Origin of the sequence: Cupriavidus phytohabitans, from assembly GCF_000426345.1 — a bacterium.
Taxonomy (GTDB): Bacteria; Pseudomonadota; Gammaproteobacteria; order Burkholderiales; family Burkholderiaceae; genus Cupriavidus.
On the sequence record NZ_AUFE01000026.1, the window covers coordinates 1 to 87115 of the forward strand.

Genomic DNA, 87115 nt, shown 5'->3' on the forward strand with positions numbered 1-87115 from the left:
GTCTTCGCATTCGCCTGCTCACAGGCAGCACGCCACTGCCGGATCTGTTCTGGCTGAATGCCCTTCCTGCGGCAGTACTCGGACAGCTCCGCTTCACTCAGGGGCGCCGTCTCCAGCACTACCCGGAACTTGTCCGCGCTGGACCACTTATCGCTCTGTTTGCCGTTGCCTGGCACAACCCGTCCTTGCTCTCGCGCCTCGTTGCGCCAGGTGCGCAGGCTCACCGTCGTGACACCCGTCTCCCTGGCCAACTCCACAACCGATCGGTTCACGGGCGGCATCATCTGCTCAACCACCCATTCCTTGTACTCCGCCGGATAGCGTTTCATTCTCCAACCGCTTCCGCCCTCCATTGTCCTTCATCGAAAGGCGGCGGGGCGACATCTATCCTGACATGGAGGGGAGCGACAAAAAGTCACCAAAAAGCGCGTTGACTGCCCTGCGGGCGGCCACTCTTATCGTAGTGTGCCGCGGCTTTCGTACGGGGCTTGCTTCGTTGCAGAATAGGACTGCCTGACGCCGTGGTGCGCCACGGTGGCTCGGAATTGACGCGGTTCTTGAACGAGGCCAGAGCTGTGGGTGGCCTCTGCTGCTGGCGGTGTGGTAGGAACGCCTTCGGCTGCGCTGTGCGCGGTCACAAAGAAAAAGCGGCCCATGGGCCGCTTTGTTGTCACATCGTGTTGGGACGACTTACTTCAGCGCCTCAAACACTTGCGCGGTGATCTCGTCGACGTTGCCGACGCCCGAGATCTTCCGGTACTTCGGCGGAGCTACCTTCGCAGCGGCATCGCCCTTGGCGGCCCAGTCCGAGTAGTAGTCGACCAGCGGGCGGGTTTGCTGGGAGTAGACGTCCAGGCGCTTCTTGACCGTCTCTTCCTTGTCGTCGTCGCGCTGGATCAGCGCTTCGCCGGTTTCGTCGTCGACGCCTTCGGCCTTCGGCGGGTTGTACTTGACGTGGTAGGTGCGGCCCGAGGCCACGTGCACGCGGCGGCCGCTCATGCGTTCGATGATGGCGTCGAACGGCACGTCGATTTCCAGCACGTAGTCGATCGCCACGCCGGCGTCCTTCATCGCCTCGGCCTGCGGGATGGTGCGCGGGAAGCCGTCGAACAGGTAGCCGTTCTTGCAGTCGTCCTGCTTCAGACGGTCTTTCACCAGGCCGATGATGATGTCATCCGACACCAGTCCGCCCGCATCCATGACTTTCTTGGCTTCCACGCCCAGGGGCGTGCCGGCCTTCACCGCCGCGCGCAGCATGTCGCCGGTGGAGATTTGCGGAATGGCGAACTTCTCGCAGATGAACTTGGCTTGCGTGCCTTTGCCGGCGCCGGGTGCGCCCAACAGGATCAAACGCATTTACGGGTCCTCAGAGTTTTGAATCTGGTATGGCGGGAGATCAGAAGGAGGGTAATGCCGCAACTTGACGCAAGACTTACTGCTGTCTTGTCGGATGTTGACGGCATCTGGCGCAGGCGCACACGCGCCTACGCGGACGTCCGGCGTCGGCTGCCAGGGGGATGGCGGCGCGGCACACCAGTCGGGCTCTATCTTTATCTCCCCACCGAGCCTTGGCCGGCGGCGCGTTGGCGCGCAGCCGGGGCGGCTCTGTATCGGCAAGCATTATGCCATGAGGCGGCGCTGATCCGGCTCGAAATCCGCCCCCCGGATTCAGGTTGCAGCAGTTTGAACCTCAGCGGGCGGCCGCCGTGGCCGGATGCTGGCCAGGCTGGGCGATCAGGGCCCGTCCTGCGCCATCGACTCGGCCCACAGCGCGCGCACGCGCTCCAGGTCGGCCGGGGTGTCGACGCCGGGCGCCGGCGCGGCAGCGGTTTCCACCACCGCGATGCGCTCGCCATGCCACATGGCGCGCAGTTGCTCCAGCGCCTCGGTCTGTTCGAGCGGCGCGGCGGCCAGGGCAGGAAAGCGCCGCAGGAAGCCGGCGCGATAGGCGTACAGGCCGATATGGCGCAGCACCGGCATGGCCGGCAGCGGAACCTGGGCCATCGCGGCGGGGACGGCCGGCACGCCTGACCAGGCGTCTCGCGCCCACGGGATCGGCGCGCGCGAGAAGTACAAAGCGCGTCCGGCGGCGTCGCACACGACCTTGACCACGTTGGGATTGAAGACCTCGGCGATGTCGTGCAGCGGGTGCGCCGCGGTGGCGACGGCGCAGTCCGCGTGGTGCGACAGGTGCAGCGCCACCTCGTCGATCAGCGTCGGGTCGATCAGCGGCTCGTCGCCCTGCACGTTGACCACGATGGCGTCGTCGGGCAGGCCGAGCTGCGTTGCCACTTCCGCCAGGCGGTCCGTGCCGGTGGGGTGGTCGGCACGTGTCAGCACCGCTTCGATGCCGTGGTCCGCGCAGGCCTGCGCCACGGACGGAGCGTCGGTGGCGACCACGGTGCGCCGGGCCGACGAGGCATGGGCGCGTTCGGCCACGCGCACGATCATCGGGCGCCCGCCGATATCGGCCAGCGGCTTGTCAGGCAGGCGCGTCGATGCGAGCCGCGCGGGGATGACGACGGTGAAGGCCGGGACGGTCATGGTGCTGGCTCAGTGGTTCTCAGTTGCCGTTGGCTGGCGCGTCCGGGTCGATGGCACGGCCCGGCACCGACTGGCGCGCCTCGTCGGCCAGCATCACGGGGATGCCGTCGCGGATCGGGTATGCGAGCTTGTCGGCGTGGCAGATCAGTTCCTGCGCGGCGCGGTCGTACTCCAGCTTGCCCTTGCACAGCGGGCAGACCAGGATTTCAAGCAGCCGGTTGTCCATCTCGGTGTTCCTCGTTGCGCCCGGCGCCGCCGGACGTGGCCGCCGCGGACTGCGCGGTCGGTGCGGTGTTGATATGCGCCAGCACGGCGCCGCGGATTTTGTCGATCAGGCCCGCGTCGATCACCGGCCTGGTCGGCACGACCCAGATGCGCGGGTCGTCGAAGCGCTCGCATTTTACGGCATCCTTCTCGGTGATCAGGATCACGTCGGCGTCGAGCGCGTCGGCGTTGCCGGCGAACGGGTCGTCGGCAAAGTCATAGTGGTCGGGCAGCGGCAGTGTCTTCGGCGACAGGCCGGCACCGCGCAGGCTGGCGAAGAAGCGCTCGGGGTTGCCGATGCCGGCCGCGGCCAGCACGCGCCGCCCGGCAAAGGTGGAAAGCGGGCGCGCCATGGTCGGGTCGTTCAGCTGCCAGGCGTCTTCCAGCTCCAGCCGCATGCCGTAGACGCCGGGGCGGTCGGGCGTGGCGCGGAAGTTTGGATCGTTGATCAGCGTGGCGTCGCGCGGGCGCGTCAGCGGTTCGCGCAGCGGGCCGGCCGGCAGCATCAGGCCGTTGCCGCCCATGCGCGTGTCGAACATCACGATCTCGAAATCGCGCTGCAGCTTGTAGTGCTGCAGGCCGTCGTCGAGCAGCAGCACGTTGACGCCGGGATGCGACACCAGCATGGTCTGCGCGCACAGCGCGCGGTCCGGGAACACCCACACCGGCACATCGGTGGCGCGCGCGATCAGCAGCGGCTCGTCGCCGACGTCGCTGGCCTGCGAGGTCGGCTTGACCCGGCGCGGATGCTTCAGCTCGACGCCATACCCGCGCGACACCACGCCGGGGCGCAAGCCGGCCTCGGTGAGCGCGTGGGCCAGCGCGATCACCGCCGGCGTCTTGCCGGTGCCGCCCACGGTCACGTTGCCGACCACTACCACCGGCATCGGCAGCCGCGTGGACTTGAACCAGCCGCGCCGGTAGCCGTGCCGGCGCACCCGCGCCACCAGCCCGAACAGCAGCGAGAACGGCAGCATGACCCAGGCAAACCAGCCGCGGCGCTGCCACTGGGCGGTCACGAAGTCGGCAAGGGCATGGCGGGGAACGGGCATGGACGCGGCGGGTCGGTCAGGTCGTGGATGGGCAGGGATTGTAGTGCGCTCGGGATCTTGCGTCCCAAGGAGGGCAGGCAATGTGAGGGTCGGCAAAGACCGGCGGATCAACCCATTATGGGCACTGCGCAGCGCATGGGGCAAGCCCGGCCAGGCGTCGCGCCCGACCGCCTGGCGGCCGGTCCCCGCTTTCGCGGGGGAGGGCGCGACGATGGCCCGCGCTCAGCGCGGCTGCGCGCTCTGCGTGGCGAAGGTCAGGCGCGACAGCCCGGCCAGCCGCGCGGCTTCCATCACGTTGACCACCGCCTGATGGCTGGCCTGCGCGTCGGCGTTGACGATGACCACCGGCGGCTGGCCATTTCCGGCCCCGGCGGGCCCGGAGGCGGCGCGCAGCTGGTCGGCCAGGCTGGTGACATCCTTCTGCTCCAGCACTTTCTTGTTGACCGAGTAGACCCCGCGCGAGGACACCGACACCACGATTTCCTGCGGCCGCTGCTGGGCGCGCTCGGCGTCGGCGGTAGGCAGCTGGATCTGCAGCTCGGTATAGCGCGAGTACGTGGTCGTGATCATCAGGAAGATCAGGATCACGAGCAGCACGTCGATCAGCGGGATCAGGTTGATCTCCGGCTCTTCGCGCCGCTGGCGGGAACGGAATCGCATGGCGTGGCAGGTCCGTGATCAGCTGCGGCGCTGCGGCAGGATCGCGTCCAGGAACGCGGTGGCGCGGAATTCCAGCTCGGCCACGTAATCGTCCACGCGGCGGCGGAAGTAGCGCCAGAAGATCAGCGCCGGGATCGCCACGATCAGGCCGAAGGCGGTGTTGTACAGCGCCACCGAGATGCCGTGCGCGAGCTGTTCCGGATTGGCGCCGGTGCCGCCCTGGCTGCCGAAGATCTCGATCATGCCGATCACGGTGCCCAGCAGGCCCATCAGCGGCGCCACCGAGGCGATCGTGCCGAGCGCGTTCAGGTAGCGTTCCAGCTCATGTGCGACCGCGCGGCCGGCTTCCTCGACCACGTCCTTGGCGGCGTCGCGCGAGGTGTGCGGCTGCAGCACCACGTGGCGCAGGCCGGCGGCCAGCACGCGGCCGAGCGGCGAATTCTGTTCGAGCGTGTTGACCACTTCCGGCGTGGCGCGGCGCTGCTGCGCGGCGGCCAGCGCTTCGTCATAGAGCCGAGGCGGCAGCACCTTGCTGCGCTTGAGCGACAGGAAGCGTTCGACGACCAGCGCCAGCGCGAGGACCGAGGCCAGCAACAGCGGCCAGATCGGCCAGCCGGCCGCTTGAATGATGGAAAACAATTGGACCCCCGGGATCGACAACCCAATAAAGAAACCCCAACCAGCTGGTCGGCATGCCTTGAGGCGCGTCAGCAGGCAGCGCACTCCGGCATTGCTCTGAAAAATCAGGCGCAACTCTACCCCGCGGCCTGCCGCGCGGCAAGCGACGGCGGGGCCGGCTGTCTCGGGCGCGCATCGGCGCCGGCCGATGTCGCCGTCGACTTTCCACAGGGCGCAGGGACAGAATTGTGGATCGATTGTGGAAAGCCGCCGGACAAGGGAGGCAAGTGATTGATTCGCAAGAGGAAGTTTTGGTCTGCTTAAAAATTGTGCAACCCGCGCCGAGGGCTCGCGGCGCTTGCCTCACATCAGGGGAAAACGGGTTGGGCGCTATCACGCACCCTTGTCTGTGCGCAGGCGCACCATGCCGGGCGATCTCTTCCACACGAGTGCGGGACAGGATTGTGGAACGGTTGTGGACAGGTATCTGAGAAGCCACCTAAGTCGTTGATTTAAAAGGTTGAGCACGTGATTGCCTAAAAAACAGGCAAATGCGCGCTGACGCGCCACCGAAAGGGCCGGCGCCGCGTCGCTTGGGTAAACCCGTGCTTTTCCACACCAGGCAGGGAGAGGATTGTGGACGGCCTGTGGATAAAGTCTGGAGAGGTAGGCTAACCCATTGATTTTATTTGATATGTGGCCGCCTGCCTGGAAATTAGGCAATCCCTCGCCTGGCGCCGTTCCACATGATGACGTGCTGGCCCGTGCCGTGGCATGCCGGCTACGCCGCCTGGGGCGTGACGCGCGCCACGCTTGACGGGCATGGCTGCGGTAAAGTCGGGTAAACCCGGTACTTTATCCAGAGAATCTGTGGATAACTTTGTGAACAAGCGCAATCCACACTCGCTAAGTGGTTGATGCAAAAGAGAATTGGTTATATTGCCTAATTTTTATTGCGATCATAAATCTCATAAAAATCAAGGGGTTGTACGAAGCGATGCGGCCTGCGGGACAGCATCCGGCCATCATGGCTACCCCCTTGACAGACCAGTTATGCTGTGGACATGTCCCATTAACGCCGCTTGACCGGCGTGCGCCATGCCCGACCTGACCAGCTTTTCGCGTGACGCGTCCTCCACCGGCCCGCGCAGTGGCCGCGAAGTCATTCCTGTCGGTGAGCTGAACCACACAATCGCCCGGTTGCTGGAGCGCAGCTTTCCGCTGGCCTGGGTGCGCGGGGAAATCTCCAACTTCACCCGCGCGGCAAGCGGCCACTGGTATTTCTCGCTCAAGGATGCGCGTGCCCAGATCCGCTGCGTGATGTTCCGCGGCCGCAACCAGCATGTCGACTTCCAGCCGCGCGAGGGCGAGGCGGTCGAGGTGCGCGCCGTGGTCACGATGTACGAGGCGCGCGGCGAACTGCAGCTCGGCGTGGAAGCGATGCGCCGCGCCGGCCTGGGCAACCTGTATGAAGCCTTCCTGCGGCTGAAGGAAAAGCTGGCGCAGGCCGGCCTGTTCGCCCCGGAGCGCAAGCGGCCGGTACCGTCGCATCCGCGCACCATCGGCGTCATCACCTCGCTGCAGGCCGCCGCCCTGCGCGATGTGCTGACCACGCTGCGCCGGCGCGCGCCGCATGTGCCGGTGGTGGTCTATCCGGTACCGGTGCAGGGGGCTGGGGCGGCCCAGAAGATTGCCGACACGATCGACCTGGCCGATGCGCGCCGTGACTGCGACGTGCTGATCCTGTGCCGCGGCGGGGGCAGCATCGAAGACCTGTGGTCGTTCAATGAAGAGGTGGTCGCGCATGCGATCGCGCGCTGCGCGCTGCCGCTGATTTCCGGCGTGGGCCACGAGACCGACTTCACCATTGCCGATTTCGTCGCCGACGTGCGCGCGCCCACGCCGACCGGCGCGGCCGAACTGGTCAGCCCCGACCGTTCGCACCTGCTGGCGCAGACCCTGCGCGGCCGCGACGCGCTGGCGCAGGCGATGCGCCGCGCGCTGGACCTGCGCGCCCAGCACCTGGACTGGCTGGCGCGGCGCGTGCGCAGCCCGCAGGCGCAGCTGCAGGAACGCCGCGCGCGCGTCGACAATCTGGCCCGACACTTGCGGTCGGCATTGCGCGACACCGTGGTGTCGCAGCGCCACCGCCAGCAAGTGCTGGCGATGCGCTGGAGCGCATGCCGTCCCGACACCGCCGCGGCGCAGGCGGATCTGGCACGGCTATGGCAGCGGCTGCAGGCCGCCGCCACGCGCGGCCACGAGCGCGCCGGCCAGCGCCTGGCACGCGCCGCCGGTGCGCTGGAACTGCTGGCGCCGCAGCGCACGCTCGAGCGCGGCTACGCGGTGCTGCTCGACCAGCGCGGACGCGCGCTGCGCTCGCCCTCCGAGATCCGCCCGGGCAGCGTGGTCGAGGCGCACCTGGCCGAGGGCGTGGCCGACCTGTCGATTGCCGGCGTGCAGGCGAAGCTGCCTGAATTCTGAGCACGCGCCATGTCCGCAACGGGTCCGATCCGCGCCCGGGAAGCGTCCGGGAAAGGACGCGTAAAACCCCCGGAAACCAGCGCCAGGACAAACTAACATCGGAGCAGGGGGCATAGGCCTGCGGTTTGCGTGGGTATTACAAGTCCCCTACAATCGGCAATTCCGGACCCTACAACCCCAACCCACAGAGACAGAACAATGGAACACAAGCTCCCCCCGCTCCCGTACGCGCATGATGCCCTGGCTCCGCACATCTCCAAGGAGACGCTGGAGTTCCATCATGACAAGCACCACCAGACCTACGTCACCAACCTGAACAACCTCATCAAGGGCACCGAGTTCGAGAACGCGACCCTGGAAGAGATCGTGAAGAAGTCGTCGGGCGGCATCTTCAACAACGCTGCCCAGGTGTGGAACCACACCTTCTACTGGGATTCGCTGAAGCCCAACGGCGGCGGCCAGCCGACCGGTGCGCTGGCTGACGCCATCAACGCCAAGTGGGGCTCGTTCGACAAGTTCAAGGAAGAGTTCACCAAGGTCGCCGTCGGCACCTTCGGTTCGGGCTGGGCCTGGCTGGTGAAGAAGGCCGACGGCTCGCTGGACCTGGTGTCCACCTCCAACGCCGCCACGCCGCTGACCACCGACGCCACGCCGCTGCTGACCTGCGACGTGTGGGAACACGCCTACTACATTGACTATCGCAATGCCCGTCCGAAGTACGTCGAGGCATTCTGGAACGTCGTGAACTGGGACTTCGCCGGCAAGAACTTCGCTGGCTGATCCACGGATCACCGTCTCATGAAAAAGGGCCGCAAGGCCCTTTTTTGTTGCGCGCTCGCCTGCGCTTCAGTCCTGCCTCGGTTGCCCGTTCGACGCCATCAGTCCGCCATCCACCGGCAAATTGATGCCGGTGACAAAGCGCGCATCGTCGCTTGCCAGGAACGCGATCAGCGCGGCGATGTCTTCGGGCTCGGCGGTGCGGCCCAGCGCGATGCGGTCGCGGAAGCGCTCCAGCAGCGCTTCGTCCCCGAACATATCCCTGGTCAGGTCGGTGCGCGTCAGCGACGGGCATACGGCATTGACGCGCACGCCGTCGCGGCCATAGTCCATGGCCAGTGCGCGCGTCAGGTTGCTGACGCCGCCCTTGGCCGCGTTATAGAAGGACAGCCCCCAATCGCCGCCGAGCCCCGATACCGACGACACGTTGACGATGCACCCGCGCGACTTGAGCAGCGCGGGCATGGCCGCGCGGCAGCCGTGGAACACGCCGTCGAGGTCGATCGCGGTCACCTTGTGCCAGTCGTCCAGGCTGGCTTCGGTAATGCGGCCTTCGACCGCGACGCCGGCGTTATTCACCATCACGTCGAGCCGCTGGAACCGCTGCAGCGTCGCCGACACCAGCGCTTCGACCTGTTCCCACTGCGAAACGTCCGTGACATGCACCAGGTGGCGGCCCCCGGGCAGCGTGCCGGCGACCGTGTCGAGCTTCTCGCGCGTGCGTCCGGCCAGCACCACGCTGGCTCCTTCTTCGGCGAAGCGGCGCGTGGTCGCCGCGCCGATGCCCGATCCTGCGCCGGTCACGATGACCACCTTGTCGGTAAAGCGTTGCATGAAGTCTACCTCCTGTGTGAAGACGCATGAAGACGCGAGTTCGAACCGATTTCAACGTCCCTTGGAATCGGGCACACGGGTCTGGTCGATGCTCGCGCCGCCGCTGCCCGTGCGCGGCTTGCCGTGCAAGCCATCGCGGTCGACCTTGCCGGCACTTTCCGATGCCGGCTTTGGCTTGTCGCGGCCAGGCAGGCCGCCGGCCGTATGCGGTTCCCTGGGCACGTCGCCCAGCTCACGCGCAAGCCCGCCGGGATTGGTCGGCGTGGCGCCCGGCGTGCTCGATGGCGCCCCCTCGGCGCCCGGCGGCGGAATGGTCTGGCTGCCCTTGGGGCCCTTGTCGGTGCGCACGCCGGTGCTGTCCGCCTTCTGGGCCAGCGCGCCGCCGGCCAGCAGCGACAGCAGCGCGGCGGCGGCAAGGCGCGAGGAAATGCGGATGCGCATGACTCTCTCCTGAAGTGATGGTGTCTTGCTGTTGTTGCGCCAAGCATTTGCCGGGCCACGGATAGCACAAGGGCCCGCGTCGCCGCGTTCACTCGCCGCATCGCATTTTCTACAAGCGCTGGCCGTTCTTACAGGTGTCATCCGCGGCATGCTGTATGGCCGGGAAAGGGCCGGGCATGTGTCCGGTCCGCCGCAGCGTCGCAGCCGTGGAACGAAAGTTGCGCGCCATGGTGAAGTGGCCGCGCCGCGGCCGATGCCTCAGGAGGTGCCATGAAGCAAAGCAAGCACGACACGTCGGGCAATCCTTCGCTCGACAAGCGCCAGGGACTGGATGACCGCGAACTGCAGGAAAACGCGGCGGAAAACCAGCGCGCGCGCGAACGCGCCGCTGCGGATTGGGAACATGCGGCTTCGCATCGCAAAGGCGAACCCGCGCCGCAGAGCGAAGAGAAGCCCGGCAAGCCCGGCCGCGGCGATTTCCCGCCTGGCCTCGGCAAGCGCGACCTGCACGACCCGGGCAGCCGCGATCCCGACGCACCGCCCACGCTGAACCGTTCCTGAGTCTGGCTAGCGTTCGCCGCGCGCCAGCCGCGCGGCGGCGCGCAGGCTGCGCACGATGCGGTCGAACGCGGCCGCGCGCGCGTCGTCGGAACGCTGGCGCAGCGCGAACGAGGGATGATAGGTGGCGATGACGAGCCGGCCCTCGTGCTCGACCGGCGTGTCCATCATCGCGCCCAGCGTCACGCTCTTGCGGCCCAGCACCGCGCGCGCGGCGGTGCCGCCCAGCGCGACGATGATCGTCGGATCCACCTGCTTCAGCTCGCGCTCGAGCCACAGGTGGCAGGCTTCGATCTCCAGTTGCCCCGGCGTCTTGTGCAGCCGCCGCTTGCCGCGCAGCTCGAACTTGAAATGCTTGACCGCATTGGTCATGAACAGCTTGTCGCGGTCCAGTCCGGCCTGTTCGAGCGCATCGTCCAGCAGGCGTCCCGCGGGGCCCACGAACGGTGAGCCCTGCAGGTCTTCCTGCGAGCCGGGCTGTTCGCCCACCAGCATGATGCGGGCGTGCGACGCGCCGGCGCCGGGCACGCCCTGCGTGGCGTTGCGCCATAGCGGGCAACGCCGGCATTCATTCAGTTCGGCACGGCTGACCGGTGGTTTCCTGCGCTCGGGCATGGCATCGATATCTGGCGGTCGGAACGCAATGGCCCCGCTGCAAGGTGCGCAGCAGGTTCCGCGCCATGCGCCGCCGGCGGAACGTACCGGTACGGAATTTGCCTCGCCCCAACACCTCGTGGCGGCCCGCCCGGCTGCCATACCACCCGCGGACCCGGACGCCGACTCCCAGTACGCATGCCCCAGCAACCGATAGCGCCGCCATCCCGCCGCCGAATTGCCGCGGAGCTGTTCCGTGCGATCTGGCGTTTCCGCCTGCGCGTGGTGGTGGCGGTGTCGCTGCTGCTGCTGCTGCTGCTGGCCAAGGCCTGCGCGGTCGCGGTGCCGCTGCTGCTGAAGCTGGTGGTCGACGAAGTCACGCCGGCCGCGGCGCGGCTCGGGCTGGTGACCATGCCCGTGTTCCTGGGGCTTGGTCAGCAGGCATCGGTATCGGAAAGTTGAATCAGCCTTGCGCGGGCTCGCCGGCAGACAGCCACCAGTAGCGCTCCGGCGCGCACAGGTCGCACAGCTGCTCTTCGCCGAACATCTGCAACTGGCTCTGGTAGGCATTGACCGCATAGCTCTTCTGCGCGAGATGCTGGCTGACCGGCAGGTTGACCGGGGTCGCATGCAGCCCCGCGCGCAGGCATTCGGCCAGCCGTTGCTGCAGCACACCGGGCAAGCGGCGGTAGATCGCGTCTTCGTAGTACAGCCACTGCACCGGCGGCGTCGATGCCGCCTGCGCTCGCGAGGGCACCAGCAGCGCGGCCCACGCCGCCGCGCGCACCTGCGCCGCCTGCATCAGCATGCGGCAGGCTTCATGCGCCAGCACATGATCGGAATGGAACAGGCCGAGCGGCGCAGCCACCATGCCGTCGGCCTGCGTCGCCAGGACGTGCTGCAAGCTGTCGGCGATCTCGCGCGGCGTATGGCGGCGGCCGTACTGGCTGTCCCAGAAATCGAGCCAGACCGGCTGCGCGCCCAGCATGCCAAGCGCGCGGTTGTCCTCGCGCCGGCGCGCGCGCACCGCCTGCTCGGCGCTGTCGAAGCCCGCGGCGCGGTCCCCGTCCGGTGCCGGCACGCCGGCGGGCGGGACGCCGGCGAAGACCGTCACCACGCGCGCGCCGCGTGCCGCGGCGATCAGGCCGCCGCAGCTGAACACCGCATCGTCCAGGTGCGGTGAAATCACCGTCACCGGTCCGGCTATGTCAGTCACCATCGAATCACCCTTGCCATCGCCACTGGCAGGTTCGTCTCGCGCGCTACTTGTTGAGCACCACGGCGCGGGCTTCGCGTGCCGTGGCGGATACCGGCACCACGTTGCCCGGCGCGCCCTGCGCATGCGCTTGCGCCGCGAGCCGCGCGGCGAAGTAGTCGACCGTGTGGCGCAGGCCTTCCTCAAGCGACGTGCGCGGCTCCCAGCCCAGCAGGCTTCGCGCCAGCGAGATATCGGGGCAGCGCTGGTGCGGGTCGTCGGCGGGCAGGGGGCGCATCTCGACCGGCGAACGCGAGCCGGTGGCGCGCAGCACTTCCTGCGCAATCTCCAGCATAGTCGTCTCGCGCGGATTGCCGAGGTTGACCGGCATGCCGGAAGCGGGCGCTTCCATCAGCCGCACCAGCGCGTCCACCAGGTCGTCGACATAGCAGAAGGCGCACGTCTGCGCGCCATCGCCATAGACCGTCAGCGGCTGCCCGGCCAATGCCTGGGTGATGAAGTTGGACACCACGCGGCCGTCCGCGGGATGCATGCGCGGCCCATACGTGTTGAAAATGCGCGATCCGGCCGAATGGGATGAGACGCTGCGCATGGTGGCGGGGTGCGCTGCACTCCGTTCAGGGTTTGCCGTGGAGCCGGCCATTGCCACTGGCAATGCCGCTGCCATCGCCGGCCGGCGCCGCGCGCCGGTCTTTGCGCGCGGATGTGCCGGCCGAGACTGTGCAGCAGACCAGGTAGTAGGCCCGTTTCAGCGCCATCGCGGCCTGCACTTTGGAGCCCGCTCCGGCGCGGGCAAAGGCCTCGTGCAAGCAGTGTTCGATGCTGTCTGCGGTGCCATGCTGCTCGAACAGGCCCTCGGGCCGCTGCGCCCAAAGCGTGAGCAGCACCCGCTGGCGTTGCGCCATCGTGTGCGAGGGCCACACCCGGTCGCGGCTCAGCAGTTCCAGGCGGGTCGCCAGCAGGGTTTCGAGGAATATGGTGGGCCGCGCAGCACGCCTGGCGGGAGCCGGTGGCTGCAAAGCCGGTGCGTGCGCGGAGGCGGTGCCAACCGCGGGCTCGGTCTGCGCAAGCGTGTCGTGATGGAAGAAGATCATGGCAGTGGGCGGCGCCCGCGTTTGCCACCCATGCGAAGCATGAAGTTGCGCCTCGGTGCCGGGGTCTGGTTGCGATTGCGCGCTCACTGGTAACGCTGCAAGGAGCGTTCCAGCGCGCCACCGGGACGGCAGGCGCGGCGCCGGCCAGCGCGGCGCCTGGCCCGCAGGGAGAATTGCAACCTTGCGCGTAAATCCGGCACGGGCTTCCGTTGGCGCACCGGCCAAACGGACGCCAAACGGACGCCAAACGGACGCCAAACGGACCCCGTTGCGCCTCAGGCGACGCGCAGCTCCCGGATGGCGTTCAGCAAGGCTTCCAGTGAGACGGGCTTGGTCAGGTGCGCGTCGAAGCCTGCCTGCATCGACTCGCGGATATCGTCCGGCCGGCCATAGCCGCTCAATGCAATCGCGGTCAGCTTGTGCAGGTGCGGCTGGCGGCGGATGGCGCGAATAAAGTCCAGGCCCGACATGCCGGGCATGCCGATGTCCGACAGCAGCAGGTCCGGGCAATGCTGCCCGAGACGATCCAGTGCCTCCTGCCCGCTGGTGGCAACCGACACGCTGGCGCCTTCCATTTCGAGCAGCATCTTGAAGGTCTCGACCGTGCCGGAATCGTCGTCGACCAGCAGGATCTCGGTGCCGCCCAGCGGCAGCGATGGCGCAAGCGCCGGCGCGGAGTCGGCGGCGACTTCCTCGCGCAGCGGGAGCGTTACGGTGAACACCGAACCCTTGCCGAGCCCGTCGGAATTCGCGCGCACCGTGCCGCCCTGCATGGTCACCAGCTCGCGTACCAGCGACAGGCCGATGCCAAGTCCCCCCTGCCGCGCGCTCGGCGCGGTGCCCTGGCGGAACATATCGAAGATATGCGGCAGGTTCTGCGCATCGATGCCAATGCCGGTATCGCGTATCTCCAGCACGCCGTCGCCGCCCTCTGTCACCAGCGAGACCGTGATCCTGCCGCCGGCGCTGGTGTATTTGAGCGCATTGCTGACCAGGTTCCACACCACCTGCTCGACCCGCGTCAGGTCGGCGTCGATCATCAGCGGACCGGCCGGCAAGATGCGCTCCAGCGCGATGTCCTTGCGCCTGGCCTCTTCCTCGATGGCGTGGCAGACGCGCTCGACCACTTCGCGCCAGTCGACCGGCGCGCGTGCGATCGATAGCTTGCCGGTGCGCAGGCGCGACATGTCCAGCAGGTCGTCGATGATGTGCGCCTGTCCGATCACGGTGCGCCGGATAGTGCCGGCGGCGCGCTGGATCACCGGGTTGCCGCGCCCTTCGGGCGAACGGATGATCAGCTCGGCGCTGGCGCTGATCAGGTTGAGCGGATGCTTGAGTTCGTGCGACACCACGGCCAGGAATTCGTCGCGCATGCGTTCGGCACGCGCGTCGGCGCGTTCGCCGGTGCGCGCGTCCGCGGAATCGATGACTCCCTGGCGCCCGGTGCGCGTGGCCAGCCGCGTCAGCGCCACTTCGTCGAGGTTGCGCATGATCTTGGCAAAGCCGCTGAAGCCGCCCTTGTCAATGCGCGACAGCACCCCGCTGGCGCGGAAGCGGCTGCCGTCCTTGCGCTGGTGCCAGCGGTCTTCCTCGACGCGGCCGTACAGGCGCGCCTGCGCCATTTCTTCCTGGGCGATGCGGGCGGCGCGGTCCTCGGGCGTGTACAGGGTTTCCGCTTCCTGTCCAAGCATCTCCGCCTCGGTATAGCCGAAGATCCGTTCGGCGCCGGTGTTCCAGCTGGTGACGCGGCCTTCGTCGTCGAAGGTGATGATGGCGTAGTCGCGCGTGCTTTCCGCCACGATATTCATGCGCTTCTCGCCTTCGCTCAGGCGCTCTTCGGCCGCGCGGCGCGACGTGATGTCGATGAACGACAGCACCGCGCCCTCGATGCGGTCCTCGGTGGTGCGGTACGGCAGGAAGCGCGCCAGGTACCAGCGGCCGTCGCTGCTCTTGACTTCGCGTTCGATCAGGCGCAGGGAGTCGAAGGCTTCGCCGGCATCGTCGGCAAGCTTGTCGTACTCGAGCCGGTGCGTGATATCGAGCAGCGAACGGCCGATGTCGGACGGGATGATGCTGAAGACGTCGGTGGCGCGCGGGGTGTAGCGCTTGATGCACAGGTTGCGATCGACGAAGACCGTGCCGATATCGTTGGCCATGATCAGGTTCTGCAGGTCGTCGTTGATCTTGCCCGTTTCCTCGACCTTGGACTTGAGTTCGGCGTTGACGGTGGTCAGCTCCTCGTTGATCGACTGCAGTTCTTCCTTGCTGGTCTCCAGCTCTTCCGTGGTCGAGCGCAACTCTTCGTTGATCGCCTGCAGCTCTTCGTTGGAGGCCTTGAGTTCCTCGGTCGAGGTTTCCGACTGCTCGATGGTGGCCTGCAGCTGCTCCTTCGTGCGATGCAACTCGCGTTCGAGCTGCGCGATCATCGGGTCGCGCTCGTCGGCGGCCTGGCCGCGCGGCGTTGCGCTCATGCTGTCCTCGACCTCGTCGAACAGCACCAGCACGAAGTCGCCGTTGGCCTCGGCGTCGTGTACCGGGCGCGCCGTCATGTTGACGAAGAAATGCCTGCCGTCGCGTTCGAGCTGTACGCGCCGGGCCTCGACGCTGTGGTTGGTCTGCAGCGCCTGGTAGATCGCGGTACGCAGTTCCAGCCGCAGTTCCTGGCGCACCGCGCCGATGATGTTGTGCGACGGCACGCCGCCGGCGTACTGCAGGAAGCGCCCGGCGCGGTCCGACAGGTGCACGATCTCGGAATCGCGGCTGACCAGCACGCTCGGCGGCGCGTGCTGCTCGATCAGCCGCTGGTGCAGGTCGCCGAAGGAGAACTTGCGCTTGCCGGCCGGCTGCAGCACCGTCACCGGCGTGCGCGCATTGAGCATGCCGGCCGACAGTGGCAACGGCGTTTCGGCGCGCACCGCGACGTTGGCGCGGTAGATGCGGGCCTTCTTGTCGACCACCGAAAACAGGTTGCTGACGCTGTCGGCGGCTTCGGAGCTGCCCAGGAACAGGTAGCCGCCCGGGCGCAGCGCGAAATGGAAGGTGCGCAGGATCTCGGTCTGCGCGTCGCGGTCCAGGTAGATCAGCAGGTTGCGGCAGCAGATCAGGTCCAGCCGCGAGAACGGCGGATCGCTGAGCACGTTGTGTCGACGATCATCAGGTGTTGGTCGGGTGGCGCCACGTAGATTGCGCCGGGCCGCAGCGGCTCGCCATCGCGGGCGTGGCGGGCCGGCAGAGGCCCGACGCTGGCCAGCATGTCCGGCAGCATGCTAGGGTTGGCGCCGATGTGCAGCACGGCGAGTACGGCCGCGTCCAGGTCCGGCGGCAAGCCGGCGGCGATATCCCGCAGCGCATTGACGCCGCCGGAGGAGGTGCCCAGGACTATGGTGTCGCGCTTCATGGGATCTCGGGTTGGTTTCAGGCCGCTGCCGGCAGCCGGAATCGAGCGGCAGGCTGCCGGTCTACTCCGCGGTGGATACCTCTGCCGGCACTTCGGGCGCGGCAGCGGCGCCGGTGTCGGATGGCTGGACGATGGCCGGCGCCGCCGCGCGTATCCGCAGCACGGTCTGGCGTGAAGTGTTGAAGCGCCGCGCCGTTTCGCTGACCGACTGGCCTTCCGCCAGCAAGCGCAGGATGGCATCGCGCTCGTCGGGCTTGTGCTTGGGCGGGCGTCCGACCGCACGACCCATGGCCTTGGCCGCAGCCAGGCTGTCGCGCACGCGCGCGCTGCGCGTGCTGCCCTCCAGCGCGGCCACTGCGCGCAGCACCATGACAGCTTCAGGCGGCGCGGGGCTGGACAGGTTGGCGCGGCCGAGTTGCACGCAGTGCAGCGCCACGCCGAGCAGGCGGAACTTGCGGACCGTGCCCAGCACTTCCTGCACGCTCCAGCCCAGGCAGCTCAGCTGCATCGTCACCAGCGTATCGCCGGCCCGCACCCGTTGCAGCAGCGACAGCATCCGCGGCCGTTCGGCCGCGGGCACCGAGGCCGGCTCGCACTCCCAGAAAGCGCGGCGCAGGTCGACGGTATAGCCGGCCCGGTCGGCTATGCGCATTTCATCTTCCATCGCTTCGAGGTCACGGGCGCGGTTCGAGTAGATGAAGGTAGACGTCATGAGGCTTCCTCGTTCTGGTTTTCGTCTCCGGTCGCACGGCTGGGCGTCCCTTGGGGCAAGCCGGGCAGGCGACCTGTTTCTTCTGATTAGCAAAACTCGTCCCAGCTGCGGGGGTGGCAAGATAGTGACGGTAAACGTGCGTATGTGCGCATTTTTGCTGTGTACGTAACGCAAGTTCTACGTACCCTTTACGGTCGCTCTGCAACGGCACGAGGTCGGCAGCTGCGCGCCCTCGGCGCGGCCACGCCCTTGAGCTTGGCCGAGGCGGCGCGCGCCTTGGCGGGCACAAATAACAACCCTTCGCGCAGGAATTGCAATGATTACCGTGCGCGCGTGCCGGATCCGTGCCGTCGTTGCCCTGTGTCCCACCGTGTGCGCGTCGGGCACAGAACCTGCCTGCACGGTGGCACAGCCGGGCAAGACCGGCTTCCCACTCAAGTTCCCAGGAGGCAATCGTGGACAAGTCGAAGATCCCCGCAGACCAGGCCGACGCCATCGGCGCATTGATGGACGATCACCGCGCGGTCAAGAAACTGTTCAAGGCGTTCAAGGACACCGACGACCGCGATGAGAAGGAATCGATCGCGCTCGAGGTCTGCCGCCAGCTGACCGTGCATGCCACCATTGAGGAGGAAATCTTCTACCCGGCGCTGCGCGGCGTCGGCGATGACATCGACGACATCCTGGACGAAGCGCAGGTCGAGCACCAGGTTGCCAAGGACCTGATAGCGGCGATCGAGGAAGACCCGGCCGGCGATATGCTCGCAGCCAACTTCACGGTGCTGTCCGAGTACGTCTCCCACCATATCGAGGAAGAGGAAGGCGAACTGTTCAAGAATGCGATCAAGGAGAAGGTCAACCTGCGCGACGTGGCTGAGGCCATGGCGGCGCGCAAGGAAGAACTGATGCAGCAAACCGCTTGATTTCCGGGACCGCTCCCATCCCCGGATGCAACTTGCCAGCAGAAGCGGCACGGTGCGGACTTCAGGCGATTTGAATAAGTCGCGCAAGGCCGCGCCACCCGCGCGGCTTGCCGAGCGGCTACGATGACGCAGTGTTTACCGCCGTACCGCGTTTGCCCATGACCTTTGTCGTGACGGATGCCTGCATCCAGTGCCGCCATACCGATTGCGTGGAAGTCTGTCCGATGACGTGTTTCCACGAAGGCCCCAACTTCCTCGCCATCGACCCCGACCAGTGCATCGACTGCTCGATGTGCGTGCCGATGTGCCCCGTGGGCGCCATCTATTCCGAGCATGACCTGCCCGACGACAAGCGCCATTTCATCGCGCTGAACGCCGAACTGTCGCGCCGGCCGGACTGGCCGCCGCTGCCGCAGGCCAAGGGCCCGATCGCCGGCCACGAGCAATGGGCGGACCATCCTGACCGCCTGGCGTTGCTGGTGCGCTAGCGCGTGCCCGCGTAGTCGGGAAACGCTTCGTCCAGCGTCAGCACGCTGCCGGTCAGCGTGCCGTCATAGCCCGGCAGCGCATTGACGCGCTGGCGGAAGGCCTCGCTGGTCAGCGCGCCGACCGCGCCCGACAGCGCCGCGCTGCGCAGCATCGATTTTTCGATGGCGAAGAAGTAGCGCTCCTTGATCACCGGCTCGAACCCCAGCCCGAACCGCCGCGCCGCGGTTTCCACGCCGAAGCCCACATCCGCCATGCCGCTGCCGATATACGCCGCCACCGCGGCGTGGGTGAACTCGCCGTTGCTGTAGCCCTCGATCCGTGCCGGGTCGATATGGCGCGCGGCCAGCATCAGGTCAAGCAGCAGCCGCGTGCCCGAGCCCACCTGCCGGTTGACGAAGCGCACCTCGCCCCGGGTCAGGTCTTCCAGCGTGCGGATCCCGAGCGGGTTGCCCGGGCGCACGAACAACCCCTGGCTGCGCACCGCCAGGTGCACCAGGCAGTGCGTGTCGGGCTTGAGCCAGGTGGTGAAGTGGCGCCACATGCCGTGCTCGAACTCGCCCACCGGCACATGGAAGCCGGCGATATCGCACGCTCCCGCGGCCAGTGCCGCCACCGCCTCGACGCTGCCGCAGTACTTCAGGTCGTGCCGCACGTGCTGCTCGTCGAGGAAGTCGCGCAGCGCCGCCACCGCGAAGCCGTGGCTGGCATGCAGCCGGACCGCGGCCCCGGACTGTTCCATCAGCTTCTTCAGTTCGATTTCCAGCTCGGAGGCCAGGCTGTCCAGCGTCGGCGACAGGCGCGCGCCGATGCGCTTGCTGGCCCACACCAGCTGCTGCGCCAGCGGCGTCAGCGCACTGCCGCGCCCGCGGGTCTTGTCGATCAGCGGGCCGCCAAATAGCGCCTCGGCATCGCGCAGGATGCCCCAGGCGTAGCGGTAGGACAGCGACACCGCCTGGGCGGAGTGACTGATGCTGCCCGATTCCTCGATATGGCCGAGCAGGGCAACCAGCCGCGATACGTCGAGGGCGTCGGTGCCGGCCGCGGCGTCGTCGCGGATTTGCAGGTGGGGGAGGATCGAGATACGGAGCATATGAAAAAAATAGCTTATTGATCGACCGTTGTCACTCTCTTATATTGCATTCCACGGCCTTGGCAGCGTAGCTGACAGGTCGGAAATAGGAAAAAAATAGCATATAAGGGGTGCGGACGGCAGTGGCTGCCAGCCCCAGCGACCCCACAGGAGACGCCATGCCAGACATCGCTCCCAACGCCCAGGCCTCCGCGGCCGCGATCGACGCCATCGTCGCCGCGCGGCAAGACATGCCGGGCGCATTGCTGCCGATCCTGCACGAGATCCAGGACACGCAGGGCCATATCCCGGACGCCGCCGTGCCGGTGATCGCCCGCGCGCTGAACCTGTCGCGGGCCGAGGTGCATGGCGTGATCACCTTCTACCACCACTTCCGCCAGCAGCCGGCCGGGCGCCATGTGATCCAGGTGTGCCGCGCCGAAGCCTGCCAGGCGGTCGGCGCCGAGGCGCTGGCCGACCACGCCAAACGTGCGCTGGGGTGCGGCTTCCATGAAACCACCGCCGACGGCGCGGTCACGCTGGAGCCGGTGTACTGCCTGGGCCAGTGCGCGTGCGGCCCGGCCGTGATGGTCGGTGAGCGGCTGCACGGTTATGTCGATGCGAAGCGCTTCGATGCGCTGGTCCGGTCGCTGCGCGAAGCGCAGTCCGCCAACGAAACCGCGGAGGTCCAGGCATGAGCGCCACCGTCAACACCATCTTCGTGCCACGCGATTCCACCGCGCTGGCGCTCGGCGCCGATGAGGTGGCCCGCGCGATCGAACGCGAGGCGGCCCGCCGCGGCGAAGCGGTGCGCATCGTCCGCAACGGCTCGCGCGGCATGTTCTGGCTGGAGCCGCTGGTCGAGGTGCAGACCGAAGCGGGACGCGTGGCCTATGGCCCGGTCAGCGCGGCAGACGTGCCGTCGCTGTTCGACGCGGGCCTGCTGCAGGGCGGCGCGCATGCGCTGGCGCTTGGCCTGACCGAGGAGATCCCGTTCCTGAAGAAGCAGGAGCGCCTGACCTTTGCCCGCATCGGCATCACCGACCCGCTGTCGCTGGACGATTACCGTGCGCACGAGGGCTTTGCCGGCCTGGAGCGCGTGCTGTCGATGACGCCCGCCGAGATCGTGCAGGAAGTCACCGATTCCGGCCTGCGCGGCCGCGGCGGCGCCGCCTTCCCGACCGGCATCAAGTGGAAGACGGTGCTGGGCGCACAGTCGGCCATCAAGTACATCGTGTGCAATGCCGACGAAGGCGACTCGGGCACGTTCTCCGACCGCATGGTGATGGAGGACGACCCGTTCATGCTGATCGAAGGCATGATCATTGCCGGCCTCGCGGTGGGCGCCGAGCAGGGCTACATCTACTGCCGTTCCGAATACCCCCACGCCATCGCCGTGCTGGAAAGCGCGATCGCCATCGCCAACGCAGGCGGCTGGCTGGGCGACGATCTGCGCGGCAGCGGCAAGCGCTTCCATCTTGAAGTGCGCAAGGGCGCAGGCGCCTATGTCTGCGGCGAGGAAACCGCGCTGCTGGAAAGCCTGGAGGGCAAGCGCGGCGTGGTGCGCGCCAAGCCGCCGCTGCCGGCGCTGGAGGGTTTGTTCGGCAAGCCTACCGTGATCAACAACGTGATCTCGCTGGCCACCGTGCCGGTGATCCTGGCGCGCGGCGCGCAGTACTACCGCGACTACGGCATGGGCCGTTCGCGCGGCACGCTGCCGTTCCAGCTTGCCGGGAATATCAAGCAGGGCGGGCTGGTGGAAAAAGCGTTCGGCGTCACGCTGCGCGAGCTGCTGGTCGACTACGGCGGCGGCACCCGCAGCGGCCGCGCCATCCGCGCGGTGCAGGTGGGCGGCCCGCTCGGCGCCTACCTGCCGGAGTCGCGCTTCGACGTGCCGCTGGACTACGAGGCCTTTGCCGCCTTCGGCGGCGTGGTCGGCCACGGCGGCATCGTGGTGTTCGACGAGACCGTCGACATGGCCAGGCAGGCGCGCTATGCGATGGAGTTCTGCGCGATCGAATCCTGCGGCAAGTGCACGCCGTGCCGGATCGGCTCGACCCGCGGCGTCGAGGTGATGGACCGCATCATCGCCGGCGACGAGCCGCAGGAAAGCGTCATCCGGCACGTCAAGCTGGTGCGCGACCTGTGCGACACCATGCTGTACGGCTCGCTCTGCGCGATGGGCGGCATGACGCCGTACCCGGTGCTGTCCGCGCTCAATGAATTCCCCGAGGACTTCGGCCTCGCCCCTAACCAGGCCAAGGCGGCTTAAGCCGACATTGTCTGACGCCAGAACAGAACACGGGAGACAAACATGGACTGCCGCGATGTGATCGACTTCGGTACCCCCGCCAGCGAATCGACCGAGATGGTCACCCTTGAAGTCGACGGCGTCAGCGTCACCGTGCCCGCCGGCACGTCGGTGATGCGCGCCGCGATGGAAGCCGAGATCGCCGTGCCCAAGCTGTGCGCGACCGACAGCCTCAAGGCTTTCGGCTCGTGCCGCCTGTGCCTGGTCGAGATCGAAGGGCGCCGCGGCTACCCGGCCTCATGCACCACGCCGGTGGAAGCCGGCATGAAGGTGAAGACGCAGAGCGACAAGCTCGCCGACCTGCGCCGCGGCGTGATGGAACTGTATATCTCCGACCACCCGCTAGACTGCCTGACCTGCCCGACCAACGGCAACTGCGAGCTGCAGGACATGGCCGGCGTGGTGGCGCTGCGCGAGGTGCGCTACAACGACGGTGGGCCTGACGTTGGCACAAGCGCAAAGCCCATCGCCACGCACACCGCGCTGAAGAAGGACGAATCGAATCCCTACTTCACCTATGACGCCTCGAAGTGCATCGTCTGCAACCGCTGCGTGCGCGCCTGCGAAGAGACGCAAGGCACCTTCGCGCTGACCATCAGCGGACGCGGTTTTGATTCCCGCGTCTCGCCCGGCACCAGCCAGTCGTTCATGGAGTCGGACTGCGTCTCGTGCGGCGCCTGCGTGCAGGCGTGCCCGACCGCGACGCTGACCGAGACCTCGGTCATCAGGCTGGGCCAGGCCTCGCACAGCACCGTCACCACGTGCGCTTACTGCGGCGTGGGCTGCTCGTTCAAGGCAGAGATGAAGGGCAACGAGGTCGTGCGCATGGTCCCGTACAAGGACGGCAAGGCCAACGAGGGCCACGCCTGCGTCAAGGGCCGCTTTGCCTGGGGCTATGCCACGCACAAGGACCGCATCCTCAAGCCGATGATCCGCGCGAAGATCACCGACCCGTGGCGCGAAGTGTCGTGGGAAGAGGCGATCGGCTACGCGGCTTCGGAGTTCAAGCGCATCCAGGCGAAGCACGGCAAGGATTCGATCGGCGGCATCGTGTCGTCGCGCTGCACCAACGAAGAGGGCTACCTGGTACAGAAGCTGGTGCGCGCCGCCTTCGGCAACAACAACGTCGACACCTGCGCGCGCGTGTGCCATTCGCCCACCGGTTATGGCCTGAAGCAGACGCTGGGCGAATCGGCCGGCACGCAGACCTTCAAGTCGGTGGAAAAGGCCGACGTGATCATGGTGATCGGCGCCAACCCGACCGACGGCCATCCGGTGTTTGCCTCGCGCATGAAGAAGCGCCTGCGCGCCGGCGCGAAGCTGATCGTGGTCGATCCGCGCCGCATCGACCTGGTCGACTCGCCGCATATCCGCGCCGATTTCCACCTGCAACTGCGTCCGGGTACCAACGTCGCGCTGGTGACGTCGCTGGCACACGTGATCGTCACCGAAGGGCTGCTCAACGACGCCTTTATCGCCGAGCGCTGCGAGGACCGCGCGTTCAACCAGTGGCGCGATTTTGTCGCGCTGGCGGAGAACTCGCCGGAAACGATGGAAAGCGTCACCGGCATCCCGGCGGAACAACTGCGCGGCGCCGCGCGCCTGTACGCCACCGGCGGCAACGCCGCGATCTATTACGGCCTGGGCGTCACCGAGCATGCGCAGGGTTCGACCACCGTGATGGGCATCGCCAACCTGGCCATGGCCACCGGCAATATCGGCCGCGAGGGCGTGGGCGTGAACCCGCTGCGCGGGCAGAACAACGTGCAGGGCTCGTGCGATATCGGCTCGTTCCCGCATGAGCTGCCGGGCTATCGCCACGTATCGGACTCGACCGTGCGCGGCCTGTTCGAGGCCGCGTGGAATGTCGAGATCAGCCCGGAGCCGGGCCTGCGCATCCCCAACATGTTCGAGGCCGCGCTTGGCGGCAGCTTCAAGGGCCTGTACTGCCAGGGCGAGGACATCGTCCAGTCCGACCCGAACACGCAGCATGTGTCCGAAGCGCTGTCGTCGATGGAATGCATCGTGGTGCAGGACATTTTCCTGAACGAAACCGCCAAGTACGCGCACGTGTTCCTGCCGGGCTCGTCGTTCCTGGAAAAGGACGGCACCTTCACCAACGCGGAGCGCCGCATCTCGCGCGTGCGCAAGGTGATGCCGCCCAAGGCCGGCTACGCCGACTGGGAAGCCACCATCCTGCTGGCCAATGCGCTCGGCTACCCGATGGACTACACCCACCCGTCGCAGATCATGGACGAAATCGCGCGCCTGACGCCCACGTTCTCCGGCGTCAGCTACAAGCGGCTGGACGAACTGGGCAGCATCCAGTGGCCCTGCAACGCCGATGCGCCGGAAGGCACGCCGACCATGCATATCGACGCCTTCGTGCGCGGCAAGGGCAAGTTCATCATCACCAAGTATGTGCCGACCACCGAGAAAATCACGCGCGCCTTCCCGCTGATCCTGACCACCGGCCGCATCCTGTCGCAGTACAACGTGGGCGCGCAGACGCGGCGCACGGACAACGTCTACTGGCACGCCGAGGACCGGCTGGAAATCCATCCGCACGACGCGGAAGAGCGCGGCATCAAGGATGGCGACTGGGTCGGCGTGCAGAGCCGCGCGGGCGATACGGTGCTGCGCGCCATTGTCAGCGAGCGCATGCAGCCGGGCGTGGTCTATACCACCTTCCACTTCCCGGAATCCGGCGCCAACGTGATCACCACCGACAACTCGGACTGGGCCACCAACTGTCCGGAATACAAGGTCACCGCGGTGCAGGTGATGCCGGTGGCGCAGCCGTCGGCCTGGCAGCAGCAGTACCACGACTTCAACGCGCAGCAACTGCAGTTGCTGGAAGCGGCCAGCGCGGACCCGACACAAACCGCGGCGCAGGCCGCGAACTGAGCGGAGGGCGACATCATGATGCGCTGCATGCAGTCACCACAGGCCCCTCCCGACACGTCGGCCATGCCGGACGAGATGCCGACCCACAGCACCTTTGCCGTCAGCCGCTGGCGGCAGGGAGAGATCTCGCTCAGCCCCGACGAGGTCGCCGAGGAGGTGCCGGTCGCGCTGGAATACAACGGCATCTCGCATGCGGTGATGCTCGCCACGCCGGCCGACCTGGAGGACTTCGCGCTCGGCTTCAGCCTGAGCGAAGGCATCGTGCCGACGGCGCGCGATGTCTATGACATCGAAGTCGACATGCGCGAGCACGGCATCGCGGTGCGGCTGGAAATCGCCTCGGAAGCGTTCATGCGGTTGAAGGACCGCCGGCGCTCGCTGGCGGGGCGCACCGGCTGCGGGCTGTGCGGGACCGAATCGCTGGAGCAGGTGATGCGCACCCCGGCGCCGGTGCACAGCGCAGCCAGCTTCCATACCGACGTGATCCAGGCCGCGTTCGTGCAGCTCCAGTTGCGCCAGGCATTGCAGCACGACACCGGCGCCACCCACGCCGCCGCGTGGCTGCGTGCCGATGGCCATGTATCGCTGGTGCGCGAAGACGTGGGGCGCCACAATGCGCTCGACAAGCTGGCCGGAGCGCTCGCGCGCAGCGTCGAGGACATCTCCACGGGCGCGGTCCTGGTCACCAGCCGGGCCAGCTACGAAATGGTGCTGAAGACCGCCGCCATCGGCGCCGGGGTGCTGGCGGCAGTGTCGGCGCCGACGGCGCTGGCGGTGCGGCTGGCCGAGCAGGCCAATGTCACGCTGGCCGGGTTCGTGCGCGCCGGCGCGCACGTGGTCTATGCCCATCCACAACGCCTGCAACACGGCCTGCAACACGAAGCGAGCCTCGCATGAACGTCGACAACCTGATCACCATGGCCAACCAGATCGGCAGCTTCTTCGAGGCGATGCCCGATCGCGAGGAGGCGGTCTCCGATATCGCCGGGCATATCAAGCGCTTCTGGGAGCCGCGCATGCGCAGGGCCTTGCTGGGGCACGTCGATAGCGAATCCGGCACCGGGCTGGACGCGATCGTCCAGGAAGCGCTGGCCCGGCATCGGAGCGTGCTGGAATAGCGCAGTCCGCCCGCGATCCGGTAAACCAGGGTCGCTAGCTGCTGCTGCCGTATTCCAGCTTCGGATACCAGTCGCCGCCGCGGCCTTCGGGCGTGGTATCCAGCAACGTCCAGAGGGGGTCGAGGTCCGGCGCGCCGCGCGGATCCTGTCCGGGGTCGGCCGTGAGGGCATACATCTCGCCGCTCCAGAAGTGCCGGATCTTGCCGTCGCGGCGCGTGAAGACCGTGTAGCCAGGCACGTCACCGTCTTCCGGGCTGACATAGTCGCGCGTGAATGCGCCGTCGACGTCGGCATAGACCTTCAGCCTGGTCCAGCCGCGCTCCTTCTTCGCCCGCAGCAGGCGTTCGACCGGCGAGCGGGCCACCATTGCCAGCGCCACGCGCTGCTCGATATCAGGCACCTTGTGGTCCCATGATCCCATCAGCGATGTGCACATCGGGCAAGGCCGTTCGCGCTGCGGCCCGAACATGTAGCTGTAGACCACCAGGGTGTCCCTGTCGCCGAACAGGTCTTCCAGCGTCACGGGACCGTGTTCGCCCTGGAAGGTGTAGCGCCTGGTGACTTCGCCGCCGGGCGGCAGCTTGCGGCGTTGCGCGGCAACGCGTTCGATATGCCGCCGCAGTTCGATCTCTTCGGCCAGCAGCGCATTGCGCGCCTTGCGGTACTCGGCACTTTCGTTGGGGAAATGAACCGGATTGCGTTGCGCCAGGTCCGCGGCCGGGGTGAGTGTTGACTTGTCTTCCATGTCGGCCCTCCTTGTCAGGCTAGCGTCTTGGAACAGCCATGCAAGGTGCGCTGCCCGCCACCAGGCGGGCGCCGCGGATGGCATGGCCCGTCATGGTTGGTGCGCGTCCGGCCCGGAATCGTTCCCACGCCGGGCGTCGGGCATCACTTCAGGCGCAAGGGCTCCAGCAGCGCCCCGTCATATTCGGGATGCGAAATCCTGCCCAGCTCCAGCATGCGCCGCAGGATATAGACCTGCCGCTGCCGCGCCCGGCGCGGATTGGCGACCGGGTTGTTCGCCGAGGGTGCCTTGGGCAGGCCGGCCAGCATCGCTGATTCGGCCAGCGACAGTTGCGCCAGCGGCTTGCCGAAATAGGTCCGCGCCGCATCGGCGAAGCCATATGCGCCCTGGCCGAGATAGATCTTGTTCAGGTACAGCTCGAGGATCTCGTCCTTGCTCAGCGCGTCCTCGATTTGGTATGACAGCAGCACCTCGTACAGCTTGCGCGTATAGGTCTTGTCGCGCGACAGGTAGAAGTTGCGCGCCACCTGCATGGTGATGGTCGATGCGCCCTGCGACAGGTCGTCCGAGAGGTTGGCGACGCCCGCGCGGACCACGCCGACGTAGTCGATGCCGTCATGCACGTAGAAGCGCTCGTCCTCGATCGCCACCACGGCGTCGATCAGCTCGCGCGGATAGCGCGACAGCGGGACATAGCCAGCGGTGCGGCGGAAATCCGTCAGCGCCTCCAGCGACGGCAGCTGCCGCTGGACGGCGAGGAGGGCAACGGTGGCAAGCAGCGCGCCCCCGACCACGGCGAGCACCAGCAGCTTGGCGAAGGCGGACCAGAGACTTTTCATGCGGCGTATTGTGCCAGCCGCGGGCGGCGCGGAGCGAGTCCCTGCTGTCCCTCTCGCGCGCGGCGGGTGGTGCCGCGGAGGTCAGCCCTTTGGTACCGGTACGCCCGCCGCCTGTGCCAGCTGTTCCAGGTTGCGCCAGATCGCCGGGTTGATGTCGATGGCGTCGGCCGCATGCTCCCGGTTGGCCGCCTCGAACTCGCCCGGATACTGCACGCGGTCGAATCCCGGCGCCGTCGGTGTGTCGTGCAGGCATTTGACGAACGCCTCCACCTCCGCGCTTTCCCGGCTCAGGCCGAGGTCAATACGCCGTGAGGAGTCCATGATGAAACTCTCCCTTGATTCCGCCCGCCGTTTTGCGCGCGACCTGCTGGTGGCGCAGTCGGTACCCGAGGACATCGCCGACGACGCATGGCGTCCTCATGGCGTCCTCATGGCGCCCTCATACCCAGCCCAGCCAGCGCCAGTACGTTGCCGCGAACAGCAGCATCAGGGCATAGCCGACGATGGTGATCGGGATGCCGATGCGCGCGAACTGGCGGCCATTGAAGGTCTCGGTGCCCAGGCACACCATGTTCTGCGGCGCGTTGATCGGCAGGATAAAGCCGAAGCTCACGGTAAAGCCCAGCAGCATGGTGATGCCGACGCGGTTGATGTCGCCCGGCAGTGTCTGCAGCACCGAGATCAGGATCGGCAGCAGCGCCGCGGTCAGTGCGGTGGCGCTGGCAAAGCCCAGGTGGATCAGGATCAGGAATGCCGCCAGGATGGCGAACACCACCACCGCGCCCTGCGTGGCCAGGCCGGAATGCGTCACCACGAACTCGCCGAGCCACTGGCCGGCCTTGGTGGACAGCAGCGCCGTGCCCAGGCTGATGCCAACGCCGAACACGATCAGCGTGCCCCACGGCGTGCGCTGCTGCATGGTCTTCCAGTCCATCACGCCGATGCGCGGCAGCATCAGGATCACCAGGCCCACAAAGGTTACCGTGGCGGTATCGAAGCTGTGCAGCTTGCCTTCGGTGGCCCAGAACAGCAGCAGGCCGATCGACACCGCGGCCAGCCGCTTCTGCGGGGCGGTCATCGGCCCCAGGACGGCCAGTTCGCGCTGCACGGCTTCCTTGCCGCCGGGAATGGCTTCGGTCTCGGGCGGCAGCAGCCAGCGCACCAGGAAGAAAAGCACCACCGACATGACCATCGCCCATGGCGCGCCCGCGATCAGCCATTGCAGCCACGTGATCCGCTCACCGAGCAGCTTGTCCATGAATCCCACCGTCAGCAGGTTCTGCGCGGCGGCGGTCTGGATGCCGACGTTCCAGATGCTGGTGGCCTGCGCCACCGTGATCATGATGCCGGCGGCGATATTCGATTTCTTGTCGACGCCGAACGCGGCGATCACGCCCATCATGATCGGCACCACGCAGGCGCTGCGCGCGGTGGCGCTCGGCACCACCAGGCTCAGCGCGATGGTGACGGCGATCGTGCCGACCAGGATGCGGCGCGTGCTGGTGCCGATGGCCGACAGCGTCACCAGCGCGATGCGCCGGTCCAGCCCGGTCACGGTCATGGCCGCGGAAATGAACAGCGCCGCAGCCACCAGCGCCAGCGCGGTGTTGGAGAAACCGGCCAGCGCCATGCCCAGCGCCCGGGAGGTGCCGTACTGCACGCTGGGATCGTTGACCGTCGGCGCGAAGCCGATCAATCCGGCCATCAGCGACGTGATCATGATCGCGCTGGTCTCGTACGAGACCGCCTCGGTGATCCACACCACGATGGCGAAGGCAAGGATGGCCAGCATGCGCTGGCCGGCAATGGTCAGGCCTTCGGGCTGCGGGATCGCGAGTACGCCGAGCAGCACGGCGACGGCGACGAACAGGCCCCAGTGCAGCGTCATCTTGGGCGCGGCGGCGCTGGCGGTTGCAGCGGTAGCCGGGTCCGTGGGCGGAGCGGGTGAGGCAGGGGAAGCGTGAGAGGTATCGGGCATCGCCGTTATCCTTTTCGTTGACGATCCTTGTCGAATATCTCGACACGGCGCTCGACACGGCGTACTGGCGATCCGGTGCGGCGGGCCGGCAACCGGGCCGGCGAGGCATTGTCGGCCGCGAGGCGGCATCCGCGTCTGGCTTGCTCCAGCGGCCGGGCTTCTGGCCTGGCCGCCGCGTTCGACATGATAGGAATTGTCCGAGCCGGCAGGGGGTGATGTCGAGGTTTCCAAGTGCCTCATTGCGCCAGCAATGATTCAGATCAAGTTCTGCTTCGGACGGCGAAATCTTGCGGCGGATTTGTTATCCCATCTGTAAAGGCAGGCGCCACAAGGCGTGGCGGGCGATGCGGCGCACGCGCCGCCGGGGCCGCCCAGCCAGGTGATGCATGCGTCGGGGCGATCTGAAATAATTGGAGCCGATGATGAAGGTTTTAGTACGCGGGCTGAAGGCAGGACTCAGCGCCACGGCGCTGCGCCAGGCACTGGCGAAGTACGCCAGCATCCGCTCGGTCGAGCTGGTCGAGGCCGGCGACCCGAAGCGTCCGTGGGCCTGGGTCGATATCGACGCCAGCGCGCTGGCGGTGTGGAAGCTGGTGGCGCGGCTGGACCGGCGCTATGTCGCCGGCTGCCACCTGCGCTGGCATGTGCCGGCCTACCGCTGCCGCTGACTCTGGCCGCTGACCTTGGATTCACGCGGCTGCCGGGTCCGCATCGATAAAAAAACAGTCAGGGAGCAACAATGAACAAATGGTTCCGATGGGCGTTTCCACAGGGCCACGCGGTCGTGTCGCCAGGACCGGCGGCACCGGACAGCACGGCCGGCAACGCGGCGCTGGAATTCGACACCATCAGCAATGCGCGTGACCTTGGCGGCCTGCGCGGTGCCGCCGGACGCCGCGTGCGCAGCGGCCGGCTGTATCGCAGCGGCAACCCGGCGCTGGCCAGCACGGCCGACCTGGACCGGCTGCATGCGCTCGATCTCGACGTGGTGGTCGACTTCCGCTCTCCCGGCGAGAAGTCGCCGGACGAGGCCGGCTTCGGTGCGCGCTTCAACTGGGTGGCGGTGCCGGTGCTGGACGGCAGCATGGCGATGGACGTGCTCATGCCGCGCCTGCGCGCCAGCACCCCGGCGCAGATCGACGGCTTCATGCTGGAGGTCTACCGCGATTTCCCGGTGCGCTACCGCGACGCCTTCGGCGGCTTCATGCAGACCGCGCAAGAGGGCAAGACGCTGCTGTTCCACTGCACCGCGGGCAAGGACCGCACCGGCTTTGCCTCGCTGCTGCTTCTGTCGGCGCTGGGCGTGGCGCAGGACGATATCCTGGCCAATTACCTGGAATCGAACCAGCGCAATGCACGCTTCAACGAAACGGCGCTGGCGCGCATGGCGCGGCTGGGTGTAAGCGCCGAGGCCATGATGCCGCTGCTTGAGGTCCGTGCCAGCTATCTCGATGCCTCGCTGCAGGCGATCGAGCAGGGCTGGGGCAGCGTCGACAACTACCTGGGCGATGCGCTTGCCGTCGACGTCGCGCAGCTGCGCGCGCACTACCTGGAAGGCTGAGGAACGGCGACCCATGCTTGAACTCCAGGGAGCCATCTGGTTCCGCTCCGGCTCGCAGGACTGGGGCGGCAAGGACCGCATCGCGCTGCTCGCCGCCATCGGCGAGCACGGTTCGATCACCGCGGCCGCGCGCGCGGTCGGCATCAGCTACAAGGCAGCGTGGGACGCCATCGACCTGATGAACAACAGCGCCGGAGAAGCGCTGGTCGTGCGCGCCGCCGGCGGCAAGGGCGGCGGCGGCACGCGCCTGACGGCGCGCGGCGAGCAGCTGATCCGCACCTACCGCGCGCTGGAGGACGAGCACCGGCGCTTTGTCGCGCAGCTGTCGCAGCTGGGCGAGGGTGCTGCCGAAGATATCCACCTGATGAGGCGAATGATGATCAAGACCAGTGCGCGCAACAAGCTGTTCGGGCACGTCGCCAGTGTGCGCGGCGGCGCTGTCAACGACGAGGTGGCGCTGGCGCTGCCGGGCGGCCAGCAGATCGTGGCGACGATCACGCATGAAAGCGTCGAGACGCTGGGGCTGGCTGCGGGGGCGGAGGCATTCGCGCTGATCAAGGCATCGTCCGTGCTCGTGGGATTGCCCGATCCGGGCATGCGGCTGTCGGCACGCAACCAGTTGCCGGGCGTGGTTTCGCGGGTGTTGCCTGGGGCGGTCAATGCGGAGGTGGTGATCGAGCTGGATGGTGGCGGCACCATCGCAGCGATCGTCACCAATGGCAGTGTCGAGGCGCCGGGGCTTGCCGTGGGCGTGCCGGCAGTGGCGGTGTTCAAGGCGTCTAGTGTGATCCTGGGAGTGGTGGGATGAGGCTGGCATATGCAAGAGCGGCAAGAGCGGCAAGAGCGGCAAGAGCGTTGGAACTTGCCAATACCCCTGGCGATCGCTCCCCTCGCCCGCTAGCGGGCGAGGGGTGGGGGAGAGGGCCGGCGCGTCAACGAAGTACCGGCCCTCGCCTTAACCGCGCCTGCGTCGACCTGCCGCGCGCTCAGGCCACGCGCGCCGACACCGGCGCGTAGACCGGCGGATGGTGGCGGCCGGTGCCGCTGCCGAAGATGCGGCCTTCGCGGATCTCGAGCACGTGGTCGCCCAGTGCTTCGACGTCGGCGGGATCATGCGAGATCACCAGCATCGGCACGTCCAGGCTCGCCTGCAGCGAGCGCAGCTCGGCGCGCATGCGCGAGCGCAGCGCGGGATCTAGCGCCGAGAACGGTTCGTCGAGCAGGACGATATCCGGCTGCGCCACCAGCGCGCGCGCCAGCGCCACGCGCTGCTTCTGGCCGCCGGAAATCTCGGCCGGATAGTTGCCGACGATCTCGTCCAGCCCGAAGGCATCGATCCAGCGCCGGGCTTCCGGCGGGATCGCCCCGCGGCGCGGGTTGCGCCAGCCGCGCGCCAGCCCGAAGGCGACGTTCTGGCCCACGGTCAGGTGCGGGAACAGCGCGTATTCCTGGAACAGGTAAGCCACGCGGCGCTCCTGCGGGCGGACGTCGATGCCCGCGTCGCTGTCGAACAGCGTGCGCCCGTTCAGCTCGATGCGGCCGCTGTCGGGGGCGAGCAGCCCGGCGATGGCGCGCAGCGTCAGGCTCTTGCCGGCGCCGGACGGCCCGAACAGCGCGATGCGGCGGCTGTCGGAGTCGAAATCGATATCGAGCGCAAACTGCCGGTCGGCCGACACCATCTGCTTGCGGATGCTGACATGCATGCCCATGGCGTTGCTCACCGTACCGCACGCGGGCGCAGGCGCCGGCGTTCGTAGAGTTCGGCGGGATTGCGCGCGGCGGCGGGCACCAGCCGCCCGGCGACCACCAGCAGCAGCACGCATGTGACCGAGGTCACCAGCACCAGCAGGTTGGCGGTGTTGTCGTCGCCGGCCTGCACGGCCTCGTAGATCGCCACCGACAGCGTCTGCGTGCGCCCCGGCAGGTTGCCGGCGACCATCAGCGTGGCGCCGAACTCGCCCAGCGCCCGCGCGAAGGCCAGCAGCACGCCGGCGATGATGCCGCGCGCGGCCAGCGGCAGGGTCACGCGGAAAAAGATGCCGGATTCGGAGACGCCCAGCACGCGCGCGGCGTTTTCCAGCTGGTGGTCGACGCCCTCGAACGCCGCGCGCGCGGACTTGAGCACCAGCGGGAAGGCCACGATGGTCGAGGCCAGCACCGCGCCCTGCCAGGTAAAGACCAGCTCGATGCCGAGGCTGGACAGCCACTCGCCAAACACGCCACGCCGGCCCACCAGCACCAGCAGGTAGTAGCCGAGCACGGTCGGCGGCAGCACCAGCGGCAGCGTCAGCACCGCGTCGACCACGTCGCGCAGCGGCGAGCGCCAGCGCGCCAGCGCCCACGCCGCGCCGACGCCGAGCACGGCGTTCAGCGCGGTGGCCCAGCCCGCGACCTTCAGCGACAACAGCAGCGGGACCCAGATGGCATCCATGGCGTGGTGGAAATCAGGGCTTCAGGAAGCCGTAGCGCGACAGGATCGCCTGGCCCTCCGGCGACGCCACGAAGTCGACGAACTGCGCGGCTTCCTTCTGCTGGCGGGTCTGGCTGGTGATGGCGATCGGGTAGGTCACCGGGGTGCGGCTAGGCACGCGCACGGCCACCTTGACCTTGTCCGGCATCACCGTGGCGTCGGTGGTGAAGACGAAGCCGGCCTCGACCTCGCCGCGCGCCACGTAGTCCAGGCTCTGGCGCACGTTCTGTGCCGGCACGCCCTTGGCGGCGACCGCGTCCCACAGCCCGGCGGCTTCCAGCGCGCCGCGGGTGTAGCGGCCGACCGGCACCGAGGCCGGGTTGCCATAGGCGATGCGCTTCACTTCCGGGCGGGTCAGGGCCTGCAGCGAGCCGATTTTCAGCTTGCTGTCCGACGGCACGATCAGCACCACCTCATTGGCGGCGAAGTCGCGGCGCGAGGCGGACGCGACCACCTTTTCGGCCTCGGCCTTGTTCATCGCCTCCTGGTCGGCCGAGGCGAACACGTCGGCCGGCGCGCCCTTGACGATCTGCTGCATCAGCACGTCGGACGCGCCGAAGTTCAGCACCACCTTGGTCCCGGGATGGGCGCGCTCGTACGACTTGGCCAGCGACTTGAAGGCGTTGGTCAGGCTGGCGGCGGCGGAGACCACCAGGTCGGCGCCGAAGGCCGGCCCAGCGGGCAGGGCCAGCGCCAGGGCGGTCAGCATGGCACCGGTGGCGCCGGCAAGAACGGAGCGGCGCCCGGTGCGGGCGGAGCGGAACGCGGACATGGGAATCCTAAGCGAAGCGGCCAGGAAAGCTGGTGCTGGAATGGGTGGACTGTCAGGCGCAATATACGTCCGTATATAGCGGTGCGTCAATGATGCGCCGTGCCCGATGCCATGGGTATTCGGGCGCGAATAAGTGCTGTATCAGGGGCTGCGTATGTTTCCCGGGGCCGGAGGAGGTTCGGGCGAGGGTAGGGGGCTGGCGCCATTGCAGCGCCAGCTTTTCCGGCTTCAGGCCGGTGGCGTGCCTTCCTTGAACAACGACTTCAGCTGGGTGCGCAGCTCAGGGGTGTCCTGGTGCTGGTGCACCGCGACCGCGTGCTGGACCGCGGCTTCGAGCAGTTCGTCTTCACTGTCGGCGCTCAGCGCAACCGTGCAGCCGATGTCGCTCGGGAACTCGCGGCAATCGATAAACTTGCGTCCCATGGTGCCTCCTGTCACCGGCCGCGCGGCCGGTGTATCCAGTATAGGCAGGGGGGCCGGCTACTACAGCACCGGCGTCAGCACGTTGCCATCGGCCAGGAGCGCATCGAGATTCTGCCGGGTCAGCGCGGTCATCGCGGCGCGGGTTTCGTGCATGCCGCTGATGTTCGTGCGGCGGCGGGTTATGCTGCGGCTTCCCATTTCTTCCGTGACGAACATCGCCATGAAAACCATCTACCTGGCCGGCTTCGACGTCTTCCGCAAGGATGCCATCGCCTGGGGCGAGCAACTCAAGTCGCTGTGCGCGGCGCATGGCTTCACCGGGCTGTATCCGCTCGACAAGGCGGCGCCGGCAGGCCTGTCGGCGCGGGACACGGCGCGCTGGATCTATGACGCCAATATCGCGCTGCTGCGCCGTGCCGACATGGTGATGGCCAACCTCGACGATTTCCGCGGGCCGGGAGAGCCAGACTCGGGCACGGCCTTCGAAGTGGGGTTTGCGGTGGCGCTGCAGAAGCCGGTATGGGGCTACAGCGCGGATCCGGGAACGGTGCGCGACCGCGCCACGGTGGTGACCGATGGGGACGGCCGGCCGCTGGATGCGCGCGGGTTTGTGGTGGAGGATTTCGGCTTGCCCGTGAACCTGATGCTGGCGTGCCCGGTGAAGCTGGTGCGGGGCGGCGGAATGCCTGGCGGCGATGGCCGAGGCCATCCACCGGCGTGCGGCCGAAGCGGCGGCAAGGCGCGAGCGCGATGCGGCGGTGTGGGGGGATGACTGAGAGCGTCCCTCTACCGCCGGTTTGCTCCCCGCTCCCGCTGAGGCGAGAGGGAGAACACACCTTGCTTAGGCCAGATCGGGCGGCTCAGGCGCGCCTTCCTTCCGGCAAGCTCCGTCGCGTTCGGTCTATCGGCGAAGTGCCTCCACTCCCGCGGCAATGTCCTTCGCCGTGCTTGCCACGATCTCGCGGTAAGCCGCCACCACGCCATCGACCTCGCCGGGCGCGGACAACTCCGCCTGCGTGCGGCCGCTGACCACCTTGCCGTCCGGGAGTCGCCGCACCGTCCAGTTGATCGTGGCGCCCGCGCGCTGCCCGACATCCGCGTCGAGCCGCAGCACTTCCGTCGTGATCCGGTACAGCGGCTGCACGTCCGACAACCCCTGCTGGTAGGTGTCGACGGCGCCCAGAGTCGCCTGCAGGCGCTGCGACAACGCGTCGCGCAGTTCATCCGGCAGCGGCGACGACCAGCGCGCCAGGTCGAGCAGGCGCAGGCTGGCGTCATTGCCGCCGTCGCGCACCACCAGCTGCGGCCGGTTAAGCCGCTCCGGCACGCGCACCGGCGCGACTTCCAGCCACAGCGTGTTGGTCGACGCCGCCGGTGTCGGCGCCGGCAGCGTGGCGACATCCGCAGGCCCCTGGGCCAGCGTGTAATAGCGCGGTTCCGGCGAGGCACAACCGGCGAGCACGGTGGCGCCGATTGCGCTGGCAATGGCGCGGCGTGCCAGCACGGAGGCAAGTGCGGAGTTTTGGGGATGGCGCTTCATCAGTCTTTCTCCGGCTTGCCGCGCAGCAGCGCTTCGGGATGGCGTTCGAGGTAGTCGGTCAGCGTGCGCAACGACGTGGCGGTGCGCGTCAGTTCCTGCAGCATGCGGCGCGTGTCCTGCTGCAGCGGCGCATCCGACGCCAGCGTGCCGTTGGCCGCAGTCAGCGTCTTGCGCGCGTCCTGCAGCGCCGCCAGCACCTGCGGCGCGACGTCGCCGTTGAGCTGCTGCACCAGCTGGTCGGCCGTGTCGAGCGTCTTGTTCAGGCTCGCCACGGTGGTACGCAGGTCCTGGCCGATCTGGTCGAACGGGATCTTGTCGATGCGGTTGACGATATCGCCGACCTGCGCCTGCAACTGGTCGAAGGTGCCCGGCGTGGTGGCGAACTCGGGGATCGGCGCATCCAGGTCGACCTTGGCGGGCGGCGCCTTCGGGAAGAAGTCGAGCGCCACGTACAGCTGGCCGGTAAGCAGGTTGCCGGTGCGCAGCTGCGCGCGCATGCCGCGCTTGAGCAGGCCCTCGATGATCTGACGGGCGCGCGCGCGGTCTTCCACGTCGCGTTCGCGGAAGCCCATGCGCGACGGGTACAGCTCGACCACCACCGGCATGCGGAAAGCCTTCTTGTCGCGCTGGTATTCGATGCCGATCGAGCGCACCTGCCCGACGATCACGCCGCGGAAGTCCACCGGCGCGCCCGGCGACAGGCCGCGCACCGACTGGTCGAAGTTGAGCACGGCCAGCGTCGGCGCCAGTTCCTCGGGCTCCTTCATGGCGTCGGACTGGTCGGCGGCCAGCAGGAATTGCGTGTTTTCCGCGGCGGCGTCGGTGGCGGTGGTGCGGTCCGGCGCCTGGAACGCAACGCCGCCCAGCAGCACCGTCACCAGCGATTGCGTCGACAGCTTGAGCCCGCCGGCATCGAGCTTGAGGTCGACGCCGCTGGCATGCCAGAAGCGCGTGTCGGCGGTGACCAGCTTGTCATAGGGCTTGTTGACGAACACGCGCAGCGTGATGTCGCGCCCGTTGGGCTCCAGCTGGTAGGCTACCACCTGGCCCACCTGCACGCGCCGGTAGTAGACCGGCGAACCGATGTCGAGAGAGCCCAGCTCCGACGCGCGCAGCACGAACTGCTTGCCGGATGCGTCGGTGGTCACCACCGGCGGCACTTCCAGGCCCTTGAATTCGCGCGTGGTCTCGCCGGACTTGCCGGCATCGACGCCGATATAGGCGCCCGACAGCAGCGTCTCCAGCCCCGACACGCCGCTGGCGGCGAAACGCGGGCGCACCACCCAGAAGCGCGTGTCGGCCACGGCGAAGTTCTCGGCGTCCTTGGTCAGGTCGATCGAGGCGATCACGTGCGAACGGTCGCGCGCGAGCCGCACCGACTTGACCAGGCCGATATCGACGTCCTTGTAGCGCACCGCGGTCTTGCCCGGCGTCAGGCCCTCGGCGGTGCGGAAGCTGACGGTGATCTCCGGCCCGCGCGAGGCCAGCGTGTGCACCAGCAGCGACACGCCGACGACCGCCGCGACGATCGGGATCAGCCACACCAGCGATGGCAGCCAGCGCGCGCGGCGCCGGCGCTCGGGCCGCGGCAGGCCGGGTGCGCCAGCGGGATTGGGCGGATGTTGTTCAGTGTCGGGCATTGTCGTCTTCCAGCGAATCCCACAGCAGGCGCGGATCGAAGCTGAGCGAGGCCAGCATGGTCAGCACCACGACCGCGCCGAAGGCCAGCGCGCCGCCGCCTGGGATGATGGTGGCCAGCGCCCCGGCCCGCACCAGCGAGGCCAGCAGCGCCACCACGAAAATATCGAGCATCGACCAGCGGCCGATCACCTCCACCAGCCCGTACAGACGGGTCTGCTGCCGGATGCGCCAGGTCGCGCGGAAATGCACCGACAGCAGCAGGAAGGTGAGGATCACCATCTTCAGGAGCGGCACGATGATGCTTGCGATCAGCACCAGCACGGCCAGCATGCGCGAGCCGGATAGCCACAGGTAGATCACGCCGGACAGGATGGTGTCGCGCTGGGTGCCGAGGATCGATTGCGTGACCATCACCGGCAGCATGTTGGCCGGGATGTAGAGGATAAAGGCCGCCAGCAGGAACGCCCAGGTGCGCGCCAGGCTGTCCGGCTTGCGGTGGTGCAGGGTGGCGCCGCAGCGCGGGCAGGGCTCGCCTTCCAGCGTGCGCGGGCTGACCAGGTCGCAGGCGTGGCAGGAGAGCAGGCCCAGGCGGCTGGCGGTTGGCACCTGCGGCAGCGGCTTGCGTTCGTCGTCGTCGGTCAGTCCGGCCACCACCTCGCGCGCGAGACGGCGCGGGTGCGCCAGGCGGTCGGGGCGCGGCGGCCGTTGAGGTTGCCGCGGGGTCGCGTCCGTCATTGTCCTTTCCCGCTTGTGCCGCCTGCCGCGTCCGCCTCATCGTCCGGCGTTTCCAGGTAGCGCCACAGGTCGCGCGGGTCGAACGAGAGCATCGCCGCCAGCACGATCACCAGCGCGGCGAACGACCACAGCGCAATGCCAGGCAGCACGCGCGCCATCGTGGACAGCTTCACCAGCGTAACCAGCACGCCGATCATGAAGACCTCGATCATGCCCCACGGCCGCGTCTGGCGGATGCCGCGCACGATGCGGTCGAAGCCCATGGGCATGCGGTGCCGCGCCATCGGCACCAGCAGGTAAGCCATCATCAGCAGCTCGGACAGCGGGAACAATATGGTGGTGGCGAACACCAGCACCGCCACCAGTGCCATGCGGTCCTCATACAGGGCCTGCACCGCGCCCAGCAGCGTGGTTTGCGTGCGCACGCCCTTGAGGTCCATCTCGACGATGGGGTAGGCGTTGGATACCAGGAACAGGATCAGCGCGGTGATTACCAGCGGCAGCAGGCGCCGGTAATGGCGCCGGCTCTCGCGGTACAGCTCGCCGCCGCAGCGCAGGCACAAAGCGCGCTCGCCGGGCGAGATCGGGGTGCGCTCGTAGACCGCATCGCAGTATTCGCACGCCACCAGCCGGTGCAGCGCGGCGGGGGAGGTATCGGGCAATGCGGGGGCGTTGTCGGGACCTGCCATCAGCCGTTCAGCCGGGGTGCTTGCCGGTGGTCGCCGGCGGCACGTCGGGGTTGTCGACCACGGCGGGGACTGCCGGCGTCGCCCCAGCGGGCGTCGTCACCGCGGGCACCGCTGCCGGCGCGCCGCCCGCCTTCAGGTCGCGCGCGAGATCCTGCGCCAGCTCGTCCTGCGAGCCGATGGTCCAGTCGCGCAGCAGCGCATACGCCACCGCCAGCAGCGTCGGGCCGATGAACACGCCCAGGAAGCCGAACGCCAGCGCGCCGCCCAGCACGCCCAGCATGATCCAGATCAGCGGCATGCCGGTGCCCTTGCTGATCAGCAGCGGCTTGACGATGTTGTCCGCCATGCTGACCACGCCCACGCCCCAGATCACCAGGAAGATCGCCCAGCCGGTGGAACCGGTGTGGTACAGCCACAGCGCCGCCGGCAGCCACACCAGCGGCGGGCCCACCGGCACCACCGACAGGAAGAAGGTGACAAAGCCAAGGATGGCCGCGCCCGGCACGCCGGCGATCCAGAGCCCGACGGCGGCCAGCACCGCCTGGATAAAGGCCGTGCCGAGCACGCCATAGACCACGCCCTTGACCGTGCTGCCGGCCAGTTCCAGCAGATGGTCCGCACGCTCGCCGGCAATGCGGCGCATGCCCGCGCGCAGCCACGCAATGGCGAACTCGCCGCCGGTATAGAAAAAGAACGCCAGGATGATCGACAGCGCCAGCTGTCCCAGCCCCGCGCCGATCGACAGGCCGGCGCCGAGCAGCACATGCCCGACCGGCGCGATCAGCTTGCGCAGGTTGGCCACCATCTCGGAATCGGCGTTGACGATGCTGTTCCACGAGCCTTGCAGGTAGGTGCCGACATAGGGCAGGCTGCTCAGCCATTGCGGCAGCTGCGGGATGCCCTGCTCCATGTACCGGTTGACCAGGGCCGCCAGGTCGTCCACGTGCGCCGAGAAGCTGGCGCCGGCGTAGACAAAAGGCCCGAGCACGATCACCGTGGCCAGCAGCACGCAGATCAGCGCCGCCAGGCTGCGCCGGTTGCCGAGCCAGCGCGACAGCACCATGTACGGGTACCACGAGCTGTAGGCCAGGATCGCGCCCCACAGCAGTGCCGTGGTGAACGGTGCGAGCACCAGCAGTGACCCGCCGATCAGCACGATCAGCGCAAAGACTGCAGCGATCTTCTCGATTAACTGGCCGGAACTCATTGATGGCTCTCCCTGGGCCCGCCGGTGTGACGGAAACGGCGTAAATATAGCCTACGCCGGGGCGGGCGATGCCAAAGGGCTGCTGGAACGGTGCTTCAGGCGCCACCACCGCGGTGCGCCGGCGCAGCATGCCCGGACGCATCCACAGTGCCATAGCTTTGTGACGTTGAACAGCGCGGCTTCCGTGCTGTCAAGGCAGGAGGGAAAAGGCGCCGGGCAGGGCCGGCGCCGGGGGCGTGCGGGCTTCAGCCCGGCACGGCCATCACGCCGCTCTTGAGCAGGGCGGCAACCAGGTCGGACTGCGTCACCATGCCGACCACGCGGTGCTTGTCGTCGATCACCGGCGCATGGTGCAGGCCGCCGTCGGAGAAGGCCTGCGCCAGTTCCACCATCGGCTGGTCGGGGCGGGCGGTGACCACGGCGCGCGTCATCAGGTCGCGCACGGTGCCAGCCAGCCGGCGCGCGCCGGTATCGCGCTGCGCGGCGAAGAAATCACTCTGCGTGATGATGCCCTCGAGCCGGTTATTTGCATCGACCACGGGCAGCGCCTTGATGCGGTGCCGCGACAGCAGGTGACCGGCCTCGTGCGCCGGCTGGTCCGGCCGCACCATGACGACGTCCCGCGACATGATCTCGCTGCACAGGACGTTGCCGAAGTGGCGCCGGTACGCGTGCAGCTGTGCCGCCACCAGGATGGCTTCCAGGTCGTCTTCTTCGATGTCGAGGAATTCGCCGCGTGCCTGCAGGGCCGCGTCCAGGTCGGCGCGGGTAAAGCCCACGCGCTGCGTCGGCGGCACGTCCCTGGTGCCGTGCTGCACCGCAGGCTCGGGCGGGCGGTGCGGGTAGCGCCGCCGCGACAGGTTGTTGAAGGCCAGCGCCATCAACAGCAGCAGCATCGAGTTGAACAGCACCGGCACCACCACGAAGCCGAAACCGAGCGCGCTGACCGCCGGCCCGCCGAATACCGCGGTGATGGCCACGGCGCCGCTGGGCGGGTGCACGCAGCGGAACTGGAACATCACGGCAATCGCCACCGCCACCGCTGTCGCCGCGGCAATGCCGGGATCCGGAATCCAGCGCGCGCAGGCCACGCCCACCAATGCCGCAAACAGGTTGCCGCCGATGATCGACCACGGCTGCGCCAGTGGCGAAGACGGCACCGCGAACAGCAGCACCGCCGAAGCGCCCATGGGCGCGACGAACCAGGGGTTGAATCCGCCCAGCGTCTGGTGGCTGATCCATTCGGTGAAGAACAGGCCAAGCAGCGCGCCAAGGCAGCTCTTGATGCGCTCATGGCGGTTGGCAGCGACCGGCAGCGGGACAAAAGTGCGCAGCCATGCACGGGTATTTTGCGCCAGCGAGGCGTCAGCGGGGGCGGTTGGCATTCTTGGACGGGGGGCGGCTTGGAATGGTGCACGTAATATATCACGCGGTGATATATTTGGCCGCCTTTGGTGCAGCGCATCCCTGAGTTGGGGCGTGATGCACCGCACAAGAGCAAACAGGACAAGAGCAAAAGGAGTCGCCCCCCTATGACGTTCCCTGCGTCACCCACCGCCGCGCCCGTCGAGAAGCGCGACTACGCGGTCAACCGCCGCCTGCTGATGCTGTCGGCGATCGCGCTCGGCATCGGCGCGCTCAGCACCGTCGCGGCCAGCGTGCTGGTCAACCTGATCCGCTTCTTCACCAACCTGTTCTTCTACCAGACGCTGTCGCTGGCCGAGCGCTCGCCGGCGGACCATGCGCTGGGCGCGTGGGTCATCGCGGTGCCGGTGGTCGGCGGCCTGGTGGTGGGGCTGATGGCGCGCTACGGCAGCGACAAGATCCGCGGCCACGGCATCCCCGAGGCGATCGAGGCGGTGCTGTTCGGAAAGAGCAAGATGTCGGCGCGGGTGGCGGTGCTCAAGCCGCTGTCGTCGGGCATCGTGATCGGCAGCGGGGGGCCGTTCGGCGCCGAGGGGCCGATCATCATGACCGGTGGCTCGCTGGCGTCGCTGCTGGCGCAGTACCTGCACCTGAGCGCCGGCGAGCGCAAGGCGCTGCTGGTGGCCGGGGCGTGCGCGGGCATGACGGCGATCTTCGGCACGCCGGTGGCGGCGGTGCTGCTGGCGGTGGAGCTGCTGCTGTTCGAGCTGCGCCCGCGCAGCCTGCTGCCCGTGGCGCTGGCCTGCGCGGTGGCGGGCTTCCTGCGGCCGCTGCTCTTCGAGGCAGGCCCGCTGTTCCCAATGCAGACCGCGGCCGCTGGCACGCCCGCGCTGGCCTCGTGCGTGATCGCCGGACTGTTGTGCGGCGCGCTGGGCGCGGGGCTGACGCTGGCGCTGTACCGCACCGAAGATGCGTTCTCGCGCCTGCCGCTGCACTGGATGTGGTGGCCGGCGATCGGCGGGCTGGTGGTCGGCATCGGCGGGTATTTCGAGCCGCGCGCGCTGGGCGTGGGCTATGACGTGATCGGTGACCTGCTCAACCACCGCATTGCCATCGGCATTGCGCTGGGCCTGCTTGCGGTCAAGGCAGTGATCTGGATCGCTGCGCTGGGTTCCGGCACGTCGGGCGGCGTGCTGGCCCCGCTGCTGATGCTCGGCGCCGGGCTTGGCACGGTGCTGGCGCCGTGGCTGCCGGGCGGTTCGCCCGAGCTGTGGGCGCTGGTGTGCATGGCCGGCGTGCTCGGCAGCGTGCTGGGCGCGCCGCTGACCGCGATCGTGTTCGCCTTCGGGCTGACGCATGACACGCAGGCGCTGCTGCCGTTGCTGCTGACGACGGCGGTCGCGTACGGCTTCTCGGTGCTGACCATGAAGCGGTCGATCATGACGGAGAAGATCGCCCGGCGCGGCCTGCATATCTACCGCGAATACGGCGTCGACCCGCTCGAGCGCGCCCATGTGGGCGAGCTGATGACGCATGAGGTGGTGACGATCGACGCCGACTTGCCGGTGGCCGATGCCATGGCGCGCTATTTCGGCGAGCACGCCGCGCATCGCGCCTATCCGGTGGTGGCGGACGGGCGCGTGCTGGGGATGCTGGAACGCGCCGCCATCCGCGGCGCGGCCGCCGGCGAGGTGTCGCCCGGCCTGCGCTGCCGCGACCTGCTGAGCGCGCCGGCGCAGGTGCTGCTGCCGGAGCAGACCGCGCGCGCGGCGGCAGGCAGCATGGCGGCGCTCAGCGTGGCGCGGCTGCCGGTGGTGGAGAGCGCGGACAGCATGCGGCTGGCGGGCATCGTGTCATTGCGCGACCTGCTGCGTGCGAGTTCGCAGGTTCACCATGAGGAAGCGCGGCGCGAGCGGCTGCGGGGTCGGGCGGCGGGCTGAAGACGTCGGCCTGCAGGGGGCGGTCGAGCTAGCTGCGACCCAGGCCAACGCTCCCTCCCCCGCAGTGGGAGAGGGAGCAAAACCGGCGGTATCCGGTGTCGCTACTTGTAAGTCGACAACAAAATACTCGTCTCCGTAGCACTGATCCCGTCGATCAACCGTATCCGGTCCAGCGTCCGGTCAAATGCCTCCAGCGTATCCGCGCGCAGTTCCGCAATGATGTCCCAGCGCCCGTTGGTCGTATGCAGCGCCTGCACGTTGGGCTCACCCCTGAGCGCCTGCAGCACCGTGCGCGCCTTGTTTCCCTCCACCGCGATCGTCATCCACGCCCGGATCCTGTGCGCCTCGGCCTCGGGCCGCAGGCGCACGGTGTAGCCGACGATCAGCCCTTCCTTTTCCAGCTTGTCGATGCGGTTCTGCACGGTCGCGCGCGACACGCGCAGCGCCTGCGCCAGCGCGGTGACCGGCGTGCGCGCGTTGTCGCGCAGCAGGGAGAGCAGCTGTTGATCGGTAGCGTCCATGGGTTTGAAGGCCGTTCTGTCGATTTGCCAATGAAGCCTGGCATTTTGCGCGAAGCAAGGCGCAAATTGCACAACTTGCTGGCTATTAGTTAACACCAGCCTGCACCAGAATGCAATCGACTGAATTCTTTCCAGAACCCCAAAGAAAAGGAGCCGCCGTGATCCGCACCCCCACGATCCTGCTTGTCGAGCCGACCTTCTACGACGTGTCGTACAGCATCAATCCGTGGATGGATCCCGCCGCCTGGGCGCGCGATCCGCGCGGCATGCACCGCAACGCCATGCAGTCCTTCGAAGCGCTGCGCGCGGCGCTGGGCCGGACCGGCCTCACGGTGGAAGTGGCCGCGGGCGCCCCCGGCCTGCCCGACATGGTTTTCCCGGCAAATGCCGCCGTGGTGCTCGACGGCCGCGCACTGCTGGCCCGCTTCCGTTACCCGCAGCGCCGCGGCGAAGAAGCGCCGTTCGCGCAAATCTTCGGCGCGCTGCGCGAGCGCGGCCTGCTCGATGAAGTGGCGCTGCTGCCCGAAGGCTGTTTCCAGGAGGGCGCTGGCGACTGCATCTGGGATGCTGGCCGTGGTCATTTCTGGGCCGGTTTCGGGCCGCGGTCGTCGCACGAGGCGGCCACCGCCGTGTCGGATTTCTTCGGCAAGGAAGTGGTGGCGCTGGAGCTGGCCACCGAGCAGAGCTACCACCTCGACGTGTGCTTCTGCCCGCTGTCCGGCGGCGAGATCCTCTATTACCCGCCGGCATTCAGCGAAGCGGCGCTGCGCGAACTGCGCGCACGGCTGCCGGCGCGCCTGCGCATCGAGGCCAGCGCCGACGACCTGAGCCACTTCAGCGTCAACGCCGTCAACCTGGACGACCAGGTGGTGATGACCCGCACCACGCCGCACCTGCGCACCGAACTGGGCCGGCGCGGCTATCAGTTGCACGAGGTCGACCTGACCCCATTCATGCTGTCCGGCGGCGGCGCCTATTGCATGACGCTGCGGCTCGACCGTAGTAGCGGGCCCGGCATCGCCGCGGCCGCGGCCTGATGCATCCGCCATCGCCAGCCAGGGAGACAATCATGAAAGAGACCGCCCGGTCGCTGTTCCTCGACGCCAACGACGTGGCCCGGCTGGTGGCCGCGCTCGGCGTGCAGCCCGCCATCGTGCAGATGGCAGAGCATGTCCGCCAGGACTTCCTGCGCTGGGATGCCTTTGACAAGTCCGCCCGCCTGGCCAGCCATTCCGCGCGCGGCGTGATCGAACTGATGCCGGTGAGCGACGGCATCCAGTACGCGTTCAAGTACGTCAACGGCCATCCGCGCAATGCGCAGCATGGCATGCCGACCGTGATGGCGTGCGGCCTGCTGGCCGAAGTCGAAACCGGCTTGCCGCTGATGCTGGCCGACCTGACGCTGGCCACCGCGCTGCGCACCGCAGCCACCTCGGCGCTGGCAGCGCAGGCGATGGCGCGGCCGGGCGCACGCACCATGGCGCTGATCGGCAATGGCGCGCAGGCCGAGTTCCAGGTGCTTGCGTTCCACGCCATGCTGGGCGTGCGCGAGATCGCGGCCTACGACATCGACCCCGCCGCCACGGCACGGCTGATACGCAACCTTGCCGGCGTGCCGGGGCTGTTGATCCGTGCCGCGGAGTCAGTGCAGGCCGCGCTGGACGGCGCCGACATCGTGTCCACCGTGACCGCAGACAAGACCCGCGCCACCATCCTGACGCCGGCGCAGGTGCGCCCGGGCATGCACCTGAACGCGGTCGGCGGCGATTGCCCCGGCAAGACCGAGCTGCATGCCGACATCCTGCGCCGGGCGCGCATCGTGGTGGAGTACGAACCGCAGACGCGCATCGAAGGCGAGATCCAGCAGCTGCCCGCCGATGCGCCCGTGACCGAGCTCTGGCAGGTGCTGGCCGGCGCCGCGCCGGGCCGCGCCGCGGCCGACGAAGTGACGGTGTTCGATTCGGTGGGGTTTGCGCTGGAAGACTACGCCGCGCTGCGCTGGCTCTATGCCGCCGCGCATGCCCGGCGCGCGGGCAGGGCGGTGGAGCTGGTGGCGATGCCGCCGGATCCGCGCAATCTCTATGGCTGGATGATGGCGCGGGCCGAAGGCCGCGACGCCGGGCTGGAACCGCAGAGGCTGGCGTCGCTGGCCTGACCGTGACGCGCTCCGGGCCGGAGCGCCCGGACTCAGCCGGCGCGCCCCATCATCAGCTGGGCGCGCAGGAAGCCCTTCACCTCTTCCAGCGACGGCGTCTTCAGGAACACCATGATGCCCCAGTGCTGCAGCGCGTCGGCCACGCCTTCATAGGCCTGGCGATTGGTGATGACCGCAAAGATCACGTGCTGGCTGGCAAAGAAATTCTGCAGTTTCTCGACGGTGGCCGACTCGGCGTCGTTGAGCTCGTCGACGTAGTACAGCACCACGCGCGGATGCGCGCTGACCGAGGTAATGACGGTGTCGAGCACATCGTCGACCACCACGCTCTTGAGCGGCAGCCCCCACTTGCCCAGCTGGCCGTGGATGCGCTGCGCTTCCTGGTGGTTGGGGTGGAATACCACCAGGTCGAGGCCATGGGGCGCCGCGGCTTCGGGTCCGATGCGCGTCGCCAGCAGGCGATGCACGGTTTCCTTGTGGATGCGCCGATGGCCGCCGTTGGTCTTCCAGGCGCCAAGCTCGCCACGCTCTACCATCTTCTGGACAGTGCCCAGCGAGACATTGAGAAGTTTTGCCGCTGTACGCGTACTGTAGTAAGGCTTTTCAGCCAGTGCCGGATCCAGTTTCATCCAATCACCCGTAGTCCTGAAGGCAGTCCGCGCCGGAAAGGCGCACGCGGTACCAAGGCACCTGCGCCGCGTATTGTCACTGCCAATGGTTGACTGACCCAGTGTCCTGGCCCGATCACCCGCCGGCCGGACGATTATTTATCGTCGATTTGACGCTTTTGTCATTTCCCGCAGACTGCCTGCAGTTGATTGCTTTGCATGCCCGGGTCCGGATTTGCCGGAAGCCCATAATATGCCGCAAAGGTCAGGTAATCAGTAAGAAAAAACTACAAATTCATCGAACTTTTGTTTTTCAACGCACACTGAAGACCGTGGCCGGCCGCGGAACTCGCTGTCAGTAACTGGAGACACCGTGCTGCCCGGGGTGGTTCCCCGCGCTACTGTCATCTTTGTTGCGTCGGCTGAATTCAGCCGACGCTCCAGACCACATCTGTCACGGCATGATGCATGCAGGATGCGGGACCGGCGCTACCGGTCTTGCAGGCCGTGCTTGCGCACCTTGTCGAACAGCGTGGTCTTGGCCACGCCAAGTGCCTCGCTGGCGCGGCTGAGGTTGCCGTCGTGCCTGCGCATGGCATCGGCGATCAGCGCGCGCTCGAACTGTTCGACCGCCTGCGCCAGCGGGAGCGCTTCCGGGGCGGCAGTGCCCTGGCCCGGGTTGCAGCCCAGCCCCAGGACGTGCCGCTCGGCCAGGTTGCGCAACTCGCGCACATTACCCGGCCAGGGGTAGGCAACCAGCGCCGCCAGCTCGGCCGCGCTGGCGGGCATGGCCTCTCGCTCGAAGCGCAGCGCCGCCTGCGCGACGAAATGCTCGAACAATGCCGGCACATCTTCGCGTCGCTCGCGCAGCGGCGGCAGCTCGAGCGTGATCACGTTCAGGCGGTAGTACAAATCGGCGCGGAATTGGCCGGCATCGGACAGCGCGCGCAGATCGGCCTTGGTCGCCGCCACCACGCGCGCGTTGACCGGCACCGGCTGGTTCGAGCCGAGCCGCTCCACCACGCGCTCCTGCAGCACGCGCAGCAGCTTGATCTGCAGCGGCATCGGCATGCTCTCGATCTCGTCGAGGAACAGCGTGCCGCCTTCTGCGTGCTCGATCTTGCCGATACGGCGGCGCGCGGCGCCGGTGAACGAGCCCGCTTCATGGCCGAAGATCTCGCTTTCGAACAGCTGCTCGGGCAGGCCGCCGCAATTGATGGCGACGAAGTGGCGCGCATGGCGCTGGCTGGCCTCGTGCAGGCAGCGTGCCACCAGCTCCTTGCCGGTGCCGGTCTCGCCGTGGATCAGCACGTTGGCGTCGGTGCCGGCGAGGTCGGCGATCAGCCGGCGCAAGCGCTCGACCGCGGGCGAATGGCCGATCAGGCGGGTTTCGAGTTTTTCGCGTCCGGCGAGACGTTCGCGCAGTTCTGACACTTCCAGCGCGAGCCGGCGCTGCTCCAGCGCGCGGCGGGTGGCATCGACCAGCTGCTCGGGCGAGAACGGCTTTTCCAGGAAGTCGTAGGCGCCTTGCTTCATCGCCTGTACCGCCAGGCCCACGTCGCCGTGGCCGGTGATCATGATCACCGGCAGCGCGGGGTCGCGTTCGCGCAGCTGCGCCAGCAGCGCCATGCCGTCCATGCCGGGCAGGCGGATGTCGCTGACCACCACGCCGGCGTAGCCGGGGCCGGCCTCGCGCAGCGCCGCCTCGGCGCTGCCCACGCCGCGCGTGGCCAGCCCTTCCAGGCGCAGCGCCTGCTCGCAGCCCAGGCGCACGTCGGCATCGTCCTCGACGATCAGTACGGTCAGTTCAGCCGGCATGTCTGGGATCCTGTGCCCTCGTCTCGTGCGGCGCCAGCGGCAACGCCAGCGTGAAGGAGGCGCCGCCGTCGGGGTGGTTGGCGGCGGACAGGCTGCCGCCGTTCTCGTTGAGGATGCCGGCCGACAGGGTCAGGCCAAGCCCCAGCCCCTGCCCGGCGGGCTTGGTGGTGAAGAACGGCTCGAACAGCCGCGCAAAGGCTTCTTCGGACAGGCCTGCGCCGTTGTCGCGCACGGTCAGGTGGACCATGCCGCCGGCCACGCGCGCATGCAGCGCAATGCGCGGCGCGGGCCGGCCGATGACCGCATCGAGCGCGTTGCCGAGCAGGTTGACCAGCACCTGTTCGAGCCGGTTGGGGTCGCAGACCACGGCCAGCTCGGGGTCGATGTCGCGCTGCAGTTCGGGCTGCACGGCGTCCACGCGCGTCTGCAGCAGGAACAGCGCGTTGTCGACCGCCTCGCCCAGCCGGGCCTGGCGGCGGCCGTTGCCCGACTTGCGCGCGAACGACTTGAGCGCGCCGGTGATGCGGCCCATGCGCTCGACCAGCCCGATGATGGTGTCGAGGTTGGTGCGCACGGTGCCATAGTCGCCACGCTCGAGGAACTTGCCGGTGTTGCCGGAGAGCGTGCGCAGCGCCGCCAGGGGCTGGTTCAGCTCGTGCGCGATGCCGGTCGACATCTGGCCCACCGCGGCCAGCTTGCCGGCCTGCAGCAGGCCGTCCTGCGCCTGGCGCAGCACGGTTTCGGCGCGGATGCGCTCGGTCACCTCGGCCTGCAGCCGGTGGTTGGCGGCGGACAGGTCGGCGGTGCGCTCGGCCACCTTGCGCTCCAGTTCGCTGTTGGCCGCTTCCAGCGCGGCGCGCGCGGCCAGCCGCTCGTTGACGATGCGCCGGCGCACGTTCCAGGCCGAGCCCAGCAGCAGCACGAAGGCAGTCAGCACGCCCGCCAGCGCGGCGCTGTTGAGCGCCGCCACGCGCGCCTGCGAAGTATTGGTCAGCAGCGTCAACTGCCAGTCGGTGCCGGGCAGGGCGGCGTGCTGCGCCAGCATCGGCGGCCCGCTGCGCAGGCGCACCAGCTCGTCGCTGCTGCCGCCGTTTCCGTTCGCAAGCTTGCGCACCGAGACCAGCGGCAGCTGCGGCAGCGGCGCGCGGTTGTACTGCAGGCTGCGCGAGAGCCGCTGGCGCGCCTCGTCCGACAGCGGGCGCAGCGCGGCCAGCTTCCACGACGGGTCGGAGGCGAGGATCACCACGCCGTTCTCGTCGCTCAGCAGCATCTGGCTGTCGGCGCCCTGCCATCGGTTTTCCAGCGGCTCCAGCCCGATCTTGACGACTGCCACGCCGGCCGGGTTGTCGCGCTCGCCCAGCGGCGCCGACAGGTAGTAGCCTGATTCGCTGCGCGTCGTGCCAACCCCGTAGAAGCGGCCGAGCTGGCCTTCCATCGCGGCCTGGAAGTAGGGGCGGAAGCTGAGGTCCTCGCCCACGTAGCTGTCGGGGCGCTGCCAGTTGCTGGTGGCCAGCACCTTGCCGTGGGCGTCCAGCACATAGACCACCCTTGTGCCGGCGCGGGCATTGAGCGAGCTCAGGTATTCGTTGGCGCGGGCCACGCGCGCGGGGTCGTCCGGGCGCAGCAGCAGTCCGGATATGCGCTCGTCCAGCGACAGCAGCCCGGGCACGTAGTCGTAGTGCGCCAGCTCGCTCTCCAGCGCCTGCGTGTACAGGCGCAGCTGCACCTGGCCGCGCTCGGCCTGGCGCGCCAGCGCGTTGTCGTAGCTGTAGCGGTAGCCGAGCGCGCCGGCCAGCCCGATCAGCACGGCCAGCGCCAGCAACGCCAGCAGCGGCGCGGCGCCGCGCAGGCCGTGGGGCAGGCGCGAGGGCGTGGAAGGCGTGGCGGCGGGCGCGTGCGGGGTATCGCCGGGAGGGTGGAGCGGGCCGGTCATCAGGAAGTCTGGTCAGGCAAGGGCGAAGCGGCCGCGCCGGCGTGACAGTGATCCATGGCAGTCTTTTCGGGGATCCGGGCGGCGCGGGTGCCTACTTTTACCACACCGGCACGAGCGTGCCCGTGTCATGGATGCAAAAAGGCCCGGTTGCCTTGTCGGCAACCGGGCCCTGGCACGCCTGGCAGGCTGTGTTACTTGCCGGCCATGGCCTGGACCGATGCCAGGCCGGTGGTGGTATCCGCGACGACGGGTTCATCCTCGTCGGACAGTACCGGCGCGCCGATGGCGCCTTCGCTTTTGGCGACGACGGCGGTGGCAATGGCATTGCCGAGCACATTGGTCACGGTGCGACCCATGTCGAGTACGTGGTCGATGCCCAGCACCAGCAGGATGCCGGCCTCCGGCAGGCCGAACATCGGCAGCACGGCGGCGACCACCACCAGCGAGGCGCGCGGCACGCCGGCGATGCCCTTGCTGGTGACAAGCAGGACCAGCAGCATGGTGATCTGCTGGCTCAGCGACAGTTCGATGCCATACACCTGGGCCACGAACAGCGCGGCGAACGAGGTGTACATGATCGAGCCGTCCAGGTTGAACGAGTAGCCCAGCGGCAGCACGAAGTTGGTGATGCGCTCCTTGACGCCGAAGCGGGTCAGCTGGTCGATCACCTTCGGGTAGGCCGATTCGCTGCTGGCGGTGGCGAAACCGATCATCAGCGGCGCGCGCATGCCCTTGAGCAGGCGGAACACGTCACGGCCGAGGAAGAAGTAGCCGCCGGCGATCAGCGCCACCCACAGCAGCGCCAGCGCCAGGTACAGGCTGCCCAGCAGCTTGGCGTAGACCACCAGCACGCCCAGGCCCTGCGCGGTGATCACCGCCGCGATCGCGCCGAACACGCCCACCGGCGCGAACGCCATCACGTAGTTGGTGACCTTCAGCATCACGTGGCCCAGGCCCTCGATGCCTTCCAGCACCGGCTTGCCCACGCCGTCCTTGACCGTGCCCAGCGCGAAGCCGAAGAACAGCGAGAACACCACGATCTGCAGGATCTCGTTGTGCGCCATCGCCTCGACGAAGCTCTTGGGGAACATGTGCGCGATGAAGTCGCGCAGGTTCAGCGCGCCGGTCTTCAGGTTCGAGGCAGCGTCCGCCGCCGGCAGCGCGAGGTTCATGCCGTGGCCGGGCTGCAGCACGTTGGCCATCACCAGCCCGAGCAGCAGCGAGGTGACCGAGGCGGCGATGAACCACATCATCGCCTTCATGCCGATGCGGCCGACGGCGCGGCCGTCGCCCATGCTGGCGATGCCGGCCACCAGCGTGGCGAACACCAGCGGGCCGATGATCATCTTGATCATCCGCAGGAACACGTCAGTCAGGATGGACAGGTGGTCCGCAATCGATTTGGCGGTGGCGGCGTCCGGCGACATGTTGTGCGCGGCGGTGCCGACCAGCACGCCTAGCAGCATCGCAATGAAGATCAGGGTGGGCAGTCGATTCAGTTTCATCGTGGATCAGGCCTGTGCGTCCGGTCCCCGCGGACAGGGGCGGACGTCGGTATGTCGGAATGGCGAGCGGCTCTGGAGGGCGCCGCGCGGGCCATGCGGATTTTTTTTCAGCGCGGCAACAGGTGCCAGCGAGTCGCCCGGGCGGCGAGAGGGGGGATGGGCAAGGCGGGGTCAGTCATGTGTTTCCTCCTTTGTTTTTTGGCGGGGCCGGCGCGTTGGGAAACGTGCCGGCCGACCTGTCTGGGCGCTGTTAGCGGCGGCCTATATTGCACGCGGCGTGCCAGGCGAAGGGGCGCGCTCTGGCTATGCAAACCGTTGAATTAAAAGGAGAAAATGAAGTGATGCCGGCGCACTATTCGGGGATCCGGACGGGCGGTGGGGAGTGGCGTTCGGGAATCCGAATGGCGGTGTAGGTGTAAACCCGGGGATTTTGAGGGGGCTGGAGAAGCTGGAGGGGGTAAATTGCCGCTGGTTTGCTCGCCTCTCCGGTCTGTACACCGCGGGCGGGAGAGGGGCCGGGGGAGAGGGCCGGAGTGTCCACGGCTGACGCCCGTGGGCTAGAACCGAAGGCCTTGCTTGTTGTGGTGCCTGGCTAGACCACCCCTCACCCCAACCCTCTCCCCTGAGGGGAGAGGGAGAACACCTTGCTTAGGTTAGTTCGGGCGGCTTGGGTGCACCTTGCCTTAGGCTAGTTCGGGCGGCTTGGGCGCATCTTGCTTTGGCCAGTTCGTGCGTTTGGTGCTGCCGTTACCCACCCAGCAGCCTGTAGCACAACCTTGCCGCCACCCGCGCCCCACACCCATCCCGGTCGTACAGCGGATTGAATTCCGCGATATCCGCCACGCGCAGCTTGCCGCTGTCGCGCAGCCGCGTGGCGATGGCCTCTACCACCGGCAACGGCACGCCGTAGGCCGCTGGTGCCGACACGCCGGGCATCACTGCGGCGGGCAGCACGTCGAGGTCGATCGTCAGGTAGACATGGTCGGCCTCCGCGACCCATTCATCCAGCGCGGCCAGCCGTGCGTCGAGGTGGCGCTCCTGCAGGTCCACATCCTCGACATAGCGCACCCCCAGCGTGCTGGCGCGCCCGAACAGCGCGGCCGTATTGCCGAGCCGGCTTACGCCCAGGCAAGCGTAGTCGAAGCGCAGGCTGCGCCGCTGGCAGTCGATGGCGATCTGGTCGAAGGGTGTGCCCGAGCTGGCGGGCCGGCTGCCGCGCAGGTCGAAGTGCGCGTCAAGGTTGACCACCAGCACGCGGCCGCGGTCGCCGTGCGCATCCAGGTGCGTGCGCAGGCCTTGCCACGTGCCCCAGGCCACCTCGTGGCCGCCACCGAGCACCAGCGGCCAGGCGCCTACCGCCAGTTCGGCGGCGACGGCCTGGCCCAGCCGCTGCTGCGCGTCTTCCAGCGCATCGCCGTCGCAATGGATGTCGCCGCCGTCGATCAGGCGGCCGATGCCGTGCGCCGGCACGCCCGCCAGCGCGCGGCGGATCTCGCGCGGGCCGCCGGCGGCGCCGGGGCGGCCCTGGTTGCGCAGTACGCCGGCATCGCAGCAGAAGCCCAGCAGCACCGGCACGCCGGGTGTGCGCGGCGTGGCCGCGCCGCCGACGATGTCGAACAGGCGGCGGGTATCGCCGGCCTCGCCGGCATCGCGCCGGCCGCGCCAGACCGTGTCGCTGGCCTGCGCGAGTTCAGCCAGGTCGCTCATTTCAGCCGGCGTCCCAGGGTTTCGGGCACCATCGCCAGGCCGATCAGCGAGACCAGGCCGCAGCCGATCACGTACAGCGCCGGCGCGTTGGCGTCGCCGGTGATCTGCATCAGCCGGGTCGAGAAATACTGCGCAAAGCCGCCGAAGATCGCGATCGCCACGCAATAGGCGATGGACAGGCCGGTGGCGCGCAGGCGCTGCGGCAGCACCTCGCTGACCAGCACCATCGACGCCGGCGCGGTCATCGACATCGGCACCGACAGGCAGCCCACCACCAGCAGCAGGCGCGCCAGCGACGGCTCGGCATTGATCAGCACGAACGCCGGGTAGATCATCACCAGCAGCGCCACGCGCGACCACAGCACCACGGTCTTGCGGCCGATGCGGTCGGCAAGCCAGCCGGCGAACGGCGACAGCGCCACCTGCACCAGCGCGGCGATGCACGCGGCCCAGATGCTCAGCGACAGCGGCATCTTCAGCACGCTCACGGCGTAGTTGCTGATGTAGTAGACGACGATGTAGGTCGACGAGGCCAGGCCGATCATCAGCAGGATGCTGGCAAGCACCTCGCGTGCGTGCGCACGCAGCAGCGGCCACTGCGCGGCGTGCTCGCCGTGGCGCGCGGGGGCGGCGGTCTCTTCCAGACGGCGGCGGATCAGCAGGCCGACGGGGATCACCAGGATGCCGATCAGGAAGGCCAGGCGCCAGCCCCATGCTTCCAGGTCGGCCGGCGCGAGCACATTGCTCAGCACCAGGCCGGTGATCGCGCCCAGCAGCGCCGCCAGGCCCTGGCTGAACGGCTGCCACGCGGTATAGAAGCCGCGCGTGCGGTCATCGGCGTATTCCAGCAGCAGTGCGGTGGAAGCGCCCATCTCGCCGCCGATGGCAAAGCCCTGCACCAGCCGCGCGATCACCACCATGATCGGCGCGAGGATGCCGATCTGCGCGTACGGCGGCGTGACCACGAAGATCAGCGAGCTCAGGCCCATCAGCCACAGCGTCAGCGCCACCGCCGGCTTGCGGCCGGCGCGGTCGGCGTACATGCCGATCAGCAGGCCGCCGAGCGGACGCATCAGGAAGCCGACGCCGAAGGTGGCGAACGACATCAGCAGCTGGCCGGTGGGGTTGTCGACGGGGAAGTAGAGCCGGCCGATCAGCGTGGCAAAGAAGCTGTAGACCACGAAATCGTAGAACTCGAGGCCATTGCCGATGGTGATGGCGGCAATGGCGCGCGTGCGTGACAGGGCTGGGGTGTGGGCGCCGGCCTGGGCGCCGGCTACACCATCGTAGGCGGGCGCAGTGATATCGGATGGCATGCGGTTGTCTCCTGCAGGAATGCGTTGGCTTGCGCCCCTCTCCCACGCCAGTGGGAGAGGGGCGCAAACGCTGGGTTCTTGAGCGTTGGTCAGTCGCGCAGCATCGGCAGGTCCAGGCCCTGCTCGCGGGCGCAGTCGACGGCGATCTGGTAGCCGGCGTCGGCATGGCGCATCACGCCGGTGGCGGGGTCGTTGTGCAGCACGCGGGCGATGCGCGCGGCGGCTTCATCGGTGCCATCGCACACGATCACCACGCCGGAATGCTGCGAAAAGCCCATGCCCACGCCGCCGCCATGGTGCAGCGAAACCCAGGTCGCGCCGCTGGCGGTGTTCAGCAGTGCGTTCAGCAGCGGCCAGTCGGACACGGCGTCCGAACCGTCCTGCATGGCCTCGGTCTCGCGGTTGGGGCTGGCGACCGAACCCGAGTCCAGGTGGTCGCGGCCGATCACGACCGGCGCCGACAGCTCGCCGCTGCGGACCATCTCGTTGAACGCCAGGCCCAGCTTGGCGCGCAGGCCCAGGCCGACCCAGCAGATCCGCGCCGGCAGGCCCTGGAAGCTGATGCGCTCGCGCGCCATGTCGAGCCAGCGGTGCAAGTGCTCGTCATCGGGGATCAGTTCCTTGACCTTGGCGTCGGTCTTGTAGATGTCCTGCGGATCGCCCGACAGCGCGGCCCAGCGGAACGGGCCAATGCCGCGGCAGAACAGCGGGCGGATATAGGCGGGCACGAAACCGGGGAAATCAAAGGCGTTGGCCACACCTTCTTCCTTGGCCATCTGGCGGATGTTGTTGCCGTAGTCGAAGGTCGGCACGCCCAGCTTCTGGAAGTCCAGCATGGCTTGCACGTGCGCGGCCATCGACGCCTTGGCGGCCTTCACCACCACGGCGGGTTCGCGCTGCGCGCGCTCGCGGTACTCGTCCCAGGTCCAGCCTGCCGGCAGGTAGCCATTGAGCGGGTCGTGCGCGCTGGTCTGGTCGGTGACCATGTCGGGGCGCACGCCGCGGCGCACCAGTTCGGGCAGCACTTCGGCGGCGTTGGCGCACAGCGCGATCGAGATGGCCTTGCCTTGCGAGGTGTAGCGGTCGATGCGGGCCAGCGCGTCGTCCAGGTCGGTGGCCTGCTCGTCGACATAGCGGGTCTTCAGGCGGAAATCGATGCGGCTCTGCTGGCATTCGATGTTGAGCGAGCAGGCGCCGGCCAGCGTCGCGGCCAGCGGCTGCGCGCCGCCCATGCCGCCCAGGCCCGCGGTCAGCACCCAGCGGCCCTTCAGGTTGCCGTTGTAATGCTGGCGCCCGGCTTCGACGAAGGTTTCATACGTGCCCTGCACGATGCCCTGGCTGCCGATGTAGATCCAGCTGCCGGCGGTCATCTGGCCGTACATGGCCAGGCCCTTGGCGTCGAGTTCGTTGAAGTGTTCCCAGTTGGCCCAGTGGGGGACCAGGTTGGAGTTGGCGATCAGCACGCGGGGAGCGTCGCGGTGGGTCTGGAACACGCCGACCGGCTTGCCGGACTGGACCAGCAGGGTCTGGTCGTCTTCCAGGCGGGTCAGGGCTTCGACGATGCGGTCATAGCATTCCCAGTTGCGGGCGGCGCGCCCGATGCCGCCGTAGACCACCAGTTCCTTCGGGTTCTCCGCGACCTCGGGGTCGAGGTTGTTCATCAGCATGCGCAGCGGGGCTTCGGTCAGCCAGCTCTTGGCGGTGAGCTTGGTGCCGCGGGCGGCGCGGATTTCGGTGTCGCGGAAGCGGGTGGTGGTCATGGGACGGGCTCCTTCGGTGTCTCTTTGCTTTGCCTTGGGGGTGTCGCTTTTTGGGCGACGCATAGGCATGTATAATCTTGTATATACAGGTAAGGATGTATCGGGGTTATCCCGTAGTTTTGACATCGTTTAGTGTGGCTGTGGAGTTGCGGTCGCTTGCCGGGAGCCTAAGCTCGCATATATGGTCGGCGTAGCTGGTAAGGCACTTTTTGTCCGCGCGACAAAAAAGATGGGTGGCTGGACGGCGATTTGGCCTTCTTTACTTCGTGGGGGCGCTGGCCCTCACCCCCGGCCCCTCTCCCGCAGGCGGGAGAGGGGAGCAAACAAGCGGGCAAGGGAAAGGCTTGCGGATTCACCGGCGATAGCGCCAAGCGAGCAGCGACGCGTTCTGTGCCCGAGTTCATGACCTGAGATACTGCCCGCGCGCAGCGCAGCCGTAGGCGTTCCTACGTTGCCGCTGGTAGCAGGGGCCACCCACAGCTCTGGGCTCGTTCAACCACCGCGCCAATCCCTGCCACCGTGGCGCACCACGGCGGCAGGCAGTTCCTGCCATGCAACGAAGCAAAGCCCCGTACAAAAGCCTCGGCACACTACGATAAGAGTGGCCGCCCGCAGGGCCGTAAACGCGCTTTCTGGTGACTCTTTGTCGCTCGGACAAAGAGTTACCCGCCCTTCAGGGCGGAACAGGGCATATCAAATATCCGCCAGATGCCAAGCCGCGGCGAAAAAAATCATGAGGTAAACCGCCCCTCAAGCCGATGCAACGACCCCGGATGCACCAGCCTGACAGACGTCACGACCCTTCCGGCAGACCATGTCCGCCTCCGGATCAGCAAACACGGCTCGCCCTTGTCGATGTCCAGCAATGCGCATTCCTCGGGATGCGCCAGCACGGCTTCCACAACGTGCTCCCCTTCAGTCAGCGGCGCGACGCGCGTCAGGTATTGGTAGGGCGTTTCCCGCGAAAAATCCTGCTCAAGATAATCGGGCGCAACCAACGCATTGACATAACGATCCTCCAGCTGAATCGCCACATCATCTTCGTAATGAACAATCACGGAGTGAAACACCCGCTGTTCCAGCGGCACATCCAGCGCAACTGCCTGCGCCGCGCCGGCGCGTTCCTCCTGCACGCTGACCACACGCGCATAATGCCGATGCCCCCGCGCAGCAATATCATCCGCAATATTGTTGACCGCATACAGCGCCGTCCGCAGCTTGGGCTCGGCCACAAACGTCCCCACCCCCTGCAGCCGCACCAGCATCCCCTCCGCGGTCAACTCCCGCAGCGCCCGATGCACGGTCATGCGGCTGACGCCCAGCGCTTCCACCAGTTCTGCCTCGGAGGGCACCCGATGGTGGGGCGGCCAGCTGCCGTCAGCAATCCTGCTGCTGATGTGTTGCTTGACGCGCGCATAGAGCGGCGCGGGCGTGGATGCGAGCGGCAACGGTTTCCCCCGGGTGGCGACAGCCGCCGAATGTATCACGCCCCCTGCTGTTGTTCGACGCCGCGCGGCCCGCACGTTTGCAGGAATGCATCGAGAGGTGTCGGCCGCCCGATCGCATAGCCCTGCGCATAGTCGACGCCGATCGCGCGCAGCGCGTCGAGCGTGCGTTCGTCCTCTACCCATTCCGCCACGGTCTTCACGCCAAGCCGGTGGCCGATATCGTTGATCGAGCTGACGATCTCGCGGTCCACGGCGTTGTCGGCAAGCTGGCGGATAAAGCTGCCGTCGATCTTCAGGAAATCGACCGGAAACTGCTTCAGGTACGCAAACGACGAAAGCCCCGAGCCGAAGTCGTCGAGCGACACGGTGCAGCCCGCGCGCCGCATGTCTGTCACCAGCAGGTTGGCCGCCGCCATGTTGTTGATCAGCGCCGTCTCGGTGATCTCCAGCCGGATCCGGCTGGCGGGCAGCGCGCTGGCATCCAGCTCGGCATGCAGGAAGGGCAGCAGGAACGGCTCGCCCAGCGAGTTGGCCGACAGGTTGATCGACACCGACAACCCCGGCACCGCACGCAGCCGCTCGCCGTAGCCGTGCAGCACATTGTGGATGACCCAGCGGTCGACGTGGCCCATCAGGTCGTAGCGTTCGGCGGCGGGAATGAAGGCGCCGGGCAGGATCATTTCCCCGTTCTCGTCGACCATGCGCACCAGGATTTCGATGTGGCGATGTTCACCACTTCCCTTGCCGGCGGGCTGCAGAGCGCGGATTTCCTGCGCGAACAGGCGGAAGCGGTTGGCTTCCAGCGCCGAATGGATGCCCGCGGCGACTTCCAGTTCGCGATGGTGGCGGCGCGCGTCGCTCTCGTCGCGCCGGTAGACCGAGACCCGGCTGCGGCCCGCGGCCTTGGCGGCGTAGCAGGCGACGTCGGCGCGGCTCATCAGTTCGCTGACGGGCGGCACGTCACGGTCGATCGCGGCGATGCCGATGCTGGCCCCCACGTCATAGACCCGGCCTTCCCATGGGAAGCGGCGACCGCGGATGGCATCGATCACACCCTCGCAGACCTGCTCGGCCTGGTCCACGGTGCAGTCCTTGAGCAGCAGCGCGAACTCGTCGCCGCCCAGCCGCGCCAGCAGGTCGTCGGGGCGCACATGGTTGCGGATCAGGTAGCCGAGCTCGCGCAGCAGCACGTCGCCGGCGCCGTGGCCGGCGGTGTCGTTGACGATCTTGAAGCGGTCCAGGTCGATGAAGCACAGCGCGGCGCGGTGGCCATGCAGCCGCGCGGCGTCGCAGGCCTCGCGCAGGCGCTTTTCGAACCAGGTGCGGTTGGGCAGGCCGGTGAGCGCGTCATGCATGGCCGAGCGCGCCAGCTCGCGCTGCAGCGCGCGCGCGGTGGTGATGTCCTGGAACACCAGCACCGCGCCCAGCACCTCGCCGGCGCCGGTCAGCACCGGCGCGGCGGAGTCCTGCACGTCGTGGCGTTCGCCGGTCAGGCTCTGCAACACCGCGCCGTCCTGCAGGTAGGCAGGCGTCAGCGTGCGCAGGCAGGACTCGACCGGGCTGGGGATCGGATCGCCGGTGGCTTCGTCGACGATGCGGAAGACCCGCTCCAGCGGCAAGCCGCTGGCGCTGCCCATGGTCCAGCCGGTCAATTGCTCGGCGATCGGGTTCATGAAGGTGACGTGCATGCTGGCGTCGGTACAGATCACAGCGTCGCCGATCGAGCGCAGCGTGATATGCAGGCGCTCCTTCTCTTCGAACAGTGCCTCGGTCAGGCGGCGCTGCTCGGTGATGTCCCAGTTGGTGCCGACCAGCGCATGCGCCATGCCGTCGGCGCCGCGCGTGACCATGGCCATGGCGCGCACATGGCGCACCGCGCCGTCGGGGCGCCGGACACGGTATTCGGTGTCGAACGGCGCGGCGCCGCGGATGGCCTGGCGCATCTCGGCACTGACGCGGCTGACGTCATCCGGGTGCAGCATGGCGATCCACTGCCCGGCCTGCGGCGCGCCCTGTGCGGGCTCGGTGCCGTGCAGCGCGTGCATGCGCGCATCCCAGGTGATGACGGCGCTGGCGAAGTCCCATTCCCAGATGCCGACGCCGCCGGCCTCCACCGCCAGCTGGATGCGGCGCGACAGCCGTTCCAGTTCTTCCTGCGCCAGCTTGCGCGCATGGATGTCTTCGACCTGGGCGATGAAGTGCTGCGGCGCGCCGGTGCGCTCGTCGCGCGCCAGCGAGACCGCGAGCAGCGCCCAGCGGTACTGGCCGTCCTTGTGGCGGTAGCGCTTCTCCATGCGGTAGGACTCGATCTTGCCGTCCACCAGCATCGCCGCCTGGCGCAGGTCGTCGGTCAGGTCGTCGGGGTGGGTCAGCTGCTGGAAGGTGATGGCGCGCAATTCCTCGGCGCTGTAGCCCAGCAGCTCGGTCATGGCGCGGTTGACGGTCTCCCAGCGGCCGTCCATGCCGACCAGCGCCATGCCGATCGCCGAATGCTCCATGGCCTGCCGGAAGCGCTGCTCGCTGCTGCGCAGGCTGGCGCGGCCATGGCGGTTCTGTTCGGTCAGGTAGGCGATGCAGACCGGGAACACCATGATCACCGCGGCCGACAGCGGCACCGCTTCATGGTGGTGCCCGGCCAGCATCAGCGCCTGCAGCGACAGTGTCGCCACCAGCGTCAGCAGCGCGGTGGCGAACGGGTTGCCGGCAAGCGCCACCAGCACCAGCGGCAGCGACATCGCGGCAAACGGGTCGTTGCCCTGCCATTGCGCGAGCGCGCCGATCGCCAGGCACAGCGCCAGCAGGCCGGCCTGTGGCACCAGCGCTGGCCGCGCGAAGGCGGCGCGCACGCGCCCGGGCGTCATCGACAGCATCATCGGCAGCAGCAGCGCCATGCCCAGCGCGCTGGCCTGCCACCAGGTCCACCACACCGACGCAAAGGCAGTGCCGTGCAGGCTCGCGATGGCCGCGGCACCCGCGCTGGCGCCCAGCGCCGGCGCGACGATGCCGGCGACCGCCAGCATCACCGCGAACGACGCCAGCGGCCCGTGGCGGAGCAGCCCGGCGTGCCGGTCGAGCAGCCGCAGCAGGCCGGTGGCGCACAGGATCTCGGCCAGGTTGGCGCCGGCCAGCATCAGCGCGCTGGCGGTGCTGTCGCCGGCGGCATGGTTGGCCAGCAGGTTCGCGCCCAGCATGCCGGCCAGCAGCCACGGCGCCTCGCGACGCGGGCGATGCAGCAGCAGCCCCAGCGCGAAGGCGTTGGGCAGCCATACCGCGGCCACGTTGCCCGGCAGCCGCGCCAGCCACAGGCCCGCCGCCGCCAGGGCGAAATAGCCGGCACCGGCCAGCAGCAGCGGCTGCCAGCGGCGCTGCGCGGCGGAATGGACGGTGGCGGCCTGGTGGCTCGGCGGGGCCGTATCTGGCGTCATGGACGGGTGCGGTGCAAAGGACGGTGCGAATCGGTCGGGCCCGGGCGGCAGGTCTGGCGCGCCTTGCCGGGGCAGTATCGGCCCGGCAAGGCGCGCGGACGGACTGCCGCCCAGCGTAGCGGCAACTGTAACGGGGATGGGCACCCGGGCAAAAGCCGGACAGCAGGCTGCCGTGGGCGTTGTTGCCACTGGTGTTCGCGCCGGTTTTTTGGTAGGCGGCGGGGCGGGACCGGAGTGCGGCGAAGGCCGGCGATGACCTCGCGGGTAATCGCGGCGCTCCGCCGCGGCATCCATCATGCAGCCATGGCCTGCCAGCCGGGCCGACCGGAACCCCAACCAGCACACAGGAGAACACCATGTCAGCTGCCGTCGAGTCTTCCCAGTCCACCGCTTCCACCATGCCCGCCGATCCCGCCACGCTCGCCGACCGCTACCTCGCCGCCTGGAACGAAACCGATCCCGCGCGCCGCCGCGAACTGATCGCGCTGGCGTGGACCGAATCGGCCAGCTATGTCGATCCGCTGATGCGCGGCGACGGCCATGCCGGCATCGACGCCATGATCGCGGCGGTCCAAGGCAAGTTTCCTGGTTTCCGCTTCACCCGCGTCAGCCCCGTCGACGCGCATGGCGGGAACCTGCGCTTCAGCTGGGAGCTGGGGCCCGCGGGCGCGCCCGCGCTGGTGGTCGGCACCGATTTCGCCACCGTTGCCGCCGACGGCCGGCTGGCGCGCATGACGGGCTTTATCGACCGGGCCCCCGCCGGGCTGGCCTGAGCGCGCCGGGCGTCCCAGGCGCGCCTGTGTGGCCTGGCCCACCGACAGCCCCCCCTCCGCTGGACGCATCCTGCTGCATCCAGTGCGGCGGACAGGGGAGCGAAGATGGCGCGTGTTCTGCGAGTGGCGGCGTGGGGGCTGGCCGGCGTGGCCGCCGTCGTGGCGGTGTTGGCGTATGCCGCGGTCTGGGTCGGCGAGCGCAAGGCGTCGCGGATCGTGGCGGTGCAGGTCGCGCCGCTGCCCCTGCGCGACGACCCAGCCGCCATCGCCCACGGCAAGTACCTCTATGAATCGCGCGGCTGCATGGAGTGTCACGGCGCCGGCGCCGGCGGCAAGCAGGTGTTCGACGATCCCAACGGCCTGCGCGTGCGCGCGCCCGACCTGACCCGCGCCAATCCCGCCATCGCCGCGTACCGCGCCGAGGACTGGGTACGCAGCGTTCGCCATGGCGTGGCGCCGTCGGGCCGGCCGCTGCTGATCATGCCGAGCGAGGACTACAACCGCCTCAGCGACGAAGACCTCAGTGCGCTGGTGGCCTACCTGCGCAGCCTGCCGCCGGGCATGGGCGCGCCCGCCGAAGTCAGCCTGCCATGGATGGTGCGGGCGCTGTACGGTGTGGGCATGGTGCGGGACGCGGCTTCCAAGATCGACCACAGCCTGCCGGTGCAGCCGGCGCAGGCGCCGGCGCCCACGGCGCAGTATGGCGGCTATGTCGCCAATGCCTGCCTGGGCTGCCATGGCCACGACTTCAGCGGCGGCAAGATTCCCGGCGCGCCGCCCGACTGGCCGCCGGCCGCCGACCTGCGCCCGGTCTCGGGCGGCGCCATGTCGCGCTATGGCCAGGCCGGGGCGTTCATCGAGATGATGCGCAGCGGCAAGCGGCCCGACGGCTCGCAGATCAGCAGCGTGATGCCGTTCGACTCGTTCGGGCGCATGAACGATACCGAGCTGACGGCGCTGTACCTCTTCCTCGCGGATATGCCGCGGCGCTGAAAGCGCGCCTCATTGCCTTGCCAGCCGGCGTCCCGCGGCGATGCCCGGCAGCTCCACCCAGCGGTGCAGCAGCAACGCCAGGCCTAGCGCCAGCCCCGCGTCGATGGCAAAGCGCAGCAGCTGCAGGCCGGTCTGGTCCGGCGTCAGCTCGGGCATCAGCCGCTTGACGCCTTCGATCACCGTGGGATGCACCAGGTAGAGCGCGTACGACAGCTCGCCCAGCCACACCAGCGCGCGCGGCACGCGCAGCATGCCGGTATGCTCGGCCGCGACCGCGCCCGCCAGCAGCAGCGCCGCCGGCACGCCGCGGCCGGCCAGGCTGAAGTCCGGGCCGACCAGCGGCAGCGACAGCGCGAACGCCGCGCAGCCGGTGGCCAGCATCGCCAGCGCGACCGGCGGCGTCAGCAGGTGGCGCCAGCGCGCATAGGCCCAGGCCAGCAGGCAGCCGAGCAGGAATTCCAGCACCAGCGGGTTGCTCGCCATCGCCAGCCACGGCGACGCGAACGGGTAGCCCTGTGCGGGATCGCCGACCAGCGTGCCGAAGCGCCACCACGGCAGCACCAGTGTCGAGAGCGCGAACAGTGCCAGCACCACCCACAGCGCGCGCCGCCCGGCCAGCAGCAGCCCGAGCGCGAACGCGGCATAGAACGCGATCTCATAGTTGAGCGACCAGCCCACGTACAGCGCCGGATAGCCGTAATAGGGCGCATGCGCGGTGGTGGTGGGCAGGAACGCCAGCGACGCGGCGAACAGCGCCGGCGTCACCGGGTTGAGCAGCAGTGCGTGCAGCACCGACATGGCCCAGTACGGCGGCGCCAGCCGGAACGCGCGGCGGACCAGGAAGCTGAGCGGGCGCTCCGGCCGCGGCCGCGCCAGCACCGCGACCCAGGCAATGATGAAGCCGCTGATGACGAAGAACACATCGACGCCGACATGGCCGCGCTTGATCACATTGGTGGTCAGCCAGCCGAGCACGGGGGCGTCGGCCCCGCCCAGCGCGAGGCCCGAGTGGTAGACGACCACGAAGGCCGCGGCCAGGCCGCGCAGCGCCTGGATGCTGTCGAGCCGGGCAATGGCAGGGGAGGTGCGGGAGGTGGCGGGAGCGTCGGCGGCGCGGGAACTAGAAGCGGGCCGCGCGGCGCGTGGCGGTGCTGGCGTACCCGTCACCGGATGGTGGCGTTCTGGAATAGTCGGCGGCACTGTTTCAGCGGCAGGAATCCGCAAGCGATGAATCCATGAGGGACAACGGCCGTATGCACAAAGTTCGTGCAAAAACCGTCGTAGCGCGCGTAGGCGCATCATTCGCCCCAATGCGGGTCGCAATGCCTCCGGCAAGGTGACCGGAATTGCACTATCCTCACTTGTCCCGTGCGCCATGCTGCGCGCACGGGCAGTGCCCCCGCATCCTCACGCGTTCGCCATGCGCCGCCCTTGCCGGCGCGGACGGCGCGCGGGCCCGGGCACACGCCATGACCAGTGGGCAACGTACCCAAGGAGTGTCCCCCATGACCACCCTCAACATCAACGTCAACGGCAAGACCCGCACGGTCGACGTGGATCCGTCCACGCCGCTGCTGTGGGCGCTGCGTGACAACCTCGACATGACCGGCACCAAGTTCGGCTGCGGCATGGCCGCGTGCGGTGCCTGCACCGTGCATATCAACGGCCAGGCCACGCGCAGCTGCGTGACGCCGGTTTCCGCAGCGGCGGGCGCCAGCATCACCACCATCGAAGGCGTGGACACCGACAAGGTCGGCCGCGCCGTGCTCGACGCGTGGGTCAGGCACGATGTCGCCCAATGCGGCTACTGCCAGAACGGCCAGGTGATGAGCGCGATCGGCCTGCTGCGCAGCAAGCCGCGCCCCACCGACGCCGACATCGACCAGGCCATGGCCGGCAACCTGTGCCGCTGCGGCACGTACCAGCGCATCCGCGCGGCGATCAAGGACGCCGCGCGCGCGCTGGCCTGAACGGGAGGAACCGATCATGCGAATCCGAGGCATTGAAGCACTGGCCGGCGGCCACGGTGGCCAGGGCGTCCAGGGCGTCCAGGGCGACAACTGCGGCACGGCGCAAGGCGGCATCGCCACGCTGAGCCGTCGCGGTTTCCTGAAACTCACCGGCCTGGCCGGCGGCGGGCTGGCGCTGGGCGTGGCGCCGCTGGCGCAGGCGCAGGAGGCGGGCAAGCCCAAGGCGCCGTCGGCGCCGCAGGCTTTCCTGATCATCGCGCCGGACAATACCGTCACGGTGGCAGTGAACCGGCTGGAATTCGGCCAGGGCGTGCATACGGCGCTGCCGATGGCGCTGGCGGAAGAACTGGACGCCGACTGGCGCAACGTACGCGCGACGCTGGCCCCCGCGGGCGACGCGTACAAGGATCCCGCCTTCGGCATGCAGATGACCGGCGGCTCGACCGCGCTGAATCACTCGTTCCAGCAGTACCGCGAGCTGGGCGCGCGCGCCCGCGCCATGCTGGTAAGCGCGGCCGCGCAGAAGTGGAAGGTCGACCCGGCCGGCATCAAGGTCGAGCAGGGCGTGCTCACCTCAGGCAGCCACCGCGCCACCCTCGGCGAACTGGCGCAGGCCGCGATGGAACTGCCCGTGCCGCAGCAGGTCACGCTGAAGGACCCGGCGCAGTTCCGCATCGTCGGCAAGCCCACGCAGCGGCTGGACGCGCGCGGCAAGCTGGCGGCGACCACGCCGTTCGGCATCGACACGAAGCTCGACAAGATGGTGGTGGCCGTGGTCGCACGCCCGCCGCGCTTCAGCGGCAAGGTGAAGTCGTTCAACGCCGACAAGGCGCGCGCGGTGCAGGGCGTGCATGGCGTGATGCAGGTGCCCGTGGACCGCGGCGGCACCGGCGTGGCGGTGGTCGGCAGCGGCTACTGGCCCGCCAAGATGGGCCGCGACGCGCTGGAGATCCAGTGGGAAGACGCGGGCTCCAAAGTGTCGTCGCAGGCGTTGTTCGACGAGTATGCGAAGCTGGCCGCGCAGCCGGGTACGGTGGCGCGCGCTGGCGAAGGCGATATCAATGCGGCCATCAACGGTGCCGCGCGCAAGATCGATGCGGAATTCCGCTTCCCGTACCTCGCGCACGCTCCGATGGAGCCGCTCAACTGCACGCTGCAGCCCGAGGTGTCCGGCGGCAAGCTGCAGGCGGTCAAGGTGTGGGTGGGGTCGCAGTTCCAGACCGTCGACCAGGCCGCGATCGCGCGCACGCTGGCCCTGTCGCCCGACAAGGTCGTGCTCAACACCATGATGGCCGGCGGCGGCTTCGGCCGGCGCGCGGTGCCGACCTCCGACTACCTTGTCGAAGCGGCCAATGTGCTCAAGGCCTGGGTGGCAGCCGGACATGCCGAGCCGCTCAAGGTGGTGTGGAGCCGCGAAGACGATATCCGCGGCGGCTACTACCGTCCGCTGCACCTGCACCGCGCCCGCATTGGCTTCGATGCGCGGGGAAAGGTGGTGGGCTGGCAGCACACCGTGGTCGGGCAGTCGATCCTGAAGGGCACGCCGTTCGAACCGTTCATGGTCAAGAACGGCGTCGACGCGACCATGACCGAGGGCATCGTCGAGAACGATTACGACCTGCCGCTGCAGATGTCGGTGCATCACCCGCAAGTGGACGTGCCGGTGCTGTGGTGGCGCTCGGTCGGCAACACGCATACCGCCTTCGTCAAGGAAACGCTGGCCGACGAAATGGCCGCGGCCGCGAAGCAGGACCCGGTGGCGTTCCGGCTGGCGCGCCTCGACGAAAAGAAACACGCGCGCCATCGCGCCGCGCTGCAGCTGGCGGTGGACAAGTCCGGCTACGGCAAGCGCAAGCTGCCCAAGGGGCACGCGTGGGGCGTGGCGGTCCACGAGTCGTTCAACAGCGTGGTGGCCTATGTGGTCGACGTGTCGCTGGTGAAGGGCGAGCCGCGCGTGCACCGCGTGACCGCCGGCGTGCATGCCAACCGCGTGGTCAACCCGCTGTCGGCCGAAGCCCAGATCCAGGGCGGCTGCGTGTTCGGGCTGGCGATGACGAAGCCGGGGTTTGCCATCGAGATCGAGAACGGCGCCGTGAAGAACAGCAACTTCACCGACTTCCCGCCGCCCCGTATCACCGATGCGCCGGTGGTGGACGTGTTCTTCGTGCCATCGCAGGACAACCCCACGGGCCTGGGCGAGCCGGGCGTGCCGCCGATCGCGCCGGCGGTGGCGAATGCGCTGTTCCGGCTGACCGGGAAGCGGCAGCGGCAGCTGCCGTTCGTGCTCGCCTGACGCAGGCGTGGCGCGGCGCCCCTGCACCCGGCGCCGCGCCCGCGCATCCCCCGAATGCGGCTGGCGGGTGCGCTTGTTGTCATCGCACCAGTGTTTGCGCCAGGGTGGCTGCACCCTATTGCGTTTGCGCGCCGGCCCGCGTAGAACGTGGAGACACTGCGCCCGCCCGGCCGCCGCCCGGCAGCACCGGGCCGGCGCGCCGGACGTTCGAGGTGTGGCCATGGAGACCCAGGAAAGTACCCTAACCCTTGCGCTGATGACGGAGCCCGCGCGGGCCCGCGTGTGCCGCGCGCTGCTCGACGCGGGCGAGAACGGGCTGCCCGCGGCCGACCTGGCCCACATCGCGCAGGTCAGCCTGGCGCGCGCCGGCCACCTGTTCCAGGAGCTGGTGCAGGCCGACGTGCTGGCGCTGTCGATCCAGGAACGCAAGGTCTGCTACGTGCTCAAGGCGCGGCGCGCGGTGACCGAGGCGCTTGGCCACATCGACGCTAGCGGCCTGGCCGACTGAGTGCATCCGGCGCCGCGCGCGGACGGAAATGCCAGCGATTGATGCCGGCAGTCGATGCGGCCGCTATTTCTGTACCTGCCTGCGCGCGCGCTCGCGCGCCGCCTGCATGTCCTGCATGAGCCGGTACGCCGCGTAGTACTTGAAGATGTTGCGCACGTAGGTGGTGGTCTCGATGCCGATCTTTTCCGCCACCACGATCTCGACATTGTTGAACCACTTGTCCGGATTCAGCCCGCGCGCCGCCGCTTCCTTGCGCATCTTGGCGATATTGCCCGGCCCGGCGTTATAGCTCGCAAACGCGAACAGCGGCCGGTCCGTTTCCGAGAAATGCGCGTCCGGGAAGTACTTCGTCATCAGCCGGTCCATGTACTTGGCGCCGGCGTGGACATTGGCCTCTGCCATCCGGATGTTGCCGACATTCAGTTCCTTGCCCGTGGCCGGCATGATCTGCATGATGCCGACCGCGCCGACATGGCTGCGCGCCTCCTGGTTCAGCTGTGACTCCTGGAAACCCTGCGCGGCCAGCATCAGCGGGTCGAAGCCATAGTCCTTGCCATATTTCTCGAAGAAGGCGATGGTCTGCTGGAAACGCTTGTACTCGGCATCGTCGGTGTTGTTCTTGATCTGCTTGACGCGCTGCATGGTCTGCTTGAGCAGGTACTCCGCCACGCCCTGCTTCTTGACATAGTTGACGTAGAAGTCATCGATCGCCTGCCGCAGCTGCGGGCTGTTCTTGCGGAAGGCCCAGCCGACAAAGCCGCCTTCGCGCACGGCCAGGTCCTCGCGCACCTTGATGTTCGGCAGGATCTGCGCCCACGTCGCGGCCTTCCAGTCATCGACCACCACGATCTGCAGCACGCCCGCGTTGAGCATCTCGAGCACGTCTTCGTCTTCGAGCGCGTCGGGCAGCATGACCAGCTTCATCGGCGCCTTGCCGGCGTGGCGCAGGCTGTCGTTCAGCACGGTCAGGCTTTCGAAATAGCTGCTGGCGCGCCGGACGTGCACGGTTTTTCCGGCGAGGTCGTCGAGGCGCTGCAACGCCGGCGCCTTCGGCCCGGTGACCACCAGCTCGCGCACCGGCTTGCGGTCGCGCGGCGCGGCGAAATCGACCTGCTTCAGCCGGTTCTCGGTCTCGGTCAGGTTGCCGGCGGCGATATCGCCGAGCCCCGCCATCAGGTCAGGCAGCAGGCGGTCGCGCGTGGTCGGAATGATGATGACGGTCAGCGGGCGCTTGCCAAGCTGGTCGGCGTATTTCTTGTTCAGGTAGCGCTCGAAGCCACGCACCAGCTCCGCGGTCAGCCCGCGCTCGCGCCCCTTGTCGCTGAAGTAGAGCGTGCGGCTGTAAGGCACCAGCACGCGGATGACGCGGCTCTTGAGCATCACGTCGAAGTCGCCGGTACGGGGCTTGTTGGCAAGGCTCAGGCCACGTGGCTTGGCGGGTGCCGCCTCGCTCGGCGCAGCGGTCGCGGCAGGGGCCGCCGCAGCGGGCGGCGGATTTTGCGAAGGCTTTGTTTGCTGCGCTACGGCAGAGGGTCCACACAGGCTGCACGTGCCCACCAGGCCAGACAGAAAGAGGCCTGCCAACCAACGGGAAGGGTGGACAGCGGACATGGCGGGGAATGCAAGCCGCGCAAGCAAGCGCGCGGTTTGCCCATAAGGAGTCTAGGCGCGATACGGCGGCTTGCAAGCGGGAAGCCGTGCGCAGGCTGCGGGAAGCGCAGGTTTGCGCAACTCGGGGGGAACGCGTTTGAGACCGGGGAAGAAGATGGCCGGCTTGCGCTGGCCATCTCTCACTTGCAGCATGCGTGATTACGCTATTGCTTCGGCGCTGCCATCTCCTGGCGGGCCGCGGCGTCCGCCGCCTTGTTCTCGACCTTGCGCTCCTGCTTGGCCTCGCCGACTTCTTCCTTGTACTCGCCCTTGGCGGCCTTCTTCTTCGCCTTGTATTCGTCGGAGGCGCGCTTGCGTGCCTCGCGGCGCTCGACCAGCGGGTCCTTGGGCGGTTCGATCTGGGTCATGCCGGGCGGCACGCCTTGCGCGCCGGCCGGGGGTGCCGCGGGCGCGGCCGTGGTCTGGGCGAAAACGGTGGCACAGCTGAGGCCTGCCAGGCCGGCGGCAATCGCGCCGACAATCCTGGGAAGGCGAGCGGGCTGTTTCGGATCCATGGAAAACCTCCAGAGTTGTTGTCGGACGCGCCGGCAGTGGAGGGGCCCGGCGCGGCTGGGACCGCGCATCGCCACGGTGGCGGCGATGCAGCGGTAGCCCTCAGTCTAGGCAGCGGGCTCACATTGCGCTGTCGGTCGAGCGCTGATGCGGTGCCGGCATTACTCTTACACGGCGGCATTGATGTATGGCCGCAACAAACTCCGGTTAAGGGCGCCACCGTCACTCCAACCCCATCGCGCACCGCATCGCGCGGCCTCCGGCGCGGATTTCAGCGAGGCGGCGACAACGCCACGCCGGTAGCGCGGCGATCCCTTCACAGCATGCCGTAGCGCGGCGCAGGCAAGGGCTGCCGCCAGCGGCGAGCGGTCATATCACCCCTTCCGCGCGCAACGCCTGCATCTCCTGCCGGGTCAGGCCGACTTTGGCGTAGATCTCTTCGTTGTGCTCGCCGACTGAAGGCCCGGTTCGGGGCGCGCCGGGCTCGTACCCGGAAAAGCGCGGCACGTGGCATGGCGCGGGAACCGAGCCCAGGTCCGGATCGGGCAGGCGCACGATCGCCTCGCGCGCGCGGAAGTGCGGGTCCTCCAGGATGTCCTCGATGGTGAAGATCTTGCTGAACGGGATCTGCTGCGCTTCCAGCGCCGCCGCGACGGCGCGGTAGTCATGTGCCGCGAACCAGGCGCCGATCGCGTCATCCAGCGTGTCGAGGTGCCGCACGCGCGCCGGGTTGGTGGCGTAGCGCGCATCGTCCGCCAGTTCCGGCTGGCCGATCGCCACGCACAGGCGCCGGAAGATCGGGTTGGACGACGCCACCATCGACACCCATTGGCCGTCGGCGGTCGCATACATGTTGGACGGCGCCGTGTACGTGGCCAGGTTGCCCGCGCGCTGGCGCACCTGGCCGAGCTGTTCGTATTCCACCGCGAGCGGCTCCAGCAGGCGGAACAGCGCCTCGGTGGCGGACAGGTCGATATCCCGCCCGGGCGCTGCGGGATCGCGCCGGCGCTCGGCCGCGGCGGTGGCGATGGCGAACGCGCCGAACAGGCCGGCCACCACGTCGCCGGCGGGATAGTTCATGTGCAGCGGCGGACCGCCCGGCTCACCGGCGAGGTTGGTGAAGCCGCTCATGGCTTCGAACACGCGCGCGAAGCCGGCGCGCGACGCATACGGGCCGGTCTGGCCGAAGCCGGTCAGGCGCAGGATGATCAGGCGCGGGTTCGCTTCGCGCAAGGTCCCGGCGTCGAGGCCCCAGCGGTCGAGCGTGCCGGTGCGGAAGTTCTCGACCAGCACATCGAATTCGGGCAGCAGCCGCAGGAACAGCGCGCGCCCCTGTGGCTGCCGCACGTCGAGCGAGATGCCGCGCTTGCCGCGGTTGGCCACCTTCCAGTAGAGCGGCAGGCCGTCCTTGACCGGTGCCAGGCCGCGCAGCGGATCGCTGCCATCGGGCAACTCAAGCTTGACCACGTCGGCGCCCATGTCGGCGCACAGCGTGCTGGCGAGCGGCGCGGCCAGCACCGTAGCCATGTCCAGGATGCGCAGTCCGGCGAGCGGGCCGTCGGTCTTGCCGTTGCCGTTCACAAACGAGGTCTGGTTCATGCGTCCACCTTGATGTCGCGCGCCTTGATCAATGCTGCCCAGCGCGTTGCCTCGGCCACCAGCAGCTGGTCGAATTGCCTGGCGTCGAGCGGGAGGATTTCCGCATCAAGCGCCGCCAGCCGGTTGCGCACGTCGGCGGTGCCCATCGCCGCCTGCAGCGCGGCGCCGAGGTAGTCGACGATGGCGGGCGCCGTGCGTGCGTGGACGGCCAGGCCATACCAGGATTGCACCAGCGCGTCGGGATAGCCCGCCTCGGCGATGGTCGGGACCTCCGGCAGCGAGCGCGTGCGCCGTGCGGCGTTGACGGCGAGCGGCCGTACGCGATTCGACTGGATCAGCGGCAGCACCAGGTTCTGCGACACCAGCGCGAACTGCAGCTGCCCGCGTCCCAGGTCCAGCACCGAAGGCGGCTGGCCCTTGTAGCCGACATTGGTCACGCGCACGCCGGTGGCTTCGAAGAACAGCTCCTGCGCCAGGTGCAGCGAGCTGCCGGCGCCCGGCACCGGCACGTTGACGGCGCCCGGCCGCGCCTTGGCCCACGCCGCGAACTCCTTCAGCGTCTTCACGGGCACATCGTTGTGCACCACGAACACCGACGGCACCGCGGCCACCGCGCCAATGGCGCGGAAGTTCTGCACGCGGATGCCGGAGTCGGGATAGAGCGTCTGCGCCACCGCCAGCACCGGCGTGACGCCGAGCATCGTGTAGCCGTCCGCCGGTGCGCGGCTGGCGAATTCGATGCCGATGCGGCCATCGGCACCGGGCTTGTTCTCCACGACCACGCGCTGCGGCAGGTCGAGCGACATGCGGTCGAGGGCGGCGCGCAGCGTGACGTCGACCACGCCGCCCGCCGGGTAAGGGATGACCGCGCGCAGCGGCCGCTCGGGGAAGTTGCCCGGGCCGGTGCTGGCGCGGGCCAGCGCCGGCAACAGGCCGGGCGCGGCCATCATCAGGGCGGTCTGGAAAGCAGTCCTTCCGAATGCTCGGCGATCCATGCTGTCTCCTCTTTCTTGTATCGGTATTTGCGCCGGCGCCTGCCGGTCACTCTCTGCCGGTCACTCCGGCAGGTAAGGGCGCAGGCATTCGAGCGACTGGCGCGTCTGCCGCACCAGCCGGTCCATGATCCGCGCCACGGGCTCGACCTCCTTCACCCAGGCAACGCTCTGGCCCGCCGCCTCGTACATCAGCGGGGCGATCTCGTGCTCTTCCACCGCTGCCAGCAGCCGGCCGGTCAGGGCCTGCTGGTAGGGCATGTCTAGTGGCGCCGGGGCATCGGCCGCCGCCCATGCGTCGGAGAAGGCGCTGCGCACCACGCGGCAGGGCTTGCCGCTGTGCGCGCGGGTGATCACCGTGTCGTCGCTGCCAGCGGCCAGCAGCCGTTCAGTCAGCGCGGCCGGCAGCCGATGCTCGGCGCTGCCCAGCCACACGGTGCCGAGCCACGCGCCCTGCGCCCCCATCGCCAGCGCCGCGGCGATCTGGCTGCCTTCGCCGATGCCGCCGGCGGCCAGCACGGGGCGTCCCTCGGCGGCCGCGATGATCTGCGGCACCAGCGTGAAGGTGCCGATCGTGCCAGTATGCCCGCCGGCGTCGTAGCCCTGGGCGACCAGCACATCGACGCCGGCCGCGATGGCCTTGCGCGCATGCTTGACCGCGCCGACCAGCGCCATGGTGGTCTTGCCGGCACGGCGCACCCTGGCGATGGTGTCGGCCGGCGTGCCGACGCCGGCGGCGAACACCTCCACCTCGCTCTGCGCCACGGCGGCGACCTGTTCCTCGAACAAAGCCTGCGAGCGCACGTACTGCGAGAAGAAGTTGCCCGCCGTGGCCGGCGGCACGGCGAAGCGCTCGAACAGGCCGTCGACGAAGCGGCGATGTCCTTCAGGAATCGCAGCGCTTACGTCTTCCGGGGTGGAGACGCCCGGCAGCGCGGTGGGCAGCAGCAGGTCCACACCGACCGGCACGTCCGGGCACAGCGCGCGCAGGTCGCGCAGTTTCTGCGCCAGTTCGTTGGGGCCATCGCGTGCCGCGGCATACACGCCGAGGCCGCCGGCATTGGAAATGGCCGCGGCGACCTCGATGCTGTGCGCCAGCCCGAACACCGGGTAGCGGATGCCCAGCCGGCGGCACAGCGCATTGGCCAGGCTATGGTCAGCAGTGCTTGCCATCATTGCGCTCCAAACAGATCCGGCTCGAAATCGAGGCAGGGATGTTGTGGCATCGCCGAGGCGGTCTTCATCACGTGCCGGCCGATCAGGTTCTTGTGGACCTCGCTGGTGCCTTCGCCAATCTGGTTCATCTTGGCGTCGCGCAGGAAGCGCTCGATCGGATACGCATTCAGGTAGCCGTTGCCGCCCAGCAGTTGCGCGCAGTCCACTACCACGCGCATGCACAGGTCGGTGCTGTGCATCTTGGCGATCGAGGCGTGGATCGAAGTCTCAGGGTCCGTGCGGTCGTAGCGCTGCGCCGAGCTGTAGACCAGGCAGCGTGCGGCTTCGATGCGCGCGGCCATGTCGGCCAGCATCCACTGGATGCCCTGGTGCTCGCCCACCGCCTTGCCCGATACCTGCCGGTGCCCGGCGTATTGCGCGGCGATCTGCAGCGCGCCGGTCATCCGACCCAGCGCGATCGCGGCATGGCCGATGCGTGCGCGCACCAGCGTGTCCTGCGCCAGCGCCATGCCCTGTCCCTCTTCGCCCAGGCGATGCGAGACCGGCACGAACACATCGTCGAGCCGGACCTCGGCGATCGGCACGCCATGCCAGCCGAGCTTGGGAATGATCGGCGATACGCTCAGTCCTTCAGCATCGCGCGGCACCAGGAACGCCGTCAGTCCCTTGCTGCCGCCGGGACCGTCGGCAAGCGAAGCCACCACGACAAACATATCGGCCACGTTGGCGCGGGTGATGAATTTCTTTACGCCAGTGAGCCGATAGCCCCCGGGATGCCGGCTGGCGACGGTGCGCAGCCGCGCGAGATCCGATCCCGCGCCGGGCTCGGTCAGCGCGAAGGCGGACTGCCTGCTGCCATTGGCCAGCAGCGGCACCGTCTGTGCGCAAAGCTCCGCGGAACCGCCGGCAACGATCGGGCGCGAGGACAGGTCGGTGCCGGTCACGAGCGACGCCGCCGTGCTGCACGTTCGCGCAATCTCTTCGATGATCCTGACGCGCAGCAGCATCGAGGCATTGGTGCCGCCGAGCGCGGTGGGAAACGCCGTGGCGATGACGCCGCTTTCCGCCAGCGCGCGGAAGGTGTCCCAGGCGAACTCGTCGTTGCGGTTTGCCGCGTTGGCCCTGGGGCCGATGTTGTCCCGGACCAGTGCCTGGACACGGGCCAGCATGTCGTTCTGCGCCGCATCGAGCGGCGCCAGCGGATGGTGTTCGGCAGTCAGGGGCATGGATCAGGGTCTCCTCCGGGTGGTGTGCGATTGCCTCTAACGATAGAGAGACGGTATCCTCGGATCAATGCCGGTATGAGAAAGCAGATATCTCCATAGGAGATAGCAGGAGAGGATATGCAAACAGATGCGGGACACGACCTGACGCTCAAGGCGTTGACCACGTTCGTCGCGGTGGCGCGCACGGGCAGCGTTTCGGGCGCCGCGGCGCAGCTCGGCCTGGCACAGTCGGCGATCAGCCGGCAGGTCGCCGAGCTGGAGAAGATGTTTGGCGGCCCGCTGTTCTACCGCACCGGCCGCGGCGTGCGGCCAACCACGCTGGCCGCGCAGGTGCTGGCCGATGCCGAGCCGCTGCTCGACGGCGCCAGGCAACTGGTCGAGTCGGCGCGCGGCCGTGCCGGCAATGTCAGCGGCATGGTCACGCTGGGCCTGGTGCCGGCGGTGGCGCCGCTGCTGTCGAGCCGGCTCTACGCCGCCGTGCAGGAGCGGCTGCCCGCGGTGAAGCTGCGCATCGTGGAAGGCTACAGCGGCGAGATCGAGACGCGGCTGACCCAGGGCAGCATCGATCTCGCCGTCCTGAACCGCTATCGTGCCGAAGGCCGGAACAGCTACCGCCGCCTGCTCGATACGCCGCTGATGCTGGTCGGCCGGCGCGAGGCCGTGCAGGCCCACTGGCGCGCCGCGGGCGGCAGGCCGGCTTCGTTGCTGCTGCGGCAGATCGGCGGCGTGCCGCTGGTGCTGCCGGTGCCGCCCAACGCCATCCGCAACCTGCTGGAAGAGGCTGCCGCCGCGCACCGCATCGCCCTCAACGTGTGCATGGAGGCAAGCTCATCAGTGGTCATCAAGCGCATCCTGTCCGACCATTCCGCGTTTTCCGTATTGCCATACCACGCGGTGGCGGCCGAGCTGGAGAGCGGGGAGTATGACGCCGTGCCATTGGCGGACCGCGCCATGCGGCAGAGCGTGGTGCTGGCGACGAGCAGCCAGCGTCCCTTCACCGCCGCGGTGCGGCAGGTGGCGCAGATGATTCCCAAGCTTGCCGAGGCGCTGATCGGCGAAGGGAAGTGGCGGCGGTGACGGAGATGTCTGGCGCGGGACGCGGCGTGCCGCTGTGAGAGCTGGGACATCGTCACAAGCCGGGTACATGGGGCTGGGTAGAGATCCAGCCGATGCATGTCTTCGCTGCCATGCCCGCCTTGGCGCATTTACGTCTTGTTGAGCCCCATGCAAGCCTCCACAGACCGGATGGTTCGCTAGGTTGCGGGCCCCGCAGCAGCCGGCGCGTCCAGGCTTCGCTCCAGCAGCGTCAGATCGTCGCGCAGCAACTGCAGGATAGCCGCCGGCCCGGGCTTGTCCAGCGCGCGGCTGGCCGGCAGTTCGACCGAGCGCAGCGCCATGTCCGCAATCTGGCCCGCTACCTCATCCACGGAAGCCTGTCCGGCGGGATTGAACCACCACGCCGTCCAGTTGCACATGCCGATGATCGAGAATGCGGCGATCTTGGCGTCCACCACGCGAAAGCTCCCATGGTCGATGCCGAACTCGATCGCCTGCCGGAACTGTTCGAGCACCGCGCGGCGCGCCTGCTCGGCCATCTTGCGCTGCTTGAGCGGCAGGTTGTTCTCGTTGCGTTCGACCACGCGGAACTGCAGCGGGTGCGTCAGGATCAGCGTGGCGTGGCGCAGCACCAGGTGGCGCAGGATGCCGGCAGGCGTGCGCATGGCCTCGGGGATGGCCTCGGTGGCCAGTTGCGCGGCGGTGCGCGTGACCGCCGTAGTCAACTCCTCGAGGATGGCTTCCTTGCTCTTGAAGTAGTAGTAGAGCGCCGGACGGCTCAGCCCCACCGCGTCCGCGATGTCGTTGAGTCCGGTGCCATCGAAGCCGCGCTCGATGAAGAGGCGCGTCGCGACCTCCAGGATCGAGTCCCGCAGCGCGTCGCTCTTGCTCTGTGCCTTTGCCATGTAACCGCCATTCAGTTTTTCGACGCGAGCGTCGAGAAGCCATCACGATAAACAAAATGGCGCGGGCCCGCCACCCCGGTGCACCGGGGCGTTGCCCGGCAACTTCCCTGTTAGTGCATTGAAAGGCGCCTGCAAACGGATTCGTCGCTCTCGTAAAAAAATTTACGTACACGTCAAAAAATGGACTATTCTGTAAAAAACGGAGTGAATCGATGAATAGTTCCCAGACGCCCCCCAACGAATCGCCCGCCGCTCGCGGGCCGATTGCAGGTTTCCTGAACACCGACTGGAACCCGCGCGATGTGCCGCCAGGCACGGTGACCCGCAACGTCGTGCTGCGCACGGAGGATGGTGCGGCCACCGGCGGTTCGCTCTATGCCGCAGGCCGGCCCGATACGGTGGTCTGCATCATGCATCCGCGCGAGTTCATGGCCTGCCACTACCTGATTCCCGACATCGTGGAAGCCGGTTACGCGGCGTGGTCGCAGTCGCCGCGCTCGGTCGGCAACGACCAGCGCCTGGAGCACGAGTTCGCGCTCTATGACGTCGCGGCAGGCGTGCGTTTCCTGCGTGAAGCGGGCTTCCGCAACATCGTGCTGCTCGGCAACTCGGGCGGCAGCGGGTTGTATGCCCTGTACGTCCAGCAATCGAATGCCGCGCCCGAAGCGCGCATCGGCCGGACGCCCGGCGGCCGTGCCACCCATCTCGCCTCGGCATTGCTGCCCGCCGTGGATGGCGTGGTTTTCGTCGCGCCGCATCCGGGGCAAGGCATGCTGCTGCAGTCCTGCATCGACCCGTCCGTGACAGATGAGCGCGACCCGCTTTCCGTCGATCCGGCGCTCGATGCGTTCTCCGCCGCCAATGGCTTTGCGCCGGCCCCGCGGTCGTCCGCGTATCACGCCCACTTCGTCATGAAGTACCGCGCCGCGCAGGCGATGCGGGTACAGCGCCTTGACCACCTGGCCCGGACGATGATTGCCGAGCGCATGGACGCCCGCGCCGAAGTGAAGCGCAACCCCGGCACGGTCAGCGATGCCGTGCGCCGGCGCGCGGCCCACACACAGCTCTTTCCCGTCTGGCGCACCGATGCCGACCTGCGCTGCTTTGACCTGTCGCTCGATCCGTCGGACCGCAAGTACGGCTCGCTCTGGGGCGCGGACCCGTTCATATCCAACTATGGCTCGGTCGGCTTCGCCCGCGTGTGCTCGCCCGAGAGCTGGTTGTCGACATGGTCGGGTCTGTCGTCGAACGCGGCGCTGTCCCGCACCGCCCCGGCCATTCACCAGCCCACGCTGCTGATCGAGTACACGGCCGACCAGGCCTGTTTCCCCAGCGTCATCGCGGACATCTTCCAGAGCATCGGCAGCGTCGACAAGCAGCACCACCGCGTTCGCGGCGACCACCACGGCCGCGCGCTGGCCAAGGGCGAGGAACCCGGCCGCTATGCGACGGGCCGTCTGCTGCAGACGTGGCTACGCGAGAGCTTCCCGCAATAACTTCCTGCAATAACTTCCCGCAATAACGCACCAGACACACACCAGCCCCATTCCGATCCGGAGACGTAACGATGCATGCAAGAACCGCCCCACCCGACGTCGCCGCGCCGCTGCGCCTGCGCGGCGTCGACCATACCGCCCGCCCCACCTGGCGCCTGAAGGAGACCGTCGCGTTCTATCGCGACATCCTGGGCCTGCCGCTGATCCACACGATTTCGGCGCGCGGCTGGGGTCCTTCGACGCACCCCGATTTCCTGCACTTCTTCTTTGACAGCGGCAAGGGCAGCACCATTGCGTTCTTCTACTACCTCGGCAGTGACGAGCCCGAAGCGTTGGCGGGTCGCGGCACCCGTCCGCCGCTCCCGGACGACCATGTGTTCGACGCCACCCACACGGCCTGGCTGGTCGATACGCAGGAAGAAATGCTGGCATGGAAGACGCGGCTGGAGGAGCGCGGCGTGGTGGTGTCCGCGGAAACCGCGCACGAGGTGATCGAGTCGATCTACTTCCGCGACCCGAACGGCTACTTCATCGAGATCACGCGCAAGCTGCGGCCGCTGGCAGCGCTCGATGCGCGCGATGCCGATGCGACGCTGGCCGCCGCCATCGAGCTGGAGGACGAAGCCCGCACCCGGCATGCGCGCGTGACGAGGATCGACGCCATCTGGAGCGCAAGGCAGAGATCCTCGGCCGCCGCCTGGACCTGGACCTGGACCAGGATTGTCACGCATGAGCCCGACCACCCTACGTATTTTCGTACTGAACGTTCCCGAGTTCGCGGTCCTGACAGAAGCCGCGCGCCGCCTGCCGGCGTGCCGGCTCAGCGATCTCGGCGACTATACGGTGATCGCTTCGGATGAACCGCTCGAATTCGGGCGCCGCGCCCTGGGCCTGAAGCCCGCGGTCTGGTACGGGCTGTTCACCGGCGGGCTTGACGGCAAGATCGAACGTTTCGACCGCGATATCGTGCGCATCGTCCCGCGCGATCCGGCGATGGCGTGAGTGCCGGAGGAGGCCATCATGACCGGTATTCATTTTCCGATTGAAGGCGTGGTGTACTGCCCGCCCGCCGACGCCGCCCGGTATTTCGAAAGCGGCGCATGGGTCGACGACACGCTCGGCGGCGCCCTGCGCAAGACCGCCCGTCGCACGCCGGACCACCCGGCCTTCATCAGCGATGAGCGCTCGATCACCTTTGCCGAACTGGACGCGCGCAGCGAGCGCCTCGGCGCCGCACTGCATCAGCTTGGCCTCAGGCCTGGTGATCGCGCCATCTTCCAGATGGGAACCACGATCGACACCGTCGTCGCGTTGATGGGCTGCTACAAGGCCGGCATAGTTCCCGTGTGTGCGGTGCCCCAGTACCGCGAGGTCGAGATCGGCCAGCTTTCCGCCCAGTCCACGCCGCGAGCCTATTTTGTGCAGGCCGATTTCAGTGCCTTCGACCTGACCGGCTTTGCCCGCGGCATGGCCTGCCGTCACCCGTCGATCCAACACCTGATCGTTGCGCGTGGCGGCGGTTCCGCCGCACAGGGTGCGCTTGCCGAGCATGGCATGGACGCACTGATCGACACGATCTCCTACGAGCAGGCCGTGAAAGTACTGGCGGGGGTCCCGATCGGCAGCGAGGACGTGCTCAGCTTCCAGTTGTCCGGCGGCACGACCGGCGTACCGAAGATCATTCCGCGCTTCCACGCCGAGTACATCGGCCATGCGCTGGCCTGCATGCGCCTGCTCGGTCAGACCGCGAAAAGCCGTCTGATCTGGTCGCTGCCGCTGCTGCACAATGCCGGCCAGCTCTATGTGCTGGTACCGGTCGTGGCGGGCGGCATGACCTCGGTGCTGATGCCACGCGTCGATATCCAGCGCATGCTCGATCTGATCGAACAACACCGCATCACGCATGGTATGTCGATTGGGCCGGTGGCGCCGCAGATGATCGCGTACCGGGACATTGCGCGGCACGATCTTTCGTCGCTGGAACTGTTCGGCACGATGACGCGTGCCGACGCGCTCGAAGCGCATCTCGGCGTGCCGTGCTTCAACCTCTTCGGGACGACCGAAGGATTACTGCTCGGTGCCGGCGCGCGGTTTTCCGCCGCGATACGGCATCGCACCCAGGGCTTCTCCGGTTGCCCGGATGACGATCTCCGCCTGCTGGTGCCGGGCACGGACGAGGCGGCACTGCCGGGAACGCCCGGCGAGTTGTGCTTCCGCGGTCCATCCAGCCTTCGCGGCTACTACAAGGCGCCGGAAGCCACCGCCCAGTCACTGACCGCGGATGGTTTCGTGCGCTCCGGCGACCTCATGACCGAGCACGTGATCGACGGCTACCGCTGCTTTGCGTTTGAAGGCCGCCTGCGCGACAACGTGAACCGCGGCGGCGAGAAGATCGGCACGGAAGAAGTGGAGGCGTATGTCAGCCGGCATCCTGCGGTCGCGGACGCCAAGCTTGTAGCGATGCCGGACCCGTTGTACGGAGAGAAAGGCTGCATCTACGTGATCCTGCGCGCTGGCCATGCCGCGCCCGACGTGGCGGAATTGGCTGCGTTCCTGGTGGAACAGGGACTGGCAAAGTTCAAATGCCCGGAGCGTATCGAAGTGGTCGCGGAGTTCCCGGTGACCCGCGTCGGCAAGGTCGACAAGGCCGCACTGCGGGCCATGATCGCGCGCCAGCTCGCGGCGGAAGCCGCTGGCGGAGCCGGCGAAACGGGGAGGAAATCGGCATGACACCTGCACCGAAGCCGTACTGCGAAACGAGCGCGCACGCCAACCCATCCAACCAAGGCTGACCAGCATGAACAGTCGTACCTACCGTATCGGGCAGATCGTGCCCAGCTCCAACACGACGATGGAGACCGAGATTCCCGCCATGCTGCGCGCGCGGGAGCAGGTCTGGCCGGAGCGCTTCACGTTCCACGCGAGCCGCATGCGCATGCATCGCGTCGTCCGCGAAGAACTGGAAGCGATGAACCGCGAAGGTCTGCGCTGCGCCGCCGAACTGGCCGACGCGCGCGTGGACGTGATGAGCACGGCGTGCCTGGTCGCCATCATGGCGATGGGGCCGGGCTACCACCGCCAGGTTGAGCAGGACTTGCTGCGCGTGGCGCGCGAGAACCACTGCGATGCGCCGGTGATGACGTCGGCCGGCGCGCTGGTGGCGGGCCTGAAGTCGATCGGCGCGCGCCGTATTGCGCTGATGGCGCCGTACATGAAGCCACTGACCGAGGCCGTGGTCCGGTACATCGAGCATGAAGGCATTGAAGTCCTGGATGCCTTGTCCTTCGAGATCCCGGACAACCTCGAAGTCGGGCGCCGCGATCCCATGCAGTTGCTGCAGGATGTCAGGCGCCTCAACACCGCCAATGCCGATGTCGTGGTGCTGTCGGCCTGCGTGCAGATGCCGTCGCTGCCGGCCATCCAGGCAGCGCAAGATGCCATCGGCCTTCCCGTCACGTCCACCGCTGCCTGCACGGTGCGCCAGATGCTGGAGCACCTGGACCTGGCTCCCGTCGTCCCCAATGCCGGTGCGGCCCTGGCGCCGGCAAGCAAGTAGGAGGCTTACCATGAATGTCGTCGTCATCGGAGGCGGGCCCGCCGGCCTCTACTTCTCGCTGCTGCTCAAGCAGCGGCATCCTGAAGACCATATCGTTGTGCATGAGCGCAACGAAGCAGGCGCCACCTACGGCTGGGGTGTCGTGTTCTCCGACATCGCGCTGTCGTTCCTGCAGGACGCAGATCCGGCGTTCTTCAGGAAGTTCACCGCCCATCATCAGCGTTGCGACCATATGGAAGTGATCCACCGCGGCGTGGCGGTGCCGCTGCGCGGCAACCATTTCTCGCGCACCTCGCGTATCGACCTGCTGCGCGTGCTGCAAGGTGCATGCACCGCGGCCGGCGTCGAGATCCGCTATGGCAGCCGCGTGAATGATCCGGCGGAATTGCCTGACGCCGACCTGGTCGTGGCGGCCGACGGCGTCAACAGCGAGGTGCGTACGCGGCTGGCCGAGCATTTCCAGCCGAGCTTCGACGTGCGCCGCAACAAGTTCGCGTGGTATGGCACGCATCAGCTCTTCCATCCGGTTTCGCTGATCTTCCGCGAGACCGAGTTCGGCGTGTTCATCGCTCACTCGTACCAGTACAGCGATGCGTTGTCGACGTTCCTGGTGGAGGTGGATCCGGACACATGGCATCGCGCCGGACTGGATACCGCGACCGAGGATGAGAGCCGTGCGTTCTGCGAGTGGGTGTTTGCCGAAGACCTCGGCGGGCATTCGCTGCTCGGCAATCGCTCGAACTGGTTCCAGGCCAGCGTGGTGCAAAACGAGCACTGGTCGCACGGCAAGGTCGTGCTGCTCGGCGATGCCTTGCGCAGCGTGCATTTTTCTCTGGGCTCAGGAACCCGCATGGCCATGCAGGATGCCGTTGCGCTGTGCGATGCAGTCTGCGCGCATCGTGACGACGTGCCGGCTGCTTTCCAGGCATTCGAAGACTCGCGCCGGGATGCATCGGCGAAGTTCCAGGATGCGGCTCGCCGTAGTCTCGACTGGTACGAATCGGTTGACAGCAAGATGCACCTCGATCCGGTGGCGTTCGCCTACGATTACATGCTGCGCACTGGCAGGGTCACGCACGAGGACCTGCGCCAGCGGGACCCGGCCTTCATCGCCCGCGTGGAAGCGGGTGGTTACCACTACCCGGACATGGATCCAGCCTCGGCATAGCCGCGCGCCGCAGCGCGGACCACGCAGTACCGCACAAGCCGAAGCATAGCGGCGGTGCGCCAACCTTCCCAGGAGACAAAATGACCGCCCCATCCGCCCCCAAAGATGTGGCGGCGGCCGCGCACATGCGCGCCGCTGTCAACGTACGCGAGTTTATCGACGCTGCGAGGCTTTCGCCCTTGCAGTTGCGCATCATGCTGCTGTGTTTCGCGATCGTCGCCCTTGACGGCTTCGATATCGCGATCATCGGCTTCCTTGCTCCTCATATTCGAGGCGAGTGGTCGCTGTCCATGGTGGCATTGGGCCCACTGTTCTCGGCCGGATTGCTTGGACTGATGGCCGGCGCCTTCCTGTGCGGGCCCATGGCCGATCGCATTGGCCGCCGCCGCGTGTTGATCATGTCGGTGGCGTGGTTCGGCGCCGCGTGCCTGGCATCTGCGGCGGCTTCCGGCATTGGGTGGCTGATTGCACTTCGCTTCCTGACCGGGCTTGGGCTCGGCGGCGCGATGCCCAACGCCATCACGCTCACGGCGGAATTCAGTCCGTCGCGTCGCCGTGGCACCTTGTTGACGGTGATGTTCTGCGGGTTTTCGCTCGGGTCGGCGGTGGGTGGGGTGGTGACTGCCTATCTCATCGAGCATGTGGGCTGGCGCGGCGTGCTGGCGCTGGGCGGGGTGCTCCCTCTGTTGCTGGTGCCGGTGCTAGCGCTGGCATTGCCGGAATCGGTGCGTTACCTGGCGACACGCGAGGGCATGCAGGCGCGGATCGCAGCCACCCTGGCGCGCATCGACGCGGCCCGGATCACGCCCGGACTTCGCTACGTCACCGACGAGCCGGATGGCCCCGGTTCGCCGGTCGGCCAACTCTTTGCGTCCCGCTATCGGATGGGAACGCTGTGGCTCTGGATTGCCTTCTTCTGCAGCCTGCTATTGCTTTACCTGATGATCAACTGGCTGCCGATCCTGGTACAGCGCAGCGGTCTTTCCCTGAAGGAGGCTTCAATGCTGTCAGGTCTTCTGCAGGGCGGCGGCGTTGTCGGCGCCATCGTGCTGGGCATGCTGCTCGACAAGTTCAACCCTTACGCGGTAGTTGCCAGTGCTTATACGCTTGGGGCCATCGCGGTGGCGTGCCTGGCTTCAGTGAGCGCACCCATGGCAATGGCGGCGGCGATCTTTGTCACGGGCTTTTGCGTCAGCGGCTCGCAGGTCTGCGCCAACGTGCTGGCGTCGGCGTTTTATCCGACCACAAGTCGTGCCACGGGGGTGGCATGGGCGCTCGGCATCGGGCGGGTCGGTGCGATCGCGGGTTCGCTCGGTGGCGCTTTCCTTCTGTCGGCGGGCTGGAGCAACGCAGCGCTTTACCTGCTCCTGGCGGTACCGGCAATGGTGGCGGCAATCGGCATCTACCTGACCGGGCGTGTTCAGGCCGTTCCCGGCGCGGGGGATACCGGACCGGAACTCGCGCGGGTCGAGCCTGCCGCACAACTTCACGAGTAAGGCATGGGCGGCGGGCAGGGCGGCGGCCCCGGACCCCATGGATCGCTCGTGCCGGTAGTCGGCGCAAACCGGACGAATGTGCCGGTGATCCGTCCGGGAGGTCCCACGCCGGGGACGGTGGCCATGACCGAATCGATGAACACCCACCTCAATTTCCCCGTCCGGGAAAACCCCCATCAAACCGCTGTCTTGAAATGGCCATACCCCGTCCCTATAATTAGCACTCGTCGGGGGTGAGTGCTAACAGCATGAAGCGCCCCTTGCGACACCTGAAAATTTCAGTTGGCCGTCGCCTCGGTTAGCCGGCCGATTTGTGATTAAACACTCACTTTTGTATCTAGGAGTCCGTATGAACCTGCGTCCTCTGCACGACCGCGTGATCGTGAAGCGTCTGGACAACGAAACCAAGACCGCGTCCGGTATCGTGATTCCCGACAACGCTGCCGAGAAGCCCGATCAAGGCGAAGTGCTGGCAGTCGGTCCTGGCAAGAAGGATGACAAGGGCAACAACATCGCCCTCGACGTCAAGGTCGGTGACCGCGTGCTGTTCGGCAAGTACGCCGGCCAGGCCGTGAAGGTGGAAGGCCAGGAACTGCTGGTCATGCGCGAAGAAGACATCATGGCCGTGGTGAACAAGTAATTCACCAACTGACCGCCACCCGTACAGATTTCAGGAGATTCAAGAATGGCAGCTAAAGACGTAGTGTTCGGCGACGCCGCACGTGCCAAGATGGTCGAAGGCGTGAACATCCTCGCCAACGCCGTTAAAGTGACCCTGGGCCCGAAGGGCCGCAACGTGGTGCTGGAGCGCAGCTTCGGCGGCCCGACCGTGACCAAGGACGGCGTGTCCGTGGCCAAGGAAATCGAGCTGAAGGACAAGCTGCAGAACATGGGCGCCCAGATGGTCAAGGAAGTGGCTTCCAAGACCAGCGACAACGCCGGTGACGGTACCACCACCGCGACCGTGCTGGCCCAGTCGATCGTGCGCGAAGGCATGAAGTACGTTGCCGCCGGCATGAACCCGATGGACCTGAAGCGCGGTATCGACAAGGCTGTCGCCGCCGCCGTGGAAGAGCTGAAGAAGGTCAGCAAGCCCACCACCACCAGCAAGGAAATCGCCCAAGTTGGCGCCATCTCCGCCAACAGCGACACCTCCATCGGTGAGCGCATCGCCGAAGCCATGGACAAGGTCGGCAAGGAAGGCGTGATCACCATCGAAGACGGCAAGTCGCTGGCCGACGAGCTGGAAGTCGTGGAAGGCATGCAGTTCGACCGCGGCTACCTGTCGCCGTACTTCATCAACAACCCGGAAAAGCAAGTTGTCCAGCTGGATAACCCGTTCGTGCTGCTGTTCGACAAGAAGGTTTCGAACATCCGCGACCTGCTGCCGGTGCTGGAGCAAGTGGCCAAGGCTGGCCGCCCGCTGCTGATCATCGCTGAAGACGTCGAGGGCGAAGCCCTGGCGACCCTGGTGGTCAACAACATCCGTGGCATCCTGAAGACCGCCGCCGTCAAGGCCCCGGGCTTCGGCGACCGCCGCAAGGCCATGCTGGAAGACATCGCCATCCTGACCGGCGGCACC

The 87115-nt window shown here is 68.0% G+C and carries 81 protein-coding genes and 2 pseudogenes; 33 read left to right on the forward strand and 50 right to left on the reverse strand.

The window, feature by feature from the left end; all coding sequences use genetic code 11:
• The 7 genes from K309_RS41760 to K309_RS0119085 all read right to left on the reverse strand — a co-directional run.
• The coding region (locus K309_RS41760; protein WP_198030831.1) for a transposase at positions 1–329 on the reverse strand (329 nt) is incomplete at its 3' end.
• A gap of 361 nt (positions 330–690) precedes the next feature.
• On the reverse strand, positions 691–1356 hold the full coding sequence (gene adk, locus K309_RS0119060; RefSeq protein ID WP_029047912.1) for an adenylate kinase: 666 nt from the start codon (positions 1354–1356) through the stop codon (positions 691–693).
• 378 nt (positions 1357–1734) lie between these two features.
• Positions 1735–2544: a 3-deoxy-manno-octulosonate cytidylyltransferase gene (gene kdsB, locus K309_RS0119065; RefSeq protein WP_029047913.1), complete on the reverse strand. Its 810-nt coding sequence runs from the start codon at positions 2542–2544 to the stop codon at positions 1735–1737.
• 19 nt (positions 2545–2563) lie between these two features.
• Complete coding sequence (locus K309_RS0119070; RefSeq protein ID WP_029047914.1) at positions 2564–2770, reverse strand: Trm112 family protein; 207 nt, start codon at positions 2768–2770, stop codon at positions 2564–2566.
• Entirely contained in the window at positions 2751–3860 is a 1110-nt protein-coding gene (gene lpxK, locus K309_RS0119075) for a tetraacyldisaccharide 4'-kinase (RefSeq protein WP_029047915.1), read from the reverse strand. Before lpxK ends, K309_RS0119070 begins: the two co-directional genes overlap by 20 nt.
• Positions 3861–4082: 222 nt before the next feature.
• Positions 4083–4520: an ExbD/TolR family protein gene (locus tag K309_RS0119080; protein WP_029047916.1), complete on the reverse strand. Its 438-nt coding sequence runs from the start codon at positions 4518–4520 to the stop codon at positions 4083–4085.
• An 18-nt stretch (positions 4521–4538) separates the two neighbouring features.
• Entirely contained in the window at positions 4539–5159 is a 621-nt protein-coding gene (locus K309_RS0119085; protein WP_029047917.1) for a MotA/TolQ/ExbB proton channel family protein, read from the reverse strand.
• A gap of 1077 nt (positions 5160–6236) precedes the next feature.
• Between K309_RS0119085 and xseA the strand changes: the two genes are divergently transcribed.
• Entirely contained in the window at positions 6237–7622 is a 1386-nt protein-coding gene (xseA, locus tag K309_RS0119090; protein ID WP_029047918.1) for an exodeoxyribonuclease VII large subunit, read from the forward strand.
• 198 nt (positions 7623–7820) lie between these two features.
• Positions 7821–8402: a superoxide dismutase [Fe] gene (sodB, locus tag K309_RS0119095; RefSeq protein WP_029047919.1), complete on the forward strand. Its 582-nt coding sequence runs from the start codon at positions 7821–7823 to the stop codon at positions 8400–8402.
• Positions 8403–8468: 66 nt separating this feature from the next.
• On the opposite strand, the gene budC is transcribed toward sodB, so the two are convergent.
• Together budC and K309_RS0119105 are read right to left on the reverse strand one after the other, a co-directional pair.
• Entirely contained in the window at positions 8469–9233 is a 765-nt protein-coding gene (budC, locus tag K309_RS0119100) for a meso-2,3-butanediol dehydrogenase (RefSeq protein WP_029047920.1), read from the reverse strand.
• A gap of 51 nt (positions 9234–9284) precedes the next feature.
• Complete coding sequence (locus tag K309_RS0119105; protein WP_029047921.1) at positions 9285–9674, reverse strand: hypothetical protein; 390 nt, start codon at positions 9672–9674, stop codon at positions 9285–9287.
• 270 nt (positions 9675–9944) lie between these two features.
• On the opposite strand from K309_RS0119105, the gene K309_RS0119110 reads away from it, so the two are divergent.
• The gene (locus tag K309_RS0119110; protein ID WP_029047922.1) at positions 9945–10235 is read left to right on the forward strand and encodes a hypothetical protein; all 291 of its coding nucleotides are present in this window, start codon (positions 9945–9947) and stop codon (positions 10233–10235) included.
• Between the two features lie 6 nt (positions 10236–10241).
• Here the strand turns inward: K309_RS0119110 and K309_RS0119115 are convergent, their stop codons facing one another.
• Positions 10242–10847 (reverse strand): UdgX family uracil-DNA binding protein, encoded by a 606-nt coding sequence (locus K309_RS0119115; RefSeq protein ID WP_029047923.1) that lies wholly within the window; start codon positions 10845–10847, stop codon positions 10242–10244.
• A gap of 177 nt (positions 10848–11024) precedes the next feature.
• Here K309_RS0119115 and K309_RS0119120 point away from each other — a divergent pair, with 177 nt between their 5' ends.
• The gene (locus K309_RS0119120) at positions 11025–11288 is read left to right on the forward strand and encodes a hypothetical protein (protein WP_029047924.1); all 264 of its coding nucleotides are present in this window, start codon (positions 11025–11027) and stop codon (positions 11286–11288) included.
• 1 nt (position 11289) lies between these two features.
• Here K309_RS0119120 and K309_RS0119125 read toward each other — a convergent pair whose 3' ends face one another.
• The 6 genes and pseudogenes from K309_RS0119125 to K309_RS36830 form a co-directional block, all read right to left on the reverse strand.
• Positions 11290–12045: a PIG-L deacetylase family protein gene (locus K309_RS0119125; protein ID WP_029047925.1), complete on the reverse strand. Its 756-nt coding sequence runs from the start codon at positions 12043–12045 to the stop codon at positions 11290–11292.
• 43 nt (positions 12046–12088) lie between these two features.
• Positions 12089–12604 (reverse strand): annotated as a pseudogene (locus K309_RS36810) (NAD-dependent epimerase/dehydratase family protein); the annotation flags it as partial.
• A gap of 55 nt (positions 12605–12659) precedes the next feature.
• Positions 12660–13136, reverse strand: a complete 477-nt coding sequence (locus K309_RS36815) for a hypothetical protein (protein WP_064737456.1) — start codon at positions 13134–13136, stop codon at positions 12660–12662.
• A 275-nt stretch (positions 13137–13411) separates the two neighbouring features.
• Positions 13412–16279: pseudogene (locus tag K309_RS36820) on the reverse strand (PAS domain S-box protein); the annotation flags it as partial.
• Positions 16237–16533, reverse strand: coding sequence for a chemotaxis protein CheB (locus K309_RS36825; RefSeq protein ID WP_035877886.1), 297 nt, complete (start codon positions 16531–16533; stop codon positions 16237–16239). The gene K309_RS36825 and the pseudogene K309_RS36820, both read right to left, overlap by 43 nt.
• 61 nt (positions 16534–16594) lie before the next feature.
• Complete coding sequence (locus K309_RS36830; RefSeq protein ID WP_051320514.1) at positions 16595–17245, reverse strand: recombinase family protein; 651 nt, start codon at positions 17243–17245, stop codon at positions 16595–16597.
• A 455-nt stretch (positions 17246–17700) separates the two neighbouring features.
• Between K309_RS36830 and K309_RS0119145 the strand changes: the two genes are divergently transcribed.
• On the forward strand, positions 17701–18168 hold the full coding sequence (locus K309_RS0119145; protein ID WP_029047926.1) for a hemerythrin domain-containing protein: 468 nt from the start codon (positions 17701–17703) through the stop codon (positions 18166–18168).
• Between the two features lie 158 nt (positions 18169–18326).
• Entirely contained in the window at positions 18327–18656 is a 330-nt protein-coding gene (gene fdxA, locus K309_RS0119150) for a ferredoxin FdxA (protein WP_029047927.1), read from the forward strand.
• Here fdxA and K309_RS0119155 read toward each other — a convergent pair.
• Positions 18653–19747: a substrate-binding domain-containing protein gene (locus K309_RS0119155; protein ID WP_029047928.1), complete on the reverse strand. Its 1095-nt coding sequence runs from the start codon at positions 19745–19747 to the stop codon at positions 18653–18655. The genes fdxA and K309_RS0119155 overlap by 4 nt on opposite strands.
• A 158-nt stretch (positions 19748–19905) precedes the next feature.
• Here K309_RS0119155 and K309_RS0119160 point away from each other — a divergent pair, with 158 nt between their 5' ends.
• Genes K309_RS0119160 through K309_RS0119180 form a run of 5 tightly spaced genes read left to right on the forward strand, consistent with a single transcriptional unit; the run spans position 19906 to position 26062 of the window.
• The gene (locus K309_RS0119160; RefSeq protein ID WP_029047929.1) at positions 19906–20424 is read left to right on the forward strand and encodes a formate dehydrogenase subunit gamma; all 519 of its coding nucleotides are present in this window, start codon (positions 19906–19908) and stop codon (positions 20422–20424) included.
• On the forward strand, positions 20421–21998 hold the full coding sequence (locus K309_RS0119165) for a formate dehydrogenase beta subunit (protein WP_029047930.1): 1578 nt from the start codon (positions 20421–20423) through the stop codon (positions 21996–21998). Before K309_RS0119160 ends, K309_RS0119165 begins: the two co-directional genes overlap by 4 nt.
• Positions 21999–22040: 42 nt before the next feature.
• Positions 22041–24944 carry a formate dehydrogenase subunit alpha gene (gene fdhF, locus K309_RS0119170; RefSeq protein WP_029047931.1) on the forward strand — a complete coding sequence of 968 codons (2904 nt, stop codon included), beginning with the start codon at positions 22041–22043 and terminating at the stop codon, positions 24942–24944.
• Positions 24945–24959: 15 nt separating this feature from the next.
• A complete protein-coding gene (gene fdhD / locus K309_RS0119175; RefSeq protein WP_029047932.1) occupies positions 24960–25841 on the forward strand; it encodes a formate dehydrogenase accessory sulfurtransferase FdhD in 882 nt (293 codons plus the stop codon).
• A complete protein-coding gene (locus K309_RS0119180; RefSeq protein WP_029047933.1) occupies positions 25838–26062 on the forward strand; it encodes a formate dehydrogenase subunit delta in 225 nt (74 codons plus the stop codon). Before fdhD ends, K309_RS0119180 begins: the two co-directional genes overlap by 4 nt.
• A gap of 34 nt (positions 26063–26096) precedes the next feature.
• Here the strand turns inward: K309_RS0119180 and K309_RS0119185 are convergent, their stop codons facing one another.
• From K309_RS0119185 to K309_RS0119200, 4 genes are all read right to left on the reverse strand, one after another.
• The gene (locus K309_RS0119185) at positions 26097–26807 is read right to left on the reverse strand and encodes a DUF899 family protein (RefSeq protein ID WP_029047934.1); all 711 of its coding nucleotides are present in this window, start codon (positions 26805–26807) and stop codon (positions 26097–26099) included.
• A 143-nt stretch (positions 26808–26950) separates the two neighbouring features.
• Positions 26951–27646, reverse strand: a complete 696-nt coding sequence (locus K309_RS0119190) for a transglycosylase domain-containing protein (protein ID WP_029047935.1) — start codon at positions 27644–27646, stop codon at positions 26951–26953.
• 81 nt (positions 27647–27727) lie between these two features.
• On the reverse strand, positions 27728–27967 hold the full coding sequence (locus K309_RS0119195) for a hypothetical protein (protein WP_029047936.1): 240 nt from the start codon (positions 27965–27967) through the stop codon (positions 27728–27730).
• A gap of 118 nt (positions 27968–28085) precedes the next feature.
• Positions 28086–29624 carry a DASS family sodium-coupled anion symporter gene (locus K309_RS0119200; RefSeq protein WP_029047937.1) on the reverse strand — a complete coding sequence of 513 codons (1539 nt, stop codon included), beginning with the start codon at positions 29622–29624 and terminating at the stop codon, positions 28086–28088.
• Between the two features lie 422 nt (positions 29625–30046).
• On the opposite strand from K309_RS0119200, the gene K309_RS0119205 reads away from it, so the two are divergent.
• The 3 genes from K309_RS0119205 (at position 30047) to K309_RS0119215 (ending at position 31993) form a co-directional block, all read left to right on the forward strand.
• Entirely contained in the window at positions 30047–30292 is a 246-nt protein-coding gene (locus K309_RS0119205) for an RNA recognition motif domain-containing protein (protein WP_029047938.1), read from the forward strand.
• Between the two features lie 71 nt (positions 30293–30363).
• On the forward strand, positions 30364–31185 hold the full coding sequence (locus K309_RS0119210) for a tyrosine-protein phosphatase (protein WP_029047939.1): 822 nt from the start codon (positions 30364–30366) through the stop codon (positions 31183–31185).
• Positions 31186–31198: 13 nt separating this feature from the next.
• Positions 31199–31993 carry a TOBE domain-containing protein gene (locus K309_RS0119215; protein WP_029047940.1) on the forward strand — a complete coding sequence of 265 codons (795 nt, stop codon included), beginning with the start codon at positions 31199–31201 and terminating at the stop codon, positions 31991–31993.
• Positions 31994–32171: 178 nt separating this feature from the next.
• Here the strand turns inward: K309_RS0119215 and K309_RS0119220 are convergent, their stop codons facing one another.
• The 5 genes from K309_RS0119220 to K309_RS42975 form a co-directional block, all read right to left on the reverse strand.
• The gene (locus K309_RS0119220; protein WP_029047941.1) at positions 32172–32894 is read right to left on the reverse strand and encodes an ATP-binding cassette domain-containing protein; all 723 of its coding nucleotides are present in this window, start codon (positions 32892–32894) and stop codon (positions 32172–32174) included.
• Positions 32895–32902: 8 nt separating this feature from the next.
• The gene (modB, locus tag K309_RS0119225; RefSeq protein ID WP_029047942.1) at positions 32903–33616 is read right to left on the reverse strand and encodes a molybdate ABC transporter permease subunit; all 714 of its coding nucleotides are present in this window, start codon (positions 33614–33616) and stop codon (positions 32903–32905) included.
• 13 nt (positions 33617–33629) lie between these two features.
• Positions 33630–34427, reverse strand: coding sequence for a molybdate ABC transporter substrate-binding protein (modA, locus tag K309_RS0119230; RefSeq protein ID WP_029047943.1), 798 nt, complete (start codon positions 34425–34427; stop codon positions 33630–33632).
• Between the two features lie 228 nt (positions 34428–34655).
• The gene (locus K309_RS0119235) at positions 34656–34850 is read right to left on the reverse strand and encodes a DUF1059 domain-containing protein (protein ID WP_029047944.1); all 195 of its coding nucleotides are present in this window, start codon (positions 34848–34850) and stop codon (positions 34656–34658) included.
• Positions 34851–34910: 60 nt separating this feature from the next.
• Complete coding sequence (locus K309_RS42975; RefSeq protein WP_232232420.1) at positions 34911–35072, reverse strand: hypothetical protein; 162 nt, start codon at positions 35070–35072, stop codon at positions 34911–34913.
• Between K309_RS42975 and K309_RS36835 the strand changes: the two genes are divergently transcribed.
• A complete protein-coding gene (locus tag K309_RS36835; protein WP_232232421.1) occupies positions 35071–35622 on the forward strand; it encodes a nucleoside 2-deoxyribosyltransferase in 552 nt (183 codons plus the stop codon). The genes K309_RS42975 and K309_RS36835 overlap by 2 nt on opposite strands.
• Positions 35623–35751: 129 nt before the next feature.
• Here K309_RS36835 and K309_RS0119250 read toward each other — a convergent pair whose 3' ends face one another.
• From K309_RS0119250 to K309_RS0119275, 6 genes are all read right to left on the reverse strand, one after another.
• Complete coding sequence (locus K309_RS0119250) at positions 35752–36390, reverse strand: PqiC family protein (RefSeq protein WP_051320515.1); 639 nt, start codon at positions 36388–36390, stop codon at positions 35752–35754.
• Positions 36390–38030, reverse strand: a complete 1641-nt coding sequence (locus K309_RS0119255; protein WP_029047946.1) for a PqiB family protein — start codon at positions 38028–38030, stop codon at positions 36390–36392. Before K309_RS0119255 ends, K309_RS0119250 begins: the two co-directional genes overlap by 1 nt.
• On the reverse strand, positions 38017–38766 hold the full coding sequence (locus tag K309_RS0119260; protein ID WP_029047947.1) for a paraquat-inducible protein A: 750 nt from the start codon (positions 38764–38766) through the stop codon (positions 38017–38019). The genes K309_RS0119255 and K309_RS0119260 overlap by 14 nt, the downstream gene beginning before the upstream one ends.
• Positions 38763–39455 carry a paraquat-inducible protein A gene (locus K309_RS0119265; RefSeq protein ID WP_029047948.1) on the reverse strand — a complete coding sequence of 231 codons (693 nt, stop codon included), beginning with the start codon at positions 39453–39455 and terminating at the stop codon, positions 38763–38765. The genes K309_RS0119260 and K309_RS0119265 overlap by 4 nt, the downstream gene beginning before the upstream one ends.
• A 7-nt stretch (positions 39456–39462) precedes the next feature.
• Positions 39463–40662: an AI-2E family transporter gene (locus K309_RS0119270; protein ID WP_029047949.1), complete on the reverse strand. Its 1200-nt coding sequence runs from the start codon at positions 40660–40662 to the stop codon at positions 39463–39465.
• A gap of 245 nt (positions 40663–40907) precedes the next feature.
• Complete coding sequence (locus tag K309_RS0119275; protein WP_029047950.1) at positions 40908–42047, reverse strand: HPP family protein; 1140 nt, start codon at positions 42045–42047, stop codon at positions 40908–40910.
• 147 nt (positions 42048–42194) lie between these two features.
• Here K309_RS0119275 and K309_RS0119280 point away from each other — a divergent pair, with 147 nt between their 5' ends.
• A complete protein-coding gene (locus K309_RS0119280) occupies positions 42195–43967 on the forward strand; it encodes a chloride channel protein (RefSeq protein ID WP_029047951.1) in 1773 nt (590 codons plus the stop codon).
• A gap of 101 nt (positions 43968–44068) precedes the next feature.
• On the opposite strand, the gene K309_RS0119285 is transcribed toward K309_RS0119280, so the two are convergent.
• A complete protein-coding gene (locus K309_RS0119285) occupies positions 44069–44488 on the reverse strand; it encodes an Lrp/AsnC family transcriptional regulator (RefSeq protein WP_029047952.1) in 420 nt (139 codons plus the stop codon).
• A gap of 158 nt (positions 44489–44646) precedes the next feature.
• Between K309_RS0119285 and K309_RS0119290 the strand changes: the two genes are divergently transcribed.
• Positions 44647–45525: a dimethylarginine dimethylaminohydrolase family protein gene (locus K309_RS0119290; protein WP_029047953.1), complete on the forward strand. Its 879-nt coding sequence runs from the start codon at positions 44647–44649 to the stop codon at positions 45523–45525.
• 32 nt (positions 45526–45557) lie between these two features.
• Positions 45558–46643: an ornithine cyclodeaminase gene (gene ocd, locus K309_RS0119295; protein WP_029047954.1), complete on the forward strand. Its 1086-nt coding sequence runs from the start codon at positions 45558–45560 to the stop codon at positions 46641–46643.
• Positions 46644–46675: 32 nt separating this feature from the next.
• Here the strand turns inward: ocd and K309_RS0119300 are convergent, their stop codons facing one another.
• The 9 genes from K309_RS0119300 to K309_RS0119340 form a co-directional block, all read right to left on the reverse strand.
• Entirely contained in the window at positions 46676–47272 is a 597-nt protein-coding gene (locus K309_RS0119300) for a helix-turn-helix domain-containing protein (RefSeq protein ID WP_029047955.1), read from the reverse strand.
• 468 nt (positions 47273–47740) lie between these two features.
• Complete coding sequence (locus K309_RS0119305; protein WP_029047956.1) at positions 47741–49069, reverse strand: sigma-54-dependent transcriptional regulator; 1329 nt, start codon at positions 49067–49069, stop codon at positions 47741–47743.
• Entirely contained in the window at positions 49059–51002 is a 1944-nt protein-coding gene (locus K309_RS0119310; protein ID WP_029047957.1) for a sensor histidine kinase, read from the reverse strand. Before K309_RS0119310 ends, K309_RS0119305 begins: the two co-directional genes overlap by 11 nt.
• A 191-nt stretch (positions 51003–51193) precedes the next feature.
• Positions 51194–52507 (reverse strand): dicarboxylate/amino acid:cation symporter, encoded by a 1314-nt coding sequence (locus K309_RS0119315; protein ID WP_029047958.1) that lies wholly within the window; start codon positions 52505–52507, stop codon positions 51194–51196.
• A gap of 747 nt (positions 52508–53254) precedes the next feature.
• Entirely contained in the window at positions 53255–54214 is a 960-nt protein-coding gene (gene hutG, locus K309_RS0119320) for a formimidoylglutamase (RefSeq protein WP_029047959.1), read from the reverse strand.
• The gene (locus K309_RS0119325; protein WP_029047960.1) at positions 54211–55530 is read right to left on the reverse strand and encodes an MFS transporter; all 1320 of its coding nucleotides are present in this window, start codon (positions 55528–55530) and stop codon (positions 54211–54213) included. Before K309_RS0119325 ends, hutG begins: the two co-directional genes overlap by 4 nt.
• Before the next feature lie 89 nt (positions 55531–55619).
• Positions 55620–57290: a urocanate hydratase gene (gene hutU, locus K309_RS0119330; protein WP_029047961.1), complete on the reverse strand. Its 1671-nt coding sequence runs from the start codon at positions 57288–57290 to the stop codon at positions 55620–55622.
• 731 nt (positions 57291–58021) lie between these two features.
• The gene (gene hutC, locus K309_RS0119335) at positions 58022–58738 is read right to left on the reverse strand and encodes a histidine utilization transcriptional repressor HutC (protein ID WP_029047962.1); all 717 of its coding nucleotides are present in this window, start codon (positions 58736–58738) and stop codon (positions 58022–58024) included.
• A 35-nt stretch (positions 58739–58773) separates the two neighbouring features.
• The gene (locus K309_RS0119340) at positions 58774–62163 is read right to left on the reverse strand and encodes a diguanylate cyclase (RefSeq protein ID WP_051320517.1); all 3390 of its coding nucleotides are present in this window, start codon (positions 62161–62163) and stop codon (positions 58774–58776) included.
• Between the two features lie 398 nt (positions 62164–62561).
• Here K309_RS0119340 and K309_RS0119345 point away from each other — a divergent pair, with 398 nt between their 5' ends.
• On the forward strand, positions 62562–62936 hold the full coding sequence (locus tag K309_RS0119345) for a nuclear transport factor 2 family protein (RefSeq protein WP_035877908.1): 375 nt from the start codon (positions 62562–62564) through the stop codon (positions 62934–62936).
• A 105-nt stretch (positions 62937–63041) separates the two neighbouring features.
• Positions 63042–63929, forward strand: a complete 888-nt coding sequence (locus tag K309_RS0119350; RefSeq protein ID WP_029047965.1) for a c-type cytochrome — start codon at positions 63042–63044, stop codon at positions 63927–63929.
• A gap of 9 nt (positions 63930–63938) precedes the next feature.
• On the opposite strand, the gene K309_RS0119355 is transcribed toward K309_RS0119350, so the two are convergent.
• Entirely contained in the window at positions 63939–65003 is a 1065-nt protein-coding gene (locus tag K309_RS0119355; RefSeq protein WP_029047966.1) for an acyltransferase family protein, read from the reverse strand.
• A 431-nt stretch (positions 65004–65434) separates the two neighbouring features.
• Between K309_RS0119355 and K309_RS0119360 the strand changes: the two genes are divergently transcribed.
• The 3 genes from K309_RS0119360 (at position 65435) to K309_RS0119370 (ending at position 68700) form a co-directional block, all read left to right on the forward strand.
• Entirely contained in the window at positions 65435–65899 is a 465-nt protein-coding gene (locus K309_RS0119360) for a (2Fe-2S)-binding protein (protein WP_029047967.1), read from the forward strand.
• A gap of 16 nt (positions 65900–65915) precedes the next feature.
• Positions 65916–68192 carry a xanthine dehydrogenase family protein molybdopterin-binding subunit gene (locus K309_RS0119365; RefSeq protein ID WP_029047968.1) on the forward strand — a complete coding sequence of 759 codons (2277 nt, stop codon included), beginning with the start codon at positions 65916–65918 and terminating at the stop codon, positions 68190–68192.
• A gap of 220 nt (positions 68193–68412) precedes the next feature.
• Positions 68413–68700, forward strand: a complete 288-nt coding sequence (locus tag K309_RS0119370) for a helix-turn-helix domain-containing protein (RefSeq protein WP_029047969.1) — start codon at positions 68413–68415, stop codon at positions 68698–68700.
• 63 nt (positions 68701–68763) lie between these two features.
• On the opposite strand, the gene K309_RS0119375 is transcribed toward K309_RS0119370, so the two are convergent.
• The 6 genes from K309_RS0119375 to K309_RS0119400 form a co-directional block, all read right to left on the reverse strand.
• Positions 68764–70311: an MltF family protein gene (locus K309_RS0119375; protein ID WP_029047970.1), complete on the reverse strand. Its 1548-nt coding sequence runs from the start codon at positions 70309–70311 to the stop codon at positions 68764–68766.
• Between the two features lie 203 nt (positions 70312–70514).
• Positions 70515–70865 (reverse strand): hypothetical protein, encoded by a 351-nt coding sequence (locus K309_RS0119380; RefSeq protein ID WP_029047971.1) that lies wholly within the window; start codon positions 70863–70865, stop codon positions 70515–70517.
• Positions 70866–71232: 367 nt separating this feature from the next.
• Positions 71233–72462, reverse strand: a complete 1230-nt coding sequence (locus K309_RS0119385) for a CaiB/BaiF CoA transferase family protein (RefSeq protein WP_029047972.1) — start codon at positions 72460–72462, stop codon at positions 71233–71235.
• Positions 72459–73457 (reverse strand): Bug family tripartite tricarboxylate transporter substrate binding protein, encoded by a 999-nt coding sequence (locus tag K309_RS0119390; RefSeq protein ID WP_029047973.1) that lies wholly within the window; start codon positions 73455–73457, stop codon positions 72459–72461. Before K309_RS0119390 ends, K309_RS0119385 begins: the two co-directional genes overlap by 4 nt.
• A 60-nt stretch (positions 73458–73517) precedes the next feature.
• Complete coding sequence (locus tag K309_RS0119395; protein ID WP_035877892.1) at positions 73518–74627, reverse strand: NAD(P)H-dependent flavin oxidoreductase; 1110 nt, start codon at positions 74625–74627, stop codon at positions 73518–73520.
• A complete protein-coding gene (locus tag K309_RS0119400) occupies positions 74627–75856 on the reverse strand; it encodes an acyl-CoA dehydrogenase family protein (RefSeq protein WP_029047975.1) in 1230 nt (409 codons plus the stop codon). Before K309_RS0119400 ends, K309_RS0119395 begins: the two co-directional genes overlap by 1 nt.
• A gap of 117 nt (positions 75857–75973) precedes the next feature.
• Here K309_RS0119400 and K309_RS0119405 point away from each other — a divergent pair, with 117 nt between their 5' ends.
• On the forward strand, positions 75974–76933 hold the full coding sequence (locus K309_RS0119405) for a LysR family transcriptional regulator (RefSeq protein ID WP_035877894.1): 960 nt from the start codon (positions 75974–75976) through the stop codon (positions 76931–76933).
• 176 nt (positions 76934–77109) lie between these two features.
• On the opposite strand, the gene K309_RS0119410 is transcribed toward K309_RS0119405, so the two are convergent.
• Positions 77110–77817: a TetR/AcrR family transcriptional regulator gene (locus tag K309_RS0119410; protein ID WP_029047977.1), complete on the reverse strand. Its 708-nt coding sequence runs from the start codon at positions 77815–77817 to the stop codon at positions 77110–77112.
• Positions 77818–78029: 212 nt separating this feature from the next.
• Between K309_RS0119410 and K309_RS0119415 the strand changes: the two genes are divergently transcribed.
• From K309_RS0119415 to groEL, 9 genes are all read left to right on the forward strand, one after another.
• Positions 78030–79313: an alpha/beta fold hydrolase gene (locus tag K309_RS0119415; RefSeq protein ID WP_029047978.1), complete on the forward strand. Its 1284-nt coding sequence runs from the start codon at positions 78030–78032 to the stop codon at positions 79311–79313.
• A gap of 71 nt (positions 79314–79384) precedes the next feature.
• On the forward strand, positions 79385–80173 hold the full coding sequence (locus K309_RS36840; RefSeq protein ID WP_369796450.1) for a VOC family protein: 789 nt from the start codon (positions 79385–79387) through the stop codon (positions 80171–80173).
• Positions 80157–80315: a hypothetical protein gene (locus K309_RS43980; protein WP_369796451.1), complete on the forward strand. Its 159-nt coding sequence runs from the start codon at positions 80157–80159 to the stop codon at positions 80313–80315. The genes K309_RS36840 and K309_RS43980 overlap by 17 nt, the downstream gene beginning before the upstream one ends.
• An 18-nt stretch (positions 80316–80333) precedes the next feature.
• Positions 80334–82043: an AMP-binding protein gene (locus K309_RS36845; RefSeq protein WP_035877911.1), complete on the forward strand. Its 1710-nt coding sequence runs from the start codon at positions 80334–80336 to the stop codon at positions 82041–82043.
• 67 nt (positions 82044–82110) lie between these two features.
• Positions 82111–82869: a maleate cis-trans isomerase family protein gene (locus tag K309_RS0119430; protein WP_029047979.1), complete on the forward strand. Its 759-nt coding sequence runs from the start codon at positions 82111–82113 to the stop codon at positions 82867–82869.
• Positions 82870–82879: 10 nt separating this feature from the next.
• Positions 82880–84037, forward strand: a complete 1158-nt coding sequence (locus K309_RS0119435) for an FAD-dependent monooxygenase (RefSeq protein ID WP_029047980.1) — start codon at positions 82880–82882, stop codon at positions 84035–84037.
• 80 nt (positions 84038–84117) lie between these two features.
• Positions 84118–85533, forward strand: a complete 1416-nt coding sequence (locus K309_RS36850; RefSeq protein WP_064737458.1) for an MFS transporter — start codon at positions 84118–84120, stop codon at positions 85531–85533.
• Between the two features lie 349 nt (positions 85534–85882).
• On the forward strand, positions 85883–86173 hold the full coding sequence (gene groES, locus K309_RS0119445; protein WP_029047981.1) for a co-chaperone GroES: 291 nt from the start codon (positions 85883–85885) through the stop codon (positions 86171–86173).
• A gap of 45 nt (positions 86174–86218) precedes the next feature.
• Positions 86219–87115 (forward strand): chaperonin GroEL (gene groEL / locus K309_RS0119450; protein ID WP_035877914.1); only part of this gene is annotated, 897 nt, incomplete at its 3' end.

Coding starts and splice junctions, on each gene's coding strand:
- K309_RS0119340 (WP_051320517.1), bottom strand. CDS start 62,163: ATGACGCCAGATACGGCCCCGCCGAGCCACCAGGCCGCCACCGTCCAT.
- K309_RS0119125 (WP_029047925.1), bottom strand. CDS start 12,045: ATGGTGACTGACATAGCCGGACCGGTGACGGTGATTTCACCGCACCTG.
- K309_RS0119070 (WP_029047914.1), bottom strand. CDS start 2,770: ATGGACAACCGGCTGCTTGAAATCCTGGTCTGCCCGCTGTGCAAGGGC.
- K309_RS0119280 (WP_029047951.1), top strand. CDS start 42,195: ATGACGTTCCCTGCGTCACCCACCGCCGCGCCCGTCGAGAAGCGCGAC.
- K309_RS0119350 (WP_029047965.1), top strand. CDS start 63,042: ATGGCGCGTGTTCTGCGAGTGGCGGCGTGGGGGCTGGCCGGCGTGGCC.
- K309_RS36845 (WP_035877911.1), top strand. CDS start 80,334: ATGACCGGTATTCATTTTCCGATTGAAGGCGTGGTGTACTGCCCGCCC.
- K309_RS36825 (WP_035877886.1), bottom strand. CDS start 16,533: ATGAAGCGCGACACCATAGTCCTGGGCACCTCCTCCGGCGGCGTCAAT.
- K309_RS0119325 (WP_029047960.1), bottom strand. CDS start 55,530: ATGCCATCCGATATCACTGCGCCCGCCTACGATGGTGTAGCCGGCGCC.
- K309_RS0119380 (WP_029047971.1), bottom strand. CDS start 70,865: ATGGATCCGAAACAGCCCGCTCGCCTTCCCAGGATTGTCGGCGCGATT.
- K309_RS0119080 (WP_029047916.1), bottom strand. CDS start 4,520: ATGCGATTCCGTTCCCGCCAGCGGCGCGAAGAGCCGGAGATCAACCTG.
- K309_RS0119250 (WP_051320515.1), bottom strand. CDS start 36,390: ATGAAGCGCCATCCCCAAAACTCCGCACTTGCCTCCGTGCTGGCACGC.
- K309_RS0119220 (WP_029047941.1), bottom strand. CDS start 32,894: ATGGGCATGCATGTCAGCATCCGCAAGCAGATGGTGTCGGCCGACCGG.
- K309_RS0119205 (WP_029047938.1), top strand. CDS start 30,047: ATGAAGGTTTTAGTACGCGGGCTGAAGGCAGGACTCAGCGCCACGGCG.
- K309_RS0119360 (WP_029047967.1), top strand. CDS start 65,435: ATGACCACCCTCAACATCAACGTCAACGGCAAGACCCGCACGGTCGAC.
- lpxK (WP_029047915.1), bottom strand. CDS start 3,860: ATGCCCGTTCCCCGCCATGCCCTTGCCGACTTCGTGACCGCCCAGTGG.
- xseA (WP_029047918.1), top strand. CDS start 6,237: ATGCCCGACCTGACCAGCTTTTCGCGTGACGCGTCCTCCACCGGCCCG.
- K309_RS0119395 (WP_035877892.1), bottom strand. CDS start 74,627: ATGGCAAGCACTGCTGACCATAGCCTGGCCAATGCGCTGTGCCGCCGG.
- sodB (WP_029047919.1), top strand. CDS start 7,821: ATGGAACACAAGCTCCCCCCGCTCCCGTACGCGCATGATGCCCTGGCT.
- K309_RS0119110 (WP_029047922.1), top strand. CDS start 9,945: ATGAAGCAAAGCAAGCACGACACGTCGGGCAATCCTTCGCTCGACAAG.
- K309_RS0119400 (WP_029047975.1), bottom strand. CDS start 75,856: ATGCCCCTGACTGCCGAACACCATCCGCTGGCGCCGCTCGATGCGGCG.
- fdhF (WP_029047931.1), top strand. CDS start 22,041: ATGGACTGCCGCGATGTGATCGACTTCGGTACCCCCGCCAGCGAATCG.
- K309_RS0119270 (WP_029047949.1), bottom strand. CDS start 40,662: ATGAGTTCCGGCCAGTTAATCGAGAAGATCGCTGCAGTCTTTGCGCTG.
- K309_RS0119160 (WP_029047929.1), top strand. CDS start 19,906: ATGCCAGACATCGCTCCCAACGCCCAGGCCTCCGCGGCCGCGATCGAC.
- K309_RS0119255 (WP_029047946.1), bottom strand. CDS start 38,030: ATGCCCGACACTGAACAACATCCGCCCAATCCCGCTGGCGCACCCGGC.
- K309_RS0119365 (WP_029047968.1), top strand. CDS start 65,916: ATGCGAATCCGAGGCATTGAAGCACTGGCCGGCGGCCACGGTGGCCAG.
- K309_RS36815 (WP_064737456.1), bottom strand. CDS start 13,136: ATGATCTTCTTCCATCACGACACGCTTGCGCAGACCGAGCCCGCGGTT.
- K309_RS36850 (WP_064737458.1), top strand. CDS start 84,118: ATGACCGCCCCATCCGCCCCCAAAGATGTGGCGGCGGCCGCGCACATG.
- K309_RS0119385 (WP_029047972.1), bottom strand. CDS start 72,462: ATGAACCAGACCTCGTTTGTGAACGGCAACGGCAAGACCGACGGCCCG.
- K309_RS0119195 (WP_029047936.1), bottom strand. CDS start 27,967: ATGGACTCCTCACGGCGTATTGACCTCGGCCTGAGCCGGGAAAGCGCG.
- budC (WP_029047920.1), bottom strand. CDS start 9,233: ATGCAACGCTTTACCGACAAGGTGGTCATCGTGACCGGCGCAGGATCG.
- fdhD (WP_029047932.1), top strand. CDS start 24,960: ATGATGCGCTGCATGCAGTCACCACAGGCCCCTCCCGACACGTCGGCC.
- hutU (WP_029047961.1), bottom strand. CDS start 57,290: ATGACCACCACCCGCTTCCGCGACACCGAAATCCGCGCCGCCCGCGGC.
- K309_RS0119200 (WP_029047937.1), bottom strand. CDS start 29,624: ATGCCCGATACCTCTCACGCTTCCCCTGCCTCACCCGCTCCGCCCACG.
- K309_RS36835 (WP_232232421.1), top strand. CDS start 35,071: ATGAAAACCATCTACCTGGCCGGCTTCGACGTCTTCCGCAAGGATGCC.
- K309_RS36840 (WP_369796450.1), top strand. CDS start 79,385: ATGCATGCAAGAACCGCCCCACCCGACGTCGCCGCGCCGCTGCGCCTG.
- K309_RS0119430 (WP_029047979.1), top strand. CDS start 82,111: ATGAACAGTCGTACCTACCGTATCGGGCAGATCGTGCCCAGCTCCAAC.
- K309_RS0119315 (WP_029047958.1), bottom strand. CDS start 52,507: ATGAAACTGAATCGACTGCCCACCCTGATCTTCATTGCGATGCTGCTA.
- K309_RS0119415 (WP_029047978.1), top strand. CDS start 78,030: ATGAATAGTTCCCAGACGCCCCCCAACGAATCGCCCGCCGCTCGCGGG.
- K309_RS0119370 (WP_029047969.1), top strand. CDS start 68,413: ATGGAGACCCAGGAAAGTACCCTAACCCTTGCGCTGATGACGGAGCCC.
- adk (WP_029047912.1), bottom strand. CDS start 1,356: ATGCGTTTGATCCTGTTGGGCGCACCCGGCGCCGGCAAAGGCACGCAA.
- K309_RS0119180 (WP_029047933.1), top strand. CDS start 25,838: ATGAACGTCGACAACCTGATCACCATGGCCAACCAGATCGGCAGCTTC.
- K309_RS0119375 (WP_029047970.1), bottom strand. CDS start 70,311: ATGTCCGCTGTCCACCCTTCCCGTTGGTTGGCAGGCCTCTTTCTGTCT.
- hutG (WP_029047959.1), bottom strand. CDS start 54,214: ATGAGCGACCTGGCTGAACTCGCGCAGGCCAGCGACACGGTCTGGCGC.
- K309_RS0119300 (WP_029047955.1), bottom strand. CDS start 47,272: ATGAAACTGGATCCGGCACTGGCTGAAAAGCCTTACTACAGTACGCGT.
- K309_RS0119185 (WP_029047934.1), bottom strand. CDS start 26,807: ATGGAAGACAAGTCAACACTCACCCCGGCCGCGGACCTGGCGCAACGC.
- K309_RS0119120 (WP_029047924.1), top strand. CDS start 11,025: ATGCCCCAGCAACCGATAGCGCCGCCATCCCGCCGCCGAATTGCCGCG.
- fdxA (WP_029047927.1), top strand. CDS start 18,327: ATGACCTTTGTCGTGACGGATGCCTGCATCCAGTGCCGCCATACCGAT.
- K309_RS0119405 (WP_035877894.1), top strand. CDS start 75,974: ATGCAAACAGATGCGGGACACGACCTGACGCTCAAGGCGTTGACCACG.
- K309_RS0119410 (WP_029047977.1), bottom strand. CDS start 77,817: ATGGCAAAGGCACAGAGCAAGAGCGACGCGCTGCGGGACTCGATCCTG.
- K309_RS0119210 (WP_029047939.1), top strand. CDS start 30,364: ATGAACAAATGGTTCCGATGGGCGTTTCCACAGGGCCACGCGGTCGTG.
- groES (WP_029047981.1), top strand. CDS start 85,883: ATGAACCTGCGTCCTCTGCACGACCGCGTGATCGTGAAGCGTCTGGAC.
- K309_RS0119275 (WP_029047950.1), bottom strand. CDS start 42,047: ATGCCAACCGCCCCCGCTGACGCCTCGCTGGCGCAAAATACCCGTGCA.
- K309_RS0119115 (WP_029047923.1), bottom strand. CDS start 10,847: ATGCCCGAGCGCAGGAAACCACCGGTCAGCCGTGCCGAACTGAATGAA.
- K309_RS0119260 (WP_029047947.1), bottom strand. CDS start 38,766: ATGACGGACGCGACCCCGCGGCAACCTCAACGGCCGCCGCGCCCCGAC.
- K309_RS42975 (WP_232232420.1), bottom strand. CDS start 35,072: ATGGCGATGTTCGTCACGGAAGAAATGGGAAGCCGCAGCATAACCCGC.
- K309_RS36830 (WP_051320514.1), bottom strand. CDS start 17,245: ATGACGTCTACCTTCATCTACTCGAACCGCGCCCGTGACCTCGAAGCG.
- K309_RS0119310 (WP_029047957.1), bottom strand. CDS start 51,002: ATGACCGGCCCGCTCCACCCTCCCGGCGATACCCCGCACGCGCCCGCC.
- K309_RS0119285 (WP_029047952.1), bottom strand. CDS start 44,488: ATGGACGCTACCGATCAACAGCTGCTCTCCCTGCTGCGCGACAACGCG.
- K309_RS0119155 (WP_029047928.1), bottom strand. CDS start 19,747: ATGCTCCGTATCTCGATCCTCCCCCACCTGCAAATCCGCGACGACGCC.
- kdsB (WP_029047913.1), bottom strand. CDS start 2,544: ATGACCGTCCCGGCCTTCACCGTCGTCATCCCCGCGCGGCTCGCATCG.
- K309_RS0119190 (WP_029047935.1), bottom strand. CDS start 27,646: ATGAAAAGTCTCTGGTCCGCCTTCGCCAAGCTGCTGGTGCTCGCCGTG.
- K309_RS0119215 (WP_029047940.1), top strand. CDS start 31,199: ATGCTTGAACTCCAGGGAGCCATCTGGTTCCGCTCCGGCTCGCAGGAC.
- modA (WP_029047943.1), bottom strand. CDS start 34,427: ATGTCCGCGTTCCGCTCCGCCCGCACCGGGCGCCGCTCCGTTCTTGCC.
- modB (WP_029047942.1), bottom strand. CDS start 33,616: ATGGATGCCATCTGGGTCCCGCTGCTGTTGTCGCTGAAGGTCGCGGGC.
- K309_RS0119345 (WP_035877908.1), top strand. CDS start 62,562: ATGCCCGCCGATCCCGCCACGCTCGCCGACCGCTACCTCGCCGCCTGG.
- K309_RS0119305 (WP_029047956.1), bottom strand. CDS start 49,069: ATGCCGGCTGAACTGACCGTACTGATCGTCGAGGACGATGCCGACGTG.
- K309_RS0119390 (WP_029047973.1), bottom strand. CDS start 73,457: ATGGATCGCCGAGCATTCGGAAGGACTGCTTTCCAGACCGCCCTGATG.
- K309_RS0119165 (WP_029047930.1), top strand. CDS start 20,421: ATGAGCGCCACCGTCAACACCATCTTCGTGCCACGCGATTCCACCGCG.
- K309_RS0119265 (WP_029047948.1), bottom strand. CDS start 39,455: ATGGCAGGTCCCGACAACGCCCCCGCATTGCCCGATACCTCCCCCGCC.
- K309_RS0119435 (WP_029047980.1), top strand. CDS start 82,880: ATGAATGTCGTCGTCATCGGAGGCGGGCCCGCCGGCCTCTACTTCTCG.
- ocd (WP_029047954.1), top strand. CDS start 45,558: ATGAAAGAGACCGCCCGGTCGCTGTTCCTCGACGCCAACGACGTGGCC.
- K309_RS0119235 (WP_029047944.1), bottom strand. CDS start 34,850: ATGGGACGCAAGTTTATCGATTGCCGCGAGTTCCCGAGCGACATCGGC.
- K309_RS0119105 (WP_029047921.1), bottom strand. CDS start 9,674: ATGCGCATCCGCATTTCCTCGCGCCTTGCCGCCGCCGCGCTGCTGTCG.